Source organism: Alteromonas sp. KUL42 (assembly GCF_006538325.1).
GTDB lineage: Bacteria > Pseudomonadota > Gammaproteobacteria > Enterobacterales > Alteromonadaceae > Alteromonas.
On record NZ_BJKK01000015.1, the window covers coordinates 1 to 93,696 of the forward strand.

Annotated in this window: 78 protein-coding genes, 3 tRNA genes, 1 other RNA gene, 2 pseudogenes and 1 riboswitch; of the genes and pseudogenes, 46 read left to right on the top strand and 38 right to left on the bottom strand. The window is 43.0% G+C overall.

The window, feature by feature from the left end; genetic code table 11:
• The first annotated feature begins 45 nt into the window (after window positions 1-45).
• From EYR97_RS16945 to EYR97_RS16960, 4 genes are all read left to right on the top strand, one after another.
• Window positions 46-121 (top strand) — tRNA-Lys (locus EYR97_RS16945).
• A gap of 37 nt (window positions 122-158) precedes the next feature.
• Window positions 159-290: non-coding RNA, RtT sRNA (locus EYR97_RS16950), on the top strand.
• Window positions 291-463: 173 nt separating this feature from the next.
• On the top strand, window positions 464-1,519 hold the full coding sequence (gene nadA / locus EYR97_RS16955; RefSeq protein WP_131094955.1) for a quinolinate synthase NadA: 1,056 nt from the start codon (window positions 464-466) through the stop codon (window positions 1,517-1,519).
• A 141-nt stretch (window positions 1,520-1,660) separates the two neighbouring features.
• A tRNA-Ser gene (locus EYR97_RS16960) sits at window positions 1,661-1,751 on the top strand.
• A gap of 516 nt (window positions 1,752-2,267) precedes the next feature.
• On the opposite strand, the pseudogene EYR97_RS22750 reads toward EYR97_RS16960, so the two are convergent.
• From EYR97_RS22750 to EYR97_RS16975, 3 genes and pseudogenes are all read right to left on the bottom strand, one after another.
• Window positions 2,268-2,606: pseudogene (locus EYR97_RS22750) on the bottom strand (zinc ribbon domain-containing protein); the annotation flags it as partial.
• A complete protein-coding gene (locus EYR97_RS16970; RefSeq protein WP_165478084.1) occupies window positions 2,560-3,345 on the bottom strand; it encodes a recombinase family protein in 786 nt (261 codons plus the stop codon). The gene EYR97_RS16970 and the pseudogene EYR97_RS22750, both read right to left, overlap by 47 nt.
• Window positions 3,335-3,523 carry a hypothetical protein gene (locus EYR97_RS16975; RefSeq protein WP_131094957.1) on the bottom strand — a complete coding sequence of 63 codons (189 nt, stop codon included), beginning with the start codon at window positions 3,521-3,523 and terminating at the stop codon, window positions 3,335-3,337. Before EYR97_RS16975 ends, EYR97_RS16970 begins: the two co-directional genes overlap by 11 nt.
• 473 nt (window positions 3,524-3,996) lie before the next feature.
• Here EYR97_RS16975 and EYR97_RS16980 point away from each other — a divergent pair, with 473 nt between their 5' ends.
• The 4 genes from EYR97_RS16980 to EYR97_RS16995 all read left to right on the top strand — a co-directional run bounded on the left by EYR97_RS16980 (window position 3,997) and on the right by EYR97_RS16995 (window position 6,622).
• Complete coding sequence (locus tag EYR97_RS16980; protein ID WP_131094958.1) at window positions 3,997-4,218, top strand: helix-turn-helix transcriptional regulator; 222 nt, start codon at window positions 3,997-3,999, stop codon at window positions 4,216-4,218.
• A gap of 47 nt (window positions 4,219-4,265) precedes the next feature.
• A complete protein-coding gene (locus EYR97_RS16985; RefSeq protein WP_131094959.1) occupies window positions 4,266-4,769 on the top strand; it encodes a hypothetical protein in 504 nt (167 codons plus the stop codon).
• Entirely contained in the window at window positions 4,762-5,502 is a 741-nt protein-coding gene (locus EYR97_RS16990) for a hypothetical protein (protein ID WP_131094960.1), read from the top strand. Before EYR97_RS16985 ends, EYR97_RS16990 begins: the two co-directional genes overlap by 8 nt.
• Window positions 5,503-5,659: 157 nt before the next feature.
• Entirely contained in the window at window positions 5,660-6,622 is a 963-nt protein-coding gene (locus EYR97_RS16995) for a reverse transcriptase family protein (protein WP_131094961.1), read from the top strand.
• 110 nt (window positions 6,623-6,732) lie between these two features.
• Here the strand turns inward: EYR97_RS16995 and EYR97_RS17000 are convergent, their stop codons facing one another.
• Both EYR97_RS17000 and EYR97_RS17005 read right to left on the bottom strand, forming a co-directional pair.
• Window positions 6,733-7,470 carry a hypothetical protein gene (locus EYR97_RS17000; RefSeq protein ID WP_131094962.1) on the bottom strand — a complete coding sequence of 246 codons (738 nt, stop codon included), beginning with the start codon at window positions 7,468-7,470 and terminating at the stop codon, window positions 6,733-6,735.
• A gap of 265 nt (window positions 7,471-7,735) precedes the next feature.
• Window positions 7,736-8,513, bottom strand: a pseudogene (locus tag EYR97_RS17005) (transposase).
• A gap of 188 nt (window positions 8,514-8,701) precedes the next feature.
• On the opposite strand from EYR97_RS17005, the gene EYR97_RS17010 reads away from it, so the two are divergent.
• The 8 genes from EYR97_RS17010 (at window position 8,702) to EYR97_RS17040 (ending at window position 17,039) form a co-directional block, all read left to right on the top strand.
• Window positions 8,702-9,466 (top strand): hypothetical protein, encoded by a 765-nt coding sequence (locus EYR97_RS17010; RefSeq protein ID WP_131094963.1) that lies wholly within the window; start codon window positions 8,702-8,704, stop codon window positions 9,464-9,466.
• Between the two features lie 29 nt (window positions 9,467-9,495).
• Window positions 9,496-11,151 carry an FAD/NAD(P)-binding protein gene (locus EYR97_RS17015; RefSeq protein WP_165478085.1) on the top strand — a complete coding sequence of 552 codons (1,656 nt, stop codon included), beginning with the start codon at window positions 9,496-9,498 and terminating at the stop codon, window positions 11,149-11,151.
• Window positions 11,152-11,893: 742 nt separating this feature from the next.
• Window positions 11,894-12,649, top strand: a complete 756-nt coding sequence (locus EYR97_RS17020; protein WP_131094965.1) for an ABC transporter substrate-binding protein — start codon at window positions 11,894-11,896, stop codon at window positions 12,647-12,649.
• Between the two features lie 98 nt (window positions 12,650-12,747).
• On the top strand, window positions 12,748-13,899 hold the full coding sequence (locus EYR97_RS17025) for a helix-turn-helix transcriptional regulator (RefSeq protein ID WP_242635092.1): 1,152 nt from the start codon (window positions 12,748-12,750) through the stop codon (window positions 13,897-13,899).
• A 300-nt stretch (window positions 13,900-14,199) separates the two neighbouring features.
• Window positions 14,200-14,883 carry a DUF2306 domain-containing protein gene (locus tag EYR97_RS17030; RefSeq protein WP_242635093.1) on the top strand — a complete coding sequence of 228 codons (684 nt, stop codon included), beginning with the start codon at window positions 14,200-14,202 and terminating at the stop codon, window positions 14,881-14,883.
• A 368-nt stretch (window positions 14,884-15,251) separates the two neighbouring features.
• Window positions 15,252-15,548, top strand: coding sequence for a DUF1705 domain-containing protein (locus tag EYR97_RS22520; protein WP_258313265.1), 297 nt, complete (start codon window positions 15,252-15,254; stop codon window positions 15,546-15,548).
• Window positions 15,549-15,582: 34 nt separating this feature from the next.
• On the top strand, window positions 15,583-16,632 hold the full coding sequence (locus EYR97_RS17035; protein WP_307722619.1) for a phosphoethanolamine transferase: 1,050 nt from the start codon (window positions 15,583-15,585) through the stop codon (window positions 16,630-16,632).
• Window positions 16,620-17,039, top strand: coding sequence for a diacylglycerol kinase (locus EYR97_RS17040; protein WP_131094967.1), 420 nt, complete (start codon window positions 16,620-16,622; stop codon window positions 17,037-17,039). Before EYR97_RS17035 ends, EYR97_RS17040 begins: the two co-directional genes overlap by 13 nt.
• Here EYR97_RS17040 and EYR97_RS17045 read toward each other — a convergent pair.
• Entirely contained in the window at window positions 17,011-18,144 is a 1,134-nt protein-coding gene (locus EYR97_RS17045) for a patatin family protein (protein ID WP_131094968.1), read from the bottom strand. The genes EYR97_RS17040 and EYR97_RS17045 overlap by 29 nt on opposite strands.
• 243 nt (window positions 18,145-18,387) lie before the next feature.
• Between EYR97_RS17045 and EYR97_RS17050 the strand changes: the two genes are divergently transcribed.
• The 12 genes from EYR97_RS17050 to EYR97_RS17105 all read left to right on the top strand — a co-directional run bounded on the left by EYR97_RS17050 (window position 18,388) and on the right by EYR97_RS17105 (window position 33,865).
• The gene (locus tag EYR97_RS17050) at window positions 18,388-18,792 is read left to right on the top strand and encodes a VOC family protein (RefSeq protein WP_165478086.1); all 405 of its coding nucleotides are present in this window, start codon (window positions 18,388-18,390) and stop codon (window positions 18,790-18,792) included.
• A 298-nt stretch (window positions 18,793-19,090) separates the two neighbouring features.
• A complete protein-coding gene (locus EYR97_RS17055) occupies window positions 19,091-20,980 on the top strand; it encodes a sigma 54-interacting transcriptional regulator (RefSeq protein WP_165478087.1) in 1,890 nt (629 codons plus the stop codon).
• Between the two features lie 23 nt (window positions 20,981-21,003).
• Complete coding sequence (locus EYR97_RS17060) at window positions 21,004-23,595, top strand: TonB-dependent receptor (RefSeq protein WP_131094971.1); 2,592 nt, start codon at window positions 21,004-21,006, stop codon at window positions 23,593-23,595.
• 40 nt (window positions 23,596-23,635) lie between these two features.
• The gene (locus EYR97_RS17065) at window positions 23,636-24,835 is read left to right on the top strand and encodes a CaiB/BaiF CoA-transferase family protein (RefSeq protein WP_131094972.1); all 1,200 of its coding nucleotides are present in this window, start codon (window positions 23,636-23,638) and stop codon (window positions 24,833-24,835) included.
• Window positions 24,835-25,728, top strand: coding sequence for a hydroxymethylglutaryl-CoA lyase (locus EYR97_RS17070; RefSeq protein ID WP_131094973.1), 894 nt, complete (start codon window positions 24,835-24,837; stop codon window positions 25,726-25,728). Before EYR97_RS17065 ends, EYR97_RS17070 begins: the two co-directional genes overlap by 1 nt.
• A gap of 16 nt (window positions 25,729-25,744) precedes the next feature.
• Window positions 25,745-27,811 carry a hydantoinase/oxoprolinase family protein gene (locus EYR97_RS17075; protein WP_131094974.1) on the top strand — a complete coding sequence of 689 codons (2,067 nt, stop codon included), beginning with the start codon at window positions 25,745-25,747 and terminating at the stop codon, window positions 27,809-27,811.
• A 10-nt stretch (window positions 27,812-27,821) separates the two neighbouring features.
• A complete protein-coding gene (locus tag EYR97_RS17080) occupies window positions 27,822-29,681 on the top strand; it encodes a hydantoinase B/oxoprolinase family protein (protein ID WP_131094975.1) in 1,860 nt (619 codons plus the stop codon).
• Between the two features lie 2 nt (window positions 29,682-29,683).
• Window positions 29,684-30,295, top strand: a complete 612-nt coding sequence (locus EYR97_RS17085) for an isochorismatase family protein (RefSeq protein ID WP_242635094.1) — start codon at window positions 29,684-29,686, stop codon at window positions 30,293-30,295.
• Between the two features lie 26 nt (window positions 30,296-30,321).
• Window positions 30,322-31,716 (top strand): 3-isopropylmalate dehydratase large subunit, encoded by a 1,395-nt coding sequence (leuC, locus tag EYR97_RS17090; protein WP_131095025.1) that lies wholly within the window; start codon window positions 30,322-30,324, stop codon window positions 31,714-31,716.
• Between the two features lie 12 nt (window positions 31,717-31,728).
• Complete coding sequence (gene leuD, locus EYR97_RS17095; protein WP_131094977.1) at window positions 31,729-32,334, top strand: 3-isopropylmalate dehydratase small subunit; 606 nt, start codon at window positions 31,729-31,731, stop codon at window positions 32,332-32,334.
• Window positions 32,335-32,414: 80 nt separating this feature from the next.
• On the top strand, window positions 32,415-33,440 hold the full coding sequence (locus tag EYR97_RS17100; protein ID WP_242635095.1) for a 2-dehydropantoate 2-reductase: 1,026 nt from the start codon (window positions 32,415-32,417) through the stop codon (window positions 33,438-33,440).
• A 65-nt stretch (window positions 33,441-33,505) separates the two neighbouring features.
• Complete coding sequence (locus EYR97_RS17105; protein ID WP_131094978.1) at window positions 33,506-33,865, top strand: VOC family protein; 360 nt, start codon at window positions 33,506-33,508, stop codon at window positions 33,863-33,865.
• Between the two features lie 75 nt (window positions 33,866-33,940).
• Here the strand turns inward: EYR97_RS17105 and asd are convergent, their stop codons facing one another.
• Window positions 33,941-35,065, bottom strand: a complete 1,125-nt coding sequence (asd, locus tag EYR97_RS17110; protein WP_131094979.1) for an aspartate-semialdehyde dehydrogenase — start codon at window positions 35,063-35,065, stop codon at window positions 33,941-33,943.
• 447 nt (window positions 35,066-35,512) lie between these two features.
• Here asd and EYR97_RS17115 point away from each other — a divergent pair, with 447 nt between their 5' ends.
• On the top strand, window positions 35,513-35,932 hold the full coding sequence (locus EYR97_RS17115) for a CBS domain-containing protein (protein WP_131094980.1): 420 nt from the start codon (window positions 35,513-35,515) through the stop codon (window positions 35,930-35,932).
• Window positions 35,933-36,016: 84 nt separating this feature from the next.
• Here EYR97_RS17115 and EYR97_RS17120 read toward each other — a convergent pair whose 3' ends face one another.
• On the bottom strand, window positions 36,017-39,058 hold the full coding sequence (locus tag EYR97_RS17120; protein ID WP_131094981.1) for an efflux RND transporter permease subunit: 3,042 nt from the start codon (window positions 39,056-39,058) through the stop codon (window positions 36,017-36,019).
• Between the two features lie 3 nt (window positions 39,059-39,061).
• Window positions 39,062-40,135 carry an efflux RND transporter periplasmic adaptor subunit gene (locus EYR97_RS17125; protein ID WP_181409154.1) on the bottom strand — a complete coding sequence of 358 codons (1,074 nt, stop codon included), beginning with the start codon at window positions 40,133-40,135 and terminating at the stop codon, window positions 39,062-39,064.
• Window positions 40,136-40,344: 209 nt separating this feature from the next.
• Between EYR97_RS17125 and EYR97_RS17130 the strand changes: the two genes are divergently transcribed.
• Window positions 40,345-40,965 (top strand): TetR/AcrR family transcriptional regulator, encoded by a 621-nt coding sequence (locus EYR97_RS17130; RefSeq protein WP_131094982.1) that lies wholly within the window; start codon window positions 40,345-40,347, stop codon window positions 40,963-40,965.
• A gap of 167 nt (window positions 40,966-41,132) precedes the next feature.
• On the opposite strand, the gene EYR97_RS17135 is transcribed toward EYR97_RS17130, so the two are convergent.
• From EYR97_RS17135 to EYR97_RS17165, 8 genes are all read right to left on the bottom strand, one after another.
• Window positions 41,133-41,621 carry a GNAT family N-acetyltransferase gene (locus tag EYR97_RS17135; RefSeq protein WP_131094983.1) on the bottom strand — a complete coding sequence of 163 codons (489 nt, stop codon included), beginning with the start codon at window positions 41,619-41,621 and terminating at the stop codon, window positions 41,133-41,135.
• Between the two features lie 170 nt (window positions 41,622-41,791).
• On the bottom strand, window positions 41,792-44,944 hold the full coding sequence (locus tag EYR97_RS17140; protein ID WP_131094984.1) for an efflux RND transporter permease subunit: 3,153 nt from the start codon (window positions 44,942-44,944) through the stop codon (window positions 41,792-41,794).
• Between the two features lie 9 nt (window positions 44,945-44,953).
• Complete coding sequence (locus EYR97_RS17145) at window positions 44,954-46,102, bottom strand: efflux RND transporter periplasmic adaptor subunit (RefSeq protein ID WP_131094985.1); 1,149 nt, start codon at window positions 46,100-46,102, stop codon at window positions 44,954-44,956.
• 146 nt (window positions 46,103-46,248) lie between these two features.
• Window positions 46,249-46,656: a GGDEF domain-containing protein gene (locus EYR97_RS22525; protein ID WP_242635100.1), complete on the bottom strand. Its 408-nt coding sequence runs from the start codon at window positions 46,654-46,656 to the stop codon at window positions 46,249-46,251.
• Complete coding sequence (locus EYR97_RS17150; protein ID WP_242635096.1) at window positions 46,581-47,354, bottom strand: hypothetical protein; 774 nt, start codon at window positions 47,352-47,354, stop codon at window positions 46,581-46,583. The genes EYR97_RS22525 and EYR97_RS17150 overlap by 76 nt, the downstream gene beginning before the upstream one ends.
• Complete coding sequence (locus EYR97_RS17155; protein WP_131094986.1) at window positions 47,351-47,983, bottom strand: membrane integrity-associated transporter subunit PqiC; 633 nt, start codon at window positions 47,981-47,983, stop codon at window positions 47,351-47,353. Before EYR97_RS17155 ends, EYR97_RS17150 begins: the two co-directional genes overlap by 4 nt.
• A 52-nt stretch (window positions 47,984-48,035) precedes the next feature.
• A complete protein-coding gene (gene pqiB / locus EYR97_RS17160; protein ID WP_131094987.1) occupies window positions 48,036-49,685 on the bottom strand; it encodes an intermembrane transport protein PqiB in 1,650 nt (549 codons plus the stop codon).
• The gene (locus EYR97_RS17165; RefSeq protein ID WP_242635097.1) at window positions 49,682-50,692 is read right to left on the bottom strand and encodes a paraquat-inducible protein A; all 1,011 of its coding nucleotides are present in this window, start codon (window positions 50,690-50,692) and stop codon (window positions 49,682-49,684) included. The genes pqiB and EYR97_RS17165 overlap by 4 nt, the downstream gene beginning before the upstream one ends.
• A 323-nt stretch (window positions 50,693-51,015) precedes the next feature.
• Here EYR97_RS17165 and EYR97_RS17170 point away from each other — a divergent pair, with 323 nt between their 5' ends.
• Window positions 51,016-52,233 carry a hypothetical protein gene (locus EYR97_RS17170; RefSeq protein WP_131094989.1) on the top strand — a complete coding sequence of 406 codons (1,218 nt, stop codon included), beginning with the start codon at window positions 51,016-51,018 and terminating at the stop codon, window positions 52,231-52,233.
• A gap of 179 nt (window positions 52,234-52,412) precedes the next feature.
• Window positions 52,413-52,587, top strand: a riboswitch (yybP-ykoY riboswitch).
• Between the two features lie 12 nt (window positions 52,588-52,599).
• Window positions 52,600-53,169 (top strand): manganese efflux pump MntP family protein, encoded by a 570-nt coding sequence (locus EYR97_RS17175; RefSeq protein WP_131094990.1) that lies wholly within the window; start codon window positions 52,600-52,602, stop codon window positions 53,167-53,169.
• 110 nt (window positions 53,170-53,279) lie between these two features.
• Here the strand turns inward: EYR97_RS17175 and ccoG are convergent, their stop codons facing one another.
• From ccoG to EYR97_RS17225, 10 genes are all read right to left on the bottom strand, one after another.
• Window positions 53,280-54,662, bottom strand: a complete 1,383-nt coding sequence (ccoG, locus tag EYR97_RS17180; RefSeq protein WP_131094991.1) for a cytochrome c oxidase accessory protein CcoG — start codon at window positions 54,660-54,662, stop codon at window positions 53,280-53,282.
• A gap of 88 nt (window positions 54,663-54,750) precedes the next feature.
• On the bottom strand, window positions 54,751-56,172 hold the full coding sequence (locus EYR97_RS17185; protein WP_131094992.1) for a PLP-dependent aminotransferase family protein: 1,422 nt from the start codon (window positions 56,170-56,172) through the stop codon (window positions 54,751-54,753).
• A gap of 118 nt (window positions 56,173-56,290) precedes the next feature.
• Window positions 56,291-56,893: a class GN sortase gene (locus EYR97_RS17190; RefSeq protein WP_131094993.1), complete on the bottom strand. Its 603-nt coding sequence runs from the start codon at window positions 56,891-56,893 to the stop codon at window positions 56,291-56,293.
• A gap of 2 nt (window positions 56,894-56,895) precedes the next feature.
• Entirely contained in the window at window positions 56,896-59,127 is a 2,232-nt protein-coding gene (locus tag EYR97_RS17195; RefSeq protein WP_131094994.1) for a VIT domain-containing protein, read from the bottom strand.
• Between the two features lie 327 nt (window positions 59,128-59,454).
• The gene (locus EYR97_RS17200) at window positions 59,455-59,754 is read right to left on the bottom strand and encodes a hypothetical protein (protein WP_131094995.1); all 300 of its coding nucleotides are present in this window, start codon (window positions 59,752-59,754) and stop codon (window positions 59,455-59,457) included.
• An 11-nt stretch (window positions 59,755-59,765) separates the two neighbouring features.
• Entirely contained in the window at window positions 59,766-61,262 is a 1,497-nt protein-coding gene (locus EYR97_RS17205; protein WP_131094996.1) for an Ig-like domain-containing protein, read from the bottom strand.
• A 249-nt stretch (window positions 61,263-61,511) separates the two neighbouring features.
• Entirely contained in the window at window positions 61,512-63,203 is a 1,692-nt protein-coding gene (gene cysI / locus EYR97_RS17210) for an assimilatory sulfite reductase (NADPH) hemoprotein subunit (RefSeq protein WP_131094997.1), read from the bottom strand.
• Window positions 63,204-63,368: 165 nt separating this feature from the next.
• Window positions 63,369-65,381 carry a bifunctional diguanylate cyclase/phosphodiesterase gene (locus EYR97_RS17215; RefSeq protein WP_131094998.1) on the bottom strand — a complete coding sequence of 671 codons (2,013 nt, stop codon included), beginning with the start codon at window positions 65,379-65,381 and terminating at the stop codon, window positions 63,369-63,371.
• A gap of 206 nt (window positions 65,382-65,587) precedes the next feature.
• Window positions 65,588-66,985 (bottom strand): asparagine--tRNA ligase, encoded by a 1,398-nt coding sequence (asnS, locus tag EYR97_RS17220; RefSeq protein ID WP_131094999.1) that lies wholly within the window; start codon window positions 66,983-66,985, stop codon window positions 65,588-65,590.
• Between the two features lie 446 nt (window positions 66,986-67,431).
• Window positions 67,432-68,400, bottom strand: coding sequence for a calcium/sodium antiporter (locus EYR97_RS17225; protein WP_131095000.1), 969 nt, complete (start codon window positions 68,398-68,400; stop codon window positions 67,432-67,434).
• 287 nt (window positions 68,401-68,687) lie between these two features.
• Here EYR97_RS17225 and EYR97_RS17230 point away from each other — a divergent pair, with 287 nt between their 5' ends.
• Together EYR97_RS17230 and EYR97_RS17235 are read left to right on the top strand one after the other, a co-directional pair.
• Entirely contained in the window at window positions 68,688-70,175 is a 1,488-nt protein-coding gene (locus EYR97_RS17230) for a RimK family protein (RefSeq protein ID WP_131095001.1), read from the top strand.
• Window positions 70,172-71,293: a GNAT family N-acetyltransferase/peptidase C39 family protein gene (locus EYR97_RS17235; protein WP_131095002.1), complete on the top strand. Its 1,122-nt coding sequence runs from the start codon at window positions 70,172-70,174 to the stop codon at window positions 71,291-71,293. Before EYR97_RS17230 ends, EYR97_RS17235 begins: the two co-directional genes overlap by 4 nt.
• A 108-nt stretch (window positions 71,294-71,401) precedes the next feature.
• On the opposite strand, the gene EYR97_RS17240 is transcribed toward EYR97_RS17235, so the two are convergent.
• Entirely contained in the window at window positions 71,402-71,683 is a 282-nt protein-coding gene (locus EYR97_RS17240; RefSeq protein ID WP_131095003.1) for a hypothetical protein, read from the bottom strand.
• Window positions 71,684-72,054: 371 nt separating this feature from the next.
• Here EYR97_RS17240 and EYR97_RS17245 point away from each other — a divergent pair, with 371 nt between their 5' ends.
• Together EYR97_RS17245 and EYR97_RS17250 are read left to right on the top strand one after the other, a co-directional pair.
• Complete coding sequence (locus EYR97_RS17245) at window positions 72,055-72,501, top strand: MarR family winged helix-turn-helix transcriptional regulator (RefSeq protein ID WP_131095004.1); 447 nt, start codon at window positions 72,055-72,057, stop codon at window positions 72,499-72,501.
• A 16-nt stretch (window positions 72,502-72,517) separates the two neighbouring features.
• A complete protein-coding gene (locus EYR97_RS17250) occupies window positions 72,518-73,873 on the top strand; it encodes an MATE family efflux transporter (protein WP_131095005.1) in 1,356 nt (451 codons plus the stop codon).
• Between the two features lie 16 nt (window positions 73,874-73,889).
• Here EYR97_RS17250 and EYR97_RS17255 read toward each other — a convergent pair whose 3' ends face one another.
• Window positions 73,890-74,414 carry a DUF2937 family protein gene (locus tag EYR97_RS17255; protein ID WP_131095006.1) on the bottom strand — a complete coding sequence of 175 codons (525 nt, stop codon included), beginning with the start codon at window positions 74,412-74,414 and terminating at the stop codon, window positions 73,890-73,892.
• A gap of 48 nt (window positions 74,415-74,462) precedes the next feature.
• Window positions 74,463-75,728: an adenosylmethionine--8-amino-7-oxononanoate transaminase gene (gene bioA, locus EYR97_RS17260; protein WP_131095007.1), complete on the bottom strand. Its 1,266-nt coding sequence runs from the start codon at window positions 75,726-75,728 to the stop codon at window positions 74,463-74,465.
• Between the two features lie 98 nt (window positions 75,729-75,826).
• Here bioA and bioB point away from each other — a divergent pair, with 98 nt between their 5' ends.
• From bioB to bioD, 4 genes are read left to right on the top strand one after another with little or no spacing between them, the layout of a single operon-like run.
• Window positions 75,827-76,954: a biotin synthase BioB gene (bioB, locus tag EYR97_RS17265; protein WP_131095008.1), complete on the top strand. Its 1,128-nt coding sequence runs from the start codon at window positions 75,827-75,829 to the stop codon at window positions 76,952-76,954.
• Entirely contained in the window at window positions 76,954-78,213 is a 1,260-nt protein-coding gene (locus tag EYR97_RS17270; RefSeq protein WP_131095009.1) for an 8-amino-7-oxononanoate synthase, read from the top strand. The genes bioB and EYR97_RS17270 overlap by 1 nt, the downstream gene beginning before the upstream one ends.
• Entirely contained in the window at window positions 78,214-79,146 is a 933-nt protein-coding gene (locus EYR97_RS17275) for a class I SAM-dependent methyltransferase (RefSeq protein WP_242635098.1), read from the top strand. It begins immediately after the preceding gene.
• Window positions 79,143-79,832, top strand: a complete 690-nt coding sequence (gene bioD / locus EYR97_RS17280; RefSeq protein WP_131095010.1) for a dethiobiotin synthase — start codon at window positions 79,143-79,145, stop codon at window positions 79,830-79,832. Before EYR97_RS17275 ends, bioD begins: the two co-directional genes overlap by 4 nt.
• On the opposite strand, the gene pepE is transcribed toward bioD, so the two are convergent.
• Window positions 79,816-80,568, bottom strand: coding sequence for a dipeptidase PepE (gene pepE, locus EYR97_RS17285; protein ID WP_131095011.1), 753 nt, complete (start codon window positions 80,566-80,568; stop codon window positions 79,816-79,818). The two genes, bioD and pepE, sit on opposite strands and share 17 nt — an antisense overlap.
• 92 nt (window positions 80,569-80,660) lie before the next feature.
• On the opposite strand from pepE, the gene EYR97_RS17290 reads away from it, so the two are divergent.
• The 4 genes from EYR97_RS17290 to EYR97_RS17305 all read left to right on the top strand — a co-directional run bounded on the left by EYR97_RS17290 (window position 80,661) and on the right by EYR97_RS17305 (window position 84,460).
• Window positions 80,661-81,143: a low molecular weight protein-tyrosine-phosphatase gene (locus EYR97_RS17290; RefSeq protein WP_131095012.1), complete on the top strand. Its 483-nt coding sequence runs from the start codon at window positions 80,661-80,663 to the stop codon at window positions 81,141-81,143.
• A gap of 107 nt (window positions 81,144-81,250) precedes the next feature.
• Window positions 81,251-82,213, top strand: coding sequence for an iron ABC transporter permease (locus EYR97_RS17295; protein ID WP_131095013.1), 963 nt, complete (start codon window positions 81,251-81,253; stop codon window positions 82,211-82,213).
• A 4-nt stretch (window positions 82,214-82,217) separates the two neighbouring features.
• Complete coding sequence (locus EYR97_RS17300) at window positions 82,218-83,030, top strand: ATP-binding cassette domain-containing protein (protein ID WP_131095014.1); 813 nt, start codon at window positions 82,218-82,220, stop codon at window positions 83,028-83,030.
• An 86-nt stretch (window positions 83,031-83,116) separates the two neighbouring features.
• Window positions 83,117-84,460, top strand: a complete 1,344-nt coding sequence (locus EYR97_RS17305) for a class II 3-deoxy-7-phosphoheptulonate synthase (protein WP_131095015.1) — start codon at window positions 83,117-83,119, stop codon at window positions 84,458-84,460.
• Window positions 84,461-84,531: 71 nt separating this feature from the next.
• Here EYR97_RS17305 and EYR97_RS17310 read toward each other — a convergent pair whose 3' ends face one another.
• The 6 genes from EYR97_RS17310 to EYR97_RS17335 all read right to left on the bottom strand — a co-directional run bounded on the left by EYR97_RS17310 (window position 84,532) and on the right by EYR97_RS17335 (window position 91,537).
• Entirely contained in the window at window positions 84,532-86,301 is a 1,770-nt protein-coding gene (locus EYR97_RS17310) for a GGDEF domain-containing protein (RefSeq protein WP_131095016.1), read from the bottom strand.
• A 14-nt stretch (window positions 86,302-86,315) separates the two neighbouring features.
• Entirely contained in the window at window positions 86,316-86,519 is a 204-nt protein-coding gene (locus EYR97_RS17315) for a hypothetical protein (RefSeq protein ID WP_131095017.1), read from the bottom strand.
• A gap of 148 nt (window positions 86,520-86,667) precedes the next feature.
• Entirely contained in the window at window positions 86,668-88,035 is a 1,368-nt protein-coding gene (locus tag EYR97_RS17320) for a GNAT family N-acetyltransferase (RefSeq protein WP_131095018.1), read from the bottom strand.
• Between the two features lies 1 nt (window position 88,036).
• The gene (locus tag EYR97_RS17325; protein ID WP_165478088.1) at window positions 88,037-89,413 is read right to left on the bottom strand and encodes a pepsin-like aspartic protease; all 1,377 of its coding nucleotides are present in this window, start codon (window positions 89,411-89,413) and stop codon (window positions 88,037-88,039) included.
• Between the two features lie 98 nt (window positions 89,414-89,511).
• On the bottom strand, window positions 89,512-89,727 hold the full coding sequence (locus EYR97_RS17330) for a DUF3820 family protein (RefSeq protein WP_131095020.1): 216 nt from the start codon (window positions 89,725-89,727) through the stop codon (window positions 89,512-89,514).
• 4 nt (window positions 89,728-89,731) lie between these two features.
• On the bottom strand, window positions 89,732-91,537 hold the full coding sequence (locus EYR97_RS17335) for an ABC transporter ATP-binding protein/permease (protein WP_131095021.1): 1,806 nt from the start codon (window positions 91,535-91,537) through the stop codon (window positions 89,732-89,734).
• Between the two features lie 341 nt (window positions 91,538-91,878).
• On the opposite strand from EYR97_RS17335, the gene moaA reads away from it, so the two are divergent.
• Window positions 91,879-92,847, top strand: coding sequence for a GTP 3',8-cyclase MoaA (gene moaA / locus EYR97_RS17340; protein WP_131095022.1), 969 nt, complete (start codon window positions 91,879-91,881; stop codon window positions 92,845-92,847).
• Between the two features lie 88 nt (window positions 92,848-92,935).
• Entirely contained in the window at window positions 92,936-93,463 is a 528-nt protein-coding gene (locus EYR97_RS17345) for a GNAT family N-acetyltransferase (protein WP_131095023.1), read from the top strand.
• Between the two features lie 109 nt (window positions 93,464-93,572).
• Here EYR97_RS17345 and EYR97_RS17350 read toward each other — a convergent pair.
• Window positions 93,573-93,648: transfer RNA gene (locus EYR97_RS17350), tRNA-Val, on the bottom strand.
• Window positions 93,649-93,696: the final 48 nt, after the last annotated feature.

Here is a 93,696-nt window from a genome sequence, read left to right on the forward strand (position 1 = left end):
CCCACCATCATTTACGTCGCAACGCATCTCAAGTGTCATCTTGATGGGTCGTTAGCTCAGTTGGTAGAGCAGTTGACTTTTAATCAATTGGTCGCTGGTTCGAATCCAGCACGACCCACCATCAAGCTCAAAACCAAATACTCCCTAATACGCAAAACATCCTTCAATGTAAAATTAGGATTTGAACCAGCGAAGCTGGTCGACAAAACTCGCGCAGCGATTTTGAACGTGCTTTAGCACGGCCCGAAGGGCGAGGAACGCAGTGACGAGTAATCCAGCACGACCCACCATCAAGCTCAAAACCAAATACTCCCCAACACGCAAAACATCGGGCTCTACCCCATAGACAATACAGTAAGCATTAATACGACTATTTTATTACGCTATTGTCGTCTATGTAGTGTGTAATTTTTATGACAGTTGGGTATAATCCGCACCCTTGTCGCAACAGAGATGTAGGTTAATGTCAGTAGCATTTCGAGTGGATCAGGTTGAATACCCGTTCCCAGCAAAACCACAGCCATTATCAGAAGCACGTAAAGCCGAGCTAAAGGCTGAAATTAAAGCCTTGCTAAAAGCCCGCAACGCGGTGCTGGTGGCTCACTATTACACCGACCATGAAATTCAGGCATTGGCTGAAGAAACGGGTGGTTGTGTAGCAGACTCGCTAGAGATGGCGCGCTTTGGTCGTGATGCACAAGAACAAACTTTAATTGTTGCTGGTGTACGTTTTATGGGTGAAACAGCAAAAATATTAAGCCCTGAGAAAACCGTACTTATGCCAACGCTAGAAGCAACGTGCTCACTAGACATTGGTTGCCCAGTAAAAGAGTTCAGTGAATTCTGTGACCAACACCCTGATCATACCGTTGTGGTTTACGCCAACACGTCAGCGGCAGTTAAAGCGCGCGCCGACTGGGTAGTCACATCTAGTATTGCCCTTGAAATTGTCGAGCATCTCGACAGCCAAGGTAAGAAGATTATTTGGGGTCCAGACAGGCACTTAGGCTCATACATTGCTAAACAAACTGGTGCCGACATGCTGATGTGGCAGGGTGAGTGTATTGTTCATGACGAGTTCTCAGCGCAGAAGCTGGCCGACATGAAAGCCTTGTATCCTGATGCTGCAATTTTGGTTCACCCAGAATCACCGGCAAGCGTGGTTGAAATGGCTGATGCGGTAGGGTCAACGAGTCAGTTGATTAAAGCGTCGCAAACCATGGATAACGACACGTTTATTGTGGCAACCGACAAAGGCATCTTTTATAAGATGCAGCAACTTACGCCAAATAAGACCTTTATTGAAGCCCCAACGGGCGGTAACGGTGCAACCTGTAAAAGCTGTGCTCACTGCCCGTGGATGGCGATGAACGGATTAGAGGCCATTAAGGCGTCTTTAACAGGGGAAAGTGATGGCCATGAAATCTTTGTGGATGACGCTTTACGCGAAGGCGCACTAATACCACTTGATCGCATGTTAAACTTTTCAGCCGAATTAAAAGCTAAAGGCGGCCTGTAAAAGAACGTTTTATAAGCACTTGTTCATTAATTTTTAGCAAGTTCTTGATTAAGCGCGCGGCATTACCTACTATACGCGCGCTCAAGGCAAAACCTTGAAACCTATTAAGTAAGTGTTGCTACGCAGCAGTTACAACAATTTGGAGAGATGGCTGAGTGGCTGAAGGCGCACGCCTGGAAAGTGTGTATACGTTAATAGCGTATCGAGGGTTCGAATCCCTCTCTCTCCGCCAAATTGACATGTGACTGGGCACTCTGAAAAATGAGTGCCCAGCCTCATAGCCCGAAATAAGCCCCATCGTTTTAAACTTTCTTCCCTTTACTAATACGCTCTCATTACGCACAGTTATCTTATCTACAAGAGCGAATAAAAGACTTTTGCAAACATTTGTACCAGGTTCTAGCAGAACAGCTCTAGCAGCTTCGAGAAAAACCGCGACTTTTTTGGGCCCAAACTTTTTTATTGGAACTTTTAGAAAGTTCTTATATTCGTTAATCTTCACTTCGAGGCGCTGAATGTCTGTCTGATGTTGGGCAATATTTTTGTTGACGAGCTCTGATGGTATTAACTCGCCGGAACCGACTAACTCGATCAGCCTTTGACATTTAGACTCAATCTTGCCTTTTTTACTATTGAGTTCAAAAAGCTTTACTTCATATTCTGAAAACCTGTCACGAACTGCGTGCTTTATGTCTTCTAACAGAGCGTTCATTGTCATATTGTTGAGCAATTTTTCCCGTATTTCAGATAACACTGCTTCTTCTAGTTTATCTTTCGGGATTTGTCTCATATCGCAAGATTTAACAGAGCATTTAATTCTATTTCGACATTTGTAGTACTTGTATTTACCACTTTTTCCGGTGTTTATAACCATATTTGAACCGCATACACTACATTTGGCTAGCCCGGTCAATAGAGCAGGTGAAGTGATAGCCTGATGGTTGTTTTTCTGAGGGGCGTTAAATTTCAGTTCCTCTTTTACCTCATCAAAAACCGCCTTATCAATGATTGACGGAACTTTTTGAACGGTTGGCTCACTATTATTGCGCAGACTTTTTCTCGTTTTTTCCGTACAATCTTTCACCATAATAAATGGTGTCAGTCAGAATTTTATGAATATCGTTGAAAGACCAAGCTTTTCCCCGCCTTTTGATGCAATTCTCGTTCAAATATGTCGCGATGGCTTTTGTACCCATACGAGTACCGCTAGTGCCGTTTAGAGATAATTTAAATATAATTCGTACAACTTCAGATTCTTCTTCATTGATCGTTAAGACTTTGCGTTTTCGATTATCTATCGGGTCCAGAACCTCTGTGGACTTATAGCCAAATGGTGCTATGCCGCCTGTATGATAGCCGAGCTTGGCATACTTGTTTAATTTGGTAGAAGCTAGTTTGCTTTGTTGTCGGCTTTGCATTTCGAACATAGCACCCTGAACAGTACTCATCATGAAGTCCATATCTCGGTCTTCAGGAGAGGGTTCCATGATCGAAATGAATCTATCCCCAGCTTGCTCAAGAATATGCACAGCAGTGTGGCGTTCTCTTTCGTTTCTGGCTAATCTCGATTGACTATAGGCAACTACGTAATCAACGAGCAATTGCCCCGTTTGGATTTCAGTCAACATCTTTTCATACGCTGGTCGCGAACCCTTGAAACCGCTACGGCCTTCATCAACAAACATATCCAGAATTTCTGCATCGTGTTCAACTGCCCATTGTTTAATACTTTCCTCTTGATCCGCGAGAGAGTGATTTTCTTTTGCTTGTCTGTCCGTACTGACTCGTAAATATCCTACTATTCGGGTTTGTTGGTTAGTTTTCATCGTCATACCCCTTCATGTTCTCAGGTAGTTTGGTGTCAATTTTTTCCAACTCAGAATAAGCTTTGGAGATAGAAATCAGAGCAGACGTTATGATCTTTAAAATTGCCTCATTTCTCTTTTTCAAAGATGTTTGCTTGAGTTCTATCTCACATAGTGGTTTATCTTCGTTTGAAGTCATGATGCTGACCTTTCGCTTATGTGAGTGGGCACTCATATATGTAGATGGTCAGGGGCTGGTGTCAACTTGGAAACTTTATCAAATGTATGTAAAACAATGGGATACAATAATATAACAAAGCTACAGACAAAGGTTGGGGTTCAATTAGTATCGAGCTAATAAATTGTATTCAATACACAAACTTGATTAATGAGCATCATTGCTGCGATACCATTTATGTTTGATAATAATTTTTAATAACATTTTCTTATTAATGGTTTTTTTATATAACTCTTATGTTGTCTATTGCTGTGGTTGATTGAGTAGAATGCATAATTATATAAATTCACAATCCTTAATACGTGTCTTCATATGATATGAATCTGACTGTATTTTGACCTTCATCTTCTAAATTTTCATTTCAACTTAAAAAATTGCATCTTAAGTCGTGGGTGTTAATCTAGTGACAATAGACATGTTGTTCGGAGCAAACAGTGATCAAATGTCACCTCGCAAGACTAATGGGCGAGCACAAAATGCGAATTGCAGACGTTGCCAGAGAGACAGGGGTGAGTAGAAATACTATAACTCTGCTTTACCGTGAAACAGCGCAAAAAGTAGATCTTGAAGCAATAGATAAACTCTGCATTTTGTTCAATTGTGAGATAAGCGAACTATTTGAGCAAACAACACATGATGATCAAACAGGACACTAGCAGTATATGTTCAATAAGGTTGGTGGATATATCAAGGGGCATTACTGATGAAATTAGTTGGTGAAGCTCTTAGCAAGCTTGCATTAGAAAAGCAGCCTATAGCTGATAGGGATTTGTATGGTAGAAGTGCGTTTAATCGTTTTTATTATGCTGCGTTTCTGATAACAAGGGAAATGTTAGCGTTCTTGGATCCGAAATGGAAATCTACTCCTCATAAAGAAATTCCAAACCGCCTTAGAGATACTATCAGACTGCGACTTAAGAAATCAGTTGAGCATTTTCACAGGCAGGGCATCATTACATTGACAGAAAAAAGTCGCTTGATTAACCGTTTAAACGAAGCTTCGGAAGAATTGGCAGAAATGCTGGAAAGAGCGTATGACGCGAGGGTTATAGCTGATTACAAGCCTGAAAAGTTAATCTGTATCGATAATAACAAGATTATAAGTCTTCAGACTCATAAGTTAGACAGTGCGAGATCATGGCCAGATAGAGCATCTGCATATTGTAAAACGATTATAAGTGTATGGAAGGAGGCTGGGCTTGCTTAACATTGATGATATTAGCGAATATCCAGACAAGCTTTCGAAATATTTTGTCGTAGATATACAAGTCAGAGCTAATGACGACTCTATTGTTCTGTATATTCCCAAAGACAAACTAAGCGAAGACACAAAAGTAGGCCATGTAACGCGTCGTCAAATCAAGCAGTTATGCAACCGATTATCAAGTAAATACAATGTTGAAGTCCAAACAGTCTATTTAAAATCAAGAAAGAGTGAAGAGCTTGAAGCAGGAATAGTTCAGCTGATTAATTCCCGTTTTGAAAATTCAGTAGAACAGTTGTACTTGTCCTATGGGGCTGAAGATGTAATTAGTATTTGGCTTCAGTCAACTAAAGGCGGAGAGCTTAAAAAAGATGAGATAACAGAGGTTGTTAATCAAATGCTTGTCTTGTCAGGTCTCAAGCTTAATGCGATGCATTGGATTAACAGTGAACCGATGCTTCCATCAAATATCCTGTTACTTAAGGCTATTAAAGAGCGCCAGCCGATTAAAGCAATTGAGTTAGCCGAAATCTTTCAACACGATTACCCCGATACAACGGCTAGCTGGGTTAGTAGAATCCTAGATAAGTTGATAAAAAAGGGGATTGTTGTGCGAGAACACCCTGATGGTAACTATGTGCTTACAATGATGGGGCTAAATGTAGTCCCATCGATTAAATCTAGAAATGGAACAGATATTGTGAGAGTACTTGAATTAGGACGAAAAAAATGGTGATATTTACCTACGGAGCGGCGAATGATTGTCGCGAGGGTGTGGATCATGCCCGTTTGCGAAGGCTAGACACAGAAACACCGATGGACAAACGTCCATCCGTGCTTCGCCCGGCTGGACGTTTGTCCATCGTTGTAAATTTTATTAAAAGTACAGTGTCATGAATGCCGCGCCGCTCCTAGTTTCTTTTAATTCCTTCAATAAATTCCTAGAGGCATTGCCTGTAAATCATCGAACAGCTTGTAAGCAAGAGCTCGAAGAAATTTATGGCAAGTCTTTGCCAATTGGTATTTCCGAAGTTTGCATAGCAGTTCTATTTGGTTATTCGCTCGATTTTGTTTATGCATTATCCAAAAAGCAGCATAAGTTTTATCGTAGTTTTCAAATTAAACAGGGTAAAAAGACAAGAACAATTCATTCGCCACGAGTTGCGCTGAAAGTCGTCCAAAAGTGGTTGGGAGCTCATTTGAGCTCTGCATTAGTTTTTGAAGATCATGTGTATGGCTTCGTAAAAGGCAAATCTTTTGTTGATGCAGCTAAGTCACATCAGGGAGCAAAATGGGTTTACTCAGTCGATATAGAAAACTTTTTTTCATCGATAACAGACCTCCAAATATCTGAAGCATTCAAAGAGCTTGGTTATTCACATGGTTCAGCTACACTTCTCTCAAATATTTGCTCTCTTAACTCAAAATTAGCTCAAGGGTCACCGGCTAGCCCGGTTATATCAAATCTTGTTATGAAAGATGTGGATGCGGGCCTAAAGGCAATGGCTAATAAGTATGGTTTGCAGGTTTCACGCTATGCCGATGACATAGTTTTATCAGGTAAAGCCGAGTTTAAGTCAGAAATCGCTGGCGAACTTCATTCTATATTTGAAGCGACGACATTTTCCCTGAACACTGATAAAACCTATTTCGCTGATGCTGAAAAAGGACAACGTTTAAAAATTCATGGGCTCTTAGTGAAGGAAGATACTGTAATTTTAACGAAAGGTTATAGAAATAAAATCAGAGCATTCCGCCATATGGTTGAGCAAGGTAAAGTTTCTGCGGACGACCTACCAAGGTTGAAAGGACACTTGAAATTTGCAGAGTATGTTCAACGACAAAATGATACTTAGTTAAGTGCGCTAAAATTCAAATTTCTTCATATAAACAAAGATATCAAACAGTGCTAAAAGTATATAAAACCAATGCTCTTCAGCGATATATATGATCTTGATGTGAATTATTATTTATTTTTGTTGGGACGTTTTTCAATTGAACGCTTGATTAGCTTTATAGCTGCATTTACTTCGTTTTCAGTCAGATCAAGCCTAGCTGCGAGCGCTTCAACCACTTTAAGTGATGTAGGGCGTGCCGCTGCTTCGCCAAATTCGTCTTCCACTTCGGATATAATATGCTCCCACACATCTATAATTTTAACAGCGTTATAACCGCTCTTTGTAGTACGAGATACTGAGCCGTTCTTTTTGGAAGAGCGAGATTCGAGCGCTGCAATAACCACTTCTCGAAAGCTTGAAACATACTCGTCTCCAGTCCAAATATCGTATTGATGTTGATTGAAATGATATTGTAGTAAGCGCTGAAAGGTATATGGATCTACGTTTTTAAAGGTTGCATTCTCTTTTCTGACATCGGTATTCATTAATCGATTTGTTAAAGTATAAGAAAACTTTGCAATATCGATTTCAACAGGATTTTTAGATTGATAATTCTTAATAGTCTCTGCACAAGCGCTGTTTAAAAGCGCATATGCTTCAGTATCATCAAAAGATAAAAGCTGCTTGGTTAGCCAGCGATGTCCAATTCTGTTGATTAGTTCTAGATAAGATTTAGCCCATATTGCTTGTTTAGCAGGTTCAATGTTTTCTAAAGAAACGACCCAGTCTGCTAATTGCTTATCTGTATGAAATGTTGCTTTCATTCCAGCATAAATACGGGCAAGAGTGCTTGTAAATAGATTCATGAAATTCGTCCGTGAAATACCAAATGTTTCAATTATTCGTTGTTTGTATTTTACTCAATGTACGGTTAATTAATATCCAGTTCAACGAACTTTTGTTTATTTCTCTGTTTTTTTAACTAGGGGAAACTGTTATTAAGTCTTACAATTTAGGTGGTAAGCGAGACTTTGGACGGACCGTACCTTTTTGAACGCAAATTTCAAATTTTGAGCAATTAATGGTCGTTCTGCGTTGTATTTCGGCCCTATTCCGAGCTATTCCCTGATTTCAGCCAGATTTTGGTTGTCGTTGCAATATCTGGTCTAGTTTAAACAGGTTAGCCATGGTGATTAGCATGGCTAACTGTAAGTATCTTATCATTAGTAACCGTGCTTTAATGAAGCTCAACTGACATTGGATTGGCCTAAACGGCTGTTCTATCTTTGCCCGGATGCTACCTTTTAGGTAACCGATGTAGATGGTGGTTTTGTATTTACAGTGACGCATTTTTAATACATAGACTTTGCCGAAGTACTCTGTTTTCAGCCATTCCACTTCCGTAACTTGAAACTGCTCGCTTCTCTGCGCCTGAATTACCGGCATCGCCGGAAATGATCTCTTCATCGCCATGCAGCAGATTATTCATTTGGTTAAAGTCATATTTGTTGGCAAAATTAGTAAGCAGTGTATGTGCTAAGCTGCTCTTCGCATCCACACCAATCATCACACCGCTATCGGACAGCTATTGAATTACTGTTTTGAATAGTTAATGAGTGAACTATTGCTTTTCCTGAAAGTGCGGGAAGTTCATGATGGTCGTACCGTCTGGAATGGCTTTATCCAGTGGCAACTGGGCAGACTGACGCATCGACGAAATTTCATACAACGCTTCTCCAATGCGTCATCACTAAGACTATACTACTGTTGCTCATAATGAATGCGGAACATCGTTGCTAAATGATATGGGAGACGGTCATTTCCTGCCACCAGAATAAGAAGATCTCCTTCTCGCCCGGCGGCTTTTGATGGAAAACTCAATGTCGGCATAGGTGAACTGGTGGCTCATGGAGAGAGCTTTGTGAATTATTGTGCCGCTACGGATCTCATATCCGGGTCTTGTTCGCACCTTTGCTAGTTGTCGCGTTTTTTGCACTAAAAAGTAAAAAATTGTCTTTTTTGTCCGAGAGAGCGAATCAGGATGCTTTATATATAATGTACATTTTTTTTACTCAATCCAACTATGGCTAAAATATTATGAATAATAGAAGAACTGTGGAATTTACTTTTGCAAGCCCAGGTAATAGCGGAATATTGAATTCTGCTGACGTTATTGATACGGACTTATCGACAGGGGAGCTTTCAGTAAAACACATTGACTGTAATCGATTGATAAAGCATTTCAAAAACCAAGGTTCTATGGTTTTGGAAAGGAAAGTATTGGCTGACTCACTAGCCAGTCTAGGCATTAATGCCGAACAAATAGCACCTACGAAAGAAGAGCTTTTAAGTGCCTTCACACAAACACAGGCAGCTTCTGTATTTCTTCACTTGGCTGACAGAGGGTGTTTGTCTGTCGCTACAAAAGACGTTTTGCAAGTCGCCTCAGAGTCTCTCAAAGATAGTTATGGTCAAATTACAAAAGAACAATTGGATAAATCGTGGAAGGAACTAAGCAAATTATTCAATGTACCTAAAGATAGGATTAAGTATTCTTCTATTGTTGTAAAGGAATATACGGAAACTCAAGAATCAGAGACTTTTAACATTGATAATGTTCTAACATGCGCTGGCTTTGGTCTTATTTTAAATTTTATTGCACAGAGAATTAGTCATTCGACTAAAGCACTTGGAATCAGTCTGAAACTAAAAGACGAAGATAGTGGTGCTTACAAATCTAATCAAGTTTACCTCTCTGTAGAACATCTAGGAGATTTAAATAGATTTACCTTCCCTACTACTAATTTAGGTACTAGAGAACTGATGAAGATCGTTAAAAGTCTCCGTAATTATCAGATCTAGAAATTTACTCATTGAAAGAGAAAATGTATATGGACCAAATTAGAATTGCAGTAATAGGTGGTGGGGCAGGTGCTCGTGAATTTGTAATCCGCCTAGGAGATTCATTTCCTGATTCCGTGGTATTATCATTGGACGTTTTTAGTGCGGAGCATACTTTTGGTCATGGTGTCGCATGGACTCCTGAGGAAACGCCAGTTTTAGCTAATATGCGAGCAGAAACGCTTGGTCCTGACTATCATGAGTTTGAAATAATTCAAGAGATATTGGAAAAAACTGGAGATAAAGAAGCTGGTGCAGAGTATCCATCCCGAAATGCAATGTCCAGAGCATTAGACGAGCGATGGAAATCCAATAACCCTTCTACAAGGCCAAATATTGCGGTCAATATTATAAGTGGTAATGTGGTTGAGTTGACAAAGCTCGAGGACAATACCGTTACAGTAAAATATACGGAAAATAATGTTGGCGCTAAACAAACCTGTAACGGATATCAGTTTGTAGTCTTAGCTCTTGGAAATATTAAATCCAAGAAGCCAGATATCTTTAAGAGTTTTTCAGGATATATTGATGGCTGGGACATCGAGAGTATTAGGCGAATAAAATCTAATGAGAAAGTGCTGATTCGTGGCTCAAGCTTATCCTCAATAGATGCGACAATGCGGATGTTGCATCACACTGGTAATGGTGTTAGCCAAGAATCTCGATGGCAACCTAATAACATCTTGTGGTATTCACGCAGTGGTAAACTACCGTTTGTAAGACCGAAACAACTCAAGCTAGGTTCTTACTTTGTTGATTATCCATACCTAACAAATTTGATTAACGAGTTGGAATCTAAAAAACAATCTCTTACGCTAGAAGATGTCCAATCTCTTTTGTTATCAGAGTTGCGAGTACAGGAGTTTAAGAAAAAGGGGCGATTCTACGAGTGTCCAAAAGGATTAACGTCCATTCAAAATTTAGTTGAGGACGATATGCAAACAGTATTAGGTCGAGATCATGATGATATCGAGCAGGATGGATTTGACGTTAAACCGCAACAAGTAATGCTGCAAGAAAGCATTGATTTGGCGGATGCTTATTCTTTGTGGTTTAGTGTGGCCAAATTGCTGGATGAATACACTATCCCACTTGTTTGGAATGCACTTGACCTGAAAAACAAAGAATTGTTTTTGACAAAATATCGGCGCATATTTGACAAATTCTGGGCTCCAATTCCAAAGGTCAATGGGGAGAGACTTTTGAGGTGGTTGAAAGAAGGAATGGTGCATAGTGTTGAATATCCGGATGAAGATTCCCTCATTCTTAAAGAAGGCAAGATTTATTTGAGCGAAGATATCGAGAATGAAAGTCTCTCTTCGACACTTGAATATACTGGCAATGGTTTTTCATATCTTATCAATTGCGGAGGCATATCAAGCAACCCATTCCAGATGGACAACGCACTTGTTGAAAAAATGCATGAAAAATCCCAAATTTCTCCTTATTTCATTGGCGAACAAGCGTATGGTATTAAATTGAATTGGTATACAGGAGCAGTTTGGAATCAGAATGAAGAAGAACACGGTTGGCTATACACCTTGACAGGTTCCCTAACGACTGGTGCGCATAGATTTACAAATAGCTATCTCGCAGTTTCAATTTCAGCACAAAGGACTGTAAATGACATTCTGCGAAAATTGTAGTATCGACGATCGAGTAGATGAGGTTTTAGTTCGTTTACACATGAATCTCTTAATGGGGAATACATGCTCAGGTCTGAAAGAAATATAGCCATAAACGTAAGCAGTGTTCGCTATATATGGTTGAGACATACTTGAATAGCATTGTGTTGCAGTTGGCAAAGCTAACTAACCGAATCACCGAAACATTGATAGTGTGATTACGTCAAATATTCGCTTGCTCTTTATATACCGCCAATATCCTTTGGTAATCACACTCATCCAATGAATAGAAGTATCATTAAAACCGTTCTTGAAAGGGTAGCCATTGATTTCATCCAAAGATATCTGTTTTCTCCAAGATAAACTGCCATCGTATCGGATATCATTCCTGATATTTAATTTCTTATAATTAACTCATTTAAGTTTGGTCACTTAATATATGTAGGGTGCGCCCCATCTTCACTTTTGAAAAGGTTTATTTAACAATGAGTTAATCTAGATTTTAATGAGTAACTCCCAGTGCCCATACTCATCCCATTCGGCCCGCCAAATACAAAGAACCGGCAAAGGCCGGTTTTTTTGTCCTTGTTGAAATTTACACTTCTCTCAATATCAAGCTCTTACTATCCAATATTTCAAAATCACCAAATGTGTTGACGCACCTTTGAGTAAGCTATACCGTCATAAGGAAGGGACTGAATACTTCTCTTTATTCTACTTAATTAATTACTAGCATATTACTAGCAGGAGGGATGTCGGGTATATGCGCAGGTTAATTCGCCTAAGTGTAATTGTGGTAAGTGTATGTTTTTTTCAATCACCGACGACAGCGCAAGCGCAGCTTCGATATGATGTAGATGCATCCGGAGGTTTAATTCCCTATGACTATACGGGCAATCCGGAGCATCCTGGTATTTACGCTGAGCTTATTCCGATGATAATGGAGCGGGCTGGAATTGAGATAGAGTCAGTGGTGTTACCGACAAAGCGGGCAGTAAAAGCGTTAGAAGAGGGGTTGTTGGACTTTGATTTTGTAAATCCAGACTGGTTTAGCGATAACAAGTCGCTACAGGGTTACGTCTTCAGTGTGCCTATTTTCGCATTCACAGAGAGTTTTTATCGATTAGCAGGTAAACCATCTAAGATAAACTCGTTGGACGATATAGCTGGCCTGTCTGTGGGCACTGTAGCGGGCTATATGTATGTTAATGAAGAATATTTTCAGCGAATAGACTTTGCCTCTGAGAAACTCTTGGTGAAAGGGCTATCAATGGAACGATTCGACGTCGCTATTATCGAACAGGCAGCGGCACAGTTTTGGTCAAAAGAATTGGGAATTCCTATCCAACGTATTATGAACAACAATGCCGGCCACCTGGTCTTACGGTTAAGAGCAGAGCACATTAAGCTGCTACCATCTATAAATCGAGCTATTCAATCGGCTAAAAATGATGGCAGTATTGAACGTTTAATGAGTAGTTATACGTTACACCACGATGACACTACAATTGGTCGGTGAAGTACTTTTACTCTTTTTCTGACAAGGCACTATTGGATTAAAAGAGAAATGGTTGTCTACCATCAAAAAATTAGCTAGTCAAAACCCAATGGAAAAATATGATGATTAACGTGGTGCCCACCATTTTGTATTCTGCGATGATGGGAGTGATTATTTCTGCTCTTGCAAGAACGGCATGGGAACCAAGGTATAAACAGAATAAATATCTGACTGGGTTACTGTTTTTACTATTCATCCATATTGCAGGCGAGCTTTATATCTATTCTGGTGTGTATCGGTATGCACCGAGCATAGCAGGATTTCAACTGCCAATTAGAATGTTATTAGGACCAGCGCTTTATTTCTACGCTTTTACAGCGATGTTGCCAACTAGACGTGTCACGCTAAAGAGTCAACTTATTGCTTTAAGTGGCCCACTAATAATTGTAGTGGTGATGATTCCTTTTGTCTTTTCAATGAGTTCCGAGCAAAAGTTGGCATTGGCTAACCCTAGTACAAGAGATCCTGAACTTTGGAAGGTGGCGATTTTTACCTGTGCTACAGCTGCTATTACCTTCATTTTATTCACCTTTGCCTACTTGTTTGCCGCGTTTGTGTTACATGCTAAGCATAAGCAACAATTAATGGATAAATATTCAGCCATTGAACAACGTTCGATGGACTGGCTTAGGGTGCTACTTTTTTTATGGGGTTTAGTTTGGCTTTTTTATGCCGCTGATTATGCGTTAACTTTTTTTGGTGTTAAGTGGCTTTCTATTGGTGTATTTCTGCCAGTCTTTGAATTAGGTGTGCTTATATCGTTTGTTCAACTGGCTTTTAAACAAATTCAATTAACTGAGTCAGAAAAAAGCAGTGAACCGATGGTCACAGACAGAGAAGCGATTATTTCACAGGACAAAATGGGTCTGATAGCGAATAAATTAACGTCGGCTATGGTAGAGCAAAGTTTATATAAAGATGAAGATTTGTCTTTAAACAGTTTGTCCAATCACATCTCGGTTAGCGAAAACCATATTTCTGAGACGCTTTCTCAATATTTAGAGACTAACTTTTTTCAATTCGTAAATCGCTATCGAGTGGAAGAGGCAAAAGCATTGCTTACGAATTCTGAGAAATTAGTTTCAACTATCGCTTATGAAGTTGGTTTTAAGTCGAAATCGACATTTAATTCTGCATTCAAAAAGCAAGTTGGCGAGACGCCAACAGCCTACAAAAAGTCATTTCAGTATAAAAAAGCAGCTATTGAGTAACCGATTTGTCCGAAAATGCCCATTCGGACGACATAAATGATGCGTTTGGACAAAATTCAACGGAAATTAGTTGAACGAAAAAGGACGTGTTATGGGCATGGTCTCAGAAAAGTTAGTAAAACCATCACAGAGTAAAAATGATTCAGGGGTAGAACTACAAACCCAAAAACGACAAAATTACTTGCCGATAAAGCGCTAAAATATTCTTCAATATTTTGGTTTCTGGCAATACTTACAGGGCAATGGTTTTTCTTTTATTACATCATGTCGTTTTATGGCTACTCAGTCATCAATAATAATATGGCTATTTGGAACCGCTGGGAAGCATTTGGCAGCACACCTTATACATCAGGTGATACTTTAGGAAACCTTGTTTTTGCGGTTCATGCCATAGGCGCGGGAGTAGTTGCCTTCGGGGGCGCACTTCAATTAGTTCCCAAAGTACGCGCAATTGCGCCAACATTTCACAAAATTAATGGGTATGTGTATTTAGTTACCGTTATGTGCCTGGCATTGTCTGGTTTTTATCTTTCGTGGATAAAAGGCGCTAGTCCTGACACACTCTCAGCCGTTGGTACCAGTATTAACGGTTTTCTTATTTTAACCTTTGCATATTTAACGGTGAAAACTGCCAGAAATCGGGATATTACCAGCCATAGGAAGTGGGCAATCAGGTTGTTTTTGGTTTCAAACGCACAGTGGTTTTTGCGAGTCGGGGTGTTTAGCTATTTTATAAACGGTACGATGTTAGGTGGTACGCCCGTTTTTGGAGATATTTTCTTCCCATTTTGGACGTTCGGTTGTTTTTTACTGCCGCTTGGTGGCGCACAACTGTACTTCTACGCAACAAGAAGTCGGAACAAGAATGTCAAATACGCGACGGCAGGTTTTTTAGTAACAATGACGCTTTTAATGTTAGTGGGTGTTGTTGGGTTGACGCCATTCTTACTGCAAGTAATGAGCGGCGAGCAGTTAACACTTTAAATTGTTGGCGTGCCTATTCGTGCCAAGTGGGTAATTAGCTACCAAAAGCCCAACAAAATATAAAGTAGTAAAGCTTAAGCATACCTTAAGCTTTTTACCCTATCGTACACCGCAATTATAGCATTTTGGTTTTATATTAAGATGATTGCATTGCGTACGTTTAACTTTCATTTGTCGTCGGTACAATTTTTGATAGGGGCATCAGTTATGATGTCTTTGTTTTTTAACGCTCCCTTTCTAATGCACGTTTATCAAAGTGCTTCTCCCGAAACATTAAGAGAATGGCTCTTTTACCTTTCAGTGCCAGTGCTATTAAGCAGTATTAATATTGTTTTTTTAGCCTAGTAGGCGCGTTATTTACGCCTAGAGTGGTAGTTGCGGTTAGTGTTTTCATTGCCAGCTTTTTGCTTTATGCCAACGTGAGCTTTGGCATCATTTTCGATAGTACGATGATACAAAATTTGGCCGAGACCAACTCTGGCGAAGTGCTTTCTTACTTGAACGTCTCCGTTATCTTGTTTCTTCTGGTGGCATGTGCTTTGCCACTTATATTCATCACAAGACTTACCTTACGCGACTCACTGTTAAAAAGAGTAAAAATCATCTTATTTCTTAATGTAGTAGCCGCTTTAACTATTGTGCTTATTGGGGCCAGTTTTTTATAAAGATTATTCTTCGGTTGGTAGAAATAATAAGGGTTTGGTGAAGTACATCATCCCTTACGCTTTTTATGATTCCGCAGCGAAATACGTACGCAACACGTACCTTTATGCTGAGTTACCCTATCGCGTACTTGATGAGTCACCCGTGTTAGCCGGTGATGCCGCCGTTGAACCCCATACCACCGTTGTGGTGGTGGGAGAGACTGCAAGGGCAGATAAATTCGCAAGTAACGGATACTACCGGCAAACTACACGCAATATTGAAAGCTTAGGCGCAGTGAGTTTTAGTCATGTTGAATCTTGTGGTACAGCTACCGCAGTATCCGTACCTTGCATGTTTTCACGGCTCAATCGAGAAGAGTATGAATCACGAGTGGCTGACAAACAGGATAATGCTCTTGATGTTATTCAGCGCGCCGGTGTAAATGTAACTTGGATTGACAACAACAGCAGCTGTAAAGGTGTATGCAAACGGGTTGAAACGATAGAGTTTGACCCGACCCGAGACCCAAACTTATGCAATGGAGAGTTTTGTTTTGATCAAATTTTATTGAATGAATTACGCAGTGAACTTCAAAAAAAGCCAGATCAAAACCGCATTATCGTGCTTCATATGATTGGTTCACATGGGCCGACATACTATTTGCGTTACCCGCCTGAATTTGCGAGGTTTCTACCCGACTGTCCGAGCAGCGACATCCAGCATTGTTCTGAAGAACAATTGATAAATACCTATGATAATACTATTGTTTATACCGACTACATTATCGGCCAAGTAATTGAAATGCTCTCTGATGTACCAGACTCGTCAATGTTGTATGTATCCGATCACGGCGAATCGTTAGGTGAGAATGGGATTTTTCTTCATGGCTTTCCTTATTCTCTTGCGCCTGAGGCGCAAACCCATGTTCCTCTGGTATTTTGGAATTCACATTTTGACAATACCCAGTTCAAAGCTTGTGTAGAACAACGCTCACAGCAACCTTTTTCTCATGACAACCTGTATGACACCTTGCTGGGGTTAACTCACATTACTAGTCGCTCTTATCAATCAGATATGGATATATTTCAAGCATGTCGAACCTAAATCAGAAATCAGACACACGCGTGTTTGATAACAAAAATAAGCCCAAAGGGGCACTGCGTTTATTATTGGCGTTCAAAAATTCACAACGGGCAATGACGTGGTTGTTAAAAAATGAGGCAGCTTTTAAACAGGAGTGCATTCTATTGATTGTTGCCGCTGTCGCGCTAATTTTCTGGCCCATTGACGCTGTTGAAAAAGCCGTATTGTTCAGTGCAATTCTCTTTGTTATTTTCGCTGAAATTGTCAACACGGCTATTGAAGTTACTATTGATAGAATGAGCAAAGAAATTCACCCCTTATCTGGTTTAGCGAAAGACCTTGGTTCGGCAGGAGTCTTGGTTTCAATGCTTATAGCGATTGTTTTGTGGAGTGCGGTATTTATTGATTACATGCAATGGGCAAGCTAATGTTCTCCATCGGTGTGTGCCTAACTGTGCTATCAATCACTGCTGGGTGAGCACACGGCATGAGTTGATTATAAGTTTGGACCGGTAAAAACGTTTGTTCCTCTAGAAAGGCATGGCCAGCTTGCTGACCTAATCGATAATCGTGTTTTAATTCAACATCCGTGCTGCCCAATAACTTACTTTGCATTGTTGCTGACGCGAATATTTGAACAATCTCAACGTCATCCGGTGGATTGGCAATGAAGTCCAGCGCTTTTCGATACGCTTGTTCATGCTGCAACATATAATCAATGGTTTTCGGGCACTGACCAGTAGAGCACACTATACCGCGAAGTCGCTGTAGCCAAATCGATTGTGCATCAAAACTTTTGTCTACCGTACGTATAACCACAATTTTCTTCGCACCTCGTTCATACGCTTCTATAACCGGTAGTGGGGCTGCTAGCCCACCGTCTGCATAGTAGTCGGTATTTGCAGCTTCAGTCTCGCCATCAACATGACTGTTACTAGCATGAATGCTTCGCAGCGGTACACCCTGCTTATACAAAAAGGGTAATGCGCTAGATGCTTTTATTAAATCCAGCCATTGGTTTTTATGGGTTAAAGGGTTTAATAGGTACGCTTTTCTGTCTCGAATATTTGTTGCGGTAAATAGAATCTCCCGTCCAAGCACATTTTGTTTGGCTGTCTCAAGGTCGAGTTGACGCTTGGTTTCTTGGGTTTTGTCAAAATACCAGTCCAAATCAACAATGTGTTTACCTAGAAACCCACGACTTAACTGAAAAAAACGTTTGTGGCGTGTTAGCCCGCGTATCAAACGTTTAGCATAACCTTTCTGCCTTGCTACAAAGCTGGTTAAGTTTTGGGAGCCCGCTGACGTCCCAATAAGAATGTCAAAAGGGTCAAAATTATGCTCTAACCACGTGTCAAGCACGCCCGCGGTAAAAATACCACGCTGACCGCCACCTTCAGCAACTAGAGCTGTTTTCGCTGGCTTGTCCTTAGTTCGCACACTATCTGGTAGAAAAGAGCTAGTATCATGAGCCTGATGTTCCTGGCTAAAGACTTCACTGAAATTGGGGCTAGAAATGTTTGACGCTAACATGATTCACTCTTCTGACTATTGCTATCTATTGACTACTCGGTCAATGGTAATGAGATCACATGCTATTTTGTAACGCAAAGAATGAATCAGTGTGATTGATAAATACGTTTCACTTCTTGGCTTCTACATAACTCATCCAATTTTAACATTGCGGTGAATGTAACGGGTGGTCATGGAATTGCATTGGTTCTTGTTGAATCGACTCGCTAACACTTAAACTAAATGCTTTCCAACGAGGTTCTTATGATCACACGTGTTCACCACATTAACTTTCTAGTGCGCGATTTAGCATCAGCCACAAAGGCGTTTAATACGCTATTCCAACAGCAACCAGTATACGACTCACTGCACGCACGTGAGGCTAATACTGCAAGGTATCAGCTAGGTGAAGTGATTATTGTTTTGGTTTCACCTACGTCTGCCACAGGTACCGTGGGGCAATACTTAGAACAGAAAGGGGAAGGGGTGTTCTTAGTTTCATTTGGTGTACAAAACCTAGAAGATTTCTGGGAAGAATATGAATCAAATGAATTGGTGAGCGTGGCATCTGCGGCGCGAAAAGGGCTGGCTAACTGGCAAGTGCAGGACATTTCTTTGAAATGTGATTTAGGTACAGTGTTGCAAATTTGCCAAGAAAAGAACCAGTAAGCGGATTACAAATACACAGTTTGTGCAACGCCTAAATATCAAGGTTTTAGAAGTAAAGAAAAGTAGAAATAATTTTTCATAATGAAATTTTAATTTCAAAGTGAAATGAATTGACTGGCTATTTGAGGTGTTCAAGTTTTACACTGGGGTGGGATGAATTCTATACAGCCCTTGTGTAATAGGCATTGATGACATTTTGTTCTGTGTTGGCATAGTGGCTGCAATTGCAGTGTTATGTTCAACATCAAAGCGTGTTTTCACATGTTGTTACAAGGGCAACATGAAAAGAGGAAACACGATGGAAATCAATGACGTGAATACTGCTACCACAGACAGTGCATTACTTAGAGTTCTCATTTTTGGCTACAGCGAGTTTAGCCAGTTGATGAGTAGTGTATTGTCGTCTTTCGCTGATGAAGCAACATTTAAAATTGTTGATGCGATAGTTGGAAGTTCAGTTGAAATACAAGGGCATATCGAAGCATTTGAACCAGATGTTGTCGTTAGTGCCGGATCGAACGCGCGATATCTGCGCTCTGCATTACCTATTCCCGTTGTCTCATTAAATACGACAGAATGGGATGTATATAACGCTCTTGAAAAAGCTAGTCAGGTAGCACAGAACGTCCACTTTATCTCTTTTGAAAAGGCCTATTGTGTTGCTCATGCAGCACAAGAGAAACTTGGAGTAAGCATTACAGAAAGTGTTTACTTAACCGCAGAGCAGGCCAGAGAGCAGTTTTATCTAGCAAGTAAAAAGGATGATATTGCGATTGTAGGGGCTAGCCTAGTGTGTGGGTTGGCCCATAACAAAAATATCCCTTCGTTTTTGGTTTACTCTGTCGAGTCTTGCAGAGAAACCATCAAAGCTGCCATTCAGCAAGCTAAAGAGTGGAAGAAGCGTGAGAAAGATCACGCCTTATTATCTTGGCTTTTGCTTCAATCTCAAACGCCGATCATCATGGTTGATGAAAACGGTGACTCACTTACTCTGAACAAAGCCGCACGAGAGCATTTGAGCTTAAGTGCCAAGGCTGAATTAGACTTGGACTCACTTATTCATCCTATTGGTGGCAAGAGAGAAACAGACGGTGAATGCGAAATAAACGGCAATGAGTGGTGGTATCACTTAGATACCATTAACCACGGTCAGGGTTTTAAACCCATGTACGTCTATCAGCTATATCGTAAGAAGCCCAAGCAACAAGCTACCGCTACACAAGAGAAAAAAGATAAACACGAACTTGTATTTGTTTCCAAAGAAATCGAAGGCGTAATCAAACAAGTAAAAGCATATGCCACATCACCAAGTAATGTGTTGCTATTTGGAGAGTCAGGCACTGGTAAAGAGCTTGTTGCTCGACAAATTCATAAACACAGCCCGTATTCTGAAGGAAAGTTTATTGCACTTAACTGCAGCGCTATTCCTTCCGAATTATTCGAAGGGGAATTGTTTGGGCATCAAGATGGTGCTTATACGGGCTCTAAGCGTGGTGGTCGAAAGGGACTTATTGAAGAAGCGCATAGCGGCGCGTTGTTTTTAGATGAGATAAGTGAACTCGCGTTAGATCAGCAAGCAAAATTATTACGGTTTCTCCAAGAGCGCAGTTATCGACCGCTAGGGGGAAATCAGGAAAAAGACGTCGACTTAAAACTGATAGCGGCATCTAACCGTTCCTTGGCCGATATGGTCGCCAATGGTGAATTTAGAGAAGACCTTTTTTATCGCTTGAATGTCTTTAATATTTTCATTCCTCCATTACGTGCTCGTGTTGATGATATTGAACACATCGCCTCGTTTAAATTAACCCAATTAGTTGAGCGCTACCGATTAGCTTACACCGAAGCTGACGTATTCAGTCACATCGCAAAGTACCTTACCGCTCACCATTGGCCAGGTAATATCCGAGAGCTCGAGAATGTACTTGAGCGTATAGTCGCTTACTTGCATACCGTTGACGACATAAAACGGCTTGAGCCGGCACTTCGACAAATTACACCAGAACTCTTTTCTGCCCCCACCCAATCGCAGTTTTACCGTGGTGAAGGCCAACTTAAAACACAAGAAGAAGCTTTGATCCTTGCCGCTCTAGAACAGTGTCAGGGTGATAAACACAAGGCCGCCCAAAAACTGGGTATTAGTCACACCACACTGTGGCGAAGGTTAAAAACAATAAAACAACAATAGCGAACAGAGGTTCGGAGGAAACTATGCACTCAAATGATAGGCACTACTTAGCAAAGCAAATCGCTTTAGCGCTCACACTCGGTTATTCGAGTTTGGCAGTACCCCATGCTTTTGCACAGGAAACAACGCCAGTGGCAGAAAGCGAAGACGCATTTGAGGTCATCAGTATCTCGCGAAAACGTCCAGAAAGTATTCAAGAAGTGCCTATTGCGGTTACAGCGCTTTCTGCCAATGAATTAGAGGCGGCAGGTGTTGAACGCTCCAGTGATTTTATTGGCCTTATTCCCAATGTAAGTATTGTGGATGCCGCCAATGTAGGCGATACCCAAGTGAATATTCGCGGCATTATTTCAACCCGTGATGCAGAGTCGACGTTTGCATACGTAGTTGATGGTGTTTTGCAAACAAACCCGAATAGTTTTAATGAAACCTTGACCGATATTCAGCAAATTGAAGTGTTAAAAGGGCCTCAGGGGGCGCTGTACGGCAGAAATGCGGTTGCTGGGGCTATTTTGGTAACCACTAAAACGCCGTCCGACATTTTTGAAGCGCGCGTTGAAGCTGGTGTGGGCAATAACAACACCCAGCGTTACAGCGGTATGATAACAGGCCCTTTAAGCGATAATGTATTTGGGCGTTTTGTGGCTTCGCATTCAACCACAGACGGCTTTTATGAGAATGTGTTTTTAGGTCGCGATGACGTGGTGGACTTTTTAGAAGATACCACACTTAAAGGGCGTCTTATCTGGGAAGCCACAGATGACTTAACCTTTGATTTGCGGGCCTCTCGTAGTGAAGTGGAAAGTGGGGCAATAAATTTTAATGCGGCTTTTGCGCTTCCCAGCTTCCAGGCTGCATTTGGTCAAAGTGCTTATTTTAAAGATGTTAACGACCACGAGTTTATTTTTGCATTCAATGTGCCGGGTGAAAATGAACAAGAAACTACGGAAATTGCACTTAAGGCCGATTACAGTGGCAGTAGCTTTGATGTAACCGGCGTATTGGCTTATAACGACTTAGAAGAGTATTTATTATCAGATGGCACTAGTGCGTCATTCTACGGTTACGAGGTAACCCCTCAATGTCAGGCTGATCGCGAAACTATGAACAACCTGCCTGCGGAGTTAGGTGGCGCCGGTAGAAGCGATCTGTTCGGTGATTTCCTATCGCCATTCGTGGTACTTCCTCCCGGTCAAGATTTTTCCGGTGTATACGGTCCTTACACATCGTTATCTTGTGATGGCTATCAATATCAAGAGCGAAGCCAGCGTGATTTCAGTGGCGAAATTCGATTAACCTCTAATGATACTGATGCGGCAATGCGCTGGATTGCTGGCGCTTATTTCGCGCAAATAGAACGCGATGTGGTTGTGGCCTATGGTGCCGACCAGGGGCAAGGGTTTCTGCGCCAAGCCTATGTGCCTCCTACCGGGCCGAATCCTACTGACTTACTGTTTAGTGACACCTTCGATACCACTGTGCTTTCTGCATTTGGTCAAATTGAATACGATTTAAATGAACGATGGGAAGTGTCAGTAGCCCTTCGATACGACAACGAACAACGCGAAGTGTCGAATAATGTGCCTAATGTGAGTGCGTCAGGCTTAAACGTTAATACCATAGTCAATGGTGTGGTTGGACCGATTAACCCCGCATTCAATCTAAACCCCGATGGCATTCCAGACCGAGAAGCCAGTTTCAGTCAATTCCAGCCTAAAGTTACCCTTAGTTATGAAGCGAATGACAACCTTAACTTATATGGTAGTTACGGTGTGGGCTTTAGAAGTGGTGGCTTCAACTCAATTGGTACAGAGGCAACGTTAGACTACTGGTTTAATGCTTCCGGGCAAGGCACGCCCGGTGACGCCGTTAACGCGCAGCTAATTGTGCCAGATGACTATGCCAAAGAAGTGACCACAAGTATTGAACTTGGTGGTAAAGCTACATTACTAGAAAACAGACTCAAACTTAACGCTGCTGTATTCCAAACAGAAGTAGAGGACAACCAGTTCTTCGAATTCTTTGCGGGTCCGTTTGGGCTGTTACGTGCGGTAACCACAATTGATGAGTTAGAGATCCAGGGTATTGAGTTTGATTTTAACTATCGTGCAACCGATAACTTCACCGTATTTGGGGGTGCTGGGTTTATCGATAGTGAAATTATTGAAAACCGTAACCGACCATTAACTGTGGGCAATAAAGCTCCTCAAACACCCGACAAGTCTTTCACGTTTGGTGTGAATTACGACTACGAAGTTAACAGCGACTTATTGTTGTCAACGCGAATTGATTACCAATATGTTGGCGAAACACCGTTTCATACCCTTCAAGGTGAAGAGACCCCCACTATTTGGGACTTCTTCGGCACGTTAGGTGGAGGTGTTCCACCGGGTCCACATCCTCAGAACTTCTCTAACGCCACGCGGGATGCTTACAACACAGTTAACGCTCGCATTACGTTGGCAGGTGAAATGTGGAGTGTGGCGTTGTGGGGAAAGAACCTGACCGACGAGCAATATTTACAGGAAGTGATCCCCGCACCAGAGTTTGGTGGTTCTTTCCTTCATCCTTCTGCGCTACGCGCATATGGCATTGATATCAGCGTTAGTTTCTAGCGCTGGTATACAGACGATTTCTGATAGTTAGAGAGTAGAAATGAATAAACCATTGGCAGATATTACCGTCATCGATTTAACACATATGTTATCGGGGCCTTACTGTGGAATGATCTTAGCGGATTTAGGTGCTGAGACAATAAAAGTCGAACCCCTTCAAGGCGAGGGAACACGCAAACTGTTAGCGTCTGACCCAGACAATTCACTTGATGGCATGGGGGCGTACTTTATAACCCTCAACCGTAACAAAAAAAGTGTGTGTATCGACCTGAAATCGGAAGAAGGCTTGCAAGTTTTTTATAAGTTGGTTGAAAAAGCCGACGTGGTAATTAACAACTTTGGTGCGGGCGTGCCGTCTCGACTTAAAATAGATTACGAGCATTTAAGTAAAGTAAATCCGGCCATTATTACGTGTTCAATTACAGGGTTTGGCAACGATGGTCCTAAATACAAACGTCCGGCTTTCGATCAAGTAGCACAAGCAACAGGCGGCGGTATGTCGATTACAGGCACCGATCCTGAACACCCTGTGCGCGCTGGTATTCCTATTGGCGATTTGGGCGGTGGCATGTTTGCAGTTATGGGAATTCAAGCTGCAATAATAGAAAGGGCTAAAAGCGGTATTGGGCAAGACGTTGATATTTCCATGTTGGATTGTCAAATATCACTGCTTAACTACATGGCCACAATGTACTTTTTATCGGGTAAAGATCCTTTTCCTATTGGAAACTCGCATTTTGTTCACGTGCCCTACAATACGTTTAAAACGGCGGACGGCTTTGTGGTAATTGCGGTTATCACAGATAACTTTTGGCAAAACCTCAAAGGCGTAGTGAACATACCCAGTTTGGATTTGCCGGAGTTCGATACCCAACCTGGGCGCTGGGCTAAAAAGGACTTTATTGACGAGACGTTAAATACCGTTTTGCAAACTAAACCGTCGGCTTATTGGATAGAAAAACTTGAAGCGGCCCGCATTCCTTGTGCTCCCGTGAATACTTTTTCACAGGCACTGAGTGACGAACAGGTCCTGCATCGCAATATGGTGGTCGAGCTTTCGTCTGGTGACGGCAACAAAACCAAAGGTCCTGGTAACCCAATCAAGCTTTCTCGTAGCAACGAGGAAGCTTTTAACCCTGCACCGAAGTTAGGAGAGCACACCTATCACATTTTGAAATCAGTGGCAGGCCTGAGTGATGAGGCCATTACCACACTTATCAATGACAAGGTGGTAGGCTAATGAAAAACCACATTGTCATTAATGACGTTGGGCCAAGAGATGGCTTGCAGAATCAGCCTAAACACTTGTCGGTTCATGAGCGGTTAACGCTTATTAATGCGCTTGTGGATGCTGGGCTACCTGCCATAGAAGTAGGAGCATTTGTTTCACCTAAAGCGGTACCGGCAATGGCGAGTACTGATGAGATTTATGCACAGCTGCCAAAGCAAAATGGTGTTGAGTACTCAGTACTTATTCCCAATCCGAAAGGTTTCCAAACGGGCGCAGCGCTCAATGTATCTACCATGTCATTGGTGGTTGCTGCTAGCAGCACCATGAATGAGAAGAATATTCGCATGACTACGGCACAAGCTATGTCAATGTGTTTCGATGTATTGGGCAGGGCCAAATCACTTGAACGAAATGTACAAGCTTATGTGGCTACCGCGTGGGCCTGTCCATTTGAAGGCGCGGTAAATAAAAGCGATGTGTTTCAAGTGACAGAGGAGCTACTTAAAGCTGGTGCATCACACATCGTCGTGGCAGACACCATTGGCGCGGCAGCTCCTGACGCGGTTTACACCTTGATGAGTGAGATGGCAGTTGAGTTTGGTGCACAGAATCTTTCTTGTCATTTTCACGACACCCGAGCCATGGGTGTCGCCAATGTATACGCAGCCATTCAGGCGGGTGTCAGACGGTTTGACGCTTCGATTGGTGGACTAGGAGGCTGTCCATTTGCACCCGGTGCAACAGGCAACGTGGCCACCGAAGATGTGGTGTTGCTTGTCGAGCAAATGGGGTTTGAAACAGGAGTAGATATGAAAAAGCTACTTGAAGCGTCGGACTTAGCGACAGAACTTACCGGTACAGCGCGAGGCGGTCACGCTAAAGCCTGGTTAAAACAACAATAAATAAAAGGGGAAAAGCATGTCATACAGACTCGGCGTTGATGTGGGTGGTACGTTTACCGACCTGCTGCTGATTAACGAAGAAACGGGCCAAACACACACGGCAAAAGTACCTTCTACGCCTCACGATTCATCGGTGGGTGTGCTAAACGGTATTGATAGAATTTGTGAAGAATCTGGTGTGCCTGTTTCAAGTATTCATCGTGTAATGCACGGTACCACGGTGGCAACGAATGCCGTACTTACGGGTAAAGGTGCCAAAGTCGCTTTAGTTACTACCAAAGGATATAAACAAGTGCTGCAGGTGGCACGTTCTTACTGCCCAGGCGGCCTCGGCGGTTGGGTGAGCTATGTGAAAAAGCCGCTGTTAGCACCGCTTGAACTTACTGTTGAAGCTGATGAGCGTATTGATGCAAAAGGTGATGTGGTCAAAGCGCTCGACGAAGTACAACTTGTTTCAACGCTTGAAGGATTAAAGGAAAAAGGTGGCTTCAGCGCACTGACAATCTCTTTTATTAACGCTTATGTAAACGGCGATAATGAACGTCGAGCAAGAGAGATAGCACAAACTATTTTTCCCGATATGCCTATATCTATTTCTTGTGAGGTCGTGCCAGAGCTTCAAGAATATGAGCGAACTGAAACCACTGTAGTTAATAGTTATGTGCGTCCTGAAGTAGCCAAATACGTGGATAATCTGTTTGGCGCCTTGACCGACCGTATGGGAGATAACCTACATTTATCCATTTTGCGCTCAGACGGCGGTCTTGCTTCTGCACGCTCGGCGGCTGATAGCCCTGTAAACTTACTTATGTCAGGCCCAGCAGGCGGTGTGGCAGGTGCTATTCACTTTTGTCAGCAAGGTGGCTTTAAAGACATTCTTACTTTTGACATGGGGGGGACATCTACAGATGTGGCGCTTATCCAAAACGCCACAGCCCGCGTGAGACGAGAGACCCGTGTGGGAGATGTAACTGTGCGTGCACCTTCTGTAGATGTGCGCACGGTTGGTGCGGGTGGTGGTTCGTTAGCGTTTGTACCTGAGTTGACCAAGGCGCTACGTGTAGGACCTGAATCTGCTGGTGCTATGCCAGGGCCCGCTGCTTACATGAAAGGCGGGGAAGAACCAACAGTATGTGATGCCAATGTGGTTTTGGGTTATTTACCCGCTGATGTGCAACTTGGCGGTAAGATGTCAATTAATCGTGATGCAGCCGTGGCAGCAGTGCAAAAAGTGGCTGATGCCATGGAGATCACGGTTGAAGAGGCTGCTGAAGGGATCATCAAAATAGCCAATGAGGCGATGTTTGGTGCGTTAAGGCTGGTTTCTGTAGAGCAAGGCTTTGACCCCAGAGAGTTCGCTTTAGTTGGGTTTGGCGGTGCAGGCCCGTTGCACGCTAATGCATTGGGAATTTTAACCCAAGCGTGGCCTGCCATTATTCCCCCTGGCCCAGGCGTATTATGTGCCTATGGTGATGCCACCACTCAAGTGCGCAACGAAGCGTCACAAACCTTGGTATCGTTATTAGACGAACTATCTATCGAGCGCTTTAAAGCAGTACTGCAAGAATTAGCGGATAAAGCTGCATCTACTTTGCTTGCCGATGGCATTACCGAAAGCGAACAAGACATCACTTATCAAGCGGATATTCGCTATACCGGTCAGGCATTTCAACTTTGTGTACCGTTTACGTTAGACGACTTAAATAAAGACGGTCTTTCAACGCTCAAATCTCAATTTGATGCAGAGCATACCCAGTTGTTCACTTTTGCATTAAAAGAAGGGCATGAAGTGGTTATGGTACGTGCGATAGCCACGGCTAAATCGAAGCCGCTACCACCTCCGCCTCAACCTGATAGCCGCTATACGCTCGCTGACTGTGAAATTACCAAAAGTCGTATTTATTACGAAGGTCAGTATCACGATGCGGTTATTTACGATCGTAGCAAGTTACATCAAAACCTCGCCGTAACAGGGCCTGCGATAGTGTGTGAAATGGACTCAACCAGTGTCATTTTACCGGGCTTTATCGCCAAGGTTGACCGCGTTGGTAACTTACTTATCACTCCTCAAGAGACAGCGTAAGGTGAATGTCATGAACAATAAAATAAAACAAACAAACACTACACCACTTACCCGTGTCGAGGTAGATACTGTCACGGTTGATATAATCGAAAATGCACTTCGCAATGCTCGTGAAGAAATGGATGCCGTGTTGTTCAGAACGGCAATGAGCCCAGGCATTCGAGAGCAAGGTGATTGCTTTCCAATGATTGCAAACAAAGACGGTAAGATGGTGGTAGGGCAATTTGGCTCATTTATTCACGGCTTTCTTGATGCCTTTGAAGGAGAGTTAGAAGAAGGGGACATTATTTTAACCAATGACCCTTACATGACCAATGCCGCGGTATCACACTTACCGGACTGGATTGTTTTAGTACCTGTATTTAAAGATGGCCGTCATATCGCATGGTCAGCCATGTTTGGCCATATGTCAGACAATGGCGGAATGGTGCCTGGCTCAATTCCTATTAAGGCTGAGTCTATTTATCAGGAAGGAATTCGTATTCCGCCTATGAAACTGTATAAGAAGGGGGTTTTACAGTCCGATATTTTAGAACTCATATTGCACAATGTGCGTACACCTCAGTGGAACCGCTTTGACCTTAACGCACTGGTTGCGTCGTGTAAAACTGCAGCGAAACGTTGTGAAGAAATAGCCGAGCGTTTCGGTGATGATATTTTCTATTCCACAATGGAAATTATGCTAGAGCGTAATCATGTCGCCATGTCGGCAATCATTAACATGATAGTACCGGAAGAGCCGCGTGTATTTGAAGATTACTTGTGTGATGACGGCGTGGGTATGGGGCCTTATAAAATTCGCTGTAAAATGTGGCGCGAGGGAGATAAGGCAATTTTTGATTTTGAAGGTACCGATCCTCAGGCAAAGAGTTCTATCAACTTTTACCTTAACGAAGATATGTTCAAGATGTTCTTCGGCTCTTTCACTATAAACTTAGTTGATCCTCAAATACTATTCAACGACGGCTTCTATGACCTTGTAGAAGTGCGCATTCCGCAAGGCAGTTTACTCAAACCTAACTTCCCTGCAGCATTATCAGGGCGTACCCACGCACTTGGGCGTATTTTTGATGTAATGGGTGGTCTTCTAGGACAAAGCGCACCAGATGCCATGAATGCAGCGGGCTTCTCAGATTCGCCGCATTTGTTCTATTCCGGTTATGACGATAAAGGCGAGTGGTTCCAGCTATTCCAAATTGGGTTTGGTGGTATACCTGGGCGTCCAGCGGGCGACGGCCCTGATGGTCATTCATTGTGGCCTGGGTTTACGAATGTTCCCAATGAGTTTGTCGAAGCGTATTTCCCCCTTCGCGTGGAAAGCTATGAAACCATAGCCGACTCTGGCGGCGCAGGACTGCATCGCGGCGGAAATGGACTGTCAGTGGCTTACCGGTTTTTGTGTGACGGTGCTATTGCAATACACGATGACCGCTGGCTTACCTATCCGTGGGGTGTAAATGGGGGAGAGCCAGGCAAGCGTTCTACGAAACGCTTGGTACGTGTAGATGGTACTGAACAAGTACTACCCGCTAAGTGTGAAGGCATTGAAGTTAAAGCCGGTGATTTACTCTACTTTGACACATGGGGAGGAGGCGGTTGGGGCGACCCTTATGCCCGTGATACCGGCCTAGTTATGCAAGACTTAGCGCGGGGCCTTATTACAGAAAAAGGCGCAGCACGTTATGGGGTAGTGGTTCAAAGTGGAGTGTTGGACGAAGACGCGACAGCATCACTTCGAGAGTCACTAAGACAAGAACGAGGAGAAATACCCTTGTTTAATCGCGGTGGTACCATTGAAGAGATCAAAGCGCGGGCATTGGAAGAAACGGGACTTCCTGCTCCAGTGTCTCCTACTTTCATAGGTAAATAAGCGTGACTAGTAAAGACAGAGACTTAGCGTTTGAGCGTGTAACTTTAGGTACGCGTCCCGCGCTAATCGTAGTGGATATGGCGGTTGGTTTTACATCGGTTAATAGCCCTTTAGGGGGCGATTTTGATGAGCAAGTGAACGCGGCTAATGCATTAGTTACCGCTTTTTCTGACCATGCATTACCGATTGTATTTACGCGTGTAGTGTATGAGGGAGATGAGCAAAGTGTGTTTCGCCGACATTTACCCGATTTAAATATTCTCACCCCCACTAGCCGGTGGGTTGATATTGACCCGCGATTTGTGCAATCCCCTACATCTTGGGTATTGGACAAAACGGGTCCTAGTGCGTTTTTCAATACGGCGCTAAATCAGCAACTTCGAGACAAAGGCGTTGATAGCGTCATAGTGTGCGGGCTAACCACTAGTGGCTGTGTACGCGCCACAGTGGTTGATGCGTTGCAATATAACTTTCCTACTTGGGTGGTTAGCGATGCTTGTGGTGACCGAAATCACAGTGCTCACAGCGCTAACTTGCATGACATGAACGCCAAATATGCAGAAGTGGTTGATATGCAGCAAGCGTTGGCGCACCTCGAGTCGTTAACGTCGTAGGATAGGGAGTAGTAATGAGTAAAATCCTGGCTAAAACTCTTTATGACAAATTGTGGGATGCCCATTATGTAACAGATATTGATGGTGAAGGATTACTGTTTATTGACCGTCACCTTATTCATGAGGTTACTTCGCCACAGGCATTTGATGGGCTCAATCAAAAAGGGCGCCGCGTTAGGCGACCAGATCTAACAATTGCCACTATGGATCACAGTATTTCCACACGTTCTACTTCACTTGATGCTTGTGGACCCAAAAACGCACTACAACTTAGAACCCTTATTGAGAACTGTCGTGAGCATGGCGTGGTACTTTATCCTGTAGGCGATGATAATCAAGGTATAGTGCACGTTATGGGGCCTGAGCTTGGGCTCATTCAACCAGGGATGACGGTGGTGTGTGGTGATTCTCATACTGCTACCCATGGTGCATTGGGCACACTGGCATTTGGTATTGGTACGTCTGACGTAGAGCACGTCATGGCCACACAAACCATTCGTCAGTCGAAAGCGAAAAACATGCGAGTGCGCTTTGAGGGAATATTGTCAGAAGGCGTATACGCGAAAGATCTTATCTTGGCGCTAATTGGTGAAATTGGTCACGATGGTGCGACTGGGTATGTAATTGAATATGCAGGCAGCGCTATCGAAGCATTATCTATTGAAGGTCGCATGACCATTTGTAATATGAGTATTGAAGCGGGCGCTAAAGCAGGAATGGTTGCCCCCGATACAGTGACATTCGAATATTTAAAAGGAAGGCCCAATGTAGCGAAAGAGGTAGACTTCCACGCCCTTGTCAGCAGATGGTCATCTTTAAAGAGCGATCCCGATGCAATATTCGATAAGGAAGTGGTTATCGATGTATCCACGCTAGCTCCCCAAGTCACTTGGGGCACCAACCCCGGTCAGGTGGTGGGTATTAATGAGCCAATTCCGTACCTTAGCGAATTAATTTCTACCTCAGAAAAAGATGCAGCAAAAAAAGCATTCGACTACATGGCATTGACGGAAGGAGAAGTGCTTAGCAATTTACCTATCTCTCATGTGTTTGTAGGTTCATGTACCAATAGCCGTATTGAAGATCTAAGAGAAGCGGCTCGAATTGCTTCGAAAGGACATGTGGCAAAAGGCGTTAAAGCCATTGTCGTACCGGGGTCTGTAAAAGTTAAGCAGCAGGCAGAAAAAGAGGGGCTTCACCACATATTTCAAGCGGCTGGGTTTGAGTGGCGCTTGCCGGGCTGTTCAATGTGTTTGGGAATGAACGACGACATTTTGGGAGAAGGGGATCGTTGCGCCTCAACCAGTAATCGTAACTTTGAAGGGCGTCAAGGGCGCGGTGCGCGAACGCATTTGGTAAGCCCTGCTATGGCTGCTGGCGCTGCGTTAGCTGGTCACTTCGTCGACATTCGAACATTGTAGAAGGATGACATAATGGAACCTATTATTGAAGTAACATCAAAAGCCATTCCACTAACGGGAAATAATGTCGATACTGACCAACTCTTACCTAAGCAGTTTCTAACCGAAATTTCACGCACGGGCTTTGGAAAACACTTGTTGCACGATCAGCGTTACCTTGACGATAAGGAGCAGGTGCCAAACCCCGCATGTGTGTTAAATGATGAAGCCTATAAAGGAGCTAAAATTCTGCTAGCAGGTGAAAACTTTGGTTGTGGGTCAAGCCGAGAACACGCCCCATGGGCCATTGCTGATTTTGGTATTTCGGTTATTGTTGCCAAGGGCTTTGCGGATATTTTTTATGCCAATTGTCTCAACAATCAGTTGCTACCTGTGTGTTTGCCAGCAAATATCGTAGATGCGTTGATGATGATGTGTAGTGATGATCCATCCATAGAAATAACGGTTAGTCTCAAACATCAGCGCGTAATGTGTGGCGATGTTATGGCAACGTTCACCATTGCTGCACATCATCGTGTTAACCTGATGAATGGCGTAGATAAGATAGGTCGTACGCTTCAAGACTTATCAGTAATTGAAGACTATGAAGCTAAGTATCTGGCAGGCTCTTCGGTTTAATTTTAAATGTTTACTTTTTGTTAAAATGAACGCAGGCTATATAAAAGAATAGGAGAGTCACAATTTAAAAAGGTTGGTGAATGGATAGACATGAAGAGCCATTGTGCATTGCTATACTGGGTGCTGGCAGTATTGGCTGTTATTTGGGTGGTTGTTTGTTGGCTACTGATGCTAATAAACACTGTAACGTCACTTTCATTGGCCGACAGCGACTACAAGATGATGTAAGACAGCATGGCTTAACCATGACGGATTGGCGGGGGCGTGACCAACACGTCGATAGTCAGCACATTCACTTTACTTGTGAAAATGACGCTTTAGCTGATGCCGACTTTATTTTACTGTGTGTGAAAAGCCAAGATACTCAAAGTGCTGCTGCCATCATCAAACAATATGCATCTGATAATGCGATTGTAGTGAGCTTTCAAAATGGTGTGACTAATGGTGCGGTATTATCAGAATTACTGTCTCAACAGGTAATTAAAGGGATGGTGCCATTCAATGTGTTCTATCAGGGGAAAGGTCATTTTCACTGCGGAACCGAGGGGAATCTTGCCATTCAAGATGCCAACAAGCAATGCTCTTCTCTCGTCTCGTGCTTTAATAGTGCTTCTCTTCCCATCACGGTATATGACAACATTTCAAATGTTCAATATGGCAAGCTAATCATGAATTTGAATAATGCGGTCAACGCGTTATCAGGTATTCCATTAAAAGAGCAGTTGAGCAATAGGGAATATCGAAAAGTCATTGCAAGTGCATTAAACGAAGCGTTAACGGTGCTTTCTGCCGAGGGGATTGAGCCTGCTCGCACAGGTAAGGTTATTCCCAAATTAATGCCGAAAATAATGGCACTGCCTAACTTTCTGTTTAACATTGTTGCTGCTTCAACACTGAAGATTGACCCACAAGCGCGTTCGTCTATGTATGAAGACTTAGTATTGGGCAGGCCCACTGAAATAGACTATCTTAACGGCGAGATAGACAGACTGGGTAAAAAACACGGTATCGCAACGCCCGTAAATACTAACATTGTAGCGCTGATCAAACAGGCTGAACTTGATGAGAAAGGCAGTCCAATGTTATCGCCATCGCAGCTCCTGTAACTCAGAGTTTTAGAAGCAACCTTATTAGGTCAACAAATTTTTATTGCTTACAAAGAGGGAACCTTATGCCAAGTAAACCAAAATTAAATTACGTGGAGTTTTCTTCACTCAACGTGTTGGCGTCTAAACACTTTTTTAGCACGGTGTTTGATTGGCAATTTACTGATTATGGAAAAGATTACAGCGCATTTTCTAATGCGGGATTAGAAGGTGGTATTTTTACCGCAGAGCGTGTTTCCCAAGCCCAAAGTGGCGCCCCACTACTTGTTTTTTATTCTTCGAATCTTACACAAACACTGCATGACGTCGAGAAAGCTGGCGGCAGTATTTCAAAACCTATATTTGCTTTTCCCGGTGGCTGCCGTTTTCACTTTATTGAGCCGGGTGGCAACGAGTTGGCAGTGTGGTCTGAAAAAGCAGAGTAACGGTAGCAACAAAAAAGCGCCCAGCAAAACATGCTGGACGCTTATTTTTATAGAGAGTTTTTCGTAAGTGGGTGCTTACTGTTGCTCAAGCACAATGCGCAACATGCGACGCAGTGGTTCTGCCGCTCCCCACAGTAACTGATCGCCCACGGTAAATGCTGAAATATACTCAGGCCCCATAGTTAATTTGCGAATTCTACCTACAGGGATAGACAAGGTGCCGGTTACTTTCGCCGGTGTTAATTCTTGCATCGTAATATCGCGATCGTTAGGAATAACTTTTACCCATTCATTGTGTTCAGCAAGTATCGCTTCAATTTCTTCTACAGAAAGATCTTTTTTCAGTTTCAGCGTAATTGCTTGGCTGTGGCAGCGCATGGCGCCCACGCGAACACAGATACCATCAATAGGAACGGGGTTGCCCTGTATACCGAGTATTTTGTTGGCTTCGGCTTGTGCTTTCCATTCTTCACGACTTTGGCCTGACGGAAGCTGTGTGTCGATATAAGGAATAAGGCTTCCTGCTAGTGGCACACCAAATTGTTCGCTAGGGTAGTCATCGCTGCGAATAAACTCAGAAACTTGTTGATCGATGTCTAAGATCGCGGTTGCAGGGTCTTCAACTTTGTCCTTAACGTTGGCATGAATTGCCCCCATCTGACTGATAAGCTCGCGCATGTGCTTAGCACCTGAGCCTGAAGCGGCTTGGTAGGTCATGGGTGAAGCCCACTCAACAAGCTCTTTTTCAAAAAGTCCACCAAGTGCTAACAGCATTAACGATACAGTACAGTTTCCGCCTACATAAGTGCGAACACCTTTTGCTATACCGTTGTCAATTTCTTTGCGATTAACTGGGTCTAAAATAATAACTGCATCATCTTTCATGCGAAGCGCAGACGCTGCATCTATCCAGTAACCATTCCAACCTGTTGCGCGTAGGTCATCATATACAGCTTTGGTGTAATCGCCCCCTTGACAGGTAATAATAATGTCTTGTTTAGACAGTGCGTCAATGTCGTGAGCGTCTTGTAAAACACCTGCATCACGGCCTGCGAAACCTGGCGCCGCACTGCCTGCTTGTGATGTGGTAAAAAATGTGGGCTCAATGTGCGCAAAGTCTTGCTCTTCTTGCATGCGCTGCATTAATACAGAGCCAACCATACCGCGCCAGCCCACTAAACCTACTTTTTGTGTTGTCATTAACCTGAGAACCCTTGTTGCTAAAATGATAAGTACTTAACCAACTTAAGCGATAATCAGCACGCCTCAATTCACGTAAAAATGAATAAAGGGGGCGGGCTAACCAAGCCAGTCATAATTGTGCAACTTATATTCAAATCGCGTTTTTTCAGCGCGTGAACGATGCTACACCATACCTGTCGTTTTTATATTTGTGCTTGCAGTCTAAGGCTTATTACAAGCAGTGGCTAGACGCTTTTTATAAATATTCTGTTGCTGATATAAGCAATACTCAATTTGTGTACTAATCTTGTCCAGTTGAGGCTTGGTTTAGGTTTGGTTATAAAGAAGTGTCGCTAGATTGCTTAACTGCAAAAATTGTTTTATTGAGATAATACTTGCTATTCGTCATTGTGATTTTTAATCTCAACGTTTAAATATACGCTTGTAGTTGATAAGAGGGGAAGCATGGGCGTCGCCAATATAATGTCTAAGCGGGTGGTGAGTGTTCATATGGATGACAGTTTACAGTCGCTTAGAGAACTATTTTCGGCAACTGGGTTTCATCACTTACTGGTAGTGCATGACAATGTGCTTACTGGAATTATATCAGATCGTGATTTGTTAAAAGCAGTAAGCCCGTTTATCGACACCATAAGCGAGCGTATGCTCGATAGAGTAACGTTAGATAAACGCGCCCATCAAATTATGACCCGAGAGGTCATAACCTTAACCCCGCAAGATTCTGTTTTTAGCGCTATCGAATTGTTCAATAACAATAAAATATCCTGCATACCCATTGTCGATATGCACTACCACCCTGTGGGAATTGTGTCTTGGCGCGATGTGATGAAGTTTATGCAGAAAAGGGTAGAAGCAAAACGCTAAACATTCTTTAGCACCTTTGACAAGAGTCTCATCAAAGGTGCAAACAGTATGTATTGAACAAGTTTTGAATTAATGGAGATGCTATTAGGCTTTTCTGTAACTCACTTTAAACAGCAGGCTATACAAAACGGGAACTGCAATTAACGTCAGAATAGTTGCAAAAGTAAGTCCACCCATTATAGTCACCGCCATGTCGGCAAAGAATGCATCAAATAGCAATGGAGCCATCCCTAAAATTGTCGTAACAGCGGCAAGCGCAACGGGTCTAACACGGCTTAGTGTCGCTTCAACGATGGCACTTTTAATTGCCAATCCTTCTTCTATTTGAAGGTCAATTTCTTCAATTAGAACAATGGCATTTTTAATCAGCATTCCAAATAAACTCAAAAAACCCAGTAGCGACATAAAGCCAAATGGCATATCAGTAGATAATAAACCTGTTACTACACCTACAATAGCCATCGGAACAACCAGCCATATGATAAGTGGCTGGCGAGCATGCCCAAACAATAAAACTGAGATAATGAACATTACCAAAAAGCCTGCTGGCAAACCTGCACCTAAAGCTTCTTGTGCTTCACTTGAGCTTTCAAACTCACCGCCCCACTCAAGTTGATAACCAGCAGGTAAATCAATATCTTCAATTAGCGGGCGAATACGCGCTAACGCTTTTGCTGCCGTTTCGTGTTCGCCGGGCTCGGCTTCAACTGTTATGGTGCGCAGGCGATCTTTGCGATGTATGCGCAGCTCTTCAGTCATAAGATCTAAGCCATGGGAGACCTGTGTGAAAGGAATATACTGACGCTGCTGAGAAGACCACACTTGAGACTCGCGAATTGACTGAAGCGCCGTGTCATCTGAGTTCCCCATTTTCGCCATGATATTATAGGCATAATCACCATCTTGCACAGTGCCCAGTTTCACGCCATTGCTGGCATATTGTACAGTTTGACTAAAATCTGAATGTGAAACCCCAGCAATTCCCGCATTGTAATTGTCGAACTGCGTGTTTATTGCAAATCCTTTCTCTCGCCAGTTGTGACGAACATCAATCACCTGACCATCTTCAAAGAGACGGGCCTTAGCTTCTTCTGCCAGTTGACGCAATACCTCAGTATCTGGACCTGAGAAACGTGCTTCGAGTTTGGCGCCTGAGCCAGGGCCAAACTGCATGCGTTCCATATAGAAGTTTGCATCTAAATCCAAATCACCTAGCTTGCTCGATAATGCACTTTGAATGGCAGGAATATGCTCTAATTCGCTGGCACGGACCATAAAGAATGCGTAGTTTTCGTTAGCGCTTTTGGGCGCGTATGTCAGCGTAAATCTATCAGCGCCCTGCCCAATAAATGTGGTTACAGCACTGACATTATCTAAGCCTAATATGCGTTTCTCGGCTTCCTTTGCAATTTGCTCTGTCGCTCGAATATCCCGATCTTGAGGTCCCCAGTAGTGCACAAAAAATACCGGTGCGTTTGACGGTGGGAAGAACCCTTGCTTGACCATGCCAAAACTGCCATAAGCAACAATGGTAATAATGAGGAGTACGGCGATGGTTACCCAACGAAGCTTTAATGCGCCAATAAGTGTGCGTTTAAACCACTGTTGCGCAGCAGAGGGTGCGTTACTTTGTGACTGCGACATACCTTTGCGATAGAAGTGTGCGCCCAATACGGGAACCAGCGTTACTGCAAGTATCCAGCTTATAATCAATGACACCAAAACCACGGCAAACAATGAATAAAGAAACTCACCGGTAGCATCGTTAGATAAACCGATGCCAGAAAAGGCTGCAATACCGATCACGGTTGCGCCTAATAACGGCCACTGTGTACGTTTCACAATAAAACTGGCGGCATCTTTTGCTGATGCACCTGTTGCCATTCGTAGCATCATTCCTTCAGCTACCACTATTGCATTATCGACCAGCATACCCATGGCGATAACCATTGCACCTAAAGAAATACGCTGAAGTTGAATATCTATCAACCACATGATTAGGATTGTACCGAGCACAGTAACGAGCAGCACAGTTCCTACCACAATCCCTGAACGCCACCCCATGAACAAACACAAGGTTAGTGTTACCACTGCCACAGACATCACAAGGTTATTGATAAAGCCGTCTACCGATTCATCGACTACAGATGCTTGATCGTAAATTGGAGTAAGGGTAATGCCAACTGGGAGTTGCTGAAGTAGGGCGTTTACCTTTGCGTTTACCCTCGCACCAACATCTACGATGTTCACATCAGTTAATGCTGACACACTCAGAGTAAGGGCCTCTTCGCCGTTGTACCGGACTAATACTGGTTGGATATCGGCAGGCTCTAGTTTCAACGTGGCAATATCAGCCACGCGTAAAGAGCGATTCGTACCCGGTATTACCAGTGATAAATTTGAAATCTCTTCTAATCTGTCTGGTGCACGCTCTACAATCAAGCGCACGTTTTTTTCATCCACTTTCACGCGTCCACCGTTGAATGGACGAAGATTGTCTTGGAACAATGAGGTCAGCTCTGGAAAAGAAATACCCAGCCCAGCAAGTTGATACGGGTTGATGTAAGCAACTATTTGTTCTTTTTGAATACCGGTTACGTTGACCTTTGCCACACCTTCAGTGGTAAGCAGGTCTCGACGAATAATTCGGGCAAATTCACGTAACTCATTGGTGTCGAAATCTGGTGCGCTGAGTGCGTAATAAAGCCCGTAAACATCACCAAAGTCATCAAATACCACAGGATCTTGAGCCCCGGCGGGTAGTGAACTTGCTGTGTCGCGAAGGCGTTTTCTTAATTCATCCCAAATTTGAGGTAAAACGCCACTATCGTAAGTACTTTTTACCTCTACGGTAATTTCAGAGCGACCCGGGGAGGATATAGATGTCACCTCTTTTAATTGGGGCATTTGTTGAATCGCAATTTCTAAGCGTTCTGTGACTTCACGTTCAACTTTTTCAGCGCTAGCGCCTGGGTAAGAAGTGTATACTTTAACTTGCTTGATGGTAAAAGCAGGGTCTTCAAGCCGGCCAATTTTGGTCATAGCGAGCACACCACCTAACAGCAGTATGATGACCATCAGCCAAACATTTACCGGTTTGTCGATTGAAAAGCGGGCGATATCCATGGTTTATTTTTCTCCCTTATACGGAAGTACTTTCATGTTTTCTCGCATTTGTGCTGCACCAGCTGCTACTACCTGCTGACCAAGCGAAATTGGCCCTTCTACTATGGCAAGATCACCTTCAATATGTTTGACGTCAACCTTTTGCTGGTTGACTGTTTGTAGACCATCGTCATATACCCAAACGGCAAAGCCATCATTCTCATCACCAACGAGTGCTTTTACTGGAACAACTATACCGTCGGAATACAAATTACCTTGTAGGCTTACTTTAACTACAGCTCGGGCACCTGGCGTTAGCGGCAATTCTTTTCTAGGCTCCATAGCAAATACTACTTCGTAGGTTTGGGATACAGGGTCAGGTTGCGTGGAGTGCTCAACATAAGTTACGGGGTACCACTGACTGCGATTAGTCGCTAAGGTCGCACTAGCTTGCTTTATACCACGTCCGATATTGGCGGTGAGCAAACGCTCTGGCACATTGATGTTAAAGTAGATTTTAGACACGTCCTGCAGGCGGGCGATAGCAGTCCCCGACTTTACAAAACTGTTATTTTCTACAAGACGTTGAGACACTTTCGCGTCAAATGGTGCGTAAAGTTGGGTATAGCTTAAGTCCTGCTCGGCGTTTTTAAGATCAATAACAGATAATTCATAGGACGTCTTCGCCGAATCTAGCGCACTTTGAGATACCAAGTTTTGCGCAAACATTTTTTCAATTCTATCGAGCTCTCGTTTTGCTTGTTCTAATCTGGTTTTTGATTCTTCAACTCTGCGCTCAAAAGGCTTCCTATCTATAGTGGCAAGTAGCTTGCCCTTAGTGATATCACTGCCTGTAACTAAATCAGTTTGTATTAATCGTCCAGAAACTTCGAAACTTAAATCAACGGTTTTTACAGCAGAAACAACGGCCGGAAACGTAAATTCGTCAAAATTAGGAATAGGAGAGACTTCGGCAAACTTCACATACCGCACCACTTCCGTTTGTTGTTGCTGAGTTTTCTCAGGTGAGCAAGCGGTAAAGATAAAAATAGAAAAAAGGCTTAAAACTAGCGCATGTGAGTAGTTTTTCAAGGACATAGTCGTATGTCATCCATTAGTAATATGTTGAACATAGATAGCCAGTGCTGTTGCATTTAAAACAACCTACTTTGCAAGCAATATACGCTTGTATGAGCGATTTTACATTCATGCAAAAGTAAACTGGTGAGTGCATTTTAGTTCGTCTACATTGAAAAGTAAACTGTTCGGTGTAAAATAGGTTGGTACATTACTAAGAGAGTAGATCAATGGCTAGCAATACACGAACCCGTAGCGACTTAAAACGCGAAGCTATAATTCAAGCTGCAACGCAAGCGTTTCAAGAATTTGGCGTGAAAGGTACAAGTATGGACAAGCTTGCTGAGTTAGCTAATGTCTCTAAGCGTACTGTTTATAACCACTTTTCTACGAAAGAAGATTTGGTTATGCACCTTGTCACCGAGCAGTGGCAAAGTGCCATAATGAATATCACAGCGCATTATTTACCTGATGAACCCCTTGATACACAGCTACAAAGTATCATTCTCAAAGACATTGAGTTTATGGTAAGTGAAACACACCTAGATTTAGCTCGTGTAGCTATTGGTTATTTCTTTTATGAACCCGATAGACTCAAAGACGAAGTGGCTCAGTTGAAAGCACAGGAAACGGCGATGCACCGATGGCTCAATGATGCAAAGGCTGACGGTAGATTGGCCTTTGATGATGTCAAACAGGTGGTCAATGAGATTGACAGTTTAGTAAAGGGGCAGTGTTTCTGGCCGCAGCTATTTAAGATTGAAAATGTACTAAGTGATATTGATAAAAAAAATATCGCAAGAGGCACTGTAGAACTCATATTAAGCCGATATGCTGTGGTGAATGAATAACGTATAAAGTAGAAAACTTAACATGCAATGCTTAATCGCACCGATGTCGAACTGTACAAAGAGAAGAATAGGGGGCGCAATCAAATATCGCCCCGTTGGCTAATAACCGCGAAATTTCGGTTTATGCAAAGCAGCCTTTAATGTGTTTTGCATGAACAGTTAAGAGACTAACCGTTTTTTGCAAAATCGATAAGCGTTTGGCCATCCATTCTATAGCCAAGCCATTCGCTTTTAGGTTTTGCGCCAAGAGATTCATAAAAGTCGATTGCCGGTTTATTCCAGTCCAATACGCTCCATTCGAAGCGGCCACAATTATTATCAACCGCTGTTTTGGCTAAATACTGTAACAGTGCTTTGCCGGCGCCTAGTCCTCTGGATGCTGGTGACACATAAAGGTCTTCTAGGTATAAACCGTTTCTTCCTTGCCACGTTGAGTAATTAAAGAAATACACGGCAAAGCCAATCGCTTGGCCGTCATGTTCACAAATTACACAATGTGCGATAGCGCCAGCTTCAAACAATGTTTTGTGTAAATCTTGTTCTGTCGCTTCTACTTCATCTTCCGCTTTTTCGTAAATAGCGAGCTCTAGAATAAATTGCCGTATTTGGGGGATGTCGTCAGGTGTTGCATTTCTAATGGTAATAGATTTATTCATAAGTGTTTCCAAGCATAGTCTTTTGCACAGAGAGTATGCTTTTTGTTTTTTGAAGTCCATTGGAAGGGGACTGTCAGAGGAGTCGTATTACCTGATAGTGTAAATAAAACGGGGCTATCACAAAATGTAATAGCCCCGTTTGAACGTTTCTACGCCAGAGGGTGCTTTACTTACAAATGCGTCACAGGATCTGCATTGTTAGCACCTTTTTTCATTTTACGCGCTGATATCTTCGCTTTAATGAAAGTAAAAGGGCCCCGTATATCAAGTAAAATGAGATACAGACACGGCACAAGAATTAAGGTTACCAATGTGGCGTAAAGTACTGCAAAGCCCAGTGCCGCTGCCATTGGAATAACAAATGCGGCCTGTAAGCTGGTTTCAAACATAATAGGCAATACACCCACAAACGTGGTAATTGACGTCAATGTTATTGCTCTAAAGCGCGCTGTACCGGCTTCAGTTACTGCATCTTTTACTCTGTAACCTTGTGCGCGGCGCTGATTGACAAAGTCAGTCATAACCAATGAATCGTTGATAACAACACCTGCGGCTGCAATTAGTCCAAAGGTAGACATCATTGATAAATCGAGTCCTAAAAGGAAATGCCCCCAAATTGCGCCTGTTAAGCTAAACGGAATAACAGACATTATGATGAGCGGCTGTCCATAACTTTTTAGTGGCACAGCCAGTAAAATGTATACCAATACCATTGCAGCTAGGAAGAATAGCATTTGCTCATTTTGCTGCGCCTGTTGCTCTTCAATATCGCCACCAAGTTCAGTCATCACCGAAGGGAAGCTTTCTTTAAGCTGAGGCAATAGTTTTTCACGAATTTCAGTTACTACTTCGTTAGGTTCGACTTTTTCTTCGTCAATGTTGCCCCACACATAAACGCTGCGATAGCCTCCCTCACGGCGAATGTAGCTAATGCCTGGCTTTTCTTCTAATGCCACCACATCACCTAGCATCACTTCTTCGCCATCTGGCGTTTTAATCAGTGAGTACTTAAGGTCTGCAAAGCGCTCGCGTGTTAATTCAGGGTAACGCACCATTACGCGCACCTCTTCGCCGTTGCGAATAACTCGTTGCGCTTCACCGCCATAGAAGCCTGCACCCACTTGAGATGCAATGCTAGATAGAGTTAATCCTAAATCGTAGGCAACAGGCAACAGTGTCATTTGTACTTCTTTGCTTGGCGGGTCAATCGTTGAACTTACATCAAATAGGCCTTCTTGCTGTTGTAGCATTTCAATAAACTTCAAGCCCGCAGCATTTAGTGTGTCAATGTCAGGACCAAACAATAAATAACCAAACTCACCGTCATCACCATCGCCATTAACATCGTCGATAACAGTAAATGACTTCATGCCTGAAATTTCAGGGATGGCTTCACGCCAGCGTCGAGCAAGCTCAAAGGTATCAATTGGGCGGTCATTTTCGTTAACTAGCGGCGCAAGAATGCGACCTTCGGTACGCTCTTCGTTAAACGCAAGGCGGTCTCGGATCATCCCTGTACCAAATTCTTTAATAATGTCTTCTTCAACATCTAAAATGGTTTGCTCTACAATTTTAAGTGCGTCTATGGTCATGGTGTCTGAGACATTTTCGTTCATCTCAATGCGTACACTTGGGAAGTCGTGAGGTACTTTTGGGTTTGGAACCATACGCACGTAGTTGGCATTAATCAGTCCAAAACTTATCATTAATAAAGCAATGAATATCATAAGTACTGCCCAGCGCCACTCAATCGCACGCTCAACGGTGCGCTTGTAAGGGCCATTTACAAAGTTAAAGAACCCTTTGTTAAAACGGGAGCGCCAGCTGGTGGGTTTTACCGGTGAAAACTTAGTGTGTGCAAGGTGAGCAGGTAAAATTAACTTAGATTCAATCAAACTGAATGCCAAGCACAAGATAACAACCACTGAAATGTTGTAGAAGAAGGTACCTTCTGGGCCACTACTTAATGTAAATGGAGCGAACACTGCAATTGTAGTTAACACACCAAATGTAGCTGGTGTAGCAACGCGTTTTGCTCCGCGAATAACATTGTCGATGCCACCGCCTTTACTTTCTATTTCGGTGTAGGCACTTTCCCCTATGACTATGGCATCATCGACCACAATACCCAGCACCATAATGAAAGCGAATAGCGACAGTATGTTGATACTGACCCCAAACAGTGGCATAAGCATCATAGCACCCAAGAAGCAAACAGGTAGCCCTATCATTACCCATAACGCTAATCTAAAACGCAAGAACAAGGTAAGCATAAAGGCCACGAGCACCGAACCTTGTATAAGGTTTGATAGCATCATGTCTAAACGGGCGTTTAGGTAATAGGTCATATCAACCAGCACTTCTAGGTTAACACCTTGAGGCAAGGTCTTATTTTTCTGCTCAATATAAGCTTTAACCGTTTCTGCCACGGGAATGGTATTTTGTGTTTTTGTGGCTTTTACGGCCATGTAGATGGCGTTCATACCGTTGTATTTGAAGTACCGCTCACCCTCTACAAACCCATCATTAATATAGGCAACGTCACCCAGTGTTACTTTAGCGCCGCCGGTGCCAATTTTAATGGGGATTTGTCTAAATTCGTCACCGCTGTAGTACTGATTTTCCACTCGAACAGAAACTATACCTGAATTGGTGCGAAGTTGACCTGCTGAGATATTAGCCGAATAATTATTAATGGCTTGGGTAATATCAGAGATATTTAAACCATATTTTCTCAACGTATCAGGCTTAATCTCAATAGCGATTTCGTCATTAGGAGCAGATACTTGCACTAGAGAAATAGAGCCTAGTTGCAGCAGTTCATCTTCAATGCCCTTGGCCAGTACTTTAAGTTCTGAAAGGGGAAGATCGCCTACCAAAGGCATCTCAATAACCTGTTGTTGGAACTCAACCTGAGAAACGTTAACTGGCTCCATGCCCGCAGGGAAAGTTGCAATACTGTCAACACGCAGTTTTACTTTGTCCAATACATCGGTAAGTTCGGCTTTGGTGTCAATTTCTAACGTCACCGCACCACCGCCACGACGTGCACGAGACACGGTGCGCTTTATTTCGGTTACATCTTTAAGTGCTTCTTCTACCTTAATAAAAATACTTTCCTCTATTTCTTGAGGCGATGCACCAGGGTAGGAGGCTTCAACATTAATATAATTAATCTCAATGTTGGGAAACATCTGACGTTGAATCGTAAAGAAGCTGGCAATACCCATAACAATGATAAAAATCATCAATAGGTTAGCCGCTACTGAATTTCGAGCAAACCAGGCAATGAGGCCATGTTGTGTATCGTTGTGATTTTCCATGACGAACCCTTAGTTTGCTTTCGCTGTCACGACATCAGAAGTATTTGCGATCACTTTAACGGCCATACCGTTTTGCGGGTATTCAGGCAGTGTCATAACTACTTTGTCAGGGTTAAAGGTACCTTGAATGAGAAAGTCGCCGTTTTCCTCGCGTACCACGGTAACCTTGTGAGAGGTTAATTTGTTATCGTCGTCGAGAGTCCACAGTAGCCTGTTTGTTACTAGCTCTTGGGGAACGCGATATACGTCGTTAAGGGTTTTGCCTTCGAATGCAATGGTGCTATACGAGCCAAATTTAACAATAGGCTTGTTAGAGTGAATGGCGTAAGGGTCTTCAATGCGCGCTACGAAGTAACTCATACGGGTATTATTGTCGATAACCCCCGTATCACGGTGAATAGTTCCTTTGATAGTTGTGCCTTGCATATCATCAACATCGATAGCAATTTCACTGCCTACGGTATTGTCGGCTAAAAACATTCTGTCAAATCCGGCAACAGGGAAGGTGACTTCAGCGTATTCAATGTTGTTCAACACGGCAACCTCTGAGCCTGGAGTGACATAATCGCCGGTACTGATATCGCGAGAAACGATAAGTGCATCGTATGGCGCTTTCACTTTACAGTTTTCTAAATCGCGTTTAGCAATTTTTAGTTGTGCTTCAGCTGATTTTACCCCTGCTTGCGCACTTAAGACTTGAGGTTTGCGCAGGTACAAATCGGTCACCCGTGCTTGCGGCATAGATTTGGCTTCGATGGCCGCAACGTCAGCTTGGGCTTGCTCTTGAATAAGTTGCGCTTTGGCGCTGGCGAGGTTGGCTTCGGCAAGCAACAGGGCTGCTTCGTATGAATCAGGCTCAATAGTGAACAGTGTTTCGCCACGACGGATTAATCCACCACTGACAAACTTGGGGTTCCAGCTCTCCACTTCCCCCGCTACTTGTGCAGCCAAGTTGGTGGTTTCAAGTGGCGTAATTTCGCCGTAAGAGGTAAGGCGAACACGGACATCTTCAGGAGATATAGATTCAATCGTAACCGTAGGGCGTGTATCGACTTCTTCCTTAATTGCCGAATCTGATGCAGAGGCTTCTATACCTTTCATTCCCAAATAACCTAAAACAAAAACACCAATAGGTAGCGCAACTCTCATCCATTTCATAGCCAAGTCTACTTTGAAGTAACAATAAATTGCCTATAGTGTAGCGCTAAAGTGTTTCAGGTTTATAGTCCAAATGTAACGAAACATGAGTCAGTTTTGTGTAAAGACAGTGCTTACGTGTCAAATGCAGCATTTATTGTTAGGCATTAATCATGAACAGGGGGAAGTGCTGAGAAGGCACAGACTTTATCTCTGCCGGTTTCTTTGGCGTGATAAAGGGCGTGGTCAGCCTGTTTAATCGCATGAGACAGGGTGTTTTGTGCATTTACTTCACATACACCGAAGCTGCTGGTTACATGCATTTCAATGTCGTTAATATGAAGTGGCGCTTGGTACAAAAGAATGCGAATCTGCTCTAGGGCTTTCACTGCGTTGGCTTCATTAGTATCGGTAAAAATAAGCATGAATTCTTCACCACCCCATCTCGCCAGAATATCTTGACCGCGAAGTCGAGCGGCAAACACCTTGGATATTTGCTTCAGTACTTCATCACCTTGCTCGTGACCATAGGTATCATTAATGCTCTTAAACCTATCAATATCGGCAATTGCAATGAAAAAGGGGTTTTGCTTCTCAGCATTCTTGCATACTCGCGCTCCAAGCATTGCTGTGCTCCGCGTCGATTGAGAAGTTGCGTGAGGTGATCATGCTTTGCTTGACGTTCAAATTGATCACTTAAATACAATGCGGTTTCGTAGCTCTTTTGACGGCTGTACTCATAAAATGCAGACAAAAATGACACGGTTAAGAATGAATAGAGTAAACGTGTTTTAAATGCATAGCTATAACTTGCCATCAACAAAGTTTCATCAAAAACAAACAGCAAAAGTGCTGCAACAAACACATAACCTAAAAGAGCCAAAAGGCCTTTAATGAATCCAGCAAAAAACATGGTGACAGGGGGAACAAGATAGATCCACAACGGGCCTGTATTGTCTTTACCTCCAGAGATAATCAACAGTAATGTCAGTCCCATTAAACACGTTAATAACAGCGTAATTGATGCAGTTCGGGCAGCTACCGTTTGCACTTTGACTTGTAATTGGTGGGAAATCGCAAAAATGACACAAGACAACAGCAGCAATATAGAAAGGGAGAACTCATGTGCTAAAAGTGCGCGTATACCCAGGATAAAGGTTATAGACATCCCCACCGCAGCAAATAGGTTAACCACCATAATTCGCCGGTTGGTTTCATCCTTGTAGTGGGGTTTTACGCCACTAAATAAATAGCGCTTGAGCGTTGTTATCATTCCTTTTCAGTCACCTTAATATTGTCGGCGATTTGTGATGCCAATTGCATCAGCGACTCTCTCATCGCTTCAATACTCGCTGAGAACCCATCGTGTTGCAGCGCAACACGTATATCAAATGGAATAATCCAGTTAGCTTTGTGATCAGGGGGGGATGCGCTACCCAATACTACGAATTCTCCAGACAATAACACTTCGCCATCAAAACGGCTGATAAAATCAGTAATGTGAAGTGCAACATGTATGGTTTTACTGGCGTGATATTGTTCATCATCAACCAAGTACACACCGTAGTTCGATATGGCTTTTTTTAGTGACTTTTTGAGTCCTACATCTAGGGGTTCTGCCCACAAGTGTGTTGTTGAAATATGGACATTGGTTTCACTCGTTTGGTATACCAAGCCTCGTTGTTTCAAATATTCAGGCATAACGAAACGATCTAGTTTTAGGTATGTATACTCTTTCGAGGGCTTTGCTAGCGGTTCATCTACCGAGTGCAAAACATAATAGGTCAATGCCGTGCTAGCACTCGAACAACCAACGATGAACATAACCACTAGTACAGCAGAAAGCCGTATTCGAGACGATATTTTCAAAAACCTACTCGTATAATGTGACGGTGTATTCATTCAGTTATCCTTTATACACGAAGGCAACAAACATCTTGCTGTTGCATAGCTATCATCGCTTAGCCTTCGGTTGAATATCAGCTTGCTTATCATTAGAGAAAATCAAACTATTTGGCGCTTGGTTTAATTTCAATAACAACGGTTGCATAGAGCGCATCGTGTCTTGAAGGGCGTCTACTGTTTCCTTAATTTCAGCTTGATTAAAGCCACCCTCACTATAGTTTTTGAGCAAGCTATCTAAGCTCAATAACACTTGGTTTAAATTGTTGTTGAGCGCTTTAGCATCAACATCGGCAATTAGTAAGTCAAAATCATTACTTGCCGTTTCAACAGACTCCGCTGCTAGTTTCATATCTTCAACAGCAAGCTGAATATTTTCTACCATTTCTTTTAATGGAAGTTGATTTATTTTGTCTAAGATCGCATCGGCTTTTTGTGTTAGTTGGGTAAACTCATTACTCACTGTGGGGATCACGTCGTAGCCATTAACGGTTTTTACACGTGTTGTGCCTTTCGGGTCGGGAATATGCTGAAGATCAACATACAGGCCGCCAGTTAATATATTACCCATGCGAAGCGATGCACGAAGATCTCGCTCTATCCAATTTTTAAAGGTTTGCTTAATTGCCTGTAACCCTTCTTGGGTGTCAGGTTGACGGGCTTTGCCTGGATAAACACTAATGAGCACAGGAATAGGGTAGTCACGTTCAAGAATATTACCTTCAATGGCTGTTATTGAATTAATTGCAGTGACACTACCAATTTCAATGCCGCGATATTCAACCGGAGCTCCTACGGTCAAACCTCGCACACTTTCATCTATGAGAAGTAAGTATTCAGCAGCCACTTTGAAGCGAGCATTCGATGCCGAAGCATCGTCTTCGTAAATGTCGAAAAATGCATCATCGAGGACTTGCTCGCCGGTAGGTACACCGTCAGGGACGCCAAAAGTAATGCCATTAGCCAGTAGCGTTTCTAAGCTACCAGTTTGCACACTTACACCACTTGATTCTAAAAGAAGCTTAACGCCACTAACGTCCCAAAAACGCGTATTTTGGGTAATGAGTTTGTGATACGGCGCTTTAATAAAGGCGTCGTAGTACACAACGCGCTCTTCAATATTAAATGTGGCATCTTCAAATTCACCCACTTTAAAGCCTTTGTAGATAATGGGGTCTCCTGGCTTATAAGCAAATTCATCGTCACTGCGCAGCATAACGTGAAGACCCGGAGTTCCTTGCGGAGTAACAGGTGGCCTCTCAAGCGCTTTAAAGTGTAATTTTTCTGCACCTTTATCATGGGCTGACATGGCAATATAACTGCCAGACAACAGGGTATTAAGCCCGGACACTTCAGAAAAACTAATACGAGGGGCAACAACCCAAAAATCGGCGTTTTCGTTTAGTAAATGTGCAGCACTTGCATCAATACGAGCGGTTACTAAAACGCCATCTAGATCTGGTTTGAGTGTGATCTTCTTTACTTGCCCGATATCGAGATCGCGCACCTTTATCGGTGTTTTATTAACTTCAATGCCCGTGGCTGAGTGCAATTCAATGGTAATGAGTGGACCCTGATTTTTCCATTGGTAGTACACCATCCAACCGCCAATAACCAACACCAAAATTGGAATGAGCCAAATGCGAGATATGGACGAGGTGGGTTTAACCTCTGCTTTATTCATCGATACTTCTTGGGTCATGGTAGTTGCTTCCACTGCTGCCATATAAGCCTAGAATCAAAAGTCATTGCTGCGATCATTGTTGTAAAAACTACCGCACAAAAAGCAATAGCCGCTTGCCCAGGATAGATTGATAACGTATTGCCCATTTGAATAAGCGCAACCAGCACTGCTACAACAAAGACATCAATCATCGACCAGCGACCAATAATTTCAGTTATGCGATAGTAACGTATTCTAAGTTGTTTTGAGCCTGTTTTCTCTGTTTGAACTGAAAAGTTTAGCCAAGCGAGAATGGCTATTTTAGCGACAGGTACAATGACACTAGCAATTAATATGACTAGTGCTATGGGATATGAACCTGACTCCCACAATGCAATAACACCACCAATAATAGTATTTGGTGTTTCTTGCCCAAAAAATTCAGTATACATAATGGGCAACACATTTGCAGGTATATACAAAATGCACGCTGTGAACAGTAAAGCCCATGTACGTTGTATGCTGTTGTTTGCTTGTAATTCACTTAACGGCTTTGCTGGTGGCGGCTCTCCCTCTCTCAGCCAAAGCGAGTATTGCGTAGTATCAAACTGGCTAATACATAGTGCTGTAAACGAAGCAAAACCAATAAACGCATAAAAAGACAAACCGATAGTAACATCCGCAAGCTCGGTAATTTTAATGAGGCTTACCAGCGTCCCTACCAAAAATATTTCAGCCATACTCCACGGCAATAGCGCTTTAACCCAAACAAATAAATGATGAACGTAGTAGGGACGACGTTGCTTTACTTGTGCTAGCGTAAGTAAAAAAATGCCAACAATGACAATGCCTGGCAATAAAACCGTCGCTAGGCTAGTGATAATTGCCAAAGATAGGTAATCTTGATTAATAAGTTCTAGAACGCCTGTGGGCAAATTAATACTGTGTTTTTGGCCACTACTTCTGAAGGTCAAAAAGTTAAACGGCAGTGATAGAAGAAGAAAAATAAATGCGCTGCTAGTGTAGGCAAGTAGTTTCTCATTCACGTTATTTCTATAAGATATTAGGGTATGCCCACAAACGGGGCACACCGCGCGCTGTCGATGCGACAAAGTGGGAATGGAAACTTGCGTATGGCATTGTTCACACACAAGGCTAAGGGGTTTGGTATGTGCCATAATTATTAGTGTGATTTATGCTCTACGTGTAATATCAAGTAGCGTAACCTTTTGATTTTGATAGTTTGCAGCATAGCGCATTGTGAACGTGTCGGGAAGAGAGGTTGTTTATAGCGTGTGCTCTCCCGTTACTAAGACCGCAACAATGTGTGTTCGATAGGGTAATAATAAGAATAAAGATGGATAGGTTCATGGAAAAACTGAATGGTTTTCACAGTTTATATCACACAGGAAGAAGGCGAAGCAGACGTTTTGTATCGAAGAGAAGCGTTGCAGCTGTAAGGTTTTGGCGCAGTCTTACGTTTTCACAACGCTGCTATTTTATCGCAAGTTGTATGTTACTGGTGTGGATGTACTCAGATTTTGAAAGCAAAATCTACGATATAGTGATGTATGCTTTTGTGCTTTCCGGCATTACCAAAGAGGTATGGCCGCGTTTTATGATTATCTGGCATAGCCTCCCAGGTAAAGCCTTCATATTGTTTATCTATGCGGTTATTGCCAATTTTGCTTTAGCTTCAGCAAGCGGTATGGTCAATGATGTTTCGGGCGTTTCAGCGGGTGCATTACCTTACAGCCACAACTTTGCACTGATACTCATGATGCCAACGTGGTTCTTCCTTACTTCAATTTTTGCGCTGGTCATCGTTACATTACTTACTCCTGTGTACTTAATGACGCTACTTGCACTTAAGCCCATTGGTGTTAGACGGTTTTGGCATGCACCTGAATATCGGTTTGTATTTACCACTGCGTTGGTAAGATATCTTTGGACGCTAGCTTTATTGTGGGAATTAATATTGCTCGCAGCGCAAGTTGGCCTTGTTGGCTCAATGGGAGATGATAAAGAAAGTACGGATGCACTCTCGTTTGAAAGAGCAAGTCAGGCTATTACCAGTGAAATTGTAAAGGCTGGAACGAAGGCAGGTAATGTACCCTCAAATGCACCACCAGAAATGCTTACCGCACCTCAAGTTGATGAGGTTAATATTCCGCTTATTGTTGATAACGTACTTGCTGCAAATAATGTAAAACCCAAGTCGACTCAAGAAGCTGATATCAAAGCGACCATTGAAGACATAAATACCGCAAGCGATGATTTAGAAGCAGAAATAGATGCGTTGTGGAAAGGGGCAAAAGATAAAAACATCGCTTTTAAACGCAGTCAACGACGTCTACTTGCCAACTTTATTTATGAATTTGAAGCTGATTCACGCTCTCGCTGTGCTCATTCACCAGATACGCGTGTAATCGAACTTAACGATTATGAGCTACTTGAAATTAGTAAAGACGACAGTGAAGAAAATGAATTGGGGTACAACTATGTTGTAGTGGCATGCCAATCAGCAGCCATTGGAAATAAAAGTACTGGATCGCAGAGTTCAGAAGTTCAAAACGCCGAGCCTTAAATCAAAGAACCTTAAATCAAAGAACCTTAAACCAAAGAGCCTAGAATCAAACGGCGTTAATTCAAAAGAGTTAGATCAAAGAGCCGTATCAACGTTTTAAATAGGCTTCATTTAGAGGGGTTCATGTATTTAAGCGTTGAATTCTTGATTGTCGCGACACGGGTTCACTGCTATTATTGCGCTACTTCGTTGGGGAGTAGCCTGTTTCTGTTACTAAACAGAAAAGTTCGTATCAACATAATTGGTCACATTACCATGGTACGAACACCGCTTGGTTGGCGAGACCTTCGATAATTCCGCGCTCCAAGGTCAGGCGTGTGGTTTTGTCGTGGACTCTGTTAAGCCTGGCCGGAGAAAGTCATCTCAATGAATTTTATCGCTCTTATCTTTCTTGCATTCGCTATGTCTACCGACGCTTTTGCTGCTGCTATTGGCAAAGGTGCAAAACTCAAAAAACCTCCATTTCTTCATGCGCTAAAACTGGGTGTTACGTTTGGTGTGGTTGAAGCTATTACACCGGTAATTGGGTGGATTATTGGGCGCGCTGCCGCAAGTTATGTTGAAGCTTGGGATCACTGGATTGCGCTAATACTGTTGTCTGGACTAGGCTGTTATATGATTTACGAGAGCTTTCAACCAGCAGACGATGAAGAAGACGAGGTACAGAGAAAGTCTTCTTTTTGGCTTGTTATTCTCACGGCTTTGGGTACAAGTATGGATGCCATGGCGGTGGGTATTGGACTTGCCTTTATCAACGTAAATATCGTGCTTGCTGCAACGTTTATTGGTTTGGCAACGTGTACCATGGTGACGTTGGGCGTTATGCTTGGTAGCACTTTGGGATCATTAATTGGCAGGCGAGCAGAGACCTTCGGTGGCCTCATTCTTATTGCGGTGGGTATTTGGATATTTTTGGGTCACACACTGGCAAGTTAACCAGTGTGTGAATAAGCAGGCTGTAATATGTATTTATAAACCAGTTTTTTAATTAGCCTGACTATTAACTCAGGCTAATTAAAGGTTGTGATTAACAACATCAACCTTCCCTACGATTTACTTTTAAGCAAAGATTCACTAGAAAAGAAAAGTGTGGGTCTTATTATGGTTTGATCTCTTGCCTTATCGCGAATAGCAAATTCAACCTCGCTTTGCATTTTACTAGGCGCAATAAGCGCTTCAACAGAAAAGGTTACCATGCGCTTTTCACCGGGCAATACGATTATCGGGTCCGTTAGTGAGAGAGTCATCGAATCGGAATTTGCAATCGATAATTCAAACACTTTAGTCAGACGAGATTTGTTAAGTAGTGCTAGAGTGTAGGAATTCTCAATATGCCCAGCGTTGTTTTCTCGGTATAAGATATTGCGGTCACGTACTATGCTTGCTTCAATATCACTGCGGTTATACGCCCAACTGAACATAGCACTCACAATAACTACAATGGCAACGCCGTATAGCCAGTTAGTGACATGCCGTCCTGAGTCTTTTCCGGCTCGAGTAAACCCTATCAGATTAGGTTTGTAGTTGAACTTGTCCATAACCTTGTTACAGGCATCAACACATAAACCACAGTTAATACAGGCGTACTGCAAGCCTTCGCGAATGTCGATACCGGCCGGGCAAACTTGAACACACAATTTGCAGTCAACACAGTCGCCTTTACCGTGCCTCTCTGCATTGCGTTTTCTTGGGCCGCGACTTTCCCCGCGTTCGCTATCATAAGTCACTAAAGACGTATTTTTATCGAACATTGCTGCCTGAAAACGCGAATAGGGGCAAATGTGGAGGCACATCTTCTCTCTTATCCAGCCTGCGTTGATATAGGTACAACCCGCGAAAAACAGGGTCCAACCCGTAATTAAGGCGGGAGCAGAAAACGTAAATAGCTCTTGGTAAAGGGTTATTGCGGGATAAAAATACGACATGAAAGCCGTGGCTGTGAGCATACTTATCGCTATCCAGACACTGTGTTTAGCTGTTTTTATAGTGGCCTTTTTAACGTTAAATGCTTGGCTGTCGAGTTGTCTACTTTGATTGTGGTTACCTTCTATGCGCCGCTCAACCCAGTTAAACCCTAACGTCCATATGGTTTGTGGGCAGGTGAAGCCACACCAAACTCTACCGTAGTGGCGAGTGACTAAAAATAAGGCAAAAGCCGCAAGAATAAAGACCAATGCAAAAATCATAAGATCTTGTGGGTAAAGCACGTAGGCAAAAAAAGTAAATGTTTGCTGCCCCACATCAAACAGTATGGCTTGCTCACCACCGTATTGAACAAAAGGTAATAAGATAAAAACACTAATCAAGAGTATATTTAAATATCGGCGCCACTTTTGATAAAAGCCGGTTTCTTCTCGAATATATATCTTGCTCTCTTCGACCGGAAATACAGAAATTACATCTTCTGGTCTTACTTTAACGGTTGCCATAACACTCACTCCAAAATTATTGGTGTTATGGTAAAACTGCAAAAAAATATGAATAGAGACAGATTTTGGCTTTATTTATAGAACAGAATTAGCGCTTTGATGGTGTGATCTGTTTTATAAACTCTGTCAGTTTTCTAAGTTGATTTCTCTTTGCATCATTTAACTCAAACGACGCATTTACTCTAAAACAATGGTTAAACTCATCGTTAAGACTAAATAATTTTCCCGGTGCAACCGTAATGTATAGGCGTAATGCTTCATGATAAATATCCATTGCATCAACACTTAAGTGACATTCTATCCATAAGAAGTAGCCGCCTTCATGAATGTAGATCTTGGCAACGCCATCAAGCGCTTCGTTTAAAAACGCAAACATGGCTTTTTTGCGTGCTACTAGCTTTTTGCGTAACTGCTTTAAATGTAATTCATAGTTCTTAGTCGACAAGTAATCGACCAAAGACAGCTGTATAGGTGCACTGGTTTCAAAAGTGCTCATAAGTTGTTGCTTCTGAATGCTGAGTGCTCGTGCGCCTGCGGCAACCCACCCTATGCGAAACCCTGCAACTAAAGATTTAGAGAAAGAAGAACACAGCATGCTACTGCTATTGTGCATGTAATGTTTAATGGGAAGAGGAGATTTGTTGGTATTATTAGCCGTACTGTACAACTCTGCATATACATCATCTTCAATTAGGGCAACCTGATATTTTTCCATCAAGTCAGCCACTTGCTGCTTTTTAGTTTCCGATAATGAATATCCCATTGGGTTTTGAAAATTAGACATTAACCAACAGGCTTTGACTGAGTGAGTTTGTAAAGCGCGTTCTAGCGCAGCGACATCAAGCCCTGTGGTTGGTGACACCTTTATGGTGATGGCCTTTAACCCTAGTCGTTCTAGCGCTTGCATAGCACCATAAAAGGTTGGTGATTCAACGATTACCCAATCGCCAGGTTGTGTGCACGCTTGTAAACTGAGACTTAGTGCTTCGAGAGCGCCCGCAGTAATGACTATTTCGTCAGGTGATATACTAATGCCTCGGGCTGCATAGCGTTTAGCAATAAGCTTGCGCAACTCTGCATTGCCTGGAGGTAAATTATCAAGCGCACTGGTTAGCGATATCTGTTTGGCCGCAGCCGCTACTGATTTATTAAGATGTTGTCTGGGGTAGAGACTAGGGTCGGGATAGGCGAACCCTAAGCTCAACATATGCGGGTTTTTCGAGGCCTGTAAAACGTCAAATACAAAGTCATTAATACTCACCGATTCAGAGGTTTGAACAAGCGGTCGGTTACCTACTAAGTTCTTCGCCGTAACGACATAGCCTGAGCGCTCTTGTGAGCTGATATATCCTTGACTCTCTAGAATTTGATAAGCGTGAAGCACCGTCATTAAGCTATAGCCCGACTCCGCTGACTTTTTACGCAAAGAAGGGAGCTTTTCATTTTCCAACCAAACACCGCTTTCAATTTGCGTTTTGAGCTGGTGGGCTAAAATTTCGTACTTGGCCATGTTTATATGTGCAACTAACTAAAAGTGTAAAGTATAACAATATGCTGATTAATCTGTTATGAAATATAAATCACAGTTTTACTTTTTTGCTTTTATATATGATGACGTAACGACGACATTACGACGGCACTCCGACCACGACGTAACGAAAAGGAGGGTTAATATCTAAGCTATGAAAGGGGTAGCAGGTAACTAAGTGTATTTCGTTACTATCGCGGTTAATAAACCAGCTTTCCATTCGTGTATCTATGATGTGGGTATTAACGACCTTATATTGCCGCCATATGCTCGCGCTACTTTGAATTGAAAACGTCTCGCCTACAAAGAGCTTTTCAAGTAGTGAGAAGTGTGTGTCGCGATGCCCATTAATTACCATAGTGCCCAATTCATGAGGAAGCGCTGTACCATCCATGTGACCTGGGCCAAAAGCAAGACTACTTCCGTGACTGCCAGCTAATACATATAAATCTTCATTCAAGGAAGGAAAATTTAACCTTGCCACTGGCCAAGTGTCAGCCCATGGCCACGGTGTAGTAATGTTTCGTTCGCTATTATTGGCGCTAAATTCCAATGTATCTTGCCATGCACTAGCAATTAAATACTGTGCCAGTAGGGCTTTTCCTGTTATCCATGCGGTGTTCCCCCAGCACGCAATAGTAAACAGGATGAGCGCCAATAGTGACATTTTAAGTGGAGAGTGAATTATGCTTGTTTTCGCCATTTTCAGTCTTGAACTCTGCCCTTGTTTACGAGCAAGAGTAAGGTAGCTCCTATCATGCCCATAACGCCCAGCCAAAATGTAATAGGTGCCATGGTACTCGTTCGGGCAAACGTCATTGGAGTTCCGTGAGGAACAACATTAGCAATGGCTTCACTTTGCACAGACTGATCTTGAGGGCGACTGTGCGCTTGTTCCTTAGCGATAAAAGCGGTAAAACGGGTGAGTAATTGATGGGCTAACGCCACGTCGAGAACAGCGTCTTTAACTGATGCTTTGTTCAATTCTCCTCGTCTACCTTTATCTTCAATATCCGCCACTTTTTGTCTTGCCCATAGTGTGCCAAGTCGGTTACTCGATACATTACTCGTTGCTTGAACATTGGTTTGCCATGCCCGCTGTTCAATATTTCCAGCAACATTTAAAGAGGTTAAGGGGGCGGTTAATTTCGCATAAGACAGCAATGCTTCAGAGTAGAATAAGTCAGGCACTCTAGCTGGGTAGGCTTCAGTATGGTCAGGCCATGCTATTTCTATATTAGTTGCTGCAACGTGATTTAATTTATGAAAAAGCCGACTCATCTTACTGTGGACTTCTGAAGTAGTACTTATTAGCTCATAACTTCCTCTGCCTAACTGCGCCGCTTTTGTCATAAAAAAGCTGTTGGGCGCACTGCCAATACCCACTGTAAATAGTCTTGCATGGTTACTAGGCGCATTTATAAGGTCGAACAACATCTCTTCGTTGCCTATCGCACCATCGGTGATAAACACAATTTGCTGAAGGCGCTCAGAGTGTTTCATCTGGGAATAGGCTGCTCTGAGGGCTGGGTACATTTGCGTTCCCCCGTCAGCATTGAGCGAAGCTACCCACTGTTGCGCCTGACTTTTCTGTTCACTATTTGCTTGTGTTAATTGATAACTGAAAGGCGTGAAGTCATTGTTGAAGGCAATAATGTTAAAGTGATCTTCTGGGGACAATTGTTCAATGGCCATGGCCAAGCTGGTTTTTGCCTGCACAATAGACTGACCTTGCATCGAGCCTGAAACATCGATAACGAAGATGATGTCTTTCGCCATGCGGTGTTTCACTGCGTTATCTGGTGGTAGCATCATAAACATCGCATAGGTCTCATCTTCCATTTGCTGTTGAAATATTGCGGCGCGGGGTTGGTCAGATGGCACGGGCTTCCATTGCAATACAAGGTCTCTGTCCATTTCTACCCACTCATCGCTAAACGCTACACGGTAGTGATCATTTGCTTCTGAAACATCAATGCTGTGATTTTTTGATTCAATAGACGCGAGCGACATGCCGCTTTGCAGTTTGATATTAATGCGCATTGGATTATGCAGTGAAGTGCGCAATACAGTGTGAGCCGAATTTTCAGGTGGATTCATGGGTAGATTCTTAGGTAGACCCTTAGGTAGATCACGCAGCTTCTCCCCCAAAGAAGGAGTGTCTACTGCAAATGATGACGCATCAAAAGAGCGTGTTTTATGTGTTGGTGTAATCATCGGTGGCGTTATATAAGGTGCATCAGGTACCTCGTTTGTTGCTTTTGCCCAGCCGAAATTGTTGGTTATTATCTCTTCTTCTAAGGTGCTTTTATCCTGTTCAGGACTTTCTTTTATTTCATCTAGTGGTATGCCAGAAATAAAACGCGGTGTTAGTGTTGTGGGTAATCGCCACTCGAACACGCCGTCCTGATATGTCGCTGTATCTACAAACGTTAACTTTACTTCAATTAGCTGATTGGGCCCTATATTAGCTACGTTTTGGGTGAATAGGTTGTCGCGTTGTTGCGTGGTAAGTGCGGCTTGTTGCCCATTTATCTTGGCCTTTTTGTAAATATGTTCTGCCTCAGCACGTTCTTTTATTTCTCCTACAATAACCCTTTCACCAATAACGAGTTCCATATGGTGAATAGCGGCGCGGGTTGGCAATGGAAAAACATACACGCCTTCTGCCCAATGTTCTGATGCGTTTTTAAACCGTTGTACGTAATTGGTGGTGGCCACAAGACCAGTGATATCTACGGTTACCTCGGTATCGATGTGCAAGGATTTTATTGGACGCCCAGACGTTGAGGTAAGTGTTAGATGTCCTGCTTTTGCAGGTATCTTATTTTCTATCTCTATTTCAGTACTTAAACTAGACGTTGATATAGTCAGTAGAATTAGTAGCGTGAACAACGCACAAAACGTGTAATGCTGAGGTTGAAGTCGAAAGCGCATATTGGATTCAGGGCAGGTGAGTCATAGTGACATTAAAACTATAAAAAGTGTCCTCACCTCATATCTAATATGGATTTTTGATAACCAATTTAGGCAAAATAGGGCGAATTTAGAACAAATGTGGCCGCTTCACGCGTATCTACTGAATGCTAGACAATACATAAGTAGCAAAAAAGTTAGACGATTGAGTACTAAATACGGTTGGGCGTAAACTAAAGACGGCCGTTTTTAAAACGCCCGTCTTTAAATGACATGTTTTATGTGAAGCTGTCGTAGAAACAATTTGTCAAAAATTAGTTTAAACGTGGTAGTGGAGCATCTACTGAGCTAGTACAACTGAGCCATAGTTGGATCTGTTTTCCAGTTGAGTTCCGGATTTGCGGATTGTACCCATTGTGTACCATCTTTAGAATTCCATAACTCTGCTGGTGAAGTACTATTGTAAAGAATCAACTTCCCTTCATGAGACTCAACACTAATGTCTTGTGCCATTCTAGGTAAAGCTGGGGCTTCAAGAAGTTGCCAGTTTACACCATCTTCGCTTATGTGAACGGAGTTGAAATTAGAGCGAAAATCAGAGCCGCCAATCAAATAATGTTTACTTCCATGTTCAACTACACGACTCATTAATCTTCCTGCTATTGGCAATGATGGCGTTTCGATTTGCCAATTAACTCCATCACTCGTTGAGTAGATTGATTGGTTAATATTGTCGCTGCTAGGGTATTCGTACCCGCCAAACAAAATAATTTTTCGTCTTTTACATACAATTCATACAGAGCAATAGCATCAAACAACGGGGTCTGTTGCTCAATATTCCATGAAATACCATCTCTCGTACCAAATATATTTGTCTTGCGCGTGTTAAAGTCATCAGCAAACACATAAAGCTTGTCATTGAAAACGATAGCTTTTCCTATTTCGCCAAAAAGAAATGGTGCTTCGGATACTAAAAGCTCCCAATTCGTACCATCTGAAGATTGCCAAACATCCCATTTAAAATTGTATGCGCCTCTAGTACCACTTCCTTCATTTCCACCGATTAAATAAAGGTTTTCACCGTATTCAACAAGCTGAAAATCTGACCGCGCTGAAAAAGCTGCATTTTGTGCCTCAATTTGCCAATCTATACCGTCTTCACTCGACCAAATATCATTGAACCAAATAACCTCATCGTTGCTGTTTTGGCCTTGCTCAAAGCGCCAACCACCTATATACCAGAGCTTTCCTTTGAATTTAATCATTCGAGCCCCCAGTCTCGTTCCAAAAGGTGGTTCTGAAGGTTCGATTAAAAAAGGCTCGGTTTTATATTGCTCGGATTCTAAAGTTAAATATTGAGCGTTCTGTGTTTGAGGTACGCTAATAAGTTTTTCTGAATTTAGATCGAGGTTAAAAATGTTTGTGTTACTGCAAGTTTGTAAGTTTTCTTGATAGCATTCTGGAGTGTCCGAGACAATAAGAGTAAGACCAGTGTCTATTGACTGCCATGTGATATTCATTGTATTGGTTTCAAAATCAACCATCAGGCCGTCAACAATTCGCTTAACTGTGACTTCGAAATCTATTGTAGTTTCAAGATGCAAATAGTTTTCAGGGATCAATGCAGAAATAAGACTTGTACCAATTGCCTTTGCGGCTAGTTCACCTGTTTGAGGGTTGACTTCCACAACAGAATCTTCACTTGATGAAAATACTACTCCCTCTATATTTACCGCAATTGCTTCTTCATTGAGAATATCGTTATGTATAGTCGGGCCTTCATATATAAGGGTTACGTTTTCTTGAGTAAAACTGAATTGAGTCTGCGGATATTTTTGAACTGTGAGTTGATACGATGCTGACGTTGAAAGATAGTTTTCGTTTCCAGCTTTTGTCACACTAATGGTGGAAACGCCATCATCAAGAAAAGTCATAGCGCCAGTTGTACTGTCAATCGAAACTATATCAGGGTTTGAACTAGACCAACTTAACGTGCCATTTCCTGACCCTCCCGAAAGCGTATTAGAGAAATTATTGCTATCAATAAAGATGACAGGGGCTTGCATTGAAAACTCAAGCGGCGCTTGCTCTCGCAAGGATGAATCAGAATTACACCCACAAATAAAAAAGCAAATGGAAAACCATATATATCTCATAATTAAATCCTTTTAAATCGGTGTATTAGATGAACATTTCAAACCCTTCTGATTAACCAACGATACACTAATATTGTTCTACTTTTAACTAAATTAACCTTGCACCAATTAGCTTACAAAACCAATGAATACTGTTCCACGCGGTTTTAGGGCATTTTTCTCGGGTATCATTCTCTCGCGGATAGTATTCTTTGTTTGATTTGTGTGCACAAGGGCTTATGAGAAAGCCCTTGTGCACTTTGACAACAACTACATATAAAAGTCTTCAGGGGCGTGAGTAACGGGAAGCACAATATGCGTTTCAACACAAAAGTCACCAAACCCAATAGTCGTGTCTGGGTAGCTGGCCCATTTCCCTATCAGTTCATCCAATGTTGCAAGAATCTGGTTTATGGGAGCATTACTCGAAAATAAACGAGGAATACGCGTACCAATGCTGTTGCCTCCTAAGTACATATCGTAACGTCCTAAAGCTCTTCCAACTAACCCAACTTCTGCGAGCATTGCTCGGCCGCATCCATTGGGACAGCCTGTAATACGGAAAATGAAACTGCGATCGCCAATATCATGTTTGTCTAGCAAACGCTCTATCTCAAGGCTCACATCAGGCAAAACCCGTTCTGCTTCTGCCATCGCCAAAGGGCAGGTGGGAAATGATACGCATGCCATTGACGCTTTGCGCTGTTCTGTCACTGATGTATCAATCAGTCCGTAATCTACAGCCAATTGGTGAATTGTCGCCTTATCTTCTTCCTGAACATTAGCAATGATGAGGTTCTGATTGGGGGTTAGTCGAAAGTCGCCCTTATGCACAGCCGCAATGGCGGCGACACCCGCCTTTTGCTTTTTCATTTCGTTATCTAATAAACGCCCACTGGGAATAAATAGTGTCAGGTGATAGGCATTATCGATACCAGCTACCCAGCCAATGCGGTCGCCTCGACCAGTGAATTCCGTAGGCCGAGACGCTTCAAACGTTATTGCAGCGCGTTTTTCTACTTCTTGTTTGAAAGCAGCAGTTCCAACTCGCTCTAGCGTGTATTTGGTTTTTGCATTGCGTCGGTTCGTTCTATTTCCCCAGTCGCGTTGTGTAGACACTACGGCTTCTGCTACCTTTAATACATCTTGAGTTTTGACAAAACCAAAGTCAGTTGCTGTACGTGGCCAGGTTGTGGTGTCGCCGTGTGTCATGGCAAGTCCACCACCCACTAGCACGTTAAAACCTGTAAGCTCCCCGTTTTCACCAATGGCAATAAAATTCAGGTCGTTTGCGTGAATATCTACATCGTTTTGCGGAGGAATAACCACCGTGGTTTTAAACTTACGCGGAAGGTAAGTGTTGCCTAAAATTGTTTCATTCTCATCATCACGTTGCACTTTTTCGCCGTCTAACCAAATTTCCGCGTAGGCATTGGTTTTTGGAAGCAAGTGTTCAGATATCCGTTTTGCCCATTCGTAGGCTTGTTGATGCAATTCACTTTCTACTGGGTTAGATGTACACAATACATTTCGGTTTACGTCACCTGCGGTTGCCTTAGCATCAAGTCCTAAAGAGTGCAAAAGCTGATGAACGGGTTTTATATTGCGTTTGAGCACGCCGTGTAGTTGGACAGCTTGACGATTGGTTATGCGAATAGATCCATATTCCGTGTGTATTGAAGCGAACTCGTCAATACCTAACCATTGTTTTGGAGTAATAATACCTCCTGGAAGCCTAATGCGTAGCATGACTGTATGTAAAGGCTCTAACTTTTGCTTCAAGCGTTCTTGACGAATGTCTCGATTGTCTTGCTGGTACATGCCATGAAAGCGGATGAGCTGGAAATTATCGCCTTGAAAACCTCCAGATAGTTGATCTTGTAGGTCATCAGAAATGGTGCCTCTAAGTAAGTTGCTCTGCGCTTTTAATCGCTCGTTGTCTGATAGCTTCTGCTTGCTCATGATGGCGCTTTCCACGTCACTAAAAAGGCATATTGTCAAATGTGAAAAGCGGCCTGAATAGGTACAGATTGACGCTTAAATTTGATAACAGCATAGAAGCATAGCCTGTTGTTCAAACCTAATGTGCAAAATAGAAAGGTCAATTTGGATATTTGCCTAACCATATTATCGCAAGTACAGTTTTGCAAAATCCTCAAATTGCATGGGCTTAGCGAAGTGATAACCTTGTAGAACATTAACGCCTTCTGCGACTAATTTATCTGCTTGCTCACTGGTTTCGACGCCTTCAGCTACTGTTGAGAGGTTGACCGCTTGGGCAATGTTGATAATGCCCGCTATCATTGACTGCTGACCTTGAGCACTTAAATCATCCACAAAGGCTTTGTCGATTTTAAGTACATCAAAGGGGAGCTCACGTAAGTAGCTCAACGACGAATAGCCTGTGCCGAAGTCATCCAATGCCACTTGAAAACCCTGTTCCTGAATTTTCTTTAGTTGTACTTTTGATTCTTGTAAATCGTGGATAAGTACGGTTTCCGTTATCTCAAGAGTAAACAGGCGAGTTGGGAGGTCGTAAGCTTCAAATACCGATACGGTATCTTCAACAAACGTTGAGCGAGTAAATTCCCATGCCGATACGTTTATTGACACTCTTATGTTATTTTCAATTAAGAAAGATTTAAACGGTGATAACAGCATTGCCGTTTTGCGTTGAACCAAGGCACCTAATTCGTGAATTAGGCCAAAGCTTTCAGCAATGTGAATAAACTCAGGTGGCGGTACAAATTGGCCTGCTTTATCTTGCCAGCGTACCAACACTTCTGCACCGTAAAGAACTCCCATATTAGTAAACTGCGGCTGAAAAACCACGTGAATGTCGCCATTGGTAATGGCTTCTTTTAAGGCTTGTTTCATTTGAAGCATGTGCAAGCTGTTGTCACGTGCTAAGTCAGAATAGAAAGCCGTGTGTCCTTTACCTACTTGTTTGGCGTATTCGATGGCTCGCTCAGCAATGCCAAATATGTCTTGTGATTGGTTGAGCTCAGAAGAGTCAATTTGTACTAGGCCTACAGTACAGCTCAACTCGATGAGTCGTTCATCAATGTGGATGGCTTGCTTGAGCTGTTTGTGAAGGTCGTCGGCAAGTTCGTAAAGCGATGTGCTAGTACGCTCATTGGTATCGATAATCACAAACCTATCTTTATCAAACCGGGAAGTAAGCATACTGCTGTTACCTGTAATAGACAGAATTTGCTGGCCTACCTTGGCTAATATTTGATTACCAATATCATGCCCAAATGCGTCATTAAAAATGCTGAAATGATCTAAATCTACTACACACACCGAGAGTGGTATTGATGTTGAACTATTTTTAATCAGGGTATCAAAATCTCGCTGTACACTTGCTCTATTTGGCGTTTTAGTGATGGCGTCATTGTAGGCTAGCTCATGAAGTTCACTTTGCATTTTGAAGTAGCCGTAGAAAATATAGTGACCGAAGAAACAAATAAGCAAAACATAGCCACTTAACGACAATATAATACTGGGCAAGTCAAAAAGTAGAACTGAAATATCGTTGATAAAAAATAACGTAACAATAAACGAAAACCATATAAAGAACGACATAGCTCGCTCCCTGTTTTCTATTGCATACATCAGTAACGATGATATTACCCAAAGGTGAACAAGCAAAAAGACACTATCTCGAATAAGCCCAATTATTGACATGGGTGCATTCAGCCTTAAGATAGTTTCTCCCCAGGCTAACTCCTGCGCAATTATTGTGGGAGGAGAGTCGTAACGTATTGGAATATCGCCTAAAAAGCCTAACAACGACATACCAGTAGTGTAGCAAAGAAATATCAAAAGCCCTGTTTTTGAGCGTAGCTTTTGGGTCATAAAGGTGACCATACCGGTAACAGTAAAGCTCAGCCAAATGGCCAGTTGGTTTTTTAGTGAACTGTAAAAGTAGGCTGTAGAAAGATCACTTTCTTGATAGGCAAGGAAGTGTACATATTGAAGTGAGCCCGCGAGCAGGGCTGTCATTACAAGCCAGTATTTAGCGGCGTGTATTTTGGAAGGGCGCAATTTACTAGACAGTAACAACAACATGATCATGATTGCGACAGCAAACATAACACCGCTGCTCATTACGTAAAATGTTGTTACCACTGTCATTTATGCGATTCTCGGCTTTTTTTATGTTTTGTCATTCCATTTGTATATCATAGTATAGATAACATGATACACACTGTGAATAACCCTATCGTCGAATAGATAACATTTTGAAAATGTGTGTCTTTCAAACACAAGAAAGCCACCCTGCGAAAGCAGGGTGGCTTCAAATATTACTTCTTATTTTACTTGGTAGAAGTTGTATTGTGTTAGAAGCTTGCGTTACCCGGTGTACGAGGGAACGGAATAACGTCACGTACGTTTTGCATGCCAGTAACGTAAGCCACTAAACGTTCAAAACCTAAACCAAAACCTGAGTGTGGCACTGTACCGTAGCGACGTAAGTCGCGATACCACGCATAGTCTTCTTTTGACAAGCCCATCTCTTCAAGACGCGCGTCAAACACATCCAGACGCTCTTCACGTTGAGAACCACCGATAATTTCACCAATACCAGGTGCCAGTACGTCCATGGCGGCAACGGTTTTACCATCGTCATTTATGCGCATGTAGAAAGCCTTAATGTCTTTCGGATAGTTCTGCATGATAATTGGCGCACCAACGTGTTCTTCTGCTAAGTAACGCTCGTGTTCAGATGACAAGTCGATCCCCCACTCAACAGGGAACTCGAACTCTTTACCACAGTTTTGTAAAATCTCGATGGCGTCGGTGTAATCCATGCGAACAAAATCAGAACTCACCAATTTTTCTAAACGTTCAATAGCATCTTTCTTGATACGTTGTGCAAAAAATGCCATGTCGTCAGGTAGCTCTTCAAGTACGGCTTTACACACGTACTTAAGCATGTCTTCAGCTAATTGCGCGACATCTTTTAATTCAGCAAAAGCAACCTCAGGCTCAATCATCCAGAACTCAGCTAGGTGGCGAGACGTGTTTGAGTTTTCAGCGCGGAACGTTGGGCCAAACGTATACACTTTCGACATTGCTGTACAATAGGTTTCAACGTTTAATTGACCAGAAACCGTTAAGTAGGTTTCTTTGCCGAAGAAATCTTCTGAGTAATCAACGTTGCCCTTATCGTCACGTGGAATGTTCATCATATCTAACGTAGATACGCGGAACATTTCACCAGCACCTTCGGTATCACTTGCCGTTAGTATTGGCGTAGAAATCCAAAAGTAACCTTTTTCGTGGAAGAAGCGGTGTATTGCTTGCGAAAGGCAGTTGCGTACACGAGTAACCGCACCAATAACATTGGTACGAGGACGAAGGTGAGCATATTCGCGAAGATATTCAATACTGTGGCGCTTGGCGGCCATAGGGTAGGTATCTGGGTTTTCAACCCAACCTAGAATTTCAACGTCAGTCGCGTCAATTTCAACAGCCTGTCCTTGACCTTGAGATTCTTTCACTGTACCCGTAACCGACAGTGAGCACCCAGCGGTTAAACGCTGAATGTCTGCGTAATTTGACAGGGAATTAAGCGCAATAACTTGAACAGGGTCGAAGCAGCTACCGTCGTGTAGCGCAACAAATGATAGACCTGCTTTTGAGTCTCGGCGTGTTCTTACCCAACCTTTTACGGTTACCGATTCGCCAACGGCGTACTTACCTTTAAGTACGTCAACTACGGGCGCATGCGTCATGTTAATTTCTCCGTCTTACTGTTTTTGTTGTTAGACCAACAGGCTGTCGCTATTGAGACATAGTTAACAACAATGTGCAAAGTGCACGAAATTTTGTTCAATGATCAATGTTTTCGGATTGCGTTGCCGATAACGATAAATAGGTGTTTCACTAAAAATAAAGCGTTTGTGCCAACCTACAAGGTTGGAATACTAATTATGAACAACCACGCGCAATCCAGTTGCGCCTGCTAGTATACTCAACCGTAAGCGGGATGCCAGAAAACAGAGTGACAAATGGGAAATAAAAATAACTCATCACCTCAAGATGGCCATATAAGTGGTTATTTGCGTTGTAATACGTCGGGTAGTGCGCAACCAGAGAGTGAAATTGTGACTTACGAAAAGTTCGCTGAGCGTCGCTCCACTCTATGTTTACGCCCCCTTTTTACAAGATAATGCTAACTTTAAATGAAAGCGACCTGTATTAACCAATAGGTATAGGCCGCGTAGGCAAGGACAAATGCACCGCCTTCAACACGGTTCAATCGTCCTTGGCGTTTGATACCAATACAAAACACGAATAACGCAACTGTAGAAGCTAACATTACCACGACATCGCGGTAGAGAAAGTCCGCTGATATCGCCATTGGTTGGATGGTACCTGCTATACCTACTACAGCAAGCGTATTAAACATGTTCGAGCCGATAACATTGCCGATAGCAAGGTCGTGTTCCCCTTTTTTCACAGCAACTAGCGAGGACGCCAATTCAGGTAGTGAGGTTCCAATTGCAATAACAGTCAGGCCTATTATGGTGTCGCTGACACCAAAGAACGTGGCCACCTCTACCGCGCCCCAAACTAGCATGCGAGAGCTCGCAACAAGCAGTAATAATCCAGCGATTAGCCACATTACATGAGTTTTTACCGTACCTTCGTTGGCATTAATTTCGTCACTGTATTCATCTGCAAGGGCATCGCTATCACCCTTCATACCATGATAAATGCTCCAGGAAATTAATAATACAAATAGCCCCAGTAACGAAAATGCATCGTCTTTTGAAACCTGTTTATCGAGCACCTGCCATGCGGCAAAGAAGGTTATACCTAGCAATACTGGAAGTTCTTTTTTGATGATCTCTGATTTTACCGCAATAGGGCTTATTAATGCGGTAAGGCCTAAAATAAGCATGATATTTGCGATATTAGAACCGTAAGCATTACCAAGGGCAATGCCTGAGTTTCCTTGAATAGCGGCAAAGATAGAAACGATAATTTCTGGGGCGGAAGTACCAAAACCAATGATGAGCATACCGATAAGCAGTGGTGAAACGCCGAAATGATTGGCTACGGAAGCCGCTCCGCCGACAAACTTTCCCGCACTCCATAATAAAACCGGTAATCCAATAATAATAGCCACACTGGCTAGTAACATACCTACTCCTTAACTAACAAATTTGCTTCTTTAAAGCGTTGACGGTCAACGCGATGACTTCAAAAACAGTGATTTAATTGAACGTAAAAAATGAAGAATACGCTCGCAATCCATATCCCATAAAGGCATAACTTTTCATTGTCATTACGATGAAAAAAAGCCGTGCTGAATCCACTTTGCAAAATCAAAGTTAAGCGTAAACTCATCACTGTTTTCAGAGGTGATTGCATATTACTCAATCACACCCTTAATTGTAACCGACAACACACTTTTTAGAAGCGAATTACATGCACAATACACTTATTGTTACTGATGATGTTACCCCATTTTGTAACACCGCTTTAACGGTACTGACTTTTCAAGATTACCTTGCAGAGTTTCCTAAGCTCAATGAACCGAAAACACGGGTTATTAACTTGTGTGATACGTCGCGCTATTTGAGCGAAGGGTATTATTGCTCGCTTCTTGCTCAAGCTAGAAACCACTTGGTGTTGCCAGCGGTTAACACCATCAACGACTTACGCATGGCGGAAGAAAAAAGTATCGATCGTATTGTGTTCTCCTTGTCGGTACAACAAGACAATGCTGAAGTTTTAGACGAACCTTTATTAGTACTGTTTGGTGAGGTGAAAGATCAGCGCTTTAAGCGTCTTGCCCGTCAAGCATTTGAAAAGTACCCGTGCCCTGTGTTGGAGTTGACGCCAACAATTACGCAAACTACGGCGAGTGCGAAAACATCGGGTAAAGTGCAAATTGAAGGTTTCGCCAGTGTACACGCTAAAGCGTTTAAGGATTTAACCGCTAAACAGCAAGTGCGTTTTATTGAACAACTAGAAATTCATACAAAAATTTCATGGCGTGCAGGTAAATCTAGTAAAAAAACACGCTGGGATATGGCAATTTTGATTAACCCAGAAGAAGCGACACCGCCCAGCGATGAAAAAGCCATTAAGCAGTTTGTGAAAGCCGCTGAAAAAGTGGGTTTTCGCGCTGATGTTGTTAGCCGTCTATCGCGTGAAGAGCTAGGACATTACGATGCGCTTTTTATTCGAGAAACAACGGCCATTGACCATCATACCTATCGTTTAGCACGAGCTGCTGAACGCGAAGGCATAGTGGTGATGGATGACACGCAATCGATTTTGCGATGCTGCAACAAGGTGTTTTTGCAAGATGCGTTTGCATATCAAAAAGTACCAGCGCCAAAAGCAACATTTGTTTCTAGCGCTACCGATGAAGTATGCGACAAGCTCATTGCGGACTTTGGTTTACCACTGGTGTTGAAGTTACCTGAGAGTTCGTTTTCTCGTGGTGTGCACAAAGCGGAAAGTAAAGATGCCTTGAAGCAGCGTCTTACTGATATGTTGGCCGAGTCGGCATTAGTGCTGGTACAAGAATACATTTTTACCGAGTTCGATTGGCGAATAGGCGTGTTAGGCGGTAAACCTATTTATGCGTGTCAATATTTTATGGTACGCAACCATTGGCAAATTTATAACCATCAGGGCGACAGGTTCTCGTCAGGAGGTTTTACTACTATGCCTACGTTTGAAGTACCAAAGCCAGTGCTTCAAGCCGCTATTAAGGCCGCTAAAGTAGTAGGTGATGGTTTGTATGGTGTTGATATTAAACAAACCAACAATGCGGTTTACGTTATTGAAGTGAACGATAACCCAAGCATTGACGCGGGTGTTGAAGATAAATATCTCGGCAGAGAGTTGTATGAACTCATCATGCAAGAATTTGCTGACAGGTTGGAGCGCAGAGGACGATGATCACTATGCGTGTTGCAACGCTTCACGACCTCGCTGCGCTTCATCACATCGAGCAAACGTGTTTTACCACTGACAGGCTAAGTAAATCGCGCTTTAAATTTTATATTGAAGCGCCGCATGCTGAACTTATAGTGGCAGAGCAAACCGACATTGCAGCGAATGTTAATAGCCCTAAAATTTTGGGCTATGGATTGCTATTACTGCGCCGTGGTACACAGCTTACGCGTCTTTACTCTATTGCCGTTTTACCTGATGCACGAGGTCTGGGCATTGCTGAAAAGCTCATCAACTGCTTGGGGGAGCGGGCGCTTCTGCGGGGAAAGCGGTTCATGCGCCTCGAAGTTGCTGTGGGTAACGAAGGGGCAATAAGGCTCTATAAGAAGCTGGGGTTCAGTCAGTTTGGTATGTATACCGACTATTATGATGATCACACAGATGCATTACGTATGCAGAAGGTGCTGGTGCCGAGCAAGTCCGTAAAGCCTGAAGTGTATCCTTGGTATCAACAAACTACGGATTTTACTTGTGGACCTGCGGCGTTAATGATGGCTATGTGTGCGCTGGATAATCGCTATGAGATGACACAAGAGAAAGAGCTAACACTATGGCGTACAGCTACCACTATTTTTATGATGTCTGGTCATGGCGGTTGTCATCCAATCGGGCTTGCTTTAGCGGCAACCAACGAAGGATATTCTGCCAAGGTGATAATTAATCAACAGGTTCCATTGTTTGTTGATGGCGTGCGCAATAATGAGAAAAAGGCCATTGTTGAAAGTGTTGAAACGCAATTTATGGCACAAGCAATTGAGCAGGGTATTTCTGTTGAGATTGAAGACTGGCATACCGATGTAATTGATAAGACCTTGCAAGCTGGTGGTGCAGTATTGTGTTTAATTAGCACCTATGCGTTTGACAAGAAAAAGATACCTCATTGGGTAGCAATTACCAGTTTTGATGCCCATTGTTATTACCTTCACGACCCTGACGCCAGTGAAGGCCAACCAGTGGAATATCAACATATTCCGGTAGCAAGAGAAGACTTTTTACGCCTTGCTAGTTATGGTACGCGTAAAATTCGAACGCTCGTGTTACTGTCACCACTAGGTAGTCGGTAAGTTGTTGCTTAGCCTTGTGTTAGCACTGTTTTACATAGACCAAAGCACACATGCCCAAGAGCACACTCAAGAGCTCGTAAATAAGAGCTCATATAAGAGCAGCAGCTTCTAATGATGATGTTGAGCAACAGATACTTTGTCATTAAGCAGTGCCAGTTTGTTTGCAAGCTTTGATAACTCTTTGACAGAGCCAGAATAGGCTATATGCTTTTCCATTTTCTTACCTTTTACCGCACTTTCAAACAGTGCGGTACTTTCAAAACACGCTGTTTGAGCATTGAGTGTTTGCCACTCTGTTTGCAGACTACTTGGAATGCAGTGGCGTTTTGCGAAAAGTTTGTCTTTAATTTGCAACACTTTTCCAATGAGTAATTGTGCATCTGTTGGCATGACTACGTCTCCTATACCGATAAATTTAAGGTAACTGTTTATTTTTAAATGGCTTTTTGTTTATTTTGCTTTATGAGAAGCAAACGCCATTCAGTTACCTTTGTCTTTTTACATATCAATTCATATCAAGTAATGCATCATTAATGCCAAGCTATTTGTTAATAGATTTCATTTAATAAAAGGTTTCTAAGTGATTGATTTTTTTGCTGAATTGGATTTTTAGCCTACCTCGATATGTATGCCTGTGCAGCACTGGAAGCTCTTTTATTTCGCTTTTAACAATAAATTATTCTGCGTTGGGGAATATATTTCTTGCATAATGCTTGAGTAATCAAGTATTATGCAAGAAACATATTTGAGGAGATTAAAAAATGTCTACATTATCGCAGCCAATGCAATTGATTTTGACGTTGGTAAAAACACAAGGGCAAGTCCTAAAGCCGCTAGAGAGCAGTTTATCTATACACGGTATTAGCTTTACAGAATGGTTGGTTATGCATCGCTTGAGTCAATCGAGTGACCACACTATTAAGCGTATATCGCTTGCTAATGGAATTGGCGTAACTGCCTCGGGGATAACGCGTATTCTGCTTCCCATGGAAAAAGTGGGATGGGTAGAGCGGGTGACCAGCGCGCGCGATGCAAGGGTTAGTATGGTGAGACTTACGCCGGCGGGCCTAGAGTCATATCAGCAAGCTACGCAAAGTATTGAGCACACTGCCAATCGCGTTACCAATATGATGAATCAGCAACAAGTCGAACAGTGTATGGGATTACTATCGAGCCTACATCTTTCTGCTATCGACGCTACACACTAGAAAAGAAGAGGCAAACATGGAAGATTTAACCAAGGGTTCAATTCCTAAACACCTGATTAAACTGGCAGTACCGATGGCGATTGGTATGTTGGTACACACGTTTTATTTACTGATTGATCTTTACTTTGTAGGGCAACTTGGTGAGCACGCTCTAGCAGGTGTGAGTGCTGCGGCTAATATCTCTATGTTTGTTTTGGCTCTCACTCAAATATTGAATGTTGGTACCGCTACTCTCATTTCACATGCAGTGGGGCGCAAAGATCAAGACGACGCTAACCTACTATTCAACCAGTCATTAGTGGTTTCATTGGTAATGGCATTGGCAGTATTGGTATTGGGCTATCCATTGACTCAAGTTTATATGTCAACAATGAGCATGGATGTAGAAGTAAATATGCAGGGGGAGCAATATTTGTACTATTTCCTGCCAAGCTTAGCTTTGCAATTTGGTATTGTGGCTATGACAGCCGCTATGCGAGGTACGGGGATTGTGAAACCTGCCATGCAAGTACAAATGCTTTCGCTGCTGGTCAATATTGTACTTACACCTATTTTAATTCATGGGTGGCTAACGGGTTACCCGATGGGCGTTGCGGGAGCAGGGCTTGCCAGTACACTGTCAGCGCTTTTTGCAACGGTTGTGTTGTGGCGCTATTTTAAGCAAATGACGCACTATGTATCGGTAAGCAAAGTCCATATTGTGCCTAGTATTAAAACATGGCGACGCCTGATAAGCATTGGCTTTCCTGCAGGCGCAGAGTTTTTGTTAATGTTTACCTATATGGCATTGGTGTATTGGGCTATTCAAGGATTCGGTGCAAGTGCAACCGCTGGGTTTGGGCTGGGTTCGAGAGTGATGCAAGCACTGTTATTACCCGCTATGGCTATCGCGTTTGCGCTTCCCGCTGTTGCTGGGCAGAATTTTGGTGCACAGTTGCCACACCGCGTTAAAGAAGCATTTTTTCACGCAGTAATTATTAGCGCAATATTAATGTTTGGGCTAACGCTCTTGTGCTTCTGGCAGCCTAATTTACTGCTTAGTAGTTTCTCTAATGACGCTACGGTTATTGCGGTAAGTACCGGGTTTATCAGTATTATTTGCTTTAATTTTGTACCTTCTGGTGTCATTTTTAGCTGTTCAGGTACCTTTCAAGGGGTGGGCAATGCGTGGCCAAGCTTGTGGAGTTCAGCGACGCGTTTGGTCACCTTCGCAGTGCCGTTGATGTGGCTAACGACGCAACCAGATTTTCATATTGAACAAGTGTGGTATCTGTCTGTTGCGACGGTGGGCATACAAACGGTGTTGTCGCTGTTTTTTGTTAGACGTATGCTTAAAAAGCAATCAACAGGACAAGAGCTTGTCAGCGTATAAACTTTTGTTTATACGCTTAATGGCTATAACTTTCTTGCTTCCTTTTATGCTTTTTTTTCTTCACTTGGCAATAGCAAAAATGGGGCGTCCAAATCAGCAAATTGAGCAAAATAGCACTTATCAACGAAAAAATGACAGAAGAGGGAGTTAGTGGCACGGAAGGCCTGAAATTTTTTAGCACGCGCTGTAGTGTGTCATATTGCGATGGCGTGGCCATAAAAATGAGTTTTTCAAAATAATGGCCATGCTCCAGTTTACGCATACCCTGCTCAATGACTTCGATTTGTGCAAAACGAGTGGCTTTTAGTTGGGCGTCTTCGCGTACCAGAGCTTCACTGTTTGCTTGTAAACTGTTGAGCATGGCTTCCACTGAGCTAAAACCATGCTGTTTTGCTAGCATTGATGAACTTGAAACTTCGTCGCGCAGGGCATCGTAGTAGCCACTGAGGTATTGACGGTAGTGATCAGCTAGAATTGGCACCTGCAATGTCAAAATAAACAAAACTGCAAAAACAACTTTATCAATAACACGCACGAACATGATTACATCTCACTTATTACTATGTTTTCTGCAACTTGTTCCCTTAAACTATTGCAAGCTGGTGTAAATAGCATGGGTAAGCTTACTAAGTTGCTCAGCACTTATAATATAGGGAGGCATAATGTATACCAGTTTCCCAAATGGTCTTATCCATACTCCGTGTTTAACAAAATGACGTTGAATTTCAGCCACATTTACCGGTTTTACGGTTTCAACTACGCCTATAGCACCAAGCATCCTCACATCCGCTACGCGAGGTAACTCTGCACATTTTGCCAATTCAGTTTGTAATTGTTTCTCAATGGCGGGAATTTGCCGTTGCCAATGGTTTTCATTAATAAGTGATAAGCTTGCATTTGCCACGGCGCAGGCAAGGGGGTTACCCATGTATGTTGGGCCATGCATAAATACACCTGGCTCACCTTGGCAAACACCTAAAGCAACATCTTCAGTACACAGTGTTGCAGCAAGAGTGAGGTATCCACCGGTAAGCGCTTTTCCCAAGCACATGATGTCTGGAGAGATACTAGCGTGTTCACACGCAAACAGCTTACCTGTGCGACCAAAGCCAGTGGCAATTTCATCACAAATAAGCAGTACATCGTAGTTGTCGCATAACTGTCGGCAACGCTTTAAGTACTCGGGGTGATAAATTCGCATGCCGCCAGCCCCTTGGACAACGGGTTCTAGTATAAGCGCTGCCATTTCGTGGTGATGTTTTTCAAATATTTCTTCAAGGGGCAGAATGTCGTCTTCACTGAACGTTTGCCCATAGCGCGTTTGTGGGGCCGGTGCGAATATTTGCTTGCTGAGTACACCTTCAAATAAGCTGTGCATGCCGTTTATTGGGTCGCATACGCTCATAGCGGCAAAGGTATCGCCATGATAGCCGTTACGCGGCGCTACAATACGTGACTTTTCAGCCCTTCCCTGACAGGCCCAATATTGAATGGCCATTTTTATAGCAACTTCTACCGACACCGAACCTGAGTCTGCTAAAAACACGCGCTCTAAGCCTGCAGGCACCATATTCAGTAGCGTTTTACACACATCTATAGCGGGTTGATGGGTTATGCCACCAAACATAACATGAGAGAACGCATCCACTTGTTTATGTGCCGCTTGGTTCAATACGGGGTTATTGTAACCGTGGATAGCAGCCCACCAACTAGACATACCATCAACCAATACTTCACCCGTTGCAAGGGTAAGCTCTGCGCCACTTGCACCGGTAACTTCATAGCAGGGAAGTGGATTAACCGCTGAGGTATAAGGATGCCAAATATGTTGCTTATCAAATTCTATATTGTTCAAAATTCAACCGTTAGTAAAGTTTTCAAGATGGTCAGAGTTGACAACTCGCTAATGAAGCATAGACTAAGCCAGCATTTCCATTTAGTAAAGGACAGTCAATGACACTGGCTTCAGCGCACAACGCGCAAACGACAACTATTCGAAACGATTGGACTAAAGCCGAAGTAGAGGCGTTATTTGCAATGCCGTTTAATGACTTGCTGTTTGAAGCGCAGGTTGTTCACAGACAACACTTCAATCCGAATGAAGTGCAAGTAAGTACATTGTTATCGATCAAAACGGGTGCTTGTCCGGAAGACTGTAAATATTGTCCGCAAAGCGCGCGTTATGACACTGGCCTTGAAAAAGAGCGTCTTCTTGAAATCGAAAAAGTGATACAGCGTGCGAAAGAAGCGAAACAGGTGGGTTCAACCCGTTTTTGTATGGGGGCGGCGTGGCGCAATCCTCGTGATCGCGATATGCCTTACATCTTAAAAATGGTGGAAGAAGTAAAAAGTTTAGGGTTAGAAACCTGCATGACGCTAGGCATGCTAACAAGAGAACAAGCCGTTGCATTGAAGCAAGCGGGCCTTGACTACTATAACCACAACTTAGATACGTCTCCTGAGTTTTACGGCGATATTATTACAACGCGTACCTACCAAGACCGTTTGAATACCCTAGAAAATGTGCGTGCCGCAGGTATGAATGTATGCTCCGGTGGTATTGTGGGTATGGGTGAAACGGTAAGCGATCGCGCAAGCATGCTAGTACAGCTGGCTAATTTGCCTGAACAACCACAAAGTGTACCTATTAACATGTTAGTAAAAGTGAAAGGTACGCCTTTAGATAGCGTGGAAGACCTAGACTACTTCGAGTTTATTCGCACCATTGCCGTGGCGCGTATTATGATGCCTAAGTCGCATGTGCGCTTATCAGCAGGCCGCGAGGCAATGAATGAACAAATGCAGGCGCTGTGCTTTATGGCTGGTGCAAACTCTATTTTTTATGGCTGCAAATTGTTAACCACGTCAAACCCAGACACTCATGAAGACGTGATGCTGTTCAAAAAATTGGGCATTAATACTGAGCGTACCCGAGACTTCTCAGATGAGGCGCACCAACAAGTTTTAGAAGAAGAGATTGCGCAGCAGCAAGAGCAACAAGCTGATGCAAGCGACTTGTTCTATGATGCCAGCAAGCCCAAGGCGAACGCTGAGAAAAAGCAAACTTCTGTGGAGGCGTAATGGCCTTTAATTGGTTAGCCGATGCACTGACGGAGCGAGCTGATAACGGCTTGCTTCGACAACGACAATGCCAGCAATACGAAAAAGACAACATTATTTGTATTAACGGCGAGCACTACCTCAACTTTTCCAGTAACGACTACCTTGGTATGCGTCATTATGAAGGCGTTTTACAAGCGTGGGTTGAAGGTTTAGCACAATTTGGTGCAGGCAGTGGCGCGTCACCTTTGGTAACCGGCCACACCCAAGCGCATTTAGCGCTTGAAAGTTATATTGCAGATGGGCTTAATCGCGAAGCTGCGCTGTTATTTAATTCTGGCTTTGCTGCAAACCAAGCGCTTTGTATGGCGCTTTTTTCAGAGCATGCCCGAGTATTCGACAATAAGCAGCACGCGAATATCTTCGCCGATAAACTTATGCACGCCTCTTTCTTAGAAGGCGCTATGTGTGTAAGTGATAATGCACAGCTTCGACGCTTTAAACACAACGACACAGAACACCTTTCCAGTTTGTTACAAAAAGGCGCTAACTCCGACACGCTCATTGTAAGTGAAGGAGTGTTTAGCATGGACGGCGACTGCGCGCCAAGTGAAGAGATTGCCGAGATAGCGCAGCAGTACAATGCATGGTTTATGTTAGATGATGCCCACGGTATAGGTGTACTTGGCGACAATGGCTTTGGCACCATTGAAGCATTGGGTTTAACCCAAGCGCAAGTGCCCATTGTTATGGGAACATTTGGCAAAGCCGTAGGCACCGCTGGCGCCTTTATTGCTGGAAGCCAAGTACTTATCGATTACTTAGTTAATTTTGCCAAACACTACGTTTATTCAACGGCTATGCCTCCTGCACAAGCCGTGGCAACATTGTATTCAATGACACATATTGCCACTGACAGTACTCGCCGTGAAAAGCTCATTGCCAACATTGCCCACTTTCGTGAAGGGTTTAAGGCTAAGTTCAGCAGTACATCACAAACGCCAACCAGTGAGAACAATAATCACTCTGTGCCTAACAGTACACTTACCCTTGCTAACTCAAATAGTGCTATTCAACCGATAATTGTAGGGTGCCCTAAACGGGCGTTGGCACTTAGTGAAAGTTTAAAGGCACGTGGCATATGGATAACCGCTATTCGCTATCCCACTGTTCCTAAGTTTCAAGATCGGCTGCGAATAACTTTGTCGTCTAACCATACAACACGCGATATTGATGTAATGCTTGATGCCATTGCATTGGCGGTGGAGGAGTGTAACTAAGTGGATGCAAATCTGACGATGCTTTACAGCGAACACTCGCAGCAAATGCACAGCAAAGAGATGGTAAACAGCAATGAAGTAGCAAACCCCTGCAACAATGGTGACGAAAACAGTGAAAGTAAGCGTGAAAACACGGTAAAAGGTGTATTTTCTGCAACGGCTATAAAGCCATGTATCAGTGAAGAAGCTGTTGCCTCGCGATTTTCCAAAGCGGCCAGCAAATACAATCATCTTGCTAATATTCAAAAAATTATTGCGCGAACTGCCATTGATAATTTACCTCGGCGCTTAACTGAAGAGGCATTGGATATCGGTTGTGCGACAGGCACACATACACAAACGTTGTGTGAGATGGGAGCCAATACCACTGGAATTGATATAGCCGAAGGCATGTTGGCTCATGCTAAAGCAACCTATGCTTTACCTGCATTTGTGCATGCTAGCGCGCTAAATTTACCTTTTAGTGACGAGCGATTCTCAACGGTGTTTTCTTCAATGGCATTGCAGTGGGTTAGTGATCCGAGAAAAGCTGCTTCACAAATTTCCAGAGTGTTAAAGAAAGGGGGAATTGCTGAACTTGCCATTATGGTTGATGGTTCCTTTGGCGAACTCAAAAGAGCAAGGGAAATAGCGCAACTTCCTCAAGCGAATACGCCCATGCCATCGTCTAACCAATGGTGTGAGGCATTTACACAAACGGGCTTAAGGTTATCTCGCGTGATTGTAAAAGATTATGTGGACAGTCACTCGAACATTATGGCGTTACTGCGTTCAGTGAAAGGCGTGGGAGCAGGGGAAACTGGTCGAAAACAGCCTTTGTTAACGCGCCATGATTTAAACAAGCTTGATATGGCGTATCGCAATATTTGTGGCGTAAAAGATAAGTTACCGCTTACTTATCGTGTGGGTCACTACAGGTTGGAAAAACGATGAAAGAATATTTTATTACTGGGACAGATACGGAAGTAGGAAAAACTTATGTAACCTGTCACTTGTTGCGTGCCGCGACACAGGCACAATTAGTGAGTGTTGGTTATAAACCCATTGCGGCGGGGTGCGATTTCGTGAATGGTGAGTGGGTAAATGAAGATGCGGCAAAAATTCAACAAGCCAGTAGCTTAACGCTACCTATTTCACAAATTAATCCCATAGCATTAAAACCACCTATTGCTCCGCATATCGCAGCACAAGAAGATGGTGTGATCCTGAGTGATAAGGATATCGAAAATGGACTGAATACGCTGCGTGCTCACAAGGCAGATTTGCTATTGATGGAAGGGGCCGGTGGTTGGCGTTTGCCATTAACGACAGGTACACCTGAATCACTAACGCGTTATCTTTCAGATGTGGTCTCAGCGCTGAAAATGGACGTGATTTTGGTGGTGGGCATGCGCTTAGGGTGTTTGAACCATGCCCTATTAACCGCTGAAGCGATACGTAGCGATGGGCTAACTATTAAGGGGTGGGTCGCAAATGATATCACAGGCAACATGACACGATACCAAGAGAACCTTGAATCATTAAAAGCCATGTTACCTGAGCCACTTTTGGCCGAGATACCCTTCCAGCGTGCGCCTGATCCACAGCAATTAGCGGGGGCAGTTAGTCAGCTGCTATAGCATTCAGCAAATGTGTTAGGTCATCACCTGCATTAATTGGTGTTTTCTCGTCACCCAAAAAGATGAAGCCATCATGTTCTTCACTGCCTTTACTTTCGCGACCATCTTCAAAGGTTAATGTATACTCGGAAAGTTTGAGTGCAGTGCCTTCGCGAATAGCAACGACAGGCGTAGTGGGGTTTAGCGCGGTAAACTCGGCAAGGCGTTGGTCGCGGGTTTCGCCATTATGTCCAGGTGGCTGATAGTCACTGTAATGCGGGTTTAACTGAAACGGTACTATATCTAAGGCATCGAAGCTTGGTGGCTCGATAATAGGCATGTCATTGGTAGTTCGAATGGTTTGTCCACAAATATTAGAACCTGCACTCCAGCCTATGTAAGGTGTGCAGTCTGCAATAGCATGCTTTATGGGAACCACAAGCGCTTGTGAGTACAGCGTGCTCAACAAGTGAAAGGTGTTACCGCCACCAACCACAATGGCTTGATTGTTTTTCTTAGCGTTGTTGAGTGCTGCAACAGGGTCTGTGAACGTGTGTAAACCAGTTACATTACATTCTGGTAGCGCTCTGGAAACGGCTTCCACATATGCATCGTAGGTTTGTGTTACAGCCGCGTAGGGCACAAATAGAAGGTCGCGAATGTCACCTAAGTGTGCAAAAATAAGCGCTCTAGCATGTTCAAGGTATGGCTCGTTGCCCTGGCGAGAACTGCTTAGCATTAGTACATGTGCGGTCATATTTACTCCACAATTGTTTAGACGGCGTATCATACGTGAAACTGAGCATAAAGTTTAGTCACGCCCCGTCACCGTAAATTAAGGGAACTCGAATGGAACAATCGACGTCGGTTTTATTTGTATGCTTGGGCAATATTTGTCGCTCACCTACCGCAGAAGCGGTATTTAAACAAAAAGCTGCCGCCGCGGGTTTAGATTTGGTTATCGACTCAGCTGGTACACATGGGTATCACATCGGCAATCCTCCTGACAAGCGCTCGCAAGCAGCCGGTATAGAACGGGGTTACAGTTTTAAAGGCCTTAAGTGTCGTCGCGTTGAACAAGAAGACTTTGAAAAGTTCGATTATATCCTTGCCATGGACAACAGTAATTTGTCGAATTTACGGGAAATGAGTTCACCGCAATATCACAACAAAATAAAGCTGTTTCTTGAATTTGCTAATGTTGACGGTGCTAATCTTCAAGAGCTTGAAGTCCCAGACCCCTATTACGGTGGAAAACGGGGGTTTGAATTAGTGTTAGATTTAATAGAACAAGCCTCAGATGGTTTAATTGCACACATTAAAGCTTTATAGCTACACCAGTAACGCCTTGCGATGGACTATTTTGACCATCAGTACAAAAAATGAACAAAGATAAACAGGCTCTAACAATTAATAGCATTTAAAAATGGGAACCTAGTTTGAATAGAGGCACAAAGAGCGCCATTGCCCTTACGATACTTTTGATTGCCGTGACAGCGGCTATTTTAAGCACAGTATGGGGAAGCGATGCTGCAATCCCGTTAAAGCAGCATATTACGCTGCAGATCCAACTGCCTTTGGTCATTACTGCAATACTTGTAGGTGCTGCGCTGGCGAGCAGTGGTGCAACATTACAGGTAGTATTGCGCAACCCGCTTGCCGACCCCGGAATAGTGGGCATAACCAGCGGTGCAAGTTTAGTGGCGGCAATTTTATTGTTGGTTACGCCAAGCTGGGCGTCGGAGTATTTTCACTATCTACTGCCTTTGGGGTGTTTTATAGGGGCGCTTGCCAGCACCTTGTTACTTTATGCGATGGCGAGAAGACTGCTTGGCTCTTCTACCGCAGTGATCCTTTGTGGCGTGGCAATCTCGACCTTAAGTGGGGCTATTATTAGTTGGCTCTACATGTTCAGCGACGCGAATGCATTGCGCAATCTCACCTTTTGGTTAATGGGTAGCTTATATCAAACCAATTGGCCAATATTGATGGTTGGTGCGCCACTTATTATTACGGCGCTTGGTTTGCAGTCGTATTTTGCGGGCGATTTAAACAAACTATATGGTGGAGACATTGCTGCTAAAAATAGCGGCGTAAATGTAGAAAAGCTCACAGAGCGCTGCTTGTTAGTATGCGCTGTTGCTGTTGGCGCTGCTGTTTCGATGGCGGGCTCAATTGCGTTTGTTGGCCTACTAATACCGCATATTTTGCGCCTTGTGATTGGGCACAATAATCGGTTCATTGTGCCTTTAAGTGCATTGGCAGGGGCGTGCCTTCTTCTTATTGTTGCACTAAGCTCAGAACTCACTCGAGCTATCACGTTGCCAGTATCAATGATCACCGCCACTTTGGGTGGGCCGTTACTTATTTGGGCGTTATACAAAGGTCAAGTGAGAGGGTAGTGTAATGGCTAAAGGCGCAGAAGCTTCAATAATATCATTACGTCAGGTAGCCCTCAAAAATCGGTTTACCATAGATAACGTAGATGTGGCTAAAGGGCAGTGTATTCATATACTGGGCCCCAATGGCGCGGGAAAATCATCATTGCTTTTGGTCATGGCAGGGTTGCTAGAACCTGATTCCGGGCAAGTATCTTTGTACGAACGTCCTATGTCTTCATGGTCACTGGCAACTCTAGCCGGTGTACGAACAATGCTTGGACAGCACAGCCTAAGTAGTTTTCACCTTACTGTTGGCGAGTACTTGAGTTTCTATGCTCAACCTGTGATCGCAAAAGGCAGCAGCACACCGCACTTGTGTTCACAGCCTATTCCTCCGCTTATTGAAAAGGCACTTGAAGTAACGTCGTTTCTGCCTAAAGTACTTACTCATTTGTCAGGGGGGGAAAGACAGCGCGTTGAAATTTGCCGTACGCTTTTGCAAATATGGCCCCTTCTTGAAAAGGGAGAAGGGCTTGTATTACTTGATGAACCTCTTCAAGGGCTTGATATCCGCCATCAGTACGCACTGGCTAATTTGGTAAACGTACTGTGCAAAAAAGGCAATACTGTTGTTATGAGTTCCCACGATATTAGCCTAAGTGCCAACTACAGTAACACCTTGTGGTTAATGCATAAGGGGGCGTTAGTTGTGCAAGGTTTACCAGAGAACGTTGCCACTAAACATTACTTAGAATCGGTGTTTGAATGTCATTTTGCTATAAGCAAGCACGATAACTTTCTAGAAATTCAAGTTTGCGCCCCTATTTCCCTAGAATAAATGTGGTAAAGTGCCGTCAGCTTTTTTGAACAGTCATTTTTTTAAGACGTTTGCCCTACATCGAAAAATTTTTCAGGAGAACACCGTTGAGTAATTGGCAAGTAGACAGTTGGAGAAATAAACCTATTCTTCAACAACCAGAGTACGATGATAAAGTACGATTAGCACAAGTAGAGCAAACATTAAGTACGTATCCGCCCCTCGTTTTTGCCGCTGAAGCACGTGAGTTACGCCGTCAGCTAGGCGAAGTAAGCTTAGGAAAAGGCTTCTTGCTGCAAGGTGGCGATTGTGCAGAGTCATTTGATGAATTTAATGCACCTAAAATTCGCGATACGTTTAAAGTGTTATTGCAAATGGCCATTGTATTAACGTTTGCTGGACGCTGCCCTGTTACTAAAGTGGCACGTATGGCAGGTCAGTATGCCAAGCCCCGCTCTAGTGACTTTGAAACCCGAGACGGGGTAACACTACCGAGTTATCGCGGTGACATTATTAACAACTTTGAGTTTACTGAAGCGGCACGTCGTCCTGATCCTGACCGTTTACTTGAAGCCTATCATCGCAGCGCATCAACACTTAATTTATTGCGTGCATTTGCACAGGGTGGTTTAGCTGATCTTCACGAAGTGAATCGCTGGAACATGGCGTTTGTCGAGAATAATCCGCTGAAAGAGCGTTATTCAGACATGGCAATGCGAATTCAAGATACCTTGGCGTTTATGGATGTGATTGGAATTAATTCTCATACCAGTCCAACATTGCATGAGACGTCGTTATTTACCTCGCACGAAGCGCTTTTACTTAATTACGAACAGGCGCTTACTCGCATTGATACGTTGACAGGTAAGCCTTACGACTGTTCAGCGCACATGGTATGGATTGGTGAGCGTACGCGTCAGCTCGATCATGCGCACGTTGAGTTCTTCCGTGGTATTCACAACCCAATTGGCGTGAAAGTAGGGCCAAGCATGCAAGAAGACGAACTTATTCGTTTGATTGACGCACTAAACCCATTGAACGACCCAGGCCGTTTGACATTGATTACCCGTATGGGCGCAGACAATTTGGCCGACAACCTTCCTCGTTTATTGCGTAAAGTGAAAGCGGAAGGGCGTCATGTGGTGTGGAGCTCTGATCCAATGCACGGCAATACCTTCTCAGCATCAAGTGGTTACAAAACCCGTAACTTCGACGCTATATTGCGTGAAATTAAGCAGTTCTTCCAAGCACACGAAGCTGAAGGTACGCATGCCGGCGGTATTCACCTTGAAATGACAGGGCAGCACGTTACTGAGTGTACCGGTGGTGCTTACCAAATTAGTGATGACGATTTAGCACAAGCGTATAAGACGCAATGTGATCCGCGTCTAAATGCAGACCAAGTACTAGAGATGGCATTTTTGGTAGCCGATCATTTGAAAAATGCGTAAGTAGTAATCAATCTAACATTAATAAGCCCCTGCATAAAAACGCTGGGGCTTTTTTAATGTTTTTAAACGTCTCACGCGGGTGAAGCTGTTGGCGAAGTCGATGATGAAGATGGTGTTGATGTGAAAGAGGGTTCGTAAACATATACATCATTTCTTCCAGCGTGCTTACTTTTGTATAACGCATCGTCAGCACATCCGTACAACGAGTCAAAACTATAACCACATTGAATGGAGTCTGATACGCCAAAACTGGCGGTAACTTTCAATGATAAAGCGCCTGACGGTGAGCAGTCTAAATTTTCAATCGCCTGACGACATTTTTCTGCGATAGTAATTGCTTGTTGTGCATCACATCCACTAAGTAGAATGGCGAACTCCTCGCCCCCCATACGACCAAAAAGGTCGCTATTTCTCAACAATGGTTTTACCGCTTTTACGGTGTGTTCAAGTACCCAGTCACCAGTAAGGTGACCATGATTGTCGTTTACATGTTTAAAAAAGTCTAAATCGAAAATAATGAACGAAACCGGTGATGCAAGCACTGATTGCTGCGCTATTACGCGCTCAGACTCGGCACTAAAGTGGCTGCGGTTAGCTATATTGGTAAGCTGATCAACTTGGGCCTTGTGTCGCAACATTGCATGCATACGACGGTTCTTACGTGCCCAAACAAATGTACCTATTGTCAGAAGTGCTAATATGACAGCAATAAGTTGGGTATTGAGTTTCTCTTCGCGCTCAGTTAACGCTTCAGCCTTTAAAATAGCGTTTTCTTTGTCTAGTAATGCAATTTTGTTATTTTTCTCGATAGACTCAATTTTCGCTTGTTGAATGGCGAGCTGTTTGGCCTTGGTTTCGTCAAGGAAAGCTTTTTCGGCCTCTGCGTAGAGTTTGTAGTATTTAAGTGATTCGCTCAATTGGCCGAAGTGTTCGTGCACTTCTGAAAGGACTTTATAAGCTTGTACTCGTGGCTGAGTCACATGCAAAGACGTAGCATACGATAGTGATTGCTGAGCATCATCTATTGCCTCTTTAAAGTAGCCTAGCGATTGTTTTATTTCAGCATTCGTAGAGTAAAATTCGGCAATAATTCTTGGGTACCTGCTGTTTAAAAACAATTGTTCAGAATCTTCTAAAAGTTGAATGGCTCTTTCTGGTTTTTTTGTTTCAACCAAATGTTGTCCTTTCAAAAGCGTTGATATCCCAACGAGTATAGGTTCATTGGCACTTTTACACGTTTCGATTGCTTCTTCGTGCCTATTAATATCGGCTAGAAACCCCAGTTTTTGATGTGCTTCTAACAGTGTGCTTTTGAATATACAACTTTGTCTAAGGTCTAATTTGTTTTCGTCAACCTGTTGTAAAAGCTGGCTAGATGATTCGTTATCGTCTGCTAAATTATAAAAAATAGCTAATACGAAGGTAGCGTTCAGCTGCACTTTTTTTGATGCAGTTTTTATAATGGAAAGTAATTCTTCAGCTTCAATATAGCCAGAATGGAAGTCTCGAGCTATTCCTCGGTAGTTTACGATAGACATCATGGAGATAACTTTCAAATCATTATCAGATGTATTTTTGTATGCGCTGTAATAGTATGACAAAGCGTCAGACGCTTTCCCTTTGAAGCCGTATAAGTACCCTGTTAGATATTCAAGATAGAAGAATTGCTCGCGTGAAAGCATTCCTTCTTTTGAACGAAGCGTATTTATGGTTGCTTCAAATAATTCGATATCACTACTTTTGACGTTGTTGGCTACTTCGAAAAGCTCCTCAATTTCAGAGTTCGCGAGGGTATCAAAAGCCAATGAATATAGAAAAACGAATAAAAGAAGCAACCGCATATCTGTAAACTCAGTTATTGCAAGGTGACTTTATCTTCACCCTCTGTCTTATCTTCTTCTTCAGTGTTATCTTCATCATCCTCTTCAGCGGGAACCATAAAACACCACATTTTTTCATTTTGCTCGCCAATTTGGTCAAGAATAGAGTTAGCAAGTTGTTTGTCTTCTTGAAGACTAGCGTTTGCACCAAGTTGCTCTAATAGTTGTACGGCACTCATTGATTTTCCTTTTTATAATAAAAAACAGTTTAGGCCAAAAATACTATACCAATACTTTTGGCCAAGTATATGACAAATTATAGATTGCTTTACTCAAGCCACACACCTCTTGCTAATGGCGTTTTTCACACTCCACTTTCTTCACTTTTTAACAAGTCGAAACTGGAATGTTTGCTTTAACTGGGCGGCTCCATTCTTTTATTTTCATATGACATTGTTGGCTTTCGCCAACCGCATATTCCTTTTTAGTTTCAATTCTAAAACCCAAATTGTCTACGAATTTTTTTACGGGAATATTGGTTGGGTTAAATCGCGCATAAATATGAGTAAGGTTCAGTTGATGAAACCCAATATCGACCAGCGCCCCCATACCCTCAAACGCATACTGTTTACCATTGGCTTTAGGCAGCAGCATTATTCCAATTTCAGCTTCGTCATTTTTATCTTTCGCCCATTTGAGCATTTGTATACCAACGGCTTTCTCGGTTTCTCGTTCGCTAATTAGCCAAATTCTTAGGTTTGGTGGAGAATGATGATTTGCTTTAACAGCATTTATCATTGCTTTCTCAGCTTTGTCCCTCGTGTAGACAGGCCCAATTTTTCGCATCACGTTTGGGTCTTGGTAAAGCGATGCAGCAAACGGCACATCTTGTTCTTCTAGCAGCCGGTGGCTTAAACGCTGGGTGTAAAAAGCGGTCATTTGCCGTTCTGCTCGTCTAATTGTGCCAAGCGAGCCAGTACTTTGTGGTTGCGCTGCAGTTTTTTTAGCAGGTGGAATGGCCATAGTGGTGTGTTGATTAACCACAACCTTATCGAAGTCGCTTAACGCAATCCAATCCATACGAGTTTCGTCAATGGGTAAGGTTTTGGCTTCGTACAGGGCAACTTTATGATCGCTTGGGTATATCTCTAAAAGTAGCTCTTTAAGTACGGTTCTATATACGTTTGTAGTTTCAAAGCGGGCGGCACTTCTATCGCCAGCAATACCTACTTGCCATAAAATGAGGTATGCCGCAGCGTCGATGTTTCGTTCGTAAAACATAAACTGCGACGCTTCAAAGTGTTGGCAACCTGTTTTACCGGGGTCTATGCCTAAATCGGCATAAAGGCAATCTTCTGCTGACACGCCGGCTTCCATATGGGCGTCAAACCCTTCGCTACGGGCTACCTCTATTACCTTATGCGGTGCCCATGCAAAGACGCCGGGGTGGCCATAAAAAGCGCCAACCACTTTTTTACCAGCGCGGACTTCTACCATCATGGCCTCTACCATTTCTTTGTAGGTATCGCGACGGTCTTTGCCTTCGGCATAAAAGATTTGCAGGCTACGCACGTCGCTGTTCATTTCTTTTACCCAAAGTTCGGTAAAATGGTTAGACATGCTGCAAAACACCACATCGGCTTGTTCAATGTAACTGCGACTAAGTGGGCAAATATGTGATCCCAAGGTCATGCCCACGCCAACGCATACAATGCTGCCATGCTGTGTTGTTTCCTTTGTTTGTGGAGTACTCACGTTATTCCTTATTCTTGTTCTGCTTGGTCTGAGAGTGAAAAATACCACTGCTTTCTAGATGTAACGCATCGCTTAACGAGGTTTTTGTGGCAAATTGAATTACGCCTTTGTCACCGTTTTCTCTGTCAAAAATGGTGTAGTAGTTGTTGAGTAAGGGTAACCCCAGAATACTCTGATTTGGCCAGTTAGGCGTGCTCAAAATTTTAAACGAGACCATTTCAGGTTCCGGAGCATGTATTTGCCAGTAATGCTCAGGTGGAATACATAGGCGAATATCTCGGCCTTTATTATGGCCTTTATGTTTGCCTTCAATGTCATCATTACTGTTGTTGTCTGCCTCTGTATTTTCACCCTCAATGTACAAATAAATATTCGGCCATTCGTGTAGGTTGACTTTATTCGCATCAATGCCTTTTTCAGTACCATCAAAGGTCATAAAAGGGGCAAGTAAATTGGTGAACTGCGGGTTATGGTTGGCAAAGTCGTTCATTAGTTGCTTATACAGCGAGGGCGGAAACATCACCATAGAAGCGCCGCTGTCTACAATGCCATTGGTACAATAGCCTTTTACTTCGCTGTCTTTTAACGCAGGCGCGCTGCGTTTGGGTTGGCCGTCTATTTGCACCGCTTTCACGTTTACGTTGTAGTATTTGTCGTGAAGCACTTTTGCAGTGTGAATAGGAGCCTTATACAAATCGGCGTGAATATGCGGCTTTCCAAGTACCAATAAGCCATGGTTGGCTTTACTGGCTTGAAGCTTTCGAATAGGGCAGTGGCTGTTGGTCTGAAAAATACTGGAACGGTGTGTGAGTAGCGCAAACTGATTAGCCACAACACCTTGGGCTTCAAGCTGGGTAAAATAAGGGGTTAGTGTTTGTTTTGGGAAATCATGTAACCATTTGCGGTAGTCTCGCACACTGGCATCGGTTTGGTTCAAGGTATACGGGTACGTCACTTCTGGGCTTACTTCACGGGTTTGCAAAAATGAAGTTAAGTCATACGCGGTATTCAGCCCGTCATAGGCAAGACCTAAAATCCCGTCTGCCTGAGCAAAACTCTGGCTTTCTTCTTTAGCGGTAACGGCAACGTGTACGTCGTCTAAATGAATACTTAAGCCCAAACCGTGAAACGACACACGGGTATTTACCACCGGTCCATACCATCCACCCATACCATAGCAAACATCTTGTTCGTATGGTGTGGGTTTAAGGGCGGTGTCTTCATGTGGTTGATAGCTACCGTTATGCACAACCAGTGTGCTGCTGCCTGTGTCTAATACTAGATTTACAGGGTGCTGATGCTCGCCCAGTTTCACATGAGCACAATAGCCACCTTTGGCATAAATATTAGTTAGCGGGATTCGAAGTGAGCGAGTCAAACTAGACTTCCTAACTAGTTCATTAACAAAGAAAACCGTACCAAGTAGAGGGGCGCTAGGCAAGGTTTTTGTTAAGCCAAGAGCTGCTTATTGTCGGGTTAGTCGTCGTTTAGTAAAGGAGCTACCACTGACTCAAGTCCATTGAGTTTTATTTCGTACATCAGTGCAAGCTGTTCCCCCAATTTGTTTTGAGGGAAGCCTTGCTTGTGAAACCACACCAAGTAAGGTTCAGGCAAATGATACAAACGCCGTCCAGCATATTTGCCAAAAGGCATAACTTGATTTATCGCGTCTTTTATTAAGGTGGGATCCATATTCTTAAATTTGTTTCTCGTCTTCTGCGTGTTTTTCCCGTTGTTGTGCTTGCCATAATGTGGCGTATTCGCCATTGGCGGCAAGCAACGAAGTGTGTGTCCCTTCTTCGACTATATTGCCATTTTTTAGTACCAAGATTTTGTCAGCATCAATAATGGTAGACAGCCGGTGGGCAATTACCAAGCTGGTGTGCCCTTTGGCTGCATCGCGAAGCGCAGATAGAATAGCTCGTTCAGAAGTACTGTCTAGAGAGCTGGTGGCTTCGTCAAAAATCATAATTGGCGCGCCTTTTAGTAAAGCTCTGGCAATTGCCACGCGTTGCTTCTCTCCACCTGAAAGTTTTAGGCCTCTTTCGCCCACGGTGGTCTCAAGCTTGTCGGGCAACTTGGCAACAAAGTTTTCTAAATGGGCCAGCTTGATCACGTTTTCTATTTCTTCAATAGACGCGTCTGGGTTTCCATAACGAATATTTTCAAGCAATGTGGTGTTAAACAGCACAGTATCTTGCGGAACTATACCAATGTGGCTGCGTAAGCTCTGTTGTGTAATATCTCGAATGTCTGTTCCATCAATTGATATTGCGCCGCTACTTGGGTCGTAAAAACGAAAAAGCAGTTTCATCAGTGTAGATTTACCCGCACCACTTTCACCAACAACGGCTACTTTAGCGCCGGCTGGCACATCGAAGGTGATGCCATTTAAAATTGGGCGCCTTTCGTTATAGGCAAAGACAACGTTTTCAAACTTTATTACGGGGTTTGTGGTTTGTAACGCAGCGGCGTTGTCAGCATCTTTAATTGCTGGTGCTTGGCTTAGTAAATCAAATAATTTATCTATGTTAGCCAGGCTGCCGCGGATCTCTCGGTATACAAAGCCTAAAAAGTTGAGCGGCATAAAGATTTGCATGGTGAATGCGTTAATCAGTACAAAGTCACCAATGGTCATTTCACCATTTATTACCCCAAAGGCGGCGTTTGCCATCATCGAGGTCATTGCAATGGCAATAATTGCTGCTTGGCCACCGTTTAATGCAAATAATGACAAACGGTTTTTTCTGCGCGCTTGCTCCCATGTGGCCAAATCCGAATCGTATCGATTAGCTTCAAACGCTTCATTGTTGAAATATTTAACAGTTTCAAAGTTTAGTAAGCTGTCGACTGCACGTGAATTTGTGGTTGAATCGGCTTCGTTCATTTGGGTAACAAAGCGGGTACGCCAGTCAGTCGCTTTCATAGAAAAGCTAATGTAGGTAATTACACTAATGACAATAATTAGCGCAAAAGACACGCCAAATTGAAACAGTAACAAACCCACAACTAAACCGATTTCAAGTAAAGTGGGAACAATGTTAAACACCATAAAGCGCATTAAAAAGCTGATGCCACTGGTGCCCCTTTCAATGTCTCTGGATAGCCCTCCAGTGCGCCTGTTTAAATGAAACCCTAGGTCGAGGGTATGTAAGTGTTTAAATACTTTCAAACCCAACCGGCGCATTGCCCGTTCAGTAACACGGCCAAATAAGGTGTCTCGTACTTCACCTAAAATAACGTTTGTTAGCCTTAATGTACCGTAAGCGACAATTAAACTAATTGGTACGGCCATGGCCAATGTGGTTAAGTCGCCATTGAGGCTGTCGACGGTATATTTGAGTACATAAGGCAAACCGATACTGGCGAGCTTGGCGGCAACTAAGCAAAGAAGCGCTAGAGCAACCCGACGTTTAAACTCAAGTAGATATGGCCAAAGCTGTGAGAGAACGTGCCATTTTACGGGTTCATCGATATTCGCAGGAAATTGATTTCTTCTCATTTTATAGTTTTGAGTGATTAGGTAAGTGGCTAAAGTCTGCTTATCTTTGTTTTTTTGTCCTAACCCCAAAGGGGGATTCACAATTTGTAAACAAAGATAAACAGACTCTAGAGCCCGTCATTTTGATGTAAAGGGTACACTAGATTGCACTGCAACGCTTTTTTTAAATGAATGAAAGGTCTTCGCAAATAAATTGGTCTTAGTTATAGCAACCTGAATGTTTTATTCTTTCAATGCGCGTCGTACACTACAAATTAGCTCAGTAGAGATAGGTATAGATATTGGGCATTTTGTTTTTTTGCAATTGAATGTGTTTTCACAAAAAGTAATTAGGAGTTGGTTTGTTAGAAGATAGTTTCGGTAGACAGTTTCACTATTTGCGTTTGTCAGTGACCGAAGCGTGCAATTTCCGCTGTCAGTATTGTTTACCCGATGGGTATGATGGCCCTTCTAGCGACCACTTTATGTCTCTGCCAGAAATTGACACTCTTCTTAAGGCGTTTGCTCGACTAGGTACTTCAAAAGTACGTTTAACTGGCGGTGAACCTACGCTGCGCCGAGACTTTCTAGATATTCTGCATTTAACCGCGTCAACACCAGGGATTGAGCGTGTGGCTATGACAACCCATGGCGCACGTATGGAGAAATTCGCGGCTAACTGGAAAGCTGCGGGGCTACATCAAGTTAATGTAAGTATTGATAGTTTAGATCCTCGCCAATTTGCTGCAATAACTGGGCAAGATAAGCTAAAAGCGGTATTGCGAGGGCTTGATGCGGCTATAGATTGTGGTTTAGACGTAAAAGTGAATTCAGTATTACTGAATGACTTCTCAGACAGCCGTTTACAGCGCTTTTTAGCGTGGTTAAAAGAGATGCCTGTAACACTACGTTTTATTGAGTTGATGGAAACCGGTGATTTACACCAGTTTTTTAATAAACAACATCAAAGTGGTTCGCCTCTTAAAGCTACGTTGATGAAAATGGGGTGGCAGCCATTAATCAGGCGAAAAGATGCTGGGCCCGCTCAAGAGTTTTATCACCCAGACTATGCAGGGCGTATAGGGTTAATAATGCCGTATAGCAAAGACTTTTGTAAAAGCTGTAACCGCTTAAGAGTGTCTGCTCCCGGAAAGCTTCATTTGTGCCTATTTAGCGAAAACGGCATTGATATGCGTGAATTGTTAGCGGGTGGAAATGTGGATGAAGTGGTTTTGTTTTTGCAGAAAGTCCTTGGGCAAAAGCATGAAACCCATTATTTACATGAAGGAAAGACAGGGGCAACGAAGCACCTAGCAATGTTAGGTGGTTAAAAAATGTGTAATTTATTTGGTTTGTAGCGAATATGGACTATATTCATTTTTGAAAGCACATTTAAAATTATAACGATAAAGGAAGTATATGCATATTAAGGACAGTGCGCGCCTTTCTTACCACTACATCACCGAAGCAGATGAAGACTTTTTATGGGAACTGGATCAGGACGAGCTGGTTATGAAGTACATCAACGGTGGTAAAAAGTCGTCTAAAGAAGATATTCGCGATATTTTCATACCTCGGTTAACTGCATTTTCGAACCCTGCATTTGGTTGGGGGTTATGGCGGGTTGAAACTCTTGATACAAAAGAGAGCATAGGTTGGATTTTAGTGCGTCCTTTTGGCTTTTTCACCCAACACCCCGAAACGGATAATATTGAATTAGGCTGGCGGTTTTTACGTAGCAGCTGGGGGCATGGTTATGCAACAGAAGCAGCTATGGCAGTAAAAGATGCCCTTTATGAAATAGGTATCGAAAAATTTTCCGCTATTGCTAAGCCTGAAAATAGTGCGTCAATTAACATTATGAAAAAGCTTGGGATGACATTTAGTCACGAGCTAGAGTACAAAGATAAGGTGTTTCACGATACCGTAGTGGTGTATACCGACTAGAAAAAGCGATGTGTAGCAACTAAAAACTCTAATCTATCGCAAATGATGACGGTGGATGTCATGACTGATGCTTTTTAAGTGCTAGTGAATATTGCGAAGTTCTAATGAATGGTGGACGCTACTGGGCTTGAACCAGTGACCCTCGCCTTGTAAGGGCGATGCTCTCCCAACTGAGCTAAGCGTCCGTATATTTTAAATGCATTTGAAAAAAGGTGGTGGACGCTACTGGGCTT

Coding starts and splice junctions, on each gene's coding strand:
- EYR97_RS17070 (WP_131094973.1), top strand. CDS start 24,835: ATGAAAAACCACATTGTCATTAATGACGTTGGGCCAAGAGATGGCTTG.
- EYR97_RS16970 (WP_165478084.1), bottom strand. CDS start 3,345: ATGAAAACTAACCAACAAACCCGAATAGTAGGATATTTACGAGTCAGT.
- EYR97_RS17105 (WP_131094978.1), top strand. CDS start 33,506: ATGCCAAGTAAACCAAAATTAAATTACGTGGAGTTTTCTTCACTCAAC.
- EYR97_RS17065 (WP_131094972.1), top strand. CDS start 23,636: ATGAATAAACCATTGGCAGATATTACCGTCATCGATTTAACACATATG.
- leuD (WP_131094977.1), top strand. CDS start 31,729: ATGGAACCTATTATTGAAGTAACATCAAAAGCCATTCCACTAACGGGA.
- cysI (WP_131094997.1), bottom strand. CDS start 63,203: ATGAGCAAGCAGAAGCTATCAGACAACGAGCGATTAAAAGCGCAGAGC.
- EYR97_RS17230 (WP_131095001.1), top strand. CDS start 68,688: ATGCACAATACACTTATTGTTACTGATGATGTTACCCCATTTTGTAAC.
- EYR97_RS17135 (WP_131094983.1), bottom strand. CDS start 41,621: ATGAATAAATCTATTACCATTAGAAATGCAACACCTGACGACATCCCC.
- EYR97_RS17170 (WP_131094989.1), top strand. CDS start 51,016: ATGGAAAAACTGAATGGTTTTCACAGTTTATATCACACAGGAAGAAGG.
- EYR97_RS17235 (WP_131095002.1), top strand. CDS start 70,172: ATGATCACTATGCGTGTTGCAACGCTTCACGACCTCGCTGCGCTTCAT.
- EYR97_RS17015 (WP_165478085.1), top strand. CDS start 9,496: ATGGACCAAATTAGAATTGCAGTAATAGGTGGTGGGGCAGGTGCTCGT.
- EYR97_RS17100 (WP_242635095.1), top strand. CDS start 32,415: ATGGATAGACATGAAGAGCCATTGTGCATTGCTATACTGGGTGCTGGC.
- asnS (WP_131094999.1), bottom strand. CDS start 66,985: ATGACGCATGCGCCCGTAGTTGACGTACTTAAAGGTAAGTACGCCGTT.
- EYR97_RS17130 (WP_131094982.1), top strand. CDS start 40,345: ATGGCTAGCAATACACGAACCCGTAGCGACTTAAAACGCGAAGCTATA.
- EYR97_RS17215 (WP_131094998.1), bottom strand. CDS start 65,381: ATGACAGTGGTAACAACATTTTACGTAATGAGCAGCGGTGTTATGTTT.
- EYR97_RS17345 (WP_131095023.1), top strand. CDS start 92,936: ATGCATATTAAGGACAGTGCGCGCCTTTCTTACCACTACATCACCGAA.
- EYR97_RS17200 (WP_131094995.1), bottom strand. CDS start 59,754: ATGAGTCGTGTAGTTGAACATGGAAGTAAACATTATTTGATTGGCGGC.
- EYR97_RS17205 (WP_131094996.1), bottom strand. CDS start 61,262: ATGAGATATATATGGTTTTCCATTTGCTTTTTTATTTGTGGGTGTAAT.
- EYR97_RS17120 (WP_131094981.1), bottom strand. CDS start 39,058: ATGGATATCGCCCGCTTTTCAATCGACAAACCGGTAAATGTTTGGCTG.
- EYR97_RS17300 (WP_131095014.1), top strand. CDS start 82,218: ATGGCTAAAGGCGCAGAAGCTTCAATAATATCATTACGTCAGGTAGCC.
- EYR97_RS17240 (WP_131095003.1), bottom strand. CDS start 71,683: ATGCCAACAGATGCACAATTACTCATTGGAAAAGTGTTGCAAATTAAA.
- EYR97_RS16985 (WP_131094959.1), top strand. CDS start 4,266: ATGAAATTAGTTGGTGAAGCTCTTAGCAAGCTTGCATTAGAAAAGCAG.
- EYR97_RS17290 (WP_131095012.1), top strand. CDS start 80,661: ATGGAACAATCGACGTCGGTTTTATTTGTATGCTTGGGCAATATTTGT.
- EYR97_RS17270 (WP_131095009.1), top strand. CDS start 76,954: ATGGCCTTTAATTGGTTAGCCGATGCACTGACGGAGCGAGCTGATAAC.
- EYR97_RS17250 (WP_131095005.1), top strand. CDS start 72,518: ATGGAAGATTTAACCAAGGGTTCAATTCCTAAACACCTGATTAAACTG.
- EYR97_RS17055 (WP_165478087.1), top strand. CDS start 19,091: ATGGAAATCAATGACGTGAATACTGCTACCACAGACAGTGCATTACTT.
- EYR97_RS17140 (WP_131094984.1), bottom strand. CDS start 44,944: ATGGAAAATCACAACGATACACAACATGGCCTCATTGCCTGGTTTGCT.
- EYR97_RS17175 (WP_131094990.1), top strand. CDS start 52,600: ATGAATTTTATCGCTCTTATCTTTCTTGCATTCGCTATGTCTACCGAC.
- EYR97_RS17335 (WP_131095021.1), bottom strand. CDS start 91,537: ATGAGAAGAAATCAATTTCCTGCGAATATCGATGAACCCGTAAAATGG.
- EYR97_RS16975 (WP_131094957.1), bottom strand. CDS start 3,523: ATGACTTCAAACGAAGATAAACCACTATGTGAGATAGAACTCAAGCAA.
- EYR97_RS17000 (WP_131094962.1), bottom strand. CDS start 7,470: ATGAATCTATTTACAAGCACTCTTGCCCGTATTTATGCTGGAATGAAA.
- EYR97_RS17030 (WP_242635093.1), top strand. CDS start 14,200: ATGGCTATTTGGAACCGCTGGGAAGCATTTGGCAGCACACCTTATACA.
- EYR97_RS17245 (WP_131095004.1), top strand. CDS start 72,055: ATGTCTACATTATCGCAGCCAATGCAATTGATTTTGACGTTGGTAAAA.
- ccoG (WP_131094991.1), bottom strand. CDS start 54,662: ATGGCAACCGTTAAAGTAAGACCAGAAGATGTAATTTCTGTATTTCCG.
- EYR97_RS17145 (WP_131094985.1), bottom strand. CDS start 46,102: ATGAAATGGATGAGAGTTGCGCTACCTATTGGTGTTTTTGTTTTAGGT.
- EYR97_RS17315 (WP_131095017.1), bottom strand. CDS start 86,519: ATGAGTGCCGTACAACTATTAGAGCAACTTGGTGCAAACGCTAGTCTT.
- EYR97_RS17190 (WP_131094993.1), bottom strand. CDS start 56,893: ATGGCGAAAACAAGCATAATTCACTCTCCACTTAAAATGTCACTATTG.
- EYR97_RS17115 (WP_131094980.1), top strand. CDS start 35,513: ATGGGCGTCGCCAATATAATGTCTAAGCGGGTGGTGAGTGTTCATATG.
- bioD (WP_131095010.1), top strand. CDS start 79,143: ATGAAAGAATATTTTATTACTGGGACAGATACGGAAGTAGGAAAAACT.
- EYR97_RS17045 (WP_131094968.1), bottom strand. CDS start 18,144: ATGTTAGCGTCAAACATTTCTAGCCCCAATTTCAGTGAAGTCTTTAGC.
- EYR97_RS17075 (WP_131094974.1), top strand. CDS start 25,745: ATGTCATACAGACTCGGCGTTGATGTGGGTGGTACGTTTACCGACCTG.
- EYR97_RS17025 (WP_242635092.1), top strand. CDS start 12,748: ATGATGATTAACGTGGTGCCCACCATTTTGTATTCTGCGATGATGGGA.
- EYR97_RS17060 (WP_131094971.1), top strand. CDS start 21,004: ATGCACTCAAATGATAGGCACTACTTAGCAAAGCAAATCGCTTTAGCG.
- EYR97_RS17155 (WP_131094986.1), bottom strand. CDS start 47,983: ATGAATACACCGTCACATTATACGAGTAGGTTTTTGAAAATATCGTCT.
- EYR97_RS17040 (WP_131094967.1), top strand. CDS start 16,620: ATGTCGAACCTAAATCAGAAATCAGACACACGCGTGTTTGATAACAAA.
- pepE (WP_131095011.1), bottom strand. CDS start 80,568: ATGACCGCACATGTACTAATGCTAAGCAGTTCTCGCCAGGGCAACGAG.
- EYR97_RS17080 (WP_131094975.1), top strand. CDS start 27,822: ATGAACAATAAAATAAAACAAACAAACACTACACCACTTACCCGTGTC.
- EYR97_RS17125 (WP_181409154.1), bottom strand. CDS start 40,135: ATGTCCTTGAAAAACTACTCACATGCGCTAGTTTTAAGCCTTTTTTCT.
- EYR97_RS17310 (WP_131095016.1), bottom strand. CDS start 86,301: ATGCGGTTGCTTCTTTTATTCGTTTTTCTATATTCATTGGCTTTTGAT.
- EYR97_RS17050 (WP_165478086.1), top strand. CDS start 18,388: ATGATCACACGTGTTCACCACATTAACTTTCTAGTGCGCGATTTAGCA.
- EYR97_RS17195 (WP_131094994.1), bottom strand. CDS start 59,127: ATGCGCTTTCGACTTCAACCTCAGCATTACACGTTTTGTGCGTTGTTC.
- asd (WP_131094979.1), bottom strand. CDS start 35,065: ATGACAACACAAAAAGTAGGTTTAGTGGGCTGGCGCGGTATGGTTGGC.
- EYR97_RS17185 (WP_131094992.1), bottom strand. CDS start 56,172: ATGGCCAAGTACGAAATTTTAGCCCACCAGCTCAAAACGCAAATTGAA.
- EYR97_RS17330 (WP_131095020.1), bottom strand. CDS start 89,727: ATGGATCCCACCTTAATAAAAGACGCGATAAATCAAGTTATGCCTTTT.
- EYR97_RS17255 (WP_131095006.1), bottom strand. CDS start 74,414: ATGTTCGTGCGTGTTATTGATAAAGTTGTTTTTGCAGTTTTGTTTATT.
- bioB (WP_131095008.1), top strand. CDS start 75,827: ATGACACTGGCTTCAGCGCACAACGCGCAAACGACAACTATTCGAAAC.
- EYR97_RS17010 (WP_131094963.1), top strand. CDS start 8,702: ATGAATAATAGAAGAACTGTGGAATTTACTTTTGCAAGCCCAGGTAAT.
- EYR97_RS16995 (WP_131094961.1), top strand. CDS start 5,660: ATGAATGCCGCGCCGCTCCTAGTTTCTTTTAATTCCTTCAATAAATTC.
- EYR97_RS17150 (WP_242635096.1), bottom strand. CDS start 47,354: ATGATAACAACGCTCAAGCGCTATTTATTTAGTGGCGTAAAACCCCAC.
- nadA (WP_131094955.1), top strand. CDS start 464: ATGTCAGTAGCATTTCGAGTGGATCAGGTTGAATACCCGTTCCCAGCA.
- EYR97_RS17225 (WP_131095000.1), bottom strand. CDS start 68,400: ATGTTACTAGCCAGTGTGGCTATTATTATTGGATTACCGGTTTTATTA.
- EYR97_RS17020 (WP_131094965.1), top strand. CDS start 11,894: ATGCGCAGGTTAATTCGCCTAAGTGTAATTGTGGTAAGTGTATGTTTT.
- pqiB (WP_131094987.1), bottom strand. CDS start 49,685: ATGACCCAAGAAGTATCGATGAATAAAGCAGAGGTTAAACCCACCTCG.